Origin of the sequence: Nocardia ignorata NBRC 108230, assembly GCF_001612905.1 — a bacterium.
Lineage (GTDB): Bacteria > Actinomycetota > Actinomycetes > Mycobacteriales > Mycobacteriaceae > Nocardia > Nocardia ignorata.
Genome location: NZ_BDBI01000012.1, coordinates 57,672 through 170,124, shown reverse-complemented (window position 1 = coordinate 170,124; position 112,453 = coordinate 57,672). Strand labels below are relative to the sequence as shown.

The window sequence follows — 112,453 nt, the reverse complement described above, 5'->3', positions numbered from 1 at the left end:
CGATGGCCTCGGCGATCTGGGCGAGCTGCTCGGTGCGGGTGAGAACCTCAGGGCCTGCCAGCGGGTAGGCACGCCCGAGGTGGTCGTCGTCGAGCAGTGCGGTCGCGGCTACCGCGGCGATATCGTCCATCGCCACGGGTGCGGTGGCCGTCTCGGGGCGCGGTTCGCGAACCGTACCCGTAGCGCGGATCTGCTGCGACCAGCTGACGCTGTTCTCCATGAAGTCGGCGGGCCACAGGTGCGTCCACGCCAGCCCACTGTCCTCGACGGCGTTGCTCACGGTCCCCCACCAGCTGTCGGGCTCGCCGGACAGATCGACGACGTGGCGGACGCCGGCCGCTGCCGCTCGCTCGAGCACCGCACCGACGACCTCGGGTGCCGGGGCGAGATAGATCCGGTCCACGCCGTCGAATACCCCGTCCAGGCTGTCCGGCTTACGCAGGTTGCCGCGCACCGACACCACCCCGGCGGGCAGCGCCGCCCGGTCCGGATTCACCGTCAACGCCCGGATATCGGAGACCCCTCGCGCGATCAACTGGTCCACGACCTTGCGTCCGACACTGCCCGTTGCTCCTGTCACCAGGATCGTCATGACGTTCCTTCCGCTCGATTCCCTGAATACTCATCCTGCCGAGAAAATCCGGATCCGGCATATAGGAATTTCGGCGGCATAGCGAAACCTACGGTGTGGCAATCTCATTCGGTGAATGCGTCCATTCGGTGATGTTTTTCCGGTATGACCGCTGGTGGGTTCACATCCGGTGGGGACAGTGTGAAGATGATCTCGGGCCGAGATCCGGTCCGGCAGAGGATGTTCCGCCGGACTCCGGCGGGCAGACTGGAGGGGCAAGATGAAGAGATTCTGCGCGGTCGCTGTCCTCGCGGTCGGGGCTGTCGGCCTCACCGCCACCACCAACGCTCACGCCGCACCGACGGCGGCCCCGGTTGTCCAGGGCACCGAAAACGGGGTGGCGTTCACCGCGGGCCCCTCGGCCGACGGTGCAGGGCTCACCACCTCGGTGGTCGACGGCACCTTCACCCTCACGGGCGGCACCGTGACCCTCACCGATCGCGAGGGCCGTGCGGTCGCGTCCATCCCGACCCGAATCGCCTCGACCGCGGGCACCTTCGACCTGGCAGCGGCGATCGCGGCCGACGGTCGCTCGCTCACCCTGACTCCGGTGGGCGCACCGGCCGCCGTCACGGCCCATACGGCCGAGTTCGTCGACGAGGCCGCCGAGACCCAGGCCCGTAAGCAGCACAATGCGGGGATCGGCGCGCTCGTCGGCGCCGGAATCGGTGCTGTTCTCGGCTTCTTCCTCGGTGGTGTCGGCGCGCTGGTGACCATCCCGATCGGTGCGGGCATCGGCGCGCTGATCGGCTACTCGACGCCGTAGGGAGGCGGTGGTGGCCGGCCGTCGGGTCGGCCACCACGCTCAGCGGCGCAGTTCCTGCGCCTTCGACTTCACTCCCTGTACGAGCAGCCGCCACGCGCCTGGGTCACCTTGCAGCACAGCCCGTCCCAGGTCCTTGACCTGGTCGGCGGTCGCGTGCGGCGGCAGGGGTGGCACCTCGGGATCGCAGCGGATGTCGAGCAGCACCGGGCGGTCCGCCGCCAGTGCACGGTCCCAGGCCGGCCTGATGTCCTCGGACCTGTCCACACTGATGCCGACCATGCCCGCGCAGCGCGCGATATCGGCGTAGGAGACGTCCGGAAGTGTTTGCGATTCCTCGAATTTCGGCGCACCACCCATGGCGCGCAGTTCCCAGGTGACCATGTTGAGGTCGTTGTTGTGGAACACGCACACGATCAGCCGCTGATCGGGCCACAGGTCCTGGTAGCGCTGGATGGTGAGCAGTTCGTTCAGCCCGTTCATCTGCATGGCACCGTCACCGACGATGGCGATCACCGGCCGTCCAGGGTGCGCGAATTTGGCGCCGATCGCGTACGGCACGCCCGCGCCCATGCTCGCCAGTGTGCCCGACAGCGATCCCCGCATGGTGCCGCGCATGCGAAGGCAACGGGCGTACCAGGTGGTGGAGGAGCCCGAGTCGGCGGTGACGATCGCGTCGTCGGGGATGCGCTGCGAGAGTTCCCACACGATCCGCATGGGATTGGCCGGTTCGGCGTCGAGCATGGACTGGTTCTCGACGGTCTGCCACCACTGCGCCACATTCGCTTCGACCGTCTCGCGCCAAGAGCGGTCGTCCTTACGATGTAGCAGTGGAATCAGCTGGCGCAGTGTGGCTTTCGCGTCACCGACCAGATTCACCTCGGTCGGGTACCGCATGCCGATCAGGGCACCGTCGAGGTCGATCTGCACCGCGCGGGCCTGATCGTATTCGGGCAGGAACTGGCTGTAGGGGAAGTTGGAGCCGACGATGAGCAGGGTGTCGCAGTCGCGCATCAGCTCGTAGCTGGGACGCGTGCCGAGCAAGCCGATCGAGCCTGTGACGAACGGCAGTTCGTCGCTGAGTACGTCTTTGCCGAGCAGCGCTTTGGCGATGCCCGCACCGGTCAGTTCCGCGATCTCGAGCACCTCGTCCGCCGCGCCGCGCGCACCCTGCCCGATCAGCATGGCCACCTTGGTGCCCGCGTCGAGCACGGCCGCCGCCCGTTCCAGCTCGGAGCGCACCGGCACCGAGGTGGTCAGCGGTGCGCTCGGCGGGCTGGACGGCACCTCCTTGAAGGCATGCGCGGGTGGCTCGTAGGGTTCCTCCTGCAGATCGGCCGGAATGATGACCGCTGTCGGCGCGCGCCGGGCGAGGGCAGTGCGAAATGCTCGATCCAAGGCGTTGGGCAGCTGGTCGGCGACATTGACCTCGACCAGGTATTCGGATGCCACGTCCTTGAACAGCGCCTGCAGATCCACTTCCCGCTGATAGTTGCCGCCCATGGCGCTGCGCGCGGTCTGCCCGACGATCGCCACCACCGGCACGTGGTCGAGCTTGGCGTCGTAGAGACCGTTGAGCAGATGGATGGCGCCGGGGCCCGACGTCGCCGCGCATACGCCGACCCGGCCGCTGAACTTGGCATAACCCACCGCCTGGAACGCCGACATCTCCTCGTGCCTGCTCTGCACGAAGCGCGGTGTGTTGTCGGCCCGTCCGAAGGCGGCGATCAGGCCGTTGATGCCGTCGCCGGGGTATCCGAAGACCTGTTCGACACCCCATTCCCGCAACCGGCGCAGCAAGTAATCGCCTACCTGTTCCGACATGGTTCTCCTGTCCTCGTCAGTCGGGCCACGTTCCGGTGAGCGACTTGTAGCCCGTGGCGCCCGCCCGGTCGACTGCGGCTTTCACGAGGCCGAAGATGGCGCCCTGGAGAGCGGCGGCCAGCAGCACTTCCCGCCAGGTCGCGTTGCGGGTGGTCGAGGTCGGCGGGTCGCCACCGTCGGCCACCGCGCCCCAGACCCGGTTGAACACCGCGCTCGCGGCGATGCCGCCGAGCACGCCGACGACCATGCCGAGCGGTTTGTACAGCGTCTTCATGCGCGCCGCCGGGCGAGGAACCAGACCAGCAGCGCGGCGAAGACCGCGGCCGCCGCGACCGGAACCTGGGGTTTGCGGGTGGCCAGGTCCGCGGCCTGCCTGCCTCGGTCGACCACGGGGTCGGGGACCGAGGACTCGACCTTGCCGACCACCTGTCCGGCTTTGTCCCGGGCCTTGTCGGCGGTGTAGAGCGCCTGGTACTTGGCGTCGGTGACGCGGTGCTTGGCCGCTTCGGTGGTCTCGTGGACCTTGTCCTTGGTGCGGGCGGGGACGTCGAATTTGTCGGTCAGCTCGGCGACGGTCTCGCCGAGTTCACGGCGGGCCTGGTCACGGTCCCGGCGCAGTGCCTCCGGGTCGTCGGTCATCGTCTGCTCCCGTCCTTGATGGTGTCGATGTCGTCCTTGATGCCGTGCACGGCTTCGTGCGGTACGGGCGGTGCGGCCGAACTGACGTTCTTCTTTCCGACGAGCGCCAGGATCGCGCCGATCACGAGCAGGGCGGCGCCGACGATCAGCGCGGCCGCCCATTCCGGCACTACCAGCGCCAGGGCGAAGATCGCCGCGACAGTCAGCGCGATGCCGCCGTAGAACGCGACGAGTCCGCCCGCTCCGGCGATGCCCGCTCCGCGGGCGATTCCTTTTGTGCGGTCCTGCATTTCGACGCGTGCCAGCTGCAGTTCGTCGCGCACCAGGCGGGTGATCTGTTTGGTGGCGTCGTCGACGAGTTCGGTGACCGACCGGGTGTGCTGCGTGGGCGGGCCGGTCTGCGTGTGCGCCATCGCGTTACCTCCTGTCCGGGTTCTCCCGATCGTGGGCCGCTTACCCGGCACCCGGGCCGGTAAACAGTGGTTGTCGGACCCTGCTGACAGACTCTGCGCATGCGGTGGGCGGTGGCGGAGACGGGTGACGGTGGCGCTCGCCTGTGCCCGCTCGACCAGGACGGGCGTCCGGCCGGTCCGGTTGTCACGGAGCCGTCGCTGGTCGAGGCGATCCGCGCACGCCCGCACGTGGGGCGGTGGGTGTGGCGGTCCACCGCCGAGATCTACCGGCCGCTGCTCGCGGCGGGTGTGCGCGTGGAACGCTGCTACGACGTGCAGGCGGCCGAGGCGTTGCTGATCGGGTACGAGCAGGGGCAATCCGGTCAGCCTCGGTCGTTGGCGGCGGCCTGGGCGCGGCTGCGGAACCTGCCCGTCCCACCGGACGCGCCCGCGCGCAGCGCCGAAACGCAACCCTCGCTGTTCGATTCGGGTCCGGTGCCGTTGCCGCCCGGCACCGATGAGCTCACCGCGCTGGTCGAGGTGTACGCGGGGCAGCTCGCACGGACCGAGCGCACCGAACATCCCGATCGGATGCGCTTGCTGATCGCGGCCGAATCGGCGGGCATGCTGGTGGCCACCGAGATGTCGCGTGCGGGCATTCCCTGGCGGGCCGACGTGCACCGCGAACTGCTCGACACCATGCTCGGTGAACGATTTCCCGGTGGAGCGGAACCACGGCGGATGGCAGAGCTCGCCGACGAGGTGTCGCGTGCCTTCGGCACCCGTGTGCGGCCCGATCTCCCCCAGGACATCATCCGAGCGTTCGCGCGGGCGGGAGTCACGCTGTCGTCCACGCGCAAATGGGAACTGCAGCGCGTCGATCATCCGGCCGTCGCGCCGCTGTTGGCGTACAAGACGCTCTACCGCCTGCACACCGCGCACGGTTGGGCCTGGCTCGAGCAGTGGGTGCACGGTGGCCGATTCCGGCCCGAGTATCTGCCGGGTGGAACGGTGTCGGGGCGGTGGACGACCAATGGCGGTGGCGCCCTGCAGATTCCGAAGGTGATCCGGCAGGCGATCCGCGCCGATCCCGGTTGGTGTCTGGTGGTGGCCGATGCCGATCAGATGGAGCCGAGGGTGCTGGCCGCCATCTCCCGTGATCGCGGTCTGATGGAGGTGGCCGGTCGCGGCGAGGACCTGTACGCGGACCTGGCGGCGCGTGGTTTCGGTGGCGACCGGGCACAGGCCAAGCTGGCGCTGCTCGGCGCCATCTACGGCCAGACCTCCGGCGACGCGCTCACCCACCTCGCCGGTCTGCGGCGCCGATATCCGGCCGCGGTGGCCTATGTGGACGACGCGGCCTACGCCGGGGAGGAGGGTCGGCTGGTACGCACCTGGTTGGGCCGGACCTGCCCACCGGTGTCGGCCACTCCGGAAGAGATCGATGTGCCCCCTGCCGAGCGCAGCGGTTCGGCGGCGCGCGCCAGGGGCCGCTTCACCCGCAACTTCGTGGTGCAGGGCAGCGCGGCCGACTGGGCCCTGCTTGTGCTGGCGGCGTTACGGCAGGCGATCGCGCAGATGCGCGCCGAGCTGGTGTTCTTCCAACACGACGAGGTGATCGTGCACTGTCCGACCGAGGAGGCGCCGGTGGTTGCCGAGGCGATCGCGGCGGCGGCCGACCTGGCGGGCAGGCTCACGTTCGGGGAGACGCCGGTGCGGTTCCCCTTCACCACGGCGGTGGTGCAGTGCTACGGGGATGCCAAGTAGTCAGGTCATTGGCTCGGTTCGGGCAGTTGGCATTCGCCGACCTTGGGGTTCATGCCGAGGTAGTTCAGCGGACCCGCCGCCACGGTGAGCGCGATGGTCCCCCAGTCACCGCAGTTGGTCGGGGTGTCGGTGAAGTAGTCCCGCTGGAACGCCGCGACCAGCCCGGCCAGCAGCCAGGCGAGTACCAGCAGCGAGAACAGTGACTTGACGGTCTGATGAGGTGGTCGGGCCTGGATTTCTCGTACTTCGCGTACTTCTCGATCACGTCGGTTACGTCGTCCGCGCATCGTCATCGCATCCTTCCCACTCAGGGGTACCACGCGGATACCCGGTGTGATCAGCGCCAACCCTGCACGTCACACCCGATCGCAGGCGTGGCGGAAGAACTCGATCTGATCGGCGACGACGCGGGTGCGCAGCGCCGGTTCGGTGTAGAAGGTGAAGTGAGTACCAGGGTAGACGCGCAATCGGCCGTCGGGTGCTCGTTCTGCCAGCTCGCGGCTGGTGTCGAGGGGTGTCTCCCGATCGTCGGCGGCGGCGCACACCAGCAGCGGGCAGGTGAGGCGCGCGGCGTATTCGGCCGGGCGGTATCGCATCATCGACAGCAGTGCGCGCGGGGCGATGCTGTTGCGCCAGAGTGTTTCGCCACCGCCGGTGAGGGTGGCGATGTGCCGCTCGGCGTCGGCGGAGGCGGTGACGGCGAGTTCGCCCGGTGCGCCGACCATCCGGATGTAGTAAGGCCGCATGCGGAGTTTGCCGCGCACGGTGTCCCAGATGATGGCGGCCAGCAGTGCCAGGTTGTTCGCGGCCGAGCGGCCCTCGACCTTCTCGGGAAATCCGTTGAACGGGATCTGTGCGACGACCGCGGCGATGCGCGGGTCGGTGGCGGCGACGGTGATCGCGTGGGCGCCGCCGAGCGAGTTGCCCCACAGCAGGATGCGCTCGGGGTCGATGCGGTCGTGCGCGCGGGCGAAGGCGACCGCGGCGCGCAGATCGTCGAGTTGTCCGCCGATGTCGGGGACCTGCCGCGGTTCACCCTCGCTCTCGCCGAAGCCTCGGTAGTCGAATACCAGTGTGGCCCAACCTGCTTCGGCGAATTGGCGCGCGTGGTCGAACAGGCGGTCCATCGTCCCACTGAATCCGTGGCACAGGACGACACAGGGCAGCGTACTCCTGCCCTCGGGGAGCTCCAGGTAGCCGACGCACCCGCTGTTTCCGGATGGGAAGGACACTCGGGTTCGCACAGGACTTGCTCCCGCCTCACTAGACTGACTCTTGGTAAGTAATCGTAGCGTCCGAACTGACCCGAGGTAAGTGGTGCGATGACATCCGAGCGAATTCTGTCGGCCGCGCGTGCCCTGTTCGCCGCGCGCGGCTACCGGGCGACCTCGATGCAGGCCATCGCCGACGAGGTGGGCATCACCAAGGCCGCCCTCTACTACCACTTCGACTCCAAAGAGGCGATCCTGCACCAGCTCACCGTCCCCCTGCTGGATGAGCTGGAAGCGACCCTCGCCGAGGCGGAGGCCGGCACCGATGCCGAGGACGTGCGGTGGCGGACCATCGAGGGATATGTCGATGTGCATCTGCGCCACCGGCAGACACTCACCATGCTCGTCAAAGACATGAGCCTGCTCGTCCAGGCGCCGATCGCCGACCGTTTCCGGGCCGCGATCGCGCTGGCCAACGACCTCGTCGCGGGGCCGGGAGCCGGGCTGGAACAGCGCGTACGGGCGTGTCAGGTGGTGGCCGGGCTGGCCGATCCGGTCGTGCTGTTCCGCGACGCACCGATCGAACGGCTACGTGGCTTGATCCTGGACGGCGCGCGAGCACTGCTCGGCGAATCCGCCGTTCGACGGGCGCGTGGGCCGGCTCGGGGGCGCAACGGGGGACGCCCGGCGGCGCTCACGGCCGAGCAGGTCGAGCTGGCGCGGGAACTCCACCGCTCCGGAGTCGGCGCCGAGGAACTCGCCGATCGGTTCGCGGTATCCCGCGCGACCGTCTATCGAGTTCTCAAAACCTGAGGTTCTGAGAATTGTTTATGCGACAGGCTATCCCTCATCGAGAAGGAAGTGGAGTTCGGTGCGCAGGACCGCGCCCACGCGGGCAGCCGAGGCCGGCGGCAGACCGGACTCGATCAAGGCGGCGGTGACATTGTCCACGGCCTCCGCGATCAGATCGCCGGTCGGGACAGCGGTGATCGCGCGCGGAATGCGCCTCGTCCCATGCGGATTCAGCGGCGACGACGGCGTTGTCCAGCGCACGGTCTTCGGCGCCGGAATCCATCGCCCCGGGGAGGTCGCCGCGGACCCGGCGACGGATCGCGGCACCGATCCGCTGCGCGAGGGACTCGGTGCCGCATTTCGAGCCCTCCTTGATCGCTTCGGCGACGCCGTCGGCCACGTTCTTCAGCAACCACAGCCCGACCACAACGCCGAGCGTGGCCGGGTCGAAGCGCACCTGACCTGCCGGTTGCAGTCGGGGCAGATCGATCGCGAGTCCGTCGGCGAGTGCGGCGGCGGCGGATTCGAGGTCGGTCATGTTGTCGCCGGATTTGTTCGCCGACGCGAGTGAGAAGCTGGTCGATGCGTGGCGGTCGCGGGCGGCGCGGTCGTTTCCGTCGGATCTGCGGGATATGCCGAGCCCGATCATGCTGACGCTGCTGGCGGCACTGTGCTGGGTGCGGTCGGCCGAGATCACCGACGCACTGGTGGATCTGCTGATCGAGCTGGTGCACAAGGTCAATACGCGGGCGGATCGGCGGGTGGAAAAGGAGCTGACCGAGGATCTGCGGCGGGTGCGGGGCAAGGAGAACATCCTGTTCCGGCTCGCCGAAGCCGCAGTCGATCACCCCGACGACATCGTGCGTGAGGCCCTGTATCCGGTGGTCGGGGAGAAGACGCTGCGGGAGTTGGTGAAAGAGGCGAAGGCCAACGACCAGGTGTTCCAGGCGCGGGTGCGCACGGTGCTGCGCAGCTCGTATTCCAATCACTATCGGCGGATGCTGCCGGCGTTGCTGGCAGCATTGGATTCTCGGTGCAACAACACCGCCTACCGGCCGGTCATGGTGGCGATGGAGTTGCTGGGACGGTACGCGAGCATCGACGGGAAGGTCCGCTTCTACGACACCCATGCGCTCGCACCGCTCGAGGGTGTGGTGCCGAAGGCGTGGCGGGAGGCGGTGGTCGATGAGAAGCGGCGCGTCGAGCGCATCCCGTACGAATTGTGTGTGCTGGTCGCGTTGCGGGACGCGATCCGGCGCCGCGAGATCTACGTCGAGGGCGGGAACCGATGGCGCAACCCCGAAGACGACCTCCCCGGCGATTTCGACACCGCCCGCGAGGTGCACTATGCCGCGATCCGCCAGCCCCTGGATCCGACCGAGTTCATCGGCGGGCTCAAACAGCGCATGAACGAAGCCCTGAACCGCCTCGATACCGGCCTGGCCGAGAACACCACCGGAGGCGTCCGGTTGACCCGGCGGCGCGGTGAGCAGTGGATCAGCGAGGAATCCGAGGCGGCGCTGCGGCATGTGCGCCGGCACTTCATCACCCGCGACAATCTGCGGCGTGCGACGACGAAGTTAGTGAACGCGACCTTCGCCGCGCGAGATCCGAACTGGTGGGGATCGGGCACCGCGTGCGCGAGCGATTCGAAGAAGTTCGGGTCGTGGGAGTCGAACCTGATGACCCAGTACCACCAGCACTACGGCGGGTACGGGGTGATGATCTACTGGCACGTCGAACGCCGCAACGTGTGCATCTACTCTCAGCTCAAATCGTGTTCGTCGTCGGAGGTGGCGGCGATGATCGAGGGCTTGTTGCGGCATTGCACCGACGCAGAGATCGGTCGAATTACGTTGATACACAAGGCGCTTCGGTGGTCGGGTTCGCCTTCACCGAACTGCTGGGATTCAAGCTACTGCCCCGGTTGAAGAACATCGGCTCGATCCGGCTGTACCGGGCCGACGACGTCGGCGTGCACGGCCAGCTGGGACCGGTGCTGACCCGCCCGATCCGGTGGGAATTGATCGCCCAGCAGTAACGGCCGGTTCCGACTCGACATGACCACCCGCCTGGACCTGCGCCGAGGGCGGGTCGCGGGATAGATCAGCGCGCGGTGTCGGGCTGATCGGCCGGCCCCAGGCGCAGGTGTTCGCTGTGGTAGACAGCTTCGTCGAGCAGTTGAGCGACGGTCGTCGTACAGGCTGTAGACGATGCTGCGCCCGGTGCGGGTGCCGGTGATCAGGCCGAGGTTGCGCAACAGCCGCAACTGATGCGAGACCGCCGACTGTTCTATCTCGACCAGCTCGGACACCGGGCGGGGCCTTGCCGTAGTTCGGTGAGGATCAGCAGCCGGCTCGGAGTCGCCAACGCCTGGAACCCGGGGTGGCCGGATTGCAGGCCCTGCGGGACAAGACCCTCGATGTCGACCTGCTGATGGTGGTCGCCGCGATCGGTGCCGCGGCGATCGGGCACGTCCTCGACGGTGCGCTGCTGATCGTCATCTGCAGTGTCCAGACCGCACTCGCTATCCACTGCATCGACCTGAAATCGCCACCGAATCTGGCCTACTCCGCGGGGCCCGGTCTGACAAGCACGCGGATCTGGGCGCGAGAAAGATATCGATCGAGGAGAGAGCGCCATTTCCACGGCGGGCCGCTCGCTTGGACGGTGTGGCGGAGACTGGTCACATATCAATGGCGGGTCCTGTCGTCTGGTGTTAGGGTTGTACGTCCGAGTTAGACGTGGTGCGAGAGATTGGGAGGTGAGTTGATGATCGCGGTGAAGACCGCTGCCTTGTGCAGCGCCCGGACCATCCTCACGTCCCGGGCTCCGGTCTGACAGATTCCTACCGCCGATAGCGGCGCGAGCCGTGTCGGCTCGTAGCCGCGGTGGATTCGGTGTTCGAGCCGGGGCCCCTTTTCCCAAGGGTCTCACTATGTATTCATCTTCTCCGTCCTCATTCGATTTGTCCGCACTCGGGTGGGACGACTCGTTCGCAGCGCTGTTCGCAGTTCACGCGGCCGATGGTCTGGTTCCGGCTCGCGTCGTGCGGGTCGACCGCGGCCGCTGTGACACGTTGACCGCATCGGGTCCCGTCCGCGCGGCCAGCGCGGCGGTGGCCTCCCTCGACCCCGCCCATACTGTGTGCACAGGCGACTGGGCAGCGCTGCGCCTACAGCCGGAGCCGGAGTTGGTGGCGCTGCTGCCACGACGCAGCGCGATCACTCGGGCCTCGTCGGATCGAACCTCCCACCAGCAGGTCTTGGCGGCGAACGTCGACACCGTCGCCATCGCTGTCTCGCTCACAGCACCGCTGAACGCGGGCCGGGTCGAACGGCTACTAGCGCTGGCCTGGGACAGCGGTGCGAGACCGGTCGTCGTACTCACCAAAGCCGACGTACCCGACGATCTCGACGCAGCCTTGGCCGCTCTCACCTCGCTGGCACCCGGCGTGGACATCGTCACCACCAGCGCCATGACAGGAACGGGTCTAGACCTTCTGTCGGAGGTGGTGACCGGGACCACGGTCCTGCTCGGCCCGTCGGGTGCGGGAAAGTCCACTCTTGCCAACGCGCTGCTCGGTCGAGAGCATATGGGTACCAACGAAGTTCGGGCAGGTGACGGCAAAGGTCGGCACACTACCGTGCACCGTGAGTTGCTGCCGTTGCCCGGCGGCGGGGTGCTTATCGACACTCCGGGCTTGCGAGGTATCGGCTTGCAAGATGCCGCGGACGGGGTGGAGCGGGTCTTCGCCGAGATCGAGGCCTACGCCCGGGACTGCGCCTTCCGTAATTGTGAGCATCGCAGTGAACCAGGCTGCGCGGTACAGGAAGCCGTGGTCGCCGGCATGTTGGATGTGGGCAGGCTCGACCGGTACCGCAAGCTGTTGCGCGAAAGCGAGCGGGCAGCGGCCCGGGGAAACGCCCGGGATTCGGCCAAGCGCAGCAAAACCAAGAAGGCGATCACGCGGGATCTGCGCGCGACCTACCGATTCCGCGACCGCCAGCACTAGCGCCGATCGTGGCATCACGCATCCGGGGACCTCCCTGCTGGGCCCGTCTGCCTGCGGCAGGCACTTCTGCCCGCAAACCCGCGGACGTTCTCGCCGTTCAACTCACCATCACGAATGGAGAAATCTGTTTTGAGTACTCGCATTGACTGGATCACCCGCGCCGAGACCGCAGCGGACATCCCTGCTATCCGAGAGATCAACCTCGCCGCATTCGACACCGCCGAGGAGGCCGATCTCGTCGACGCTCTACGCGCCGACTCGGCGTGGATAGACAGCTTGTCCATCTTCAGCGCAGGACCGGACGGCAAGCCCGTCGGTTACGCACTGCTGACTCGCTGTCACGTCGACGACACCCCGGCGCTATGCCTGGGACCGTGCGCGGTGCTACCCGAGTACCAGAAGACCGGGGCGGGCTCCGCGGCGATCCGTGCCGCTCTCGAGGCTGCTGAGCGGGCGGGCGAGCACTTCGTGATCGTTCTCGGACATCCGACCTACTACCCGCGGTTCGGGTTCACCCGCGCCTCGGAGTACGGTATCCGGCTCAGTATCGATGTCCCCGACGAGGCATTGATGGCACTGAGCCTCGACTCCGAACAGTTGCCCAGCGGCACCGTCCGCTACGCAGCGCCCTTCGGCATCTAACCGAGCCGAAACACTCCGCTCCGCCCTCCCTCGTCGTCCTGGGCTGGCCTGCATACATACAGGCAGCCAGCCCAGGACGCGCCGATCTCCAGCTTCGACATGTTCTGGGCCGAGGGCTCGGTCTACACCATCGGCTTCGACATCGCCCTGCAAGCATGGCGGCGACTGCTGACCCCCGACGGTGTTCTGGTCGTCACCGAGATCGAGTGGTCCACCGGCACTACACTAGCCTTCTGGGCCAACTCCTACCCACTGCGAACCACCGAGGAAAACACGGCCGCAGCACAATCCGCCGGGTAGCGGGTGAGCGCCCGTCATCCGCTACCGAAAGCGACTGGTGGGACGGAGTCGGCGGCCAGCTGATGGCGCAGCGTGATCTCGGCACTCCCCGACCTGTGGGTGAGCGGGTGCCCCGCGGCATGTCGTAATACCGCTGGTGCACCGGCCGTTGCCCGTGCTTGCATAGTGTGATGATGTCCACCGACCGTCTGCTCGCCTTCGCGGCGATGTCATTTCTGCTCATCGTGATCCCCGGTCCGAGCGTGCTGTTCGTCATCAGCCGGGCGCTGGCGCACGGACGCCGCGCGGCATTGACCACGGTCGCGGGAAACACCATCGGCGCCTACGCGCTGGTCGTGGCCGTGGCCTTCGGAGTCTCGGCCGTGGTGCAACGCTCGGTCCTCGCCTTCACCGTCCTGAAGCTAGTCGGCGCCGCCTACCTGGTCTACCTCGGCGTGAAGGCATGGCGGGAGCGTGGATCGTTGCGGATGGCAGGTGCCCAGGTCGAGGGTGGGCGGGGTGGTCTGCGGACGTTCTGGGAAGGTGTCACGGTCGGCATCACCAATCCCAAGACGATCGTGTTCTTCGCCGCCGTGCTGCCTCAGTTCGTCGACCACACGCAGGGCAACGTCGCGGTGCAGATGCTGGTGCTGGGTCTGGTGTTCAACGTCATCGCCGTGGCATCGGATGTGGTGTGGGGAATGGTCGCGGCCACCGCACGGGAGTGGTTCGCGCGGTCACCGCGGCGGCTGTCCCTCATCGGCGGGGTCGGCGGGCTCACGATGGTCGGGCTGGGTGTCTCGGTCGCCGCAACGGGACGTCAGGAGTGATCGGCGCACACCAGCCGGACCCTGCGAACGGAAGGGAGCCAGGCGCGATATCGCCACCGGTGGGGCCGTGACCAGACGATCCGGCACGAATCCCAGCCAGGGCGGCGTGCATGGCGCGACTGTCCGGCCCAGACGGTCAGCCGGGCCCGGCCGGATCCACGAACGCCAGATCGTCGAGGCCGTCCTCAAGATCGCGCGCGCCGAGGGCTTGTCCGGCACGTGCCGGTACAGGCCCATTCGCGACGCGCCGACCTCGACGGCGAGGCGGCGGATCGTAAGCGCATCCCGCGCGGCTGACCACACGTTGTGCCGCGAGCTGGGAGTTAGACCCTGTGACCGCTTCTACTGAGCCTCTCTATAGGGTGTTCCCATCCCGCAGGCTGAGACGTCTCAACCTGCGGGATGGGCTGATCCGACACCAACATTGCTCCGGACAGCGTCCTGTTCTACTTGGAGAGTTTGTCGAGGATGGCGGCCACCTCCGGTGCCCGGAACACGAACCCGACGTGGGAAGTGTCCAGGGTGTGGACGTCGTACGGGTTGTCCGGAGTCAACGCGTCCGCTTCCGCGATCAGCCTGTCCTGCATGGCGATCGGGAGCGTACGGTCCTCGGTGAGCCGGATGTAGCTGCGGGCGATCGTGCCCCACGTGTCAGCCTCGACCCGGGCGTCGCCGGTCATCACCGCTATGGACTCGTCGGGTTGCAGGATGTTGAGGAAGGCCCGGAACTGTTCATCGGTGATGTCGTCCGCTATCGCCGCCTTCATAGCGGTGAGCAGTTCGTGGTCGGCAGTGCGGTAGTTGGCTCGGCCGACCCCGAGTTCGGCCGGGTCGCCGACGTTGAGCGCGGCGAGCGGTCCCATCAGATTGGCGGCGAACTCGGGCTCTCCGAAGTACTCGATGGGGTTGGCTCGTTTCACACAGGACCAGGCCGAGATGTACACGAGCCGGTCCACCAGGTCCGGTACCAGGTTCCCGGCCACGCTGATGGCCGTGCCGCCGAGACTGGCACCCACCAGCACGACCGGCCCATGCTCGGCGAGGCGACGGACGGTGTCGACGACCAGGTCGGCGTTTTCCCGCAAGGTGACCGTGGCCAGCGTCGAAGGCTCTGCCGCCCACGCGTCGAGGTCCTGTGGCGCCTGGTAGGCGACGGGGTACTGCGCATCCAAGCCGTGTCCGGGGAGGTCGACGGCGAAGCTGCGGTGACCGAGCAGTGCGAGTTCACGCTGGATCGGGGCCCACATGAACGAACTGGAGCCCGAGCCGTGCACCAGTACGAAGGTCGGCGCCGAGTGTGGGCGTGAGGAGGTGTTCCGGGACATGAGAAGTCGTCCAATCGGTTCAGGTGCGCCAGACGTCGCCGACGCCGGAAAAGGGTGCAAAGAATTGAGGCCTGACAACGGCAGGTCCCAATCGAGGGCACCGACCGGAGGCCGTGCGGGTATGACGAGCTGAATCGGCCGGCAAAGTGCCGACGAAGCAGCTGTCTCAGGCAGCTCGGAGGCGGGCGAAGATATCAGCCATGATCGTCACCCTAACCGAAGCCGGGGCCGATCCGCGAGCGCATCTGGGGAGTCGGTGCGTCACTTGGCGGCGAGCTGTCTGGCCGCCGTGGCAAACACACTGCAATAAGACCGGCAGCCAACAGGCGGCGGGTCTGCCGCATGAGCGGACGTTGAATTGTAATGCGCCCGAGGCGATGTGGGCCGGGGCGGCGTAGTTGGGTGGCGGTCGAGGCTGATGTGCGCGGCGTGTTTGTGACGCACGCAACCCTAGACTTCAAGTGGGCTTGAGGTTGCACGATTGTCGCGACACCGTATTCGAGAGAAGGAAGGGCACAGTGCCGAAACTCGACCGGATCATCGAGTCCGCGTTGTATGTCGACGACCTGGATCGTTCTCGCAAGTTCTACACCGATGTACTGCAGTTGAATCCGATTCTCGACGCGGATCCGTTGTGCGCGTTCGATATCGGTGGCGACAATGTGTTGCTGCTGTTCCGTCGCGGCGGATCGCTCGAGCCGAAGGTATTGTCAGGGCCGGGTCTGCCGAACGGCGAGATCCCGCCCCACGACGGCAGTGGCCGACTCCATGTGTGTTTCGCCGTGTCCGAGGACGAACTGCCCGCGTGGGAGGCTCACCTGAAGGCACACGACATTCCGATCGAAGGCCGGACCGACTGGGCACGTGGCGGACGCAGCATCTACTTTCGGGATCCCGACGAGCACCTCCTCGAACTCATGACACCGGGTAACTGGCCGACCTACTGAAGCTCCTTATCCAGCGCGAGTGCCCAGCCGATGCTCGGACGTCTGATCAGTCATTCCCGCGGCGTCGACGCCGACGAGGCCGCGGTATCTCGGGCGCACCGTTGTCGAACGCTCGTCGCTCCGCCCGACTTCGGAGAAATGTCCAGGGGCCGCGTTGAATGAGGCTGGCTGTCAACGGTTTGGCGCGATGACCGCCGGGGGCGGGTGGTCCAGGTCCGTTCGAATGTGCAGGATCCGCCCGCACAGGTAGATGCAGACACCGAGTGCTGGCGCACCGCAGACCAGCGTGGCGATGCCGAGCGCGGTCACCTTCCCGACCAGGTACAGCGGTACCAGCACCATCGTGGCAATGCCGCACTTCGCGAGGAAGACCGCCGTGCACATCTGATACCGCCGTCGCTGCGCTGGGTCTTGCCGCCAGCCGAATCGTTCACCGCGTACCCATCCCAGCGCCAAGCCGATTACCGGCCAGCGCACCAGAATGGAAATCAGGAACACCGAGCCCTTGCCCGACTGCGTGAGCACGGCCGGAAGGTAGAAGTCGACCGCGTTCCCGGTACTCCCGGCCACCGAGGCCGAGATCGCCACGAAGAGCAGCCCGATCGCTGCCTGCCAGTACTTTCGGTCGCTGAACACACGCACCACGGCGAACACCGCCACAGCACCGACCGCCACCAGCGCGGAGGCCGCTACCTCATCGGTCACCAGATAGGCGACCAGGAACACCACCCGGGATGCGACTCCTTCGGCGACGGTGCGCCAACCGCCCACGGCTGCGAACCAGGAAAGCGACTTCTGGCTCAGCAGATTGATACTCATGCGCCCGTGTTCGCCGCGACAGGCGCGAAGAAGCTGTTCCGGCGCATCGTGTCTTCGTACGCATCGATCGCGTCGACCAGGTCGAGTCTGCCGTGGTACGCCTCGGCCAATGCCTCGCACAGGTGGTGCGCATCCTGCATCGCCAGGTTGCCGCCGAAGCCCGGGGCCACATTGATTGCGTCACCGACCACCGTCACCGGACCGGCGGGCCAGGCGGGTATCGGAGGGATCATCCCGCTGCGCAGTACGACCGTGAGGTCCGGCCACGCCTCTGCGACGACCACCTGCAGGGCGGGGGGCAGATCCGCGACCACATCCTTGGCCCGACGCCACATCGCGGCCGGTGATCCGGCCGGGCCGAGCAGCTCCTGTGTGCTCGGCATGGCCCACATGAGGTAGTCATCGATCTCACCGACCGCGCTGGGGCGCAGGGCCGGCAGCCACCGCTCCCGCGCGGAGGTCGGCGGCTCGGTGAACCGCAGCGCGCCGATCCCCGCCTGACGTAATCCCTGCGCCAGCGTCAGCCAAATCGATCTTCACCGGCGGCCTCGACGGCATCGGCGAGCGCATCATCCGGACACTCGTGGAGACCATGGACGCCTCAGGCCGCGCCCCGCTCGCGATGCTGACTCGGTCGGCCCAGGCCGACGACCGATCCGAAACGCTGCTCCGCGAGTACATCGACCGAGAAATCACCGGCAAGCTGGCGGCACTGCTCGGCACGCCGGATGCCGCAGTCCGGGCCGGCATGGTCAACGTCCAGATCTTGGGCCTCGCGGTGGCGCGCTACGTCGTGCGGATCGAACCGATCGCGTCAGCGTCCCTCGACGAACTGGTCAGCCGGTTCGGTCCGCTCGTGCAACACTGCCTGACCGGACAAACCGCACCACCATGAGTGACGCTCACGAGCACGCCACCGAGCATCGGTTCTACCGCGTCCGGCCGCCGCAAGACAAAGGCATCCACCGAAACGTCGAGAAACGACGGAGTAGCGCACCCTCCGAACATCGACGCGGCCCTTGAGAGACTGGCGACGAGTAGTCACGCTTAGCGACTGGCGGCGCAGCCCCCGATCGTTGTTCTTCAGTGAACCGCGAGCAGTGTTGTGGTGCTGGTGGTTTCATGTCCGGCTGTGCGTGATCTCTATTCCGCGGGCGATGGCCGATTCCGTTGTGAACGCGATGTCTACGATTCGCCGACTATCATCAGGCTGATTGAGTCCTGGGGCCGCCGATGCCTCGAACTCGGCAGCCTGACCGACGATGAACGAGCCTGGGTCGCCGCAACGTGGCACCCATGCGTCGCCACACTCACCCAGACCGAGCCCGACGGTCGTTCCGTCGTCATGGGGTGTCGGTAAGAATCGTGTCACCTGGTACATGAGCGTTGCTGCCCCTCTTGGTCCCGCAAGTTAAAGCGCCGGGCGGTGATGGGGCGACGGCAGCCGGAGTGGGCGGAATCTATGGGACGGAACGGGACATGTCGCCCCTTTATGGGACAGTTTCGTGGCATGGGACGGTTCGGATACGCGCGGGTGTCCACACGTGGGCAGAAAGACGACTCCCAGATCGACGCACTCAATGCTGCCGGGTGCGAACGGATCTGGGTCGACAAGGCCTCCGGCAAGCTCACCCGGCGCCCGGAGTGGGACAAATGCTTCGAGCACTTGCGCCGCGGCGACGAACTGGTGATCACCCGGCTCTCGCGCCCGTTCCGATCCGTGCGGCACATGACCGAACTCGCCGCGCAGCTCGACGAGCGCGGCATCGACATGATCGCGCTCAAGCAGGGCATCGACACCACCACCCCGGCCGGGCGTTTCCTGTTCCACGTCATCGCCGCCATGGACGAGATGGCCGCAGACCTGATCAGCGAAGGCACGCTCGAAGGACTCGAATCCGCGCGAGCCCGCGGCCGGGTCGGCGGTCGGCCACCCGCGCTGACCGAGCTGCAGGCGCTCAAGGCCCGCGAGATGTACGACGAACGCGATCAGCGCGGCAAACGCCGCTACACCGTCGCCCAGATCGCCGAAACCTTCGGCGTCTCCCGCAAAACCATCTACCGCCACCTCGAACCCGCCAGCCAGCACGGCTCGCCCGGCGAACCGTAGACGAATCACGCTGAGCGCGAAGCTACTTTGCGGCTGGGGCCACCTTCAGGACTCCGGGGCCGAGATGTGAGGTTTTCGTCGTCGATCCGGAGGGCCCGGGGTGCCAACGCCGCGAGACGGTCACGTGCCGGAGTGCGCGTCAGGTCGATATCGCTGTCGCGCCAGTGTGTATCGGGCGGCGGAGCGTCGTACAGCCGGCCGGACGGGTCGGCACGAACCTGTGCCCAGCCTTCACGCACGGTTCCGTCGCGATCGTGGTGACGCAGGTGCGCGGAGACATGCTCGACGCCGAGGTGTGGATCGGTGCGCGCCGATGCCGAATAATGCTCGAGGAGCTGGAAATTCGCGTCGAGATAGACGGGGTCGGCACCGATCAACGCGCAGGCGAGCAGTGCGGCCTCACGGAGAAAGTCGTGATCGGACTGCGGCAGCGCCCACATGACATGCCCCCCGTCGCCGGTGCGATGCTCTTCGAATGTCACCGACGCCGCAGCCACGAGGGTGGGCTTCCCCACTCGCTAGGCTTGGGACCGACCCGCGCCGTCCCCGTGCGCGATCCGATTTGCGAGGAGCACCATGTGGCCGTCCGATTGGCCGTCGTCGGCCCGCGCGATCGCGGCTACTGTCGCGGCATCCGTCGAGGCAGCGCGAACCCGGGACGAATGCACCTTCCGCGAACACATCGGTGATCTCGCAGACCTCCCGACCGACCAGGTGACCGTCGTCTTGTCTGCCGTGATTCGCGAACTTCTCGAAGCAGCCCACCCCGACGGTCTCGCCGCCGACGACATCCGCTCCGTCTTGACCGACGTGATCCGCCAGTCGATCCCCTGGCTTCCCGGCCTCGACCCCACCACCGTCGCCACCGCGCTCACCGGTGCCCTCGGCATCGACGAACATCCCGACCATCCACCGGCCGATCCGCACCCCGCCGCCGTCCTGCTGATCTCCCACCTCGCCGAGGCAACCCACATCCCCACCCACGACAGCATCATCCGCGCCATCGGCGAGATCGCCCGGGCGGAAACCGTCGAAATGCCCTGAGACTCGGAAGCGCGGAGGAGCAGGACGAAGCGCACCGGGACCGCGTTGCCGGCCCCGGTGCGTGGCGAATCAGAGGTTGACGCCGAAATCGCGGGCGATGCCCTCGAGGCCGGAGGCGTAGCCCTGGCCGATGGCGCGGAACTTCCATTCGGCGCCGTTGCGGTACAGCTCACCGAAGACCATGGCGGTTTCGGTCGAGGCGTCCTCGGACAAGTCGTAGCGGGCCAGTTCCTCGCCGTTGGCCTGGTCGACCACGCGGATGTAGGCGTTGCGGACCTGGCCGAAGGACTGGTTGCGGGTGAGGCCGTCGTAGATCGAGACCGGGAAGACGATGCTCTCGATGGTCGGCGGGGTGTTGGCCAGGTCGACGTTGACGACCTCGTCATCACCCTCGCCCTCACCGGTGCGGTTGTCACCGATGTGCTCGATCGCGCCTTCGGGGGACTTCAGGTTGTTGAAGAACACGAAGTGCTTGTCGGACACGACCTTCTTGTCGGCGCCGAGCGCGATGGCGCTGGCGTCGAGGTCGAAGTCCGTGCCGGTGGTGGTCCGCAGATCCCAGCCGAGACCGACCGCCACGGCGGTGAGGTTCGGCGCCGCCTTGGTCAGCGAGACGTTGCCACCCTTGGACAAACTGACACCCATACCGATTACTCCCATCGATCAACGCGGCACAGAGGGCGCCGACGCTTCGCACACTAGCACTGCGTGGCGACGCGGCGACGGCTCGCCGGGAACCCGAAAAAGTCTGGTATACAGCCGGATTCCGCTACCGGATCAGGTCTGATCGACCCGTTCGTGCGCGGTCAGCAGCAGGTGATCGAAGCGGGTTCGGCAACCCGGCACCTGGGGTTCGAGGCCACGGGCGTCCGCGACGAGCTGGGCTGCGAGGTCGCGGAGTTTGGTATTCGTCTCCTGGGAGCGCCAGCGCAGCACTTTGAACGCCTGGTCGGGGCCGACGCCGTACATGAGGACGAGTACACCCTTGGCCTGTTCGATGGCGGCGCGCGCCTCGATCAGTTCGGGCAGGGTCTCGTCGAGGGTCTCCTTGCGTTCCTCTTCCAGACGCTGGGTGACGTCGATGTAGTAGCCGGTGGTGCCGATCACCGTGCCGTCGTCGTCGGTGAGGTGGTCGCCGACGATGATCACCTCGTGCTCCGCGCCTCGGGTGTCGATGATGCGGTGCCTGCCGCAGACCGGTTCGCCCGCGTCGATGGCGCAGGTGATCGCGGTGGCGAGATCCTGCTGGTCGTCGGGGTGCTTGTGGGACAGCAGCAGCTCGGTGGTCGGCTCCACCTCACCGGGGCCGTAGCCGTAGATCTCGGCGAGCTCGTCGGACCATTCCCAGCGCGCGTCGGCAAACCAGAACTGGAACGAACCGATGCCCGTGCAGGCCTCGGCGCCGATCACCTGGCTGATCGCGGTGACCGCGTCCGGTACTGATTCTTCACTCAATGTCACCTGCGAAGTATCCCCTATCGCGCCCGGTCAGGGAGCTATCGGGCTCGTATCCGCAGATTCGATACCTATACCCCCTAGGGGTTTACTTTCCGGCCGTGAAGTCGTACCTTCAGAGCATGATCACCTCGCTGTTCGCCAACCGCGACTATCTCCGGCTGTTCACCGCCCAGATGACGGCGCTGTTCGGCACCGGGTTGACCACGGTCGCACTCGGTCTGCTCGCCTACGAACTGGCGGGCGCCGACGCAGGCGCCGTGCTCGGCACCGCGCTCACCATCAAGATGCTGGTGTACGTCACCGTCGCCCCGATCGTCGCGGCCTATGCCGATCGGTTCCCGCGCAGGCTCTTCCTCGTCTCGCTCAACGTGGTGCGCGGTGCCGTGGTGCTCGCGCTGCCCTTCATCGACCAGATCTGGCACATCTACGTGCTCATCGCCGTGCTGCAGACCGCCTCGGCGGCCTTCACTCCCACGTATCAGGCGGTGATCCCCGACATCCTGCCCGACGAACGCAACTACACCCGGGCGCTGTCGGCGGCCCAGCTGGCCGCGACCATGGAGACGCTGCTGAGCCCGATGCTCGCGGCGGCGGCACTCACCCTGATCAGCTTCCACTGGCTGTTCGTCGGCACCGCCATCGGCTTCGTGGTCTCGGCCGTCCTCGTGGTGTCCACCAGGATTCCCGACGCGGGGGCGACCACCGGTGGCAGTTTCCGGCAGCGGATCGCGGTGGGGATGCGGATCTTCGCCGCGACGCCCCGGCTGCGTGGGCTGCTCGGGTTGAACCTGGTGGTCGCGGCGGCCGGATCGGTGATCATGGTCAACACCGTCAACTATGTGCGCGACACGCTCGGCGGTTCGCAGACCGGTGTCGCGATCCTGCTGGCCGCCAACGGTTTCGGCACCATGGTCGTGGCGCTGTCGTTGCCGCGGGTGCTCGATCGGGTCGGTCCCCGGCCGGCGATGCTGAGCGGTGCGGCCACCTTGATGACCGGACTCGGCGCGGCCGTGGCGCTGTCGAATGCCGCAGCGGGACAGTGGCGCTGGATCGCGGCGGGCGCCGTGTGGGCCGTGATCGGGGCGGGCACTGCCGCCGTCCTGACCCCGACCGGACAGATTCTGCGGCGGTCCTCGCAACCCGCCGACCGGGCCGCGTTGTTCGCCGCGCAGTTCTCGCTGTCGCACCTGGCGTGGTTGCTCACCTATCCGATCGCCGGATGGCTCACCACCGCAGCCGGTTTCACGACCACCTGGCTGGTGCTGCTCGGGCTGGCTGCCCTCGGTACCACGGTCGCGCTGCGGTCCTGGCCCCGCCACGACCCGGCCGAGATCACCCATCTGCACGAGATCGGAACCATCGACCCCGCTCGCCTGGCCGACGCCGTTCGCATCACCGACCGGCTCTACCAGCACACCCATCCCTACGTCATCGACGCAGCACATCAACGGTGGCCGCGCGACTCCCACGCCCTCGCCGCCTGAGGCTGCTGACGAGTTTTCGCCACATCGCTGTCCGGACCCGGGTTCGCTCCAACAGCGGTGTGGCGAAAGCTGTTGCCGCATAAGGTGGGGGTTTCCGCGACGATCGGTGGTGCATGAACTCCTCGTTTCTTTCCACGGCTCTGCCGCCGGCGCTGGCCGTCATCATGTTCGGGCTCGGCCTGTCGCTGACCGGAGCCGATTTCACACGGGTCGCGCGGGCGCCGAAGGCCGTCGCGGTGGCCCTGGTGTGTCAGGTGATCGTGTTGCCCGCGGTGGCGTTCGGGTTGGTGACGCTGTTCGACCTCGAGCCGTTGCTCGCGGTGGGGATGATGCTGCTCGCCGCCTCGCCGGGCGGGGCGACCGCGAATCTGTTCAGTCACCTGTTCCGTGGTGACGTGGCACTGAATGTGACACTCACCGCGGTCAATTCGATGCTGTGTGTGGTGACCGTCCCGCTGGTCACGAATCTGGCCGTCCACCAGTTCGCCGAGAACGAGACGGGCCAGTTGGGGCTGCAGTTCGGCAAGACCGTGCAGGTGATCGCGATCGTACTGATCCCGGTCCTGATCGGCATGCAGGTGCGGCGGCGGGCGCCGGGGTTCGCGGCCCGGATGGACCTGCCGGTGCGCATCGCGTCGGTGCTGATCCTCGCGGTGATCGTGGCGGTCACGATGATCGCGGACCGAGCGGCGATCGGCGGCTACTTCCTCGATGTCGGCGCGATCACCATGGTGTTCTGCGTCATCAGCCTCACCACCGGTTACCTGGTGCCGCTCGCGTTCGGGGTCAGCCCGCCGCAGGCGATCGCGTCGTCGATGGAGGTCGGCGTGCACAACAGCGCGATCGCCATCACCCTGGCGATCACCGTCCTCGACAGTGCGCGCATCGCGGTGCCCGCCGCCGTGTACGCCGTGCTCATGACGCCCCTGGCCACGCTGTTCGGCGCGCTCGTCAGCCGCCGGGCGGTGCACCGGGAGCCTGCGCCGGTCACGGCGTAGTCAGCGCATGTCGCGGGGCAGCACCACGATGAACGTGGCGCCCCGACCGGGCGTGCTCTCGACGCCGACGTGCCCACCGTGGGCCGCCACCAGCGCCGCGACGATCGACAGCCCGAGACCTGAGCCTCCGCTGGACCGTGTGCGCGAGTCGTCGGTGCGATAGAACCGTTCGAACACGCGCGACGCGGCCTCGGCCGGCAGACCGGGCCCTTCGTCGACGACATCGATGGCGACCTCGTCGTCACCGGGGCGCAGACGCACGGTGACCGGGGTTCCTGGCGGAGTATGCGTGAGCGCATTGCCCAGCAGGTTCGCCATGACCTGTCGCAGTCTTGCCTCGTCCCCGATCACGACCATGGCTCCGTCACCGGCGACTTCCAGTTCGATCGCGCGGGCGACGGGCTGTCCGGCGTCGCGGGCGTGGGCATCGCCCACCGCGTCGCGCGCCAGGGCGAGCAGGTCGACGGGCGCCCGCTCGAGGGGCCGGTTGGCGTCGAGATCGGCCAGCATCAGCAGGTCACCGACCAGGCCACCCATCCGGATGGACTCGGCCTCGATCCGGCCGAACAGGGTCTCGGGGTCGGTGCGGTGCCCGTGCCGGTACAGCTCGGCGAATCCCCGGATGGTGGTGAGCGGGGTGCGCAATTCGTGGCTGGCGTCGGCGACGAACTCACGCATCCTCGCCTCGGAACGCCGCGCCGCCGCCTCGGAGGCCTCGGTCGCGGCGACGCCGTCCTGGATCCGGGTGAGCATCACGTTCAGTGAGCGGGCGAGATGATCGACCTCGGTGTCGACACCGCGCACCGGAACACGGCGGTGCAGATCACCGTCGGCGATGGCGGCCGCTGTCTCCTCCACCGCGCGCAACGGGCGCAGGCTCCACTGCACCACCAGATAGCCGACGACGCCGAGCAGCAGCAACGCGGCGACACCCGCGACGACCTGCACCAGAAGCAGGCCCGTGATCGTCTGCCGGGTTTCCGACAGCGACAGCCCGACGGTGACCGAGCCGCGGCCGTTCGTGGTGGTAAGCACCCGCCAGTCGGTGTCGGGACCGCTGCGCGAGCCGACCGTGCGCGGGCCGCGCTCGTCACCAGTGACGTCCGGCAGTCCGGACGAGCCGTCGGTGGCGCCAGGCGACTCGAGATAGACCTCGCCGTCGGGCCCGGTGCGGATCTCGGCGAACCGGCGCGGCTGCTCCCCTGCCATCGGCACGACGTCCGGTGCGTCGGCGGGCACCCAGCGTGTGTTGCCCGCCGAGTCGGTGACCTGCTTCATCGCTCTCGGTTGCGCCCAGGTTCGCGCGGCATCGATCAGCTGTTCGTCGACCCGGTCGGTGAGCGAGTTCGACATCACCGAGGTGACCACCACCCCCACCGCGGTGAGCACCACCGTCGCGAGCGCGAGCAGCACGACCACCAGGCCCACACGCAGCGGCACAGCGGCGAAACGCCGTGCGACCCGAGCCGAGACGCTCACCTCGGTGCCCGCAGCACGTATCCGACGCTGCGCAGCGTATGGATGAGTTTGGGTTCGGTGGTGTCGATCTTGCGCCGCAGATACGACACATACGACTCGACGATATTCGCGTCACCGCCGAAGTCGTAGTGCCACACGTGATCCAGGATCATCGGCTTGCTCAGCACCTTGCCCGCGTTCACCATGAAGTAGCGCAGGAGCGTGAATTCGGTCGGCGACAAGCTCACCGGCTCCCCCGCCTTCCACACTTCGTGACTCTCGTCGTCGAGCTCGACGTCGGCGACGCGCAACCGGGGATTCCGTTGCGGAGCGGCCGTGCCCGCACGGCGCAGGATCACGCGGATGCGGGCGATCACCTCCTCGAGGCTGAACGGTTTGGTCACGTAGTCGTCGGCGCCGAGGCCGAGACCGGTCAGTTTGGCCTCGGTCTGGTCGCGGGCGGTCAGGAACAGCACGGGTGCCTGGACGCCGTCGGCACGCAATCTGCGCAGCAGGGTGAAGCCGTCCATGCCCGGCATCATCACGTCCACGACCAGGGCATCGGGGCGGAAGCGGCGCGCGGCGTCGAGCGCGGCCGCACCGTCGGCGGCCGTCGCCACCTCGAAACCCTGGAATCGCAGGCTGGTGCTCAGCAGCTCGACGATCATCGGCTCGTCGTCGACGACGAGGATGCGGGCTTCGGGTGGTTCGGCGGTCATGGATTCAGCATGGCTGGCCCACCGCACACGGACCTGGAAGGAAACTGGGCGTTTCCTGTGAACGGGGTACGCGACGGCCCCGTGGTCGTCGCGTACCTCGTCGTTCAGCTGGTCAGGTCGTAGACAGTGACGCCGTCGACCTGCACGGCGCTGAAGTTCGCCGCGATCCAGGCGGCGATCGCATCGTCGCCCCGCGCTCCTGGGCCGCCGCCGCCCGCGATGAAGTAGTGGATCCGGCCGTCGGCCACGTACTGCTGGAACTGAGCGAGCGTAGGGAACGGGTCGCTGCCGTTGAACCCGCCCAGCGACATCACCGGCAGTTCGGTGGCCAGCTGGTAGGTGGCGGCGGAGTTCGAGCCGGTGGCCGCCGCGATCCAGGTGTAGTTGTCCGCGTCGTCGGTGAGCAGCGCGATCACCTTGTCGCTCACCTGGCTCGCGCCACCGAGGAAGCCGCCGCCGTTCGGCACAGCACTACCGGCAGCACCCCCACCGGGCGCAGTTGCCTCGGCCGTCGCGCTCGGGACACCGCCTCCACCGGAACCGTTGCCGGGTGCTCCGCCTGCGGGCGCGGTACCGCCCATCGGCGCATTGTCGCGACCGCCCATTCCTCCTCTACCGTCAGGCATTTCGCCACCGGGCCCGGGCATACCCCGTCCGCCACGGACTTCCGGGCCCGCACTGGGAATGGACCCGGCATTGACCGAGGCGATGGTCTCGACGGTGTAGGCGGCAGGCCCGCTCAGCGCGAGGATCCCGGCGAGCAGGGCCGCGAACGCCGACCGCTTCGGTGTGGGCGGAAGCAGCAGCGCGAGCACCGCACCGAGCCCGCCGACCAGGAGCACCCATCGCAGCCAGGGCACGAAATCGCTGGTGCGCGAGAGCAATACCCAGGCAGTGGCCGTAGTCATGCCCATCGTCGCGGCGGCGCATATGCGAGCCGTCATCCGACCGCGATGGTTCCAGAGCAGGACAGCGCCGATCGCGGTGAGCGCGGCGACCGCAGGCGCGAGGGCGACCGTGTAGTACTGGTGGAAGATCCCCTTCATGAAGCTGAAGACCAGACCGGTCACGAGCAGCCAACCGCCCCAGAGCATTACCGATGCTCGTCGAAGGTCGGTGCGCGGTACACGGCCGTAGAAGACCAGTGCCACGACGGTGAGAATCAGCGCGGCAGGCAGCAACCACGCGATCTGCCCGCCCTGAGCGGAGTCGAACAAGCGGGTGATGCCGGTCTGCCCCCACATTCCGTTGCCACCGGCAGGAAGTTCACCACCGGGACCGACGCTGCCCGTCTCGTCACCGCTGAGCCGACCGAGGCCGTTGTAGCCGAGGGTCAGCTCGATGATCGAATTGTTCTGGGAGCCACCGAAGTACGGTCTCGAGTCGACCGGCCACAGCTGTGCGATCAGCACCCACCAACCCGCACCCACCACCATCGCCGCACCGGCGGCGAACAGTTGCAGCAGCCGGGTGCCCAGCTTCGGCGGCCCCGCGAACAGGTACACCAGGGCCAGCGCCGGGAGGACGAGCAACACCTGCAGTTGCTTGGCCAGGAAGCCGAATCCCATGAACAGCCCACACAGCACCAGCCAGCGCCAACGTCCGGATTCGGTGGCCCGCAACATGGCCCAGGCCGCGGCGATCATCAGGAACACCAGCAGTGCGTCGGGGTTGTCGAAGCGGAACATCAACGCCGCCACCGGAGTCAGGGCAAGTGCGAGACCGGCGAGCAGACCGGCCGCCGCACCGTGGTAGCGGCGAACCGTCGCCCACAACAGCGCCACCGACGCGAGGCCGAGCAGCACCTGCGGTGCCAGCATGCTCCAGCTGCTGAATCCGAATATTCGCGCCGACAATTCCATCGGCCACAGCGCGGCCGGGGTCTTGTCGACCGTGATCGCGTTCGCCGCGTCCGACGATCCGAAGAAGAACGCCTTCCACGACACCGAGCCGGCCTGCACGGCCGCCGCGTAGAACGAGTTGGCCCAGCCGTTGGCGGTCAGGTTGCACAGGTAGGCCACCGCGGTACCGATAAGCAGCACGGCTAGAGCCGGAAATTCCCAACGCGGTCGGGTCAGCGGGGTGTCGGCTACCGGTTCGGCCTCCGGCTTCGTCATCACCGCGGTCATCGGCGATCACCCGCACCACGGAACACCCAGCGGAGCCCGACGAAACGAGCAAGCGTGGCAACGCAATTCGCGACGACAAGTACAGCCAGCTCGAGCTGCACCGACGCGCCCGCCGCCCACCGATGCAGCGCGAACAACGACCCGCTGGTGATCAGCAGACCGAACAGGAAGATCAGCAGCCCCTGAACATGCTGCACCGCACGCCTTTCCGGGCCACGGATACCGAAGGTGAAGGCGCGGTTGGTCGCGGTGTTCGCCACCGCCGTCACCAGCAGGGCGAGAAGATTCGCCGCCTGCGCGCCGACGGCCGGTTGCATCAGCAGATACAGCGCCACATAGGCCAGCGTCGACAGCACACCGACAACGGCGAAACGCACCAACTGCCCGACCATGCCCACCGGCACACCAGGGACCAATGGTTCTCGCCCGATCGCGGCCCGCAGCTCCGGGACCGGCAGGCGCCCGCTCACCATCTCCCGGCCGACCCGCCACATCCCCAGTAGATCCTTGCGCGCGGTGTCGACGATGTCGACGCGGCTGTCGGGATCATCGATCCAGTCGACGGGCACCTCGTGGATGCGCAGTCCCGCCCGCTCGGCCAGCACGAGCACCTCCGTGTCGAAGAACCACTCGCGATCGCGCACCAATGGCAGCAGCTCGCGCGCCACCTCGGCACGCATCGCCTTGAAGCCGCATTGAGCATCCGAGAACCGCACCTGCAGGCAGGTGCGCAGCAGCAGGTTGTAGCCGCGCGAGATCAACTCCCGTTTGGGCCCGCGCACCACCCGCGCCGACGTGGCGAGCCGGGAACCGATCGCGATATCGGAATGCCCCGACATCAGCGGCGCGACGAGCGGCAACAGGGCATTGAGATCGGTCGACAGGTCGACGTCCATGTAGGCGACCACCTGGGCATCGGAGCTGCTCCACACCGAGTGCAGGGCCCGCCCTCGGCCCTTGCGGTCCAGGTGCACGACCCGCACGCCGTCGAGTTCGGCGGCCAGATGTTCGGCGATCAACAGCGTGTTGTCGGTGGAAGCGTTGTCGGCGATGGTGATGCGGGCGCTGAACGGGAACCCGTCACGCAGGAAGGCGTGCAGCCTGCGCACGCAGTCGGCCAGGTCGTTTTCCTCGTTGTGGACCGGGACGACCACGTCCACCCCGGGGGCGGTGGTCACCTCGGCCACGGTTGCCGCCCAGCTGGCGGTCTCTGTGTCGGTCATGACACCGACAGTGACCGGCGAAACTGGCGCAGACCTGCGTCTGACCTGGGAGGTTCCTGGAAGCCTCGCGCGTGGGCCCGCCGAATGGCCTGGAGTGCCCGAAATAAGAGGGTTCAACCATCACGATTCGGGGTACAGAGAGCTGGATACCGCTCGCCGACCGGCGCGCGGGGCGTCAGACGGCGTTTTCACATACTGGGAGAACACAGTGCTGAAGTTGATCGAGCTCATCAGGGGAACCGGCGCGGCCGAGGACGCCCAGGGAGCACCCCGGTCCGCCGGTCACCTGCGCGCCGGTGACATCGTGCTCACCGCCAAGCGCAGCTACCGGGTGGTGAGCACCAGCTTCGCCGACGACGCGCGCCGCGCCGGTCGCGTGGTCGCCGACACCGTCGACCTGGTCACCGGGCGGCTGCGCGTCCTCGACTACCCCAGCGCCGACACGGTGGTCACGGTCAAGACCGCCTGACCGCTCACACCGGGCGGTGCCGGATACCGCGCGTTCCGAACCCTCGGGTGTGCGCTCCCTCGGTGGGTACGACTTCGTCCTCCACCACGCGAGCCCGATCGTCACCGACGACGCGGGTACGTTCGGCGAAGGCGATGTCACGGGTGCTGCGCACCGACAGCCTGCCAAGCGAGCTCGCGGCGAAGAACAGGATCAGCGCGCCGAGCCCGTAGAAGAACGTCAGCTGCAACAGTGCGCGCTTGACGTCCGAGCCGGCCACGGGTTCACCCATGTCCCCGAGCCGGAACCAGGCGGCCAGGAACGGTCCGATCACGAACCACGCGCCCGCCGCGACACCGAGCCACGCGCCGAAGCTCGCGACCACCCGATTGCGGCTCATCAGCATGAGCAGGCCGCCCACGATGGCGACCACGCCGGGCAGCACCTGCAGCCAGCCGCGTGCCGTCGTCCAGACCCACGGTTCGTCCGGGGTGTAGGCGAAATCGAAGTACGGACCGATGAACGGTATGAGCGCGCCCCAGATACCGAGCAGCAGCACCGCCAGACCGCCCAGCGCGCCGCGGCTGCGCGGGATGTGCAGCTTACCGCCGCGCCCGGCCGCGCCTTTCTCGTCGACATTCACCATGACGCCTCCCATCATCGACAACAGAGGTGGGTGGCGTGTACCCCGCGCCGGACCGAATACGCACGCACCGGGCATTCAGTGCCCCGGATACGCCGGTGGGCACCGACCCGTCGGATCGGTGCCCACCTGTGAAGATCACACGTTAGGCGTTGATCGTCACCGCGTCGTCGGCGATCGAGTAGCTGATCGAACCGTTCTCGAAGTGGCTGATCTTGCCACCCTCGATGTCCTGCTCGTCGGAGGTCGGGTAGCCGAGACGGCCACCCGCGCCGCCCTCGGCCTCCCACGCCTGACGGATCGCGCCGTAGACGGTCTTGGCTCCGGTGGGGAGCTTGAAGTAGATGACGCCGCCGGTGAACTCCTGGTACTTGCCGCCGCCCGGGGCGTCCAGTTCGGCCGAGATCGGCTCACCGAGGGGGCTCGACGCGCCACCGGCCTCGTTGTAGTGGTCGCCGATCGCTCCCGTGGCCTCGAATCCCATGAATCCAATTCCTTTCACACAGACAATCATTGGCAAAGCAGCCGCTAAGTTACCGCATCACGGGACGTTTTTGGGGAGACTCGTGCGAGGACACGACTTCGACACGAAAGTGCTGCCGTCGGCTACTTGTCAGCATCGTGCTCGTCACATCCTGGCTACCCCAACGACATCAACGCGCCACCGCCGCCGAACCGCACGAATACGCCGGTGTATCCGCGTGGTCGAGCTCGGTACCGCTTGATGTTTCTTCGACGCCGTGGCCTTCGAGCACCCGCACGATCAGCGGGCCGGTGGGACATCTCGTCCCTGCCACCGCACCACCGTAACCGTCGTGGCGCGAAAATGGTGAGACATCTTGCGGCTGAACCTTTCTCGTGTCGCGTATCGGTGCCTCCCGAGGCGGGCTTTCACCGTGTTCAACCGATCGATTCGTGCGCTACCTGCGCGGTTCAGCTGGGCGCCATGCCGACGCCGGACAGCGGCGATACGGTGCCGGGCCCGGAGATGATGTCCAGCAAGGGAGTCGAGTGGAACGGCATGGCGGCGGGATCAGCCGACGCCGGGTGCTGTGGGGTGCGGGCGCGGCGGTAGCGCTCACTGCCCTGGCCCAGCCGACCAGGACGGCGGCGATCACGCGCGGCGCCGCGGCGGTGCCCGGGGAGTGCGGACGGCGGGCGGATCTGGCCGAGCGGGCGATCGTCACGCGGCATGTGCGGTCGCTGTGGGGACTGCCGCAGCGACAGCTCGGCACGCTGGTCTGGCCCGCGTCGCTCACCGATCAGTCGTTCGGGCGCTGGTGCTATTGGTGGCAGGCCCACCTGGTCGATTGTGCGGTCGACGCCGCCCATCGCGCCCGCACGCCCGAGCGGGTCGACCGGGTGGTCGCGCTGGCCCGCGGCATCCGGACCCGCAATGTCACCGGGTGGACGAACCGGTACTACGACGACATGGCGTGGTTGCTGATCGCGCTCGAACGCGCGCGACGATTGCTCGACGTGCGGTTCGACGACGCGCTCGCCGACCTGCGCTCCGCGGTGGTCGACGGCTGGAATCCGGTGCTCGGCGCGGTGCCGTGGCGCTCCGGCGACGACTTCTACAACACACCCGCGATCGGGCCGACAGGTATCGCCCTGGCCCGGCTCGGTGATCTTCCCCGCGCCGTGCGGCTCGCGGAGTTCCTGCACACCCGGCTGCGTGATGCCGCCAGCGGGCTGGTTCTCGACGGTGTGCACGAGCCGGGCGGCTCGATGGACCGCACGGTGCACACCTACTGCCAGGGTGTCGCGATCGGCCTCGATACCGAATTGTTCTTGCGCACAGGCGAACCCGTGTATCGCGAGCGAGCACGGGAGTTGGTGCGCGCCGTCGCCGAACTCCTCACCGACAACGGCGTGATCAGCGGTGCCACCGATGACGACTCCGGATTGTTCATGGGAATTCTCGCGCGCTATCTCACCGAAACCGCACTGGCGCTCGGTGATACGACCGCGGCGGGGATCGTGCAAGCGTCCGCACGGGCGGCGTGGGCGCATCGCGCCGAAGTCGACGGGCTGCCGCTGTTCGGAGCGGACTGGTCCCGGCCCGTCGCGCTGCCTGCCGCGCTGAGCCGGCTCGGCGACTCGGCGGCCGAACCGCCCCAGGACCTCTCGATCCAGTTGAGCGCATGGATGCTGCTGGAAGCGGATTGCCGGTTGACAGCTGCCGGGTTCTGAGAATTCCTCAGTTGCCGCCGACCCGCTTCTCACCCAGGATGGTGGCGATGACAATCGAATTGAACGAAGCTCGCGCGTTGCTCGCCCAGGGGGATCTCGGCGGGTCCGTGCGTTCGCTGCGGCCGGTCGCCGAGCAGCTTCCGCTCCCCGAACTCGTGACCTTCCTGATCGAGCTGGCCGACGCCGCCGAGCTGGAGCCGCTGGCGACCAGCGCGCGGGCGGCACTCCCCGACGCCACGGATGCACGCGCGCTCACGATGCTCGGCTACGACTGCGTGGAGTACGGTCTGTCGTTCGCCGCGGTGCCGGTTCTGCACGAAGCGTTGCGGGTGGATTCCACTGTGCGCCAGGCACTCGCGGAGCTGGTCGCCGCACTGGAAGACGAACACCGTCATGCCGAAGCCGTCGAGGTGTTGGGGCGGTACGCCTCTAACCAACGCGAATGGGCGGAACACTATCTGCTGGTGTACAACTCGATCCTGGCGGGTGATCCGGCGACTGCCCGCGCCGAGTTCGCCGACCTGCCCGAACCCGACGACGACTGGGTGTTCGCCCGTGATCGGGTGAGCCGCATGCTGATTCGCGCCGATCGTGCGGCCGCCGTGAGCGCCCTGGACCATCGGGATCTGCGCGGCTGGCAGTTCACCCTGACCGGCGGCTACCTGGCGACGATGTCGCCGTACGGCTTCGACGCCGGAATGACCGGGCGCTGGGCCTATCTGGGCGACAACGCCGCCCTGTGCCGCTACAGCATCCACCGCGTGGCTCTCGCGCTGTCGGCGGCCGGCCGTGCGCCAGGGACCGTGTCGCTGCTCCCCGATCGGGCGGACCGCATCATCGGTCTCGCCACGGCCCGCGTCCTCGATCTCCCCACCCAGGAGTACGAGCCCGGCACCCCCGACACCCTCGTCGTCGCCTACGACCTGCGCACCGTCGACCCCGACCTCATCGTCACCCTGCACGAGCGCGCCCCCGGTCAGATCCTGTTCGAACACGCCACCTGCTGGACCCAGCCTCCGCCGGTCACAGCCGACATCAGCGGCCTGCTCCACCAGACCGTCATCGCGCCCTGGGCACCCACCCAGCGGGTCGGCGAGAACGGCCTCGAACCGGTCCCCGCCGACGACCGCCCCGAGTCGGAGATCGCCGCCGAAATCGCGGCCGCCGACCCCACCCCCGACTCCGGAGACGGCGAAACCCCACCCGACCTCGACCCCACCTTCACCACCTTCGTCGCCACCACCGCCGACACCTGGCTCCTCGGCCCCCGCACCCCCGTCCGCTCCCCCGGCCCCGTGCGCAGTTCCTACTTCGGCTGAACCGCTATCCGCACTGGTCCAGCCACCACCACCCGTCGCCCAATTCGATGCTCGGACACAGCTGATCCCCGAACACCTCGAACGGCTCGGCGGGCGGTTCACCGTCCAGATGCGCGTAACCGATTGCGCCGTCGGGAATCCCGACATGATCGGGCACAAAACGCGCCGTGTGGTCGTCGACGGTCAGCACCACGGCCACCTTGCAATTGGCCGACACCCAGCACAGATGCGTGGGCAGGTCGGTCCCGTAGTAGTCACGCACACTCAGATCCCTGGCCACCGCCGCGTCGAATGCGGGACGCTCGAGCTGAAACCGCGTGCACACCCGCGCTTGCGGCCAGAGGTAGAACATCACCGGCACACCGATACTCACGACCGCCGTGAGACCGGTGACGACCTGCGGCCATCGCCGTCCACCCCTCGCCGTGCGCCACACAGCGGTCACCGCGACAACCACCACCGCCAACCAGAACGCGGCGAGCAACGGCAACGCCAGAATCCACAGCGCCGTCACAACCCACCCAGAATGCAGGCTCACCACCACCGCCGCGACCATGACGCCGACACCCACCCCTGGCCACACCCACACCCGTTTCGACTCGCGCACACCGGAAACCTATCCGGGCGAGCGGCGGAATTCGTGGGGAGAACGTAGAGATCCGGTGGCGGCGGCCCACTCACCGCACGGTACGACGAAACGAACCGGGCCTGCCGCCACGGTGTGCCTCAGCCGACCTCGGCGGGCTGTCGTTTGCGGGGTCGTTCGTCGACGGCGGTGAAGGCCGCGGCGGCGAGGATGAGGATCGCCGAGGCCAGCAGGGCCGCGTCGAGGCCTTGGTGGAAGGCCACCTTGCCCGCGTCCATGACATCCCTGATGTAGGGCAGGTACTTGAACGGGTTGGCGCCCTCGGGCAGGCGGCCGCGTTCCACGGCCTGCACGGCATCGGGCTGCAGGGTGGTCGGCACGCCCAGCTCGGTCATCTTGGCTTTGAGGTCCGCGGACAGGAACGAGCTCACGACCGCGCCGAGGATCGCCACCCCGAACGCGGATCCGACCTGGCGCATCGTATTCGTCACGGCCGCAGCCATTCCCGAGTGCTGCGGTGGCACGCCCGTCATCACGGCCGACGTCAACGGAACCACGGCGATCCCGAACCCGATGCCCGCCACCGCCATTGCCGCCGCGATCGTCGGATCGTGCAGTGTTCCGCTCATCGCCTGACGGGTGAGCAGGATGCCCGCGGCCCCGACCACGCAGCCGAGGATCATCGGCACGCGGGCTCCCCGGCGCGACACCCAGTACCCCGCGGCCAGCGACCCGATCACGATCGTCCCGGCCATCGGCGCGAAGATCGCGGCCGTGCGCGCGGCCGAATACGACTGCGTCACCTGCAGATACATCGCGGTGAAGAAGAAGATCGAGAAGATCCCGAAGTACACGGCGAACGCGACGACGAGCGCACTGCGCACCACGGGCATCCGCAGGTACTTCAGGTCGAGCATCGGTGCGCGAGCACGGGTTTCGACGAAGACGAACGCCACCAGCGCCACGGCACCGAGCGCGAAGAAACCCAGCACCGACGGTGATGTGTACCCACGGTCCTGACCGACGGTCGCGGCGTAGATCACCGCTCCGAAGGCGGTGGCACCGAGCACGGCACCCGCCCAGTCGATGGGTTCGGGGCTTGGGTCGGAACTCTCCGGTACCGACCACAGCGCCGCGACAAGCGCCACCGCGCCGATCACCAGGTTGAACCAGAAGATCGACCGCCACCCGTACGCGTGCACGAGCACACCGCCGAGCACCGGCCCGGCCGCCAAGGCAAGACCCGATACCGCGGCCCACACACCGATCGCCTTCGCGCGGGCCCGGTCGTCGGGGAAGGCGTGGCGCAGCACCGACAGGGTCCCGGGCTCCGAGGCCGCCGCACCGAGCCCCATGATGGCCCGCCCGGCGATGAGCATCCCGACGGTGCTCGCCATCGCCGAAACCACCGATCCAGCACAGAAGATCACCAAACCGGCGATCATCACCTTCTTGCGCCCGAACCGGTCACCGAGCGATCCGCCGGCGAGCATCAGCCCGGCGAAGACCACCGTGTAGGAGTTGACCACCCACTGCAGCAGTGTCACATCGGTGCCGAGTTCGGTTCGGATCGCGCCGAGCGCGACACTCACCACCGTCGTATCGAGGAAGGTTACGAACACCACCGCGACGACCGCGGCCAATGCCGTCTTCGGCCGAGCGGCGCCTTTGCCCAACGTGATCACGGGCAAAGGTTACTGGCGATCGCGCGACCGCGCCGACCCTCGCTGGGCTCTCAGCGCACGCCGATGGGCTCCAACACGCTCAGAACGGGGTCGTAGGCCCAGTTCAGGATTCGGGTGGCGTCTTCGCGCGCCACCGCGCTGCTGGTGTCGGAACTGTGCAGCACGACCCCGATCAGCGGGATGCCCGCACGCACTGTCTCGAACAGCAGGCAGTGCCCGGCCGCGTTGGTGTTGCCGGTCTTCAGGCCGATGGCGCCGGGGTATTCGTGCAGCAGTTTGTTCGTTGTCTCCCAATGGTGTTCACGATTGTCGTGGTCGGCGGAGACGTGGTGGTCACGTGCGGCGACGATCTCACGGAACGCGGGCAGTGCCATCGCGCGCACGCCGAGCGCGACGAGCGCGGCCGGGGTGGAGTGCGTGGAATTGTCCGTCGGGTTGGGCAAGCCGCTGGGATCGGTGAACTGAGTGGCGCCCAAGCCCATCAGACGGGCGGCGTCGTTCATGCGGCCGATGAAACCGGCCTGGCCGGGGCCGAAGGACTCGGCGATGGCGTAGGCGGCGTCGCAACCCGAGGGCAGCAGCAGCGCGTAGAGGAGCTGGCGGGCGGTGAGCACCTCACCCGCGGTGAGTCCGGCGGTGCTGCCGTTGTGCTGGGCGCAGTAGGCGCCCGCCTCGGCCGGCACGGTGACCGGTCGTTCGAGGTCACCGGTGCTGATCGCGACCACGGCGGTCATCACCTTCGCGATACTCGCGATCGGGACCGGTGTGTTCGCCTCACGCCCCCACAGCACCGTGCCGGTGAATCCATCGGCGAGCGCCGCTCCCGCGGCCTGCACGCCCTCGGGCCCGCCCGCCCACGGCGCCTCGGCGCTCCCGGACGGTGCGGCGCCCGCGACGCCGTGACCAGCCGCGACGACCAGCGCCCCGGCCACAACTGTGTGCAACACCCTGGCAAATGTCGGCATGCGCACAGTCTGGCGCACAAATCCCGCGACCTGCGGGATTTCCGCGCGTCGCGGTGTCTACATCGCGGCGATCACCCCGACGATCACGGCCGCGAACACGGCGACGAGCACCAGTGTGAAGACCACGGCGCCTATCCCCGTGAGCGGGAAGTGGTGGCGGGTGCTCGGTTCCGGCGCCGACAAACCGGACGTCTGCGGCGATTCCGGCGGGGTGGAGCCGGGCGATACGCCCCCACCCGGCTCGAGGTCGGGGGTATTGCGCGGGTCGGGATCCATCGAGGTCATGGGGTCACCTGCCTTCCTGACACGGCGCGCTTACCCTGGGTCGGCGTCCTCAATCGCCGCTCAGGCGGGACGTGGCTCCGGGAAGGGCCAGCTGATGTCCCCACCGGGGATCGAGAGCAGGAAGTCGGCGCCGAGCGCGTTCGCGGGGGTGTGCGCGCCGGGTGGCGCGGGCCGGGCGTGCAGGGTGATCGCCGCATGCACCATCGAACGCGCGGTGAAGGCGTAGGTGTTGGATACGTCGACGGCGAGCGAAAGGCCGCTGCCGTCGGCGCGGTAGACGCGGGCCCAACCGGTGCTGCGGGTGGCGTCGCGGGTCGTCTGATCGGGAACCGGAATCCGGTCGATCACCAGGTCGGTGACGGCACGACCGGCCCCGCTGGCGGTGACGAACCGCAGCGGCGTGCTCAATGCCCGCACCACCGGCGACAACGGCACGGCGGTGAAAGTGGCCACCTCGGTGAGCCCGTAGCCGTAGCCCGCGCTGCACACGTCGCCCAGGGGCGTACTGGCGACACCGACGGGACGACCTCGGCCCACGTCGATCGTCAGGGCGCGGTGCGCGTGCGGCACCGCGACCAGTTCACCGCCGGAACGCACGAGGTTGCCGCGGGCGATGCCGTCGACCGCCGTGCGCAACGTGCCCCGGCTGAATCCACCACGGCTGATCATCGCCACGTCGGCGCCGACCGCGTCGGATACCGCACCGACCAGGCGGGCGACGAGATGATCGGTCGGGACGATGTCGAACCCGACGCCGGGGATCACGGTGATCCCGGCACGCACCGCGTCGTCGTGGCGGGCATAGATCGCGGCGAACACCTGCGTCTCGCCGGTGACGTCGAGGTAGTTGGTTCCGCTGGCCAGGCAGGCCGCGAGCATCGGCTCGTAGGTGTGGACGAAGGGTCCGGCGCAGTGCAGCACGGTGTCGACGTCGGCGAGTTGCGCGGCGGCATTGCCGGTGTCGGCGAGGTCGAACGGGCGCGCCGTCAGGCCGTGCCGGGCGGCGACTTCACCGACCCGCTCGGCCGAGCGACCCGAGATCACCGGCCGCAATCCGCGCGAAAGTGCTTCGGCGACAACGAGTTCACCGGTGTATCCGTAGGCGCCGTAGATGAGCACAGTCGGCTCGCCGTCCAGGTGTGACATACGGGAACACTATGCGCTCGATCAGCGTGTGGTCCAGTTCACTCGATCGCGCTGTCAGGAATCCGGAAGCTGTCTCGTTCAGGGTGTACGCGAACCAGACAGGAGCGAATCATGAAGCACCGCATCGTTGTTCTCGGGGCCGGATACGCCGGGGCCTTCAGCGCCGGTTTCCTCGCCCGCCAGCTGCACGGCGACGACTTCGAGATCACCGTCGTCAATGCCGAACCGGACTTCGTGGAGCGGTTGCGGCTGCATCAGCTCGCCGCCGGGCACGATCTGCCGCATCGCCCGCTGGCCGAGGTCTTCGCCGGCACCGGCATCCGGTTGCGGGTGGCCAGGGTGACCGCCCTCGACGTCGACCGGCGTCGGGTCACCCTCGACGAAGGCGACCACCTGGGCTACGACACCCTGCTCTACACGCTCGGCAGCACCATCGCCGACCACGGTGTCCCCGGCGTCGCCGAACACGCCTACAACGTGGCCGGACGACCTTCGGCGCTGCGGCTACGTGCCCGCCTCGACGACTTGGGCAGGCACGGCGACGTGCTGGTCGTCGGCGGAAACCTCACCGCGATCGAGGCCGCGACGGAGATCGCCGAGGCCCGTCCCGGCCTGCGGGTCACCCTCGCCACCAGCGGCGAGGTGGGCGGTTGGCTCGGGCCGAAAGCGCGCAGGCATCTGCTGCGAGCCTTCGATCGGCTCGGCATCGCCGTGCACGAACACACCACGGTCGAGCGAGTCGAACAGAGCGCGGTGTTCGCGGCGGACGGCACCGCCTTCGTCTCCGACGCGACGGTGTGGGCGGCCGGATTCGCGGTCCACCCGATCGCGGCCGCCAGTGGACTGGCGGTGGAGCCCAACGGGCAGATCACCGCGGATCGCGAGCTGCGGTCGGTTTCGCATCCGGATGTGTTCGTCGCGGGCGACAGCGGGTTCGTCGTCGGCGGGAACGGTCGTCCGCTGCCGATGTCGTGCGCGTCGGCCGGGTTCACCGGGCAGCAGGCCACGGCGACGATCATCGGCGAACTCACCGGACGCGCGATCAAGCGCACCTCGCTGAGCTACGTCGGCAACCACGTGAGCCTCGGACGTAAGGACGCGATCTTCCAGTTCGTCGACGGTGATGCCCGCGCCAAGCCGGGCGCGCTGTGTGGCAGGCCGGCCGCCTGGGTGAAGTCGGCCATCGTGGGGACCAGCGGCTGGGCGATCAGCCACCCGACGTTCGGCAAGCTCGACCACCACTACCGTGCGGCCGCGGGCGCACCGTCGCGCGGGGTTCTCGCCGCCTAGAGTCGTGCTCATGGACACCGCGACCGTCGCGCGTTTCGAGGCCAACCGCAACCGGTTGGCCTCGCTCGCGTACCGCCTGCTCGGGTCGGCCGCCGATGCCGAGGACACGGTGCAGGACGCTTTTCTGCGGTGGCAGGCCGCGGATCGCGACCACGTCGAGGTGCCCGAGGCCTGGCTCACCAAGATCGTCACCAACCTGGCTCTTGACCGTCTGCGCTCGGCGAAGGTGCGTCGAGAGCGGGCGGTGGGTGCGTGGATGCCCGAGCCGCTGCTCGACGGCGACCCCATGCTCGGGCCCGCCGACACCGCCGAACAACGGGAGTCGGTGACGCTGGCGGTGCTCATGCTGCTCGAACAGCTCACCCCGGTGGAACGCGCGGTTTATGTTCTGCGCGAAGCGTTCTCCTACAGCCATGCCGAGATCGCCGACATTCTCGGCATCAGCGAATCGGCCAGTCAGCAGCACGCGCATCGCGCCAAGCGCCGGATCACCGCCGCCCGCAACGGAACCGGCACCGATCACGCGGCGGCGCGACGCATCGTGGAGGCGTTCGTCGCGGCCGCGTCGTCGGGACGGACCGAACAGCTCGTCGCCCTGCTCACCGCCGACGCCACCGGCGCTTCCGACGGTTTGGGCGGCACCGCACGCAAGCTCGTTCGTTTCATCGGCCCGTCCCGGCTGGCGATCGCCATGCGGGCGGGCTTCCGGCCCGACACGATCAGACGGCACCTCGACGGTCGCCTACCCGATTTCCACGCCGCCCTGGTCAATGGCTGCCCGGCCCTCGTGTTCACGCTCGACGACCGGGTCCTCAGCGTCGCGATCATGGAGGTACGCGACGACCGGATCGCGGGTCTGCGCGCCATCGCCAACCCGGCCCGGTTGGCCCGTTTCGCCCAGCGGTGGCAGCGCACCGACCACGACAGCCCGCTCATCGAAGCCTGGTAGACCCGCTGGTGATCTGAGTCACATCGTGTCAGGATTCTCGCCCGCGCGGTGTCTTGTGCTCGAACCCCTCGGAGCGAAGGAGACACCATGAACACCAACCACGTGGTCGTGATCGGCGGCGGATACGCCGGGGTGATGGCGGCCAATCGGCTCAGCGCACGCCAGGACGTGCGAATCACCGTGATCAATCCGCGCCCCGTCTTCGTGCCCCGGCTGCGCCTGCATCAGCTGGTCGGCGGAACTCACGACGCGATCGTGGATTACCGCGACGTACTGGCCGAGGGTGTCTCGCTGGTCGTCGACAGCGTCACCGGGATCGATGCGGCTGCCCGCCGCGTCGCTCTCGCCGACGGCGCGGACCTCGACTTCGACTACCTCGTCTATGCCCTCGGTAGCGGCACCCCCGAACCACAGGTGCCCGGTGCGGCCGAACTCGCCTATCCGGTCGCCACCTTGGAGGCGGCGCAGCGGTTGCGGTCGATCCTGTTCGACCGGGCGATGTCGGCGCCGGTGACCGTGGTCGGCGGCGGCCCCACCGGGATCGAGACCGCGACCGAACTCGCCGAACAGGGACGTTCGGTCACCCTCGTCTGCGGCGGCACGCTGGGCCCGTACCTGCACCCGCGAGCTCGACGAACCGCCCGCAAGTACCTGACGAAACTGGGCGTCGGGCTACTCGAAGGTCCCGAATCGGTCGTCACCGAGGTGACGAAGACGTCGGTGCGCCTGGCGACCGGAACCACCCTGCCCAGCGAGATCACCATCTGGGCAGCGGGTTTCGGCATACCGCGACTGGCGGCACACAGTGGCCTGCGCACCGATACCGCCGGGCGGCTGCTGACCGACGAGACCCTGACCAGCGTCGACGACGACCGGATCGTCGCGGCCGGTGACTCGTCGGCACCCTCGGACCTGCCGTTCCGGATGAGCGCCTATGTGGCCGGTTGCCTCGGCGCGCACGCCGCCGACACCATCGCGCATCGCATCGACGGGACCGAACCCACCTCGATCGATCTGGCTTTCCAGGCGATGTGCATCAGCTTCGGCCGCCGAACGGGAATCTTCCAGCTCGGCCGCAAGGACGACACCGCGATGGGCCTCTACTTCACCGGCCCGGCCGGTCGCGCGCTCAAGGAGTTCTCGTGCGCGGCCAGCGTGAAGCATCTGGTCACCGAGGCGGACAAGCCCGGTTCGCACTCCTGGCCGAAGGACGGCAAACACCGCCCGCAGGTGTTGCGCGACCGCCGCGCCGCGATCACCACAGCCTGAGCCACGGACAGGAGAATCGACGATGACCACTCCCGTCGACGCGACGGAAACCTTTGTGCGGCATCGCAATCTGCTGTTCACGGTGGCCTACGAGATGCTCGGCTCGGCGGCCGACGCCGAGGACGTGCTGCAGGAGACCTGGCTGCGGTGGGTGAAGGCCGACCTGGACGAGGTGGCGGACCGGCGCGCGTATCTGGTGCGCATCACCACCCGCCAAGCGCTGAATCGGTTGCGCTCGCTCAAGCGGCGACGGGAGTCCTATGTCGGTTCGTGGCTGCCGGAACCGCTGCTCACCGCACCGGACGTCGCCGCCGATGTCGAACTCGCCGACAGCGTGTCGATGGGATTGATGCTGGTGCTCGAGACGCTGACCCCGACCGAACGCGCGGTGTTCGTGCTGCACGAGGCGTTCGGCATCAGCTACGCCGAGATCGCGGCGGCGGTCGACAAGTCGCCCGCCGCCGTGCATCAGATCGCCAGTCGCGCCCGTCGGCACGTGGAGGAACGCAGGCCGCGGCGCACGGTGAGCGCACAGCAGGTCGAGGCCACGATCGAAGCGTTCCAGCGGGCGCTGGAGACCCGTGACCTGCAGGGATTGCTCGATGTCCTCGCACCGGACGTGGTTGCCGTCAGCGACGGGGGCGGAATCAAGCAGGCCAACCCGCGCCCGGTCGTCGGCGCCGACAAGGTGTCGCGTTTCATCGTCGGCGGCCTCACCAAACACGCTGTCGACCTCGTCGTCGAGCCGACGCTGGTCAACGGTGGGCCCGCGCTGGCGGTGTCCATCGACGGCGAGCGCGACGGTGTGCTCGCCGTCCGCGTCGAGGACCACCGGATCACGGGCATCTACTACGTCCGCAATCCGCAGAAGCTGACGCACATCGACGCGGCGACCCCACTCACCCTGCGATGAGATGCCCGTTCGCGTCGCCGCGCCGGGTGGTGCGGGAGGCTGCACCCATCCACGACTCCCCCACGCACGAATAGTGTGCAGGCGGGCCGGCACCGCACTACCCGCACCACCCACTCCCTGGCGCCGGCCCGCCTGTTTGTGTCGTCACCAGGTGTTTTCGTGCGCTCGGCCGGGGTAAGCGACTCACGTCAAGCCCTTCTCGGTGAGGAGTGCGATGTCCATCGACGACCGTCCGACCCGGCCGAATCAGGCCGCGACCCTGGCCCGCGCGCACGGCGCTTTCAATGTCGTGGGCGGCTTATGGCCGCTCGTCAGCAGGCGCAGCTTCGAGGCGATCTTCGGCTCGAAGTACGACCGCTGGTTGCAGTTCACCGTCGCCGGACTGCTCGCGGGCAACGGCCTCGTGCAGCTGACGGCAGCGCGCACACCCGCGGGCCTGGCGAGCGCACGCAGGCTCGGTCTCACCACCGCGGGCTGGTTGCTGGCGATCGACCTGATCTATGTCCCGAAGGGCACGATCCGCAAGACCTACCTCCTCGACGCGGCCATGGAAATCGGCTGGCTCGCCGCCTGGCAGGGGCGTTACGGCAGGATCGAGTCGACGTAGCCACCGTCGACGCGCAGGGCTCCGCCGGTGGTAGCCGACGCCAGCGGCGAACTCAGGTAGACGACCATGTTCGCGATTTCCGACGGTTCGATCAGCCGCTGGATCAGCGACTGCGGGCGATGCACGCGCATGAACTCCCGCTGCGCCTGCTCCCACGGCAACGACCGGTCGACCAGCTGGTACACGAATTCCTCGACGCCACAGGTGTGCGTGGGTCCGGCGATCACCGAATTCACCGTGACCCCGGTCCCCGCGGCGTCTTTGGCGAAGCCACGGGTCACAGCGAGCAGCGCCGTCTTGGACACACCGTAGTGGATCATCTCGGCGGGAGTGACCACGGCGGAATCGCTGGCGATCTGCAGGGCGCGACCCCACCCGCGCTCGATCATGCCGGGCAGGTACGCCCGGATGAGCCGCACGGCCGACAGCACGTTCACCTCGAAGAACGACCGCCATTGCGCGTCGGTGATCTCCCGCGCGGGCACCGCCTCGAAGATGCCGAGATTGTTCACGAGAACGTCTACACCGGGCAATTCGCGCAGCAATCGGGCGACGCCCTCGTCGGTGGTCACATCGGCCGCCACACCGACCGCGTCCCCACCGGTGCCGCGTATGGCGTCGACCGCCGCGTCCACCCGATCGGCCGAGCGTCCGTTCACCACCACCCGCGCGCCCGCGTCGGCGAGCCCCTGTGCGATGGCCGCCCCGATGCCCTGGGTGGAGCCGGTGACCAACGCCGTCTTCCCGGTCAGATCGATCCGCACGCGCATCACTCCTCACAACGGTCCTACCGGACTCCGACAAGAACGAACGCTGTGTGCACCCTATCGCCGGCTCAGCGCGCAGGCCGGTCCGGCGGCGCACCATCTCCTTCACGCTCGTCATGGCGGAACCAGACAGCCACTCCTTCAGCCTAATTGAAGGAATCCTGATAACCTTCAATTGCATTGAAGGTTATCAGGATCGGAGTACTCATGGACATCACTCGTCGTAGCGCCCTCGGCGCCGCCGCGTTGACCGGAGCGGCCCTCGCCGCGTCGCACGCGATCGCATCGGCCCGGCCCGACGCGCTGGTCTTCCCGACCACACCCGTCGCTCAGGCAGCGCGTGAGCTGATCGACACCGCCGTGGCGGCGCCGGTGCGCAATCACAGCTTGCGTGGGTATCTGTTCGCCCGTGCCGTCGCCGCGACGAACGGCCTGCGGGCCGGCGTCGACTACGACGACGAGACCATATACCTGATCTGCGCGCTGCACGACATCGGGCTGGGCGAGATCGCCAACGGAAACCAACGATTCGAGGTCGACGGCGCGGATTTCGCGGCCGAGTTCCTCGAGCGCCACGGCATCACCGACAGCCGGGTCGAGACAGTGTGGGACGCGATCGCCGCGCACACTTCGGGTTTCAGCGACTCACCGGTCTTCCGCAGGCGCAGGCCGGCCGAGATCTGGATCGCGGTTACGGGCATCGGCATCGATATCGGTGGCGGGCCGGGTGATCTGCCGCGCGGCTACGCCGACGTCGTCCATGCCGCCTACCCGCGGCTCGGCGGAACCCCCGCGATCACCGCCATCATGGAGCAGCAGATCCTCGCGGACCCCAGGAAGGCGTTTCCGGCCAGCCTGGGGGCCGAGCTCGTGCGCCTGCATCATCCGCAGGTTCCGTTGCCGAACTGGGACGACCTCATGAACTCGAGCGGTTGGCAGGACTGACCCGAGCGCTCAAGCGAGCAGGGCCGCGGCGACGGACTCCCCCGGTGCCGCACCCGGCGGCATGGCGAAGAATCCACTGCCGGTGTGCTGGACGAGCGGGTTGAGCCGGTCGGTCGCCATGGCCCGCTGTGCCTTCACGAATTGCTCCGGCGGGTTGTTCTGATAGGCAGCGAACAGCAGTCCGACATCGAGTTGGCCGTGGCCGCCGTGACTGTGTTCGGGCGTATCCGGTGCGTGCGAATGTGGTTGGGCAGGTGTCGGATCAGGCGAGCCGCCGGCGTTGGCGACCAGCAATCCGTAGTCGTAGTTGTAGCCGCGACGCAGCATCGGGATGCCGTGCACCAACCGCACATGCGCGTTGTCCGCGATCGCGAGGTCACCGCGTTCGTCCCGCGCGGCCAGGTCGACGGTGTCGAATTCCGATGCGCCACCGAGCGGGGCACCGTCACCACGCCGCCGACCGATGATCTGGTTCTGCTGGGCGACCGGAAGTTGGTCCCACTCTGCGGTTTTCATCCGGATCTTGCGGAAGACCAAGTACGTACCGCCATGGAACCAGCCGGGTTCGGCGGGCGAGTCGACCCACACCGTCGTATCGAAATCGGTTGTGCCGGTTCGCGGATTAGCGGTGCCGTCTTTGAAGCCGAAAGCATTGCGCGGGGTACCGCCGTCGCCGGGGAGTCCGAGGAAGCCGTGCTGAGTCCAGCGCATCCGGGCCAGGCCGGGCATGCGCGCTCGCAAGGCACGAAAAGCGTGGCTGACCAGCTGGGAGTCGTCGGCGCAGATCTGCACCAGCAGATCACCACCACACCAGGCGGGGTTCAGGGCGTCGCCGTCGAAGGCCGGTAGCGCGCCGAGGTGGCGAGGACGGCGGTCGGCGAGGCCGAACCGCTCGTCGAACACGGCGGCGCCGAGACCGAAGGTCATCGTCAGGCGGGCAGGCTCGAGTCCGGTCGCGAAATCGGTTTCCGCGGTCGTATCCGGTTGGGCGCGTGGCGGTTCGGGCATCGGTCGACCCGCCGTGAGTGCGGCCGAGACCGCGGTCCATTCGGTCAGCAGTTCACGCAGCGCGCCCCGGTCCGGACGCGCCACATCGCAGGCAAGGAACAGTGCGTGCGATTGCGGACTCGTCGCGATCCCCGCCTGGTGTTCGCCATGGAAGGGCTCGATCGCCGCACCGACGGAATCCGGCGCGGCACCCCGCCCGATCACCGCGCCCGCCGTCGCCGCACCGGCCACCGTGACGGCCCCACCGATCAGGGCTCGCCGCGAGAAACCCGTGGTCGCACCGATATTACTACGCTCTGTAGTAGTTTTTCGCATGCCCGCAGAGTAGCTCAGCAAGTCGACAGCTTCAACCTACATGAAGGTGTGCTCACGTGAGCCCGAGGGCTGTGCCTCTGGCCGGGTCAGTCGGGTACGTCGGTTTCCTGAAGGGTCCACCAGCGCACCGCGTCGGGCTCCGGGCGTAGAACCGCGAGCACGCGACGCCGGGAGACCACACCGGCGTGGTCGTGCGATTCGAGGAAACGCACGACCGTCATGGCATCGTCCGCTGACAGCACTTCGATCTCGCTGATGGTGATGCGCAACCCCGGCTGGGCGTTACGCGCCGCTCGCAGCCCGGCCAGCAATTCGTCGCGGTACAGGATCTGTCCGGTGGTGGTCACCATGGAGAACGAAGCATCCTGCGCCGCCGCGAAACGGTCGAAAACCGAGTCCGGCGCCTCGGTCCCGAGCCAGGCGGCCAGGTCATCGTGTAGCGCCCGTATCGCACCCTCGAGGTCCACGCTCAACTCTTCGCCTTTCGCCGCGATGATTCACACACGAATCGAGGTAGAGCGGAGGGGCGGCCGATCACAGTCCCCTGTCCACTCGCGATCCTGAGGGCGAATACTGTTGGCCGACAGCTTATCCACCGCGTTCGGACGGTGACTCGTCGTCCTCTCCTTCCGCCTGACTGGGCTGCGGGGTGAGGCGGTCGGGTGGCTGGATCATGTCCGGGTCGGCATCCGGGTCCTGGGTGGGGTCGTAGCGGTCACCGGACGGTTCCTTCGGCTCATGCATGGGGTCCTCCTTTCCTCGTACACCGCCTACCCGGTGCGAGGATGGGAAAACGGTCGGGCACCGGAGCCCAGGCCATACTCTCGGCGACTCGGACGCCGACCCTGACGACAGGCCGAAAGGTGTCGGCCACGTCACATGGCCCGGCACCGGCCGCGATCCTCCGAGACGAGATAATGGCGCGGAAATGACCGAGACCATCGAGCCCCGAGGCGACGCCACCCGTGCACGCCTCCTAGAGGCAGCCATCGACGCGTTCGCCGAAAAAGGCTTCAACGGTACGACCACGCGCGATATCGCGTCGGCCGCCGGTATGAGCCCGGCGGCGGTGTATGTGCATCACAAGTCGAAAGAGGAACTGCTGTACGTGATCTCGCGCGCGGGGCACGAGCAGTCACTCGAGCTGGTCCGCGCCGCAATCCGGTCGACCGAGGACCCGACGCTTGCCCTGCGCACCGTGGTCCACGACTTCGCGGCACACCATGTGCGCGGCCACACCAGGGCCCGGATCGTGAACTACGAACTGTCCGCGCTCACCCCCGAGCACTACGCGGAGATCCGGGGTCTGCGACGCCAGATCGACCAGGAGATCCGCGACCTCGTCGAACGCGGAGTCGCCACCGGCGCGTTCGACGTGCCCGACACGCGCATGGCCGCGGTCGCCCTGCTCTCACTGGGCATCGACATCGCCCGCTGGTACCGCGACGGCGGCGACTGGAGCCCCGAAGACATCGCCGAGGGCTACGCGAACATGGCGTTGCGCATCGTCGGCGCGCACTGAAACCTCTCGATCAGCTGATCGCAGAATCAGCCGTGCGCGTCCCACGCGTCACCCAGCATTTCGGCGACGAGTTCGGGTGCGGCGTCCGCCAGGGTCACCTGCACCGCGGCGAGCTTTCTGCCCCACCACGACTCGGCGCACCAGGCGGGTGATTCCGCGACCGCCTCACGAATGCCTTCCTCGGGGAGCATCACACGCAGGTGTTCGTCGTCGGGCAAGGTCGCGAAAATTGTTCGCCTGCGAAACGAGGGCCGACCGTGGTGGTCTCGTTCGGTCGCGCCCTCGAATCCCAGCGCCAGCAGGCGAACCTCGTCCGGCGTCATCCCGTGACGGCTCCATGTGCCGCCGAGCTGACCAGCTTGCGGTACTTGGCGAGGACACCGGAGGTGTACTTGGGAGCAGCGGGTTCCCAGCCGCCCTTGCGGGCGGCGAGGTCGGCCGGGTCGATTTCCACGTCGAGGCGCCGGTTGGCGACATCGAGGACGATCGGGTCGCCGTCGCGGACGAACGCGATCGGACCGCCGTCGACCGCCTCCGGCGCGACGTGGCCGACGCACAAACCCGTTGTGCCACCGGAGAATCGGCCGTCGGTGAGCAGCAGGACGTCCTTGCCGAGGCCCGCGCCCTTGATCGCCCCGGTGATGGCGAGCATCTCGCGCATACCCGGGCCGCCCTTGGGCCCTTCGTTGCGGATGACCACCACATCACCGGCCACGATGCTGCCGTTCTCCAGCGCGTCCATCGCGGCACGTTCCCCGTCGAACACCCGTGCCGTCCCGGCGAACACATCGGAGTCGAAGCCCGCGCTCTTCACCACCGCCCCTTCGGGGGCCAGCGTGCCGTGCAGGATGGTGAGCCCGCCCGATCGGTGGATGGGCCGGTCGAGCGGCCGGATGACGTCGCCGTCGAGACCGAGCTCGATGTCGGCGAGGTTCTCGGCCATGGTCTTGCCGGTGACGGTCATGACATCACCGTGCAGCAGACCCGCGTCGAGCAGCGCCTTCATCACGACGGGGATACCGCCGACCCGGTCCACATCGGTCATCACGTAGCGGCCGAACGGCTTCAGGTCGGCCAGATGCGGCACCTTGTCACCGACACGGTTGAAGTCGGCGAGGGTGAGGTCCACCCCGGCCTCGCGCGCGATCGCCAGCAGGTGCAGCACCGCGTTGGTAGACCCGCCGAGCGCCATGACCACGGTGATGGCGTTCTCGAAGGCAGGCATGGTCATGATGTCGCGCGCGGTGATCCCCTTGCGCAGCAACTCGACGACAGCCTCCCCGGACCGGTGCGCGAAGACGTCGCGGCGGCGGTCAGGGGCGGGCGGCGCCGCCGACCCCGGCAGGCTCATGCCGAGCGCTTCGGCCGCCGAGGCCATCGTGTTGGCGGTGTACATGCCGCCGCACGCGCCTTCGCCCGGGCAGATCGCGCGCTCGATGCGGTCGACCTCTTCGCGGCTGATGAGTCCCTTGATGCAGGCGCCGACGGCTTCGAAGGCGTCGATGATGGTGACGTCCTTGCCGTCGAGATTGCCCGGCAGCGTCGATCCCGCGTAGAGGAACACGCTGGCCAGGTCGAGTCGGGCGGCCGCCATCAGCATGCCGGGCAGGCTCTTGTCGCACCCGGCGAGCAGCACCGACCCGTCGAGGCGTTCGGCCATCATGACCGTCTCGACGGAGTCCGCGATGATCTCACGGCTGACCAGCGAGAAGTGCATGCCCTCGTGGCCCATCGAGATACCGTCGGACACCGAGATGGTCCCGAACTCGAGCGGGTACCCGCCGCCCGCGTGCACGCCTTCCTTCACGGCGTCGGCCAGCCGGTCGAGCGACAGGTTGCACGGGGTGATCTCGTTCCAGCTCGACGCCACCCCGATCTGGGGCTTCACCCAGTCCTCGTCCCCCATGCCGACCGCGCGGAGCATGCCGCGTGCGGCCGTCTTCTCGAGCCCGTCGGTGACATCGCGCGAGCGGGGCTTGATATCGAACGATGATTCGGTGTCGGATGCCATGGCCCAAGCCTACGACTCACCAGCGAAAACGCCGACGGCCCGCCTGCGTGGAAGCCTCCGGCGGAACCACCGGACAGCTCAGCGCGGTGCGGGGCACTGACCTTCGTAGCGGCTGAGGCCCAGGCCGTTGCTGGATTTGCTGCGGCCGACCGGGCCGTTCTTGGCTGCGCGAACCCAGGTGCCCTCGGTGTCGAGGACAGGCATGCGTTCGCTGAAAGCCCGGCTGTACCTGGTGGTTCCGTCGACGGTGAGGATGCCGTCGCGGACGTCGATGTGGGCGACGGTCGCCCAGAAGGAGTTCTTGCCGTTGCCGATGACTACGGTGATCTGATCCGCGTCCGGACCGGGCAGTCCGTCGGGCCCGGGACGGCCGTAGCGCACCCGGACTCGCGGGCGGCCGAAGGTATCGATGGCACCCGCACCGTTGTCGACGGACTGGTACACGTTGAGCAGCAGGTCACCGTTCTCGGTAGGCCGGACGACCACCTGTTCGGTGGCGGGCAGGCCACCGGCCCCGGGGCCACGGCTGTCGCCCTGGTGGTGGATGTGCGGCCAGACGTTCAGATCGCCCTGGTGCCCCTTCTCACCGCTGACCACGACATAGTCGCCGGTGAGTTCGTTGCGGCAGAAGAAGTACACGTCCAGGTCGCCGGTGCCGAATTCGGTCGGCTTGCCGTTGCTGTCGTATTTCGCGCCGCGACCGTCCCATTCGAGACCGACGGTGAGAACATGGCCCGCACCGCCCTTGCGAAGATCGATGGTGGCCCGCTTGTCCGGCGAATCCTTGGTGAGCACCACGTCGACCTTGCGCAGATCGATGGTCGGGTTCTGCTGCACCGCAACGGGTTGCGGTGAGGGGAGCGCAGGCGCGGAATCCTCCACGACCTCCTCGTCGACCGTGATTCCGTGCTCGGTCGCGAAGGCCGCGAGACCCGCGCTGTAACCCTGGCCGATCGCGTCCAGCCGCCACCCACTCCCCCGGCGGTACAGTGCGACCGCCTGCAGGACGGTCTCGGAATCGAGTCCGGCGGGCGTGAAGCTCAGCGCCTGCCCGCTGCCGGTCACCGACACCCGTAGCCCCGTCACCTCACCGAACCGGATGCCCTGTGCCTCGGTACTTCCCGCGATGACCACCCGGTGGATCTCGGCCGGAATCGCCGAAAGGTCGACGGAGACAACAGCATCCGATTCGAGCTGGACACCGGGAGCGGACGGGTTGTTGAAGAAGACGAAGTCGGCGTCGGAGCGCACCTTCCCGTCGGCGGTCACCAGGACCGCCGACACGTCGACCGCGCCCGCGGGACCGTCGAGATCCAGGCGGACGGTGTAGCGTCCGTCGGTGAGATCGGTCTTCGATCCCTTCGCCACTTCGACCACCGTCGCACTCATGACGTCCGCTCCTCCACTCGCCGGTCGTCGCCGTCGACGGCGAACAGTCCAACCGTACCGGTCCGCGGCGCCACGCTGTCCGTTTCACCAGCTACTCCGACCTCGCCGTTGGCTCCGGTCACAAGATGTCGCCGCATCGCTGGCAGGCGCGCGGTCGCTGACGTTCACTGATCGATATGGACGTCCGTGAGCTCATCGACCGTAAGTCGGGTCGCCGGGTCTCGGTGGTTGTCCCCGCCCTGGACGACGAGGACACCGTAGCCGGGGTCGTGGCGTCGGTGCGACCACTGCTCGGTGGTCTCATCGACGAACTGATCGTGCTCGACGCCGGCTCGACCGACCGCACCGTCGCCCGGGCGCGGGCGGCGGGCGCCGCCGCCTACACCCTCGAAGAGGCGATGCCGGGAGTGCCGCCCAGGCCCGGCAAAGGCGAGGTGGTGTGGCGGTCGCTCGCGGTGGCGACCGGCGACCTGCTGGTGTACCTCGACGCCGACCTCGTGGCACCCGATCCGCTGTTCGTGCCTGCCCTGCTGACCCCGCTGCTCACCGAACCCGGCATCACGCTGGTGAAGGGCTTCTACCGGCGGCCCATCACCACCGGCGCCCAGCTGGACGCCGACGGCGGCGGCCGGGTCACCCAGCTGGTCGCGCGGCCGCTGCTCACCGCGCTGGCACCCGCGCTGGCCGAGATCGTGCAACCCCTGGGCGGCGAATACGCCGTCACCCGCGCCTTCCTCGGTGATGTCCCCCTGGCGGGCGGATACGGCGCCGAGATCGGGATCCTGCTCGACTGCTGGCAACGCCACGGTCTGTCCGCTATCGCCCAGGTCGATCTCGGTGTCCGTGTGCACCGCAACCGCCCGACCCACGAACTGGCGGTGATGAGCCGTCAGGTGGTCGCCACCCTGCTCGACCGCCTCGGCATCCGCGACTCCGGCATCGGTCTGGTCCAGTTCCTGCCCTGCGAAACCGGTTGGCGCCGAACACCTTCGGAGGTCAGCCTGGTCGACCGCCCGCCCATGCGACGGGTCGTCACCGCGCACCGCGAGATCGCCTGAGCCCGGACACACCCGTGCCCCGATCGACGAATCGACCGAGGCACCGGCGATTACGCCGCGACCAACCCGAAGTCGAGCTTCACCAGCTGATCGGCGCAGTCGAAGTACCGGTCGTCGTGGGTGATCACGATGACGGTTTTCCCGCGCTGTTTCAGATCGCTGAGGATCTCCCGGTAGAACACCTCACGGAACCTCGGCTCCTGATCGGCGGCCCACTCGTCGAACACATAGATCTGCCGGTCCTCGAGCAGCGCGGTGAGCAGGGCGAGGCGTTTGCGCTGCCCCTGGGACAGGTCGACGGTCGACAGGCGCCCGCCCTCCACACTCACCTTGTGCGCGATCTGCAGCTCCTCGAGATACCGCCGCACCTCGGCGTCGATCCCCGGCCGGTCGAAGCCCAGGTAGTCCTCGAACAGATGGAAATCCGTGAACACCGCCGACGAGTTCTGCCGGAACCATTCGATGTTGTCGTGGTCGATCCTCTCCCCGTTGAGCGACAACGACCCCGTGCGCGGCACATACAGACCGGTGATGATCTTGGCCAGCGTCGACTTCCCGCTGCCGTTACCGCCGACGATGAAGGTGATCTGGCCCGGCTCGAAGACCAGGTCGATCGGCCCGAGCCGGAACCCGCCCTCACCGGACTCGTCGAGCTCGGGCGGCGGACCCAAGGGCACCGGCCGCACATCGGTGGCGCCGTGGTCGACCCAGTTCTTGCCGTTCACATCGGGACCGGCGGAGGGCCGCGCGCCGGGATGCGCCGGGTGCGGACCACCGGGATGCCCGTTGCCCCCGCGCGGCGGAACACCGGGACGCGGCGGATGCGCCGGCATCCCGCCCGGGTGTGTGCCGGGCGGCGGTGGCACCGGCGACGGCGCCTCGGAGCGGTACACGTAGGTCACGTCCGACAGTTCGAGCTTGGCCTGTCCCACCGGCGGACGCTCGACGTAGGGCAGTTCGTCCTCGTTGTGCATCGTCGTCATCGACAGGTTCATCGCCCGGATCTTGGCCAGCGCCACGTCACCGCGCAGCAGATCGGGAATGCGGTGCATGAAGTTCTGCATCGGCATTGCCAGGAACGTGGTCACCAGCACGTACCCGAACATCGTCTCGCGCGGCAGGTCGAGGGCCGCGGCGAGGACGAACAGGATCAGCGCCATCGTCGCCAGCTGCAACGCCTGACCGAAACCCTGTGCGTAGGAGAACTTCGACCCGGCGTCGGTGTTCTGGTCGCGCAGGGTGCCCGCCGAACCGAGCAGATGCCGGTCCATGAAGTCGCGGCGGCGGCCACGGTGCAGTTTGAGTTCCTTGATGCCGAGCGTGACGGCCTGGAAGGAGCTCAGCAGCGCGTCCTCGTTCTCCCGAGCCTCACGGTAGATACCGCGCACCCGCTTGAGAACCATTTCGACACAGGCGATCCCGACGAGGGTGCCGGCGACGGTGACGGCGAAGATCGGCCCCGACACCACTGCCAGGAACACGAAGCAACCCACGATGGTCGCCACGTCGACGCAGATCGCCGGAATGGCGGTGACCGCCTGCGACAGCGAACGCACGTCCTCGGTGAGCGTCGCCATCAGGCGATGCATACCGAGCCGTTCCAGGTGTTCCAGTGGAGCGGCGACGATCCCGGAGCTCAGATCGCTGCGCAACCGGTAGATGGCGTCCTGCGACAGCCGGATCAGCAGCACCTGCGAGAGCACGCCACTGACCAGGATCACCAGGCCGGTCAGCACGAACCGGGTGATCAGGTCGTCCGGCGGCGGTTTCGGCGAGACCGCCGCGTTGATCAACGTCACCAGATAGGTGTTGGCGGCGCCGCAGATCAGGCCCGCGACCACCACGGCCGCGATCCTGGCCGGCGACAGCGCGGCGAGAAAACGGAGCAATTGCATGATGGACTCTCAGCTGCGGATGACATCGAACACGATGCCCTCGAGGGTGACACCGGGCGCGAACGAGAACGCCACCCCGGTGGAAATAGGTGCCGCCGAATCGGATTCGCCGATCATGCGTTCGAGCACGAAGATCAGCGACACACTCAGCATGTTGCCGTGCTCGGCGAGCACAGCCCAGCTCGGCGCGGCCGTCTCCGGCGCGATGCCGAGCGAACGCGCCGACTCCTCGATGATGCGCGGACCACCGGGGTGGATCGCCCACAGGTCGACATCGGCCTTGTCGAGACCGTTGCGCGCCAGCACCTGCGTGACCACCGGGTCGACACCGCGGTAGATGTAGTCGGGCAGGCTGGCCGCGAGCTCGCAGGTGATGCCCGCGTCCTTCACTCCGAGCACGATGCCGTCTTCGGCGTCGTCGAACAGGTGGCTGAAGCTGTCGCGGATCACGACACTGCCGGGCGCCAGCGGCTGGTGCACCTGGTTGGCGCCGATCACCACCGCACCGCACCCGTCGCCGAAGAGGCTGTGGGTGATCACGTCGTTGACGTCGTCGTCGAAAACGGCGTTCACCGAGCTCAATTCGATGCACAGCACCATCGACTTCTTGTCCGGATGTGCCCGCACGAAGTCCACGGCGGTCCGGATACCGTTCATCGCGGCGGCGCAGCCCATGAAGTTCACGATCATCCGGTTGACCGTCGGCGAGAGGCCGAGTTCCTTGACGACCGCGACGTCCACGCCCGGGGCGATGAATCCGGTGCTGGTCACGAAGATCAGCTGACCGATCTCCTCGGCCGGGTTCGCCAAACCGGCCACCGCCCGGCGGGCCACGTCCACCGCGAGCGGTGCGGCGTGCTCGAAGAACAGATTCATCCGCTCCCGGATGGTGCCGGGGCGCCTGCTGAACTCGAGGAAATCGGGATCGAGCGGATCGATCGCCAGATGTCGGGTGTCGATCCTGGTCTTCTCGTAGATCCGTGGAATGCGCTGCCGCTGAACGGGGTCGGAGAACAGTTCCGCCACGCGTCCGGCGTTGACGGCCTGCTCGACCACTCGCTGCGGCGAGCCCGTCGCCACGGCCTCGATCACACCGACGGTCGTGGGCGGCGTCGGCGGTAGCAGATCGTGCCCGCGATCGACGTCGGTCGTCTTCAGCGGACCGTGTGGTCGACGCACACCTTCATCAATGGAAACAGACACGGGCACAATTCCTTTCGAGACAGAGAAGACGTGACAGCGGCCGGGTCAGACGGTTCCGATGCCGGTGAAGCCCTGCACCGTGTAGGTGACGCAGGTCTTCAGCGCTGTGGGTGCGCAGTGTTCACGCACCAGCCCCCACCGGTTCTGCTTGGCCTCGTCCGAGGGCGCGAGCAGATAGGTCCGGCACAGCTTGGGAAGTCGATCACCGAAGAAGCTCTTCGCGGGCAGCCATTCCACCCCGAATTTCGCGGCTTCCTCACGCACCACGTCCTCGGTGGCGATATTGGCGAAACCGCTGCGCTGGAACGGAAGGACGTGATGGACGCGGTGCGAGCTCAAGCCCGCGGACAGGAAGCAGTCGACGTACTTGTTGCCCACCACGGTCAGGTCGTAAGCCTGCTCGAGCTGGTTGACACCCCAGTCCTCGGTCTCGGTGTGCAGTTCCTCGGTCGGCACCTCGAAGTCGTGGCTCGCGACGACCATGAAGGTGCTGATCCACAGGGTGATCACGAATTGCAGTGCCCAGGCGAGCAAGTCGCCCGCGACGGCGAAGGCCACGAACTCGGCGACCAGCAGGAACCGCATGCCGAACGAGCCGATGAAGTGCGGCAGCGCACCACGCCAGGTGCCGTACATGTCCTTGATGCCGACCTTGCGGGTGAGCCGGCAGACATCGAGCAGGCGAATAATCATGCCCGTCAACAGATGCCCGAACTTGTGCACGGTGTGGATCGGCACCCGGTACAGGCGCGGGACCTGCATCATCATGGTGAAGACGTTCTTCTTGATGTCGACTTCACTCTGGGTGTGCGGGTGGTGCAGCAGGGCGTGGCCGTCGGCGGTGACGAAAGACAGCGCGACATAGTTCATGTCGAAGGCGTTCACCGCGTACTTGTTCCAGCCCTTCTGCGCGCGGTGGATAGCGTAGTGGCCGAAGCCGGCCAGCGAACTGCGCAGCAGCACCATCGCGATCACGAAGACCGGCAAGGGCATCCAGCTGGTGTCGTAGAGCCGAAGGCCCTGCACCGCGAAGTAGGCGAAGATCAGGAACGCGACCACGATGTCGAACAGGCGATCCATGCGCTTCAACCGCGCGGCCAGCTCCGGTTCCTTGATCCGGGCCTTCACCGCGTGCAGCAGGTCGTTCTTGTCGTCGAACTTGTACTTCGGGGTGTCGTCCCAGCTGTTGAAACCCTCTTTGAAGAGGAAGTCCGGGGCATTGTTCTTCGGGTGGATGTCCTCGGGCGTGGCATTACGATTGAGGCTGTAACGCTCGATCATCCGCGCGATTTTTTCCGGATCACGATGGTAGGAACCGATGATCGAGGTGATGTCGCGGTTTTTCGTTCGGCCGATGAAGAATTCACCGCCCGGATGCTTGGAGATCCACTCGCTCAGGTCGTAGGCTTTGCCGTTATACACCCACACGTTGTTGACGGGCGGTCGCCCTCCGGGGCCGGGTGGTGGCGGGAGCTCGCGCTCCTGTTCATCAGGTCGATCATCGATCGTCATCAGTGCTTCCTTCGTGTCCGAACGGCGGTCGATGCGTGTGCCTGCCGACCAGCGTCCCGACACGTATAGTCCTTGCGGCGCCTTGCATCTCGCTGAAAGTTCTCTTATCGGCCGACCCAACGACACACCGGTCCGGGTCGGCGGAGCGGCACGGTGTGCCGGATTCCGCGATCCCGGACCGGTGTGGGCTGTCGGGTGCGTGTGCGGGTGAGGATCAGCCCGCGGGCTTGACGATGTTCACCGGCTTGGCCCAGTTGGACAGGCCGACGGTGACCTCGCCCTGGTCCTTCTTCACCACGGCTTGAACCAGATTCGGGCCCTCACCGGTGGAGGCGGCCTCCGAGGGCTTGGTCGAATCCGAGGCGGGCGGGGCGACGTCCTGGATCCACACGGTGATCGGCATGGTGCCGGCGTTCTGGCCGATGCGGGGCACGATCGGGTCGACCACCGCGGCGTCGATGGTGCCGCTGACCTTGACGGTGTTGATGCCGTCGATGACCTCGCGGGCCTCGGCCTTGGGGTTCTGGATGTTGGCGATCACGTTCGCGATGCCCTTGTCCTTGTCCAGGATGACGCCCGGATCGTAGACCTTCTCGGCCGGCCCGGCGGGCACGTAGCGACCGCTGACCTCGGTGTAGAGAACCTTGTCCACCACAAGGAATTTCGCCTCGGTGAACGGGTCCTCCGGCTTGATCTTGACCTTCGCCTCACCCATCGCGGCACCCGTGCCCTGGGTCTCGTTGGTGACGTCGGCCGAGACGGTTTCCACCGGCAGGTCGGGCAGGTTCTTGACGTCGATGTTCAGGTGGACGGTGCGCAGGGTCTGGGTGGTCTTGGCCGACTCCTTCACGATCTGCGCGCCGTCGGGCAGTGCGCCGGTCGGCGGAGCCGCGGTGGTGGTCGAGTCGTCGGTCGAGCAGCCGGTGACGAGGGCGGCGCACAGTGCGGCGGCCGCGACGACCGCGGTCACGGCGGACCGGCGACGCGGGGTGCGGTGCGGTGTGATGTCGATCAAGGTTCATCCCCTGGAGATGGTCGTAATTCGCTTTGGTGAGGCAGCCGAAGCTGCCGTCGCCTGCGACATACTAAGCAGACCATCGGACATCTCGCGCTCCCCCGCGGTGATCGTACCCGAGGATTGCATTTTCGTGAGTTATCTAGTTGTGCTAACGATTTTGGGCCGACGCAGCATCCCTGGGCTACCAGGCGGAACGCGAATGCTCTGCGGGCTGTTACCGCTCGGTTCTCGGCAGAGGTGAGGTGTCGGCGACGGTTTGTTTCCGTTCGCCGGACCCGACGCGACGCGGCATCATCTTCGGCCGGGTACCGCGCGCGGAATCCCCCGACCGCTTGCGCCGCGACGCCGCGAGGTCGATGACATCTGCCTCGCGTGCGGGGCTGCCGTCGGCGGGATGCTGCGACTCTGAGTCGGCCGACCACGTTCCGGTCTCGGCTTGCAATTCCGCGCGGGTAACCGGGCGGGTAGGCGCCGGGTCGTAGACGGGCGGCGAGTACCAGGGGCGACGGCGCGGGTCATCGAGGTCCTGTGGGCTGTGCCGTGGTCGTCTGGGCAGCCGGACGACCTTCGAGGCCGCGCCCTCGGCACTGGATCTGCCCTCGGTGCCCTTCACATCTACTCTCTTCCGACGCAGCGGCTGTGCTGCGCAGCGAATCGCCTGGCAACCACACAGGTGGTCTCCGCAGCCTACCGCATGCGCGACGCGTCATCGAGGCGCCCTTCGCCGGATTCCTCAATGCCCGGTGGCGACGTATTCGTGAAGTGAATAGACAGTGTTGCCGAACCGCGTTTCGACCTCAGCTTCGACAGCTTCCAGCCAGGCAGTCAGTTCATGGTTCCCGTTTACTCATCGCGCCCATGCCCGCGCCGCGCGAACGCGCTCCCCGGCTCCCTTTGCCCGTTTCGCTTCGCCGGAGAACGCCGGGATAAGGCCATATGCGCCAGAACCGCGCAGCCGAGAACGGGCGTCAGCCGCTTCGTGCGCCGCGAACCCACTCCCCCAGTAGCGCACTCGCGGGCGGCCCAGCCGTCGACCCTCCCCAGCTGTCATCGCCAAAGAGACAAGGGCTGCGTATGCAGAGGACTACCTGGGCAGCCGACAACCCCGACGATTGTCAGCCCGCTTCGGCGTGTGCTTGCCCCACCAATGCGACGAGTTCCTTTGCTGTCAGGTCGTTCCCCGCGATCGTGTGACGTGAACTCGAATTATGTGCGCTGCCGTCTGAGTCGTAGACCACACCACCGCTCTCACGCACGATGACCGCGCCTGCGGCGATGTCCCACGGATTGTTCGACAGAATGACGCATCCGTCTGTGCTGCCGTCGGCCACACAGGCGAGGTCGAAGGCGGCCGATCCGAACATCCGGATCCGCTCGGCGCGAGCGGCCAGCAGCGCCGTCAGTGAAAGTCGTGGACGGTTTCGCTGTGCCGCATCCTGCCCTACCGCATAGTCGCCGATCGAAATGATCGATTTCGAGAGTCGCGACGACGTCCCGACGTGGATGCGTTCGCCATTCCGGTAGGCACCCATTCCCGAAGCCGCATAATATTCGCGATGCAACGTGGGCATGCTGATAACACCGATCGCCGGCTCGTGATTTTCGAACAGTGCAAGCGATACGCCAAAGAGCGGTATTCCATGAATGTAGTTCGACGTTCCGTCTATGGGATCGAGAGCCCAGAAAGCCCTCTCATCCAAACGGTGGTGTTGGTGGTCGCCCTCTTCGCCGAGGAATGCTATGTGCGGAGCTTCTACGGCGAGAAACCGGCGAATATGTTCCTGTATCGCTACGTCGACATCCGTAACAAAGTCGCGGTCACCTTTCGACGAAACCGAACCCACTCTTTTCGACTCAAGAATCGACACACCGCCGGAGACTGCACGGCGTGCGATATCAAGCAGTGACTCCCTGGTTGTACTCAATTGCGGGTTCCGTTCCCTTTCTCCACATTTCCTCGAATACTGTTGCGAAAGTCTGGAAGATTCCTTCGCCCCCCTTCCTCTTGGACACAAATGTAGGCGATTCAAGGCCACGAGCGAAAGGCAGGTATGGCTGCATCACGCATATTTCCGAGTCGATAATACACAAATTGAAGCGTACCGGCGCATCGTAAACGCGGATCTCGATCCCACCGGCCGTCTCGGTTGTCCGACTGGACTGAACTCGCTGCAACATATGAATGTTAAGTCTCGTCAGATTCACCAACGCGCCTGATGCATGGCCTTCCTCATGTTCTCTTTCGGTGATATTCGACCCGTTCGGATCGAGGAACAAGCAGCGTATCGTGGTTCCATTCAGCATCATTCGTCGCATTTCGGTATCCGAGCACTGTTGACAAAGGATGTTCAAAGACAGGCCGACGAGATCAATCGTGCGGGCTTCACGGAACAGCTCTTGCGGTGGGATCGCTTTCAAGAAGTCGGCGCGTCGCGCAAAGACGCTCTCGATGTCAGAGATTTGGCGAGCGCCGGAACTGGATGGTGGTGCGACCGTCATCTTATGTGGGAGCAGATCGGTGCCCTCCGTGTAACCAGAGAACAACTCTTCGATGCTCCACCCGGGAAACATCTCCTGAAGTACTCGGCAATGATGCGGATACGGCAGGGTCGAGATATTTCCCGACAGCCATCGATAGAACTGCGCCTTCTTCGGTCCGGCTCCGATGGCGGATGAGTCGATCTTCGAGGCTGCCGCGTCGTACTCGCGGTTGAATGCGGAAACCGTCTGGATGTGTCGTTGCCGAAGTAAAGCCTTGAGCACTGTCCCCACGCTATACCCCTCGTCATACTGCGGCGGTTTGCGCTGATCGTAGCGGAGATGAGCCATAGAAGAAACCAGATCATACAAGCACGGTGCGGATAAGACAGTGCAGGCGTCGACACCATACCGACCGGGCCGACAAAGTTGACTCCGAGTTGGCGCCAACGACCGAAGTCATATGACCGACATCCCGTCTGCTAGCCGAATCCGAACGACACATCGGCCGCAAGGAGGACACGTATGCAGCAGCCCACCAGCATCGGCCGCACCGACATTATGCCTGAATTTTTCAGGCGCTTCCGGCACCGATATGGACCGATGACTGACACTCTCGAAACCGATGTTTTCGCTTTGCTTCAGCCGGGCGGGATGTTGACCGCCGACACGATCGCTCACAACCTGAACGCGCCGAAGTGGCGTGTCGTCCGCGTACTGAACACTCTGCGTGACAAGGGCAACGCTTTCCGCAACCGGCGCGGGGAGTGGCAGCTTTCGGCCGGGAAACGCCGCCCAGAACGGCAGGTGATCCGATGAGCAGCCTCGCTCCCCCAACTCGCGGGCGTCAGCCGGCTGTGGCCGACCTTGCGGCGTTGCTCGAGGCGATGCGGGAAGCCGGATGGGTCGCTACTGCGCCCAACCCGGCCGAGGGCGCCATGCCAACCGAGGCGACCTCCCTGCTCATCGACGTGCCGGGTGGCCGCTCATGAACCAAATGTACTCTGTTCCTTCGTTATTCGTTGAAACGCCCCGCGCGCGATGTGAGTTCTATAGGCGCGTGTGCTCGCTGCCGACCGTCGTCGATCCTCAGACGGGCCGGATAACGATGCGAGCAGGAATGGTCGGCGCAGTGATGATGCCCGCCGATCTGGCACGACGAGTGAAAACCGCACTCGATATCCGTGGGGTCACACCGTTGCCGATCATCGGCCACCCGCGGGCCGGAATGTGGACGTTCCTCGTGCGATCGGATATCCGACCTCCCCGCGACCCCGCCGAGGTCGCCCAGCTCTGGACTGCACGCGTGGTCGTGATCCGTGAAGGTGATATCGCATTGCCGTCCCCAGTGCCGGACGCGCTGGTAGTTCGTACGTGGGTCTCACCGGCTATCAGCGCCTTCCGGCCGTCGGGAGCGGTTGTGATCGAGTGTGCTCGTGCGTGCCTACCCGGGCGGCACCCCCGATGAACACCAGCGGCAGGTCGCCTCACCCTCATGAGCCAGATATCCGACTGACAATCCAGTTCCCCAGTGTGCGAATGGATTTCGTTGCTTGCCTGACCGCCGCCTTCGTGTTTGTTCAAGACATCGCCGTCCGCCGGTCCTGCACTGTCGCAATCGACTCCGGCCACTGCACCGGGCTCCGACGACTTCCCAACGAACGCCTGTACCTACTGCCCTGACTTACACGCCCGCGTCGAAACACCGACCAACCGAATGGCCTTCGCGTCGCCCCGGTGAGACCACACGACACTCACCCGGCCCGGCAGCACGAAGGTGGCCCCGGAATCGAATCCCCGGCACCGCCGCGATCTCCGGGGCCCAAAATTTCCCCGCCGCGCAGGAGGAAGCGACAAGAAGTGAGCACAACAGACCTCCCGCAGCGCATCACGTTGGACCAGTCCCGTCCCAACAGCGCTCGCGTTCACTCCGCCTTGCTCGGTGGCAAGGACTACTACCCCGTCGATGACGTGATCGCTGAGCAACTTGCGCGGAACAAGATCGCGCCCGCGATTGCCGAATCCCGCCGATTCGCGCGCCGCGCCGTCTCCCATCTCCTGAATCACCACCGGATCACCCAGTTCGCCGAACTCGGGTGCGGGTTCCCACACGCCCCGAATGTGCACGACATCGCAGAAGATCACACCCGCAGCGCCCGCACGCTCTACATCGACAACGACCAGCTCGCGGCCAACCACGCCCGCGCCCTGATGGCGGGGCACCACGCCCGCACCGCCGAAATCGACCTCACCGACACCACCGCCGTAGTCGACGCCATTGCCACGACCTTCGACATGTCGGCGCCTATAGCGTTGATACTGTCCGGCACTGCCGAACTCATCGAGGACGCGCCGTCGATGATCGCGGCGTTGGTCCACGCGCTACCGGCCCGGACATGGCTGGTGCTCACCCACATCACCGCCGACGTTTTCGACCACGACATCACATCGGCCGTGAAGGCCCTGCGCGCAGTCGGGATCGCTTACCACCCACGCACGCATGATGACATCGCGTCGATGCTCACCGGCTACCACCTACACACACCAGGGTTGGCCGCCCCGCACCGATGGCGACCCGAATCAATCGGATCGGACCGCTACGGTCACGTCAGTGAACCAATGCACCCCGAAGCGTGGGACCTCAGCGCTTACGCCGCCATCGGACAGCAGTGTCAGGCATGAGCCGATCCCGACCCTCGTGAACGCACGGGTCGCGGCAATAGCGGATGGCTCGACGTGCTGCGTGCCTACAGCGCAGCCTGACCTACGACGAATACGGTCTGCGCTCGGCGCCTCCGTGCGCCGTCACCGATCGTCTGAGGGCTGCGCTGCGTGTATCGCGGCTGCGACGGATGAAGCATGGAGATCGACCACCACGTCTTCGCCGTCGCGGCGGCCACGTTCGGAGACTGCCAACCCGATCAGTGCCAGCTCCGCAGCGCGGTCGCGTAAAGCATATTGGTCGGGGGTTTCCTCCCCGATTTCACCGCTTTCGTCACGATTCCAGGCGGCCACGGCTGCCTCGGCCAACTCGAGGGGCAAACGAACGGAGACCGGCTGAACCCGAGGGGCGATCCATTCACCGATAGCGGCAAGCACTTTCGAATCGTCGAGGTACCTGGTGTTCGGCTCTTCCTCGGTCATGAATGGGAGCGTATGCAGCTGATCCACAGCGTGTCCAACTTTATCCTTGATCCGCCACCACCTCGGGCTCTTGGCCGCCCATGCTCGCTCAAACAGCACTACTGGTCGTTCGCCGGCCGCACTCCCAGCGGCATAGCGGACGTCTGAAAGTCTTGACCGAGAGTCGAGATTTCAACTGCGGTAGTCGAGTAGCTCGGTCAAGTAGTGGGCGCGGTCCTGCTCGCCGAAGTCACGAAGCGCACCGGCGAGCTTGAACCCGAGGTTGTCTGCATCTGGATCGTCGAGGCAGTTGTAGATCCAGTTCAGCGTGAACTGCGTGACTCCGGTATCACTGACTGCGCGGACGTCATCGAGACGCATACCTTCGCCATCGATGAAGCACCGGACCCCGGAGCACGTCTTGGCCAGTAGTTCGGCTAGGTACACCGAGTACGCCAACACCTTGACCGCGCGGAGGGAAGGTTCTTCGTCGGGGTCTTCGGCCATCGATCCGACGACTCCCTGAACGAAAAGACGCTCGGGTCGGTCCCGTCGAGGTTGGCACCTTCTCCTCTGGCCCAGTCGAGGAATCGATGTGCTTCCGCCAAAAGTTGATCACTCACGACGGCATCGTATGTGGTGGGATCGACGCACACGTTTTCACACTCATCGGCAGTTGAGTGCGTTGGCGGCCGACGCTGCGTCAGCTTGTCTGCGTTGGGTTGTCATGTGCCCGAGGCCATTTAGGCGGCGAGGATGTAGTTGGCGTGCCGGTCGAGGTTGTTTCGAGCGCGGTCGTAGCGCATCGTCGTGCGGGGGTCGGCGTGGCGCGCGGCGATCTGCACATCGCGTAGGTCGATACGGCATCGAGCATGGTCGTGACGAAGGTGTGGCGCAGCATGTGCGGATGCATGTGAGGCAGTCGGACCACCGAGACTTCGGCCAGTGCGCGTAGGCGCCGGGTGGCGCAGTGGCGATCCATGCGCCGACCGCGGGTGTTGAGCAGGATCGGTCCGAGGTCACGGTCGGCGATCGCGCGGTCGATACCGCGTCCGACCGCTGGTGGGAGCGGGATCAGCACGATCTTGGAGCCTTTACCGACCACGCGCAGCACTCGATGTCCGTGTTCTTCCCCAATGTCGGCGACGTCGGTGTTGCAGGCTTCGAAGATCCGTAGCCCGAGCATACCGAGCATGACTACCAGGGCGAAGTCGAACTGGTTGGCCGAGTCGCGGGCCGCAGACAACAGCGCTTCGAACTGTAGATGCGAGAGTCCGAGCGTGGGTGACTCGTTGGAAACCCGTGGCCGGCGCACGTACTCAGCTGGTGAGTGTTCCAGGACGCCGTCGATGACGCAGGTCCGATAGAACCCGGCGACTACTGCCATCCGGCGCGCGACGGTCGAGGGCTTGAACTGGCGTACTTCGCGCATCCAACCGACGTAGCGTTCGATTTCGGCCCGGCTCATCGTGAGTGGGCTCGCCCGGTGGTCGAGGCACCAGATGAGGACAGGCGCAGGTCCGAGCTGCAGTGGGTGCGGGAGGTTCCGGAGAATCTGGCGAGGTAGGCGGCTGAGGCCAGCCGCAACACGAGGTCGTCACCAGCGAAGGCGACGTCGATGTCCGCTGAAGTGTTCATGGACAACGATGCCCACGCACAGACGGCTACGGCCACCCGGCAGCCGCAGTGGATGTCCCATTCATCGATCAAGTATGTGCGGGTCGCGGCAATTGAGTGTGTTTGCTTGTTGTTGGCCGACAGCCGTAATACTGGTCGGATGAGGTGGATTCGCGACTTCTACACAGATGAGGGCATCTGGCTCCTGATCGAACTCGATGACGACGGCTGCCCGAACCGGCACGTCGATCTGCGAGGTGCTGACGGTGAGCCGGTCACGGCCGCGTCGCTGGCGGAGGTGACATACGCACGAGACCACGGGGGACTCGCTGCGGTTCAGGTGTACGAACGCAAATACGGTGTGCTCGCGGAGGGTAGCGCCGACGATTGGGATGTCGAGGACAGTGCCCTCGAGCAAATAACGGCCGAGGAATTCGAAATGGCCTGGATGATGGCTCGTCAAGCGATCGAGCACCGTTTTCCTGCAGATAGCTGAGCGGATCTCCTGGCGACAACCCGCTCGGCATCTGCAGATGCGGACGTTCGTGGTTGCGCGCCCTGCGGCATTACAGAGCGTTCTGATATTGCCCGATCCGGCGGAGTCGAAGTGGAGAAGGGACAGCGATGTTTGACAGCTGGTTGCTCAACTGATTGAAATGGTCGAGCGATGACCGACCATGACCCGACCGAACTGAATATCGAAATCGCTCGCAAGCTCTACCCGGTCGGTGAACCCGTGACCGGCGGGTCGCCGAGATTCCTAGACCGGGCACCGTAGGGCTGTTCGTCGACTTGGGCGCGGCACCGCCATGGGGTTTCGTGGATGTACTGCATCTTCCAGACTCTCCGGCGCAGTGGCCGACTGTCGGCACCATCACCGAGTTCGAGGTTGTCCACCACACTCATCACGGCCAGCAAGTCCGACTCTCCCCACTCGATCCCGCTTACCGTTCACGCCCTCGACAGCCCATAGATGAGCAGCGACTCCGGGATCTCAAACGGTCTCTATCGGGTGACCAGGCATAGCAGCTGTGACCGCCGTCGACTGAGGCCACCGACCCGGTCAGCCGGGCTGTGCGTAGGCGGCATTGCGGTGTCAGGGCGGCTGGCAATGCCGCGCGATGGGCGGCGATGGAAGCAGTGCACAATACGGGGTCACGGCGCCTCGAGCAGTGGCGCAATGAGGAGGCAGAAGTTGTGAAAGCGGAGTTGAGGGCGATCGGGAGCCCCGACACCGATATCCAGACGGGGATTTTGAAGGATCGCGACGCTATCGCGATTCGGTTCCTGGCGGGACCGAAGGGGATGGCGGGTGAGGAGTCCTTTGACCTTTTGGTATGTACTCCTCGATGGATCGCTGATCAGGTGGGCCTGACGGGATTGCTCCACGGCCGCCACAAGATCATCGTTGATCGGATAGACCTCGACGCTGTATCGCAGTACCTGCGAGGATACGTCGCGGGGCTTGATGAGCCGACATGGCCCGAGCTTGCCGCCAAACTCGGTCGAATCGGCATGTGGGAGTTCGAGGACTACTGCGAACTCGACCATGGATAACGGCGACGGGCACGACTACTGGACCGACGCTGCACCGGGCCGTGGATACATCCGTGCACAGTTGCGCCTCCTGGCCACAGAGCAAGGTGGTCGTCGCACCTCGATCCGTTCCGGATATACGCCCTGGCGGGTTCGGTCAACGTGAACAGCGGCGTGAGGGGAGAATACTGTCTTCCGCGCAGTCGACAATTGCCGGTGTCTGCAGCCCTGGCTGTGTGTCGAAGACAATCCGTTGGGGGTGGCGATGTTGTCGTCTCCGTTCCCAGTGGGCGGGTTTGAGGACAACATGTCACAATTTCACCACCACCGAGCCGGTCAGCCGATCACGACCGCAGTACAGGCGGCATCGCCAGTGCCGGGTAGACGGGCAGTCGCACGGTAGGCGGCCTGTCAGGGTGTTCGGCCGTGTCGATCCGTTCAGGTTGCCGCGTCGTCAAGCCAATTGGTAGGAACACAGTCGATGACAATTCGAAATACAGTTCTCAGCGCGTCGATCGCTGCAGCGGCACAAGCCCTGGAGTGCACACCTCGAAACGATCGTTGGTGGGTGACCGAACGAAACCTCTGCGACATGTTCGCCCAGAATCATCCTTGGGCCGAAGCAGATGGACATCTGCACGATCCTCGACTGCGGCTACTGATCGCCCACGCACGCGTGCTACGCGACGAGGATCTCACAGGACAGGACCTTTCGGCGGAGACGCCCCCGCATTGCGCACCCGAGGAAGCCGAATATTGGTTGGTTCCACTGCGATTGCAGTCCTGGGAAGCCAGGAAGTGGGATCGGAAATTTCTCTGGCGCTACCACGAGAAACACAGCAGCAGCAACGGCCAAGCCTCCACGTTCCCTCCCGCACATTTGGCGTTGCCAATGCTCGTGTACCCCAGAAAACACCAGGGGCGACCCACCGATATGTCGGACTTCGGCCGGTCGGAAACGCAGTGGACGATTATCGATCAAATCACCGTCGTCCGCGGCACAGCTGAGGAAGCCATTGCCCACCACCTCACGATCAACGAGTGGGAACAACCGGAAGAACCGGCAGAAGCAGCAGTGGTCGACTTCTCCGAAGCCTACCCCGCGTTAGTCTGCCTTCTGGGCGGCGAGCGTGCCTACGGGCGTGCCTCCGAATCCCACGGACGCCTACGGCTTTGGCGGCTTCTGCACTCGATGGCAGGGTCGACCGATATCGACGATATCAACGACTTCGTTGCTCGAATCCGGTGTATGACCTGGCGGGACTGGAGCGACGACATCTGGTACATACACCTGGCAATCGAAGACCCTGTTCAGCGCACCGCCTGGGTGCTGGACGGTCAGGATTTCGACTGATGCGCTGCACGCCAGGACAGCTGAATCGCAATAGAGGTCGGCCTGATCAGCCGCTCAAGGGCGGCGTGCAAGCGACATTGTCAGTGCCGAGGAGGCTGGCCGGTCGCGGTAAGCGGCATTACCGCTCGCTCATGCCAGCGTGAAGCACGTCAGCTCTGGACGTGTGGTGCCGGCGCGGCTTCGTCGAGGTCGCTCTCGACGAAGGGGCGACCCAGGTGGTGCAGGACGCGCAGGCAGGTGTCGATGTCGGCCGCGGTGAGGTCGCCGCCGACATCGCGCAGGACGGCATGCTCGCGGGCGAGGGTCGCGGTGATCGCCGCCCGGCCTTGTGAGGTCAGAGTGATCAGCGGTGAGCGTCGATGCCGCGGGTTGTCGCGCATCTCGACCAGCCCCGCCGCGTACGCATCGTTGACCATGCGCTGCACGAACTGGCGACTCAACGCCAAGGTTCGTCCCATCTGTGGAACGGTCGCGGGTCCGCTGACGTCGAGTGATTCGCAAACGGCGCGAACGCCGACCGACAGGCCTTGCGACAGCGTCTCCTGCTCAACCCGGCGATAGACATGCCGGTAAAGAACGCCGACCTGCGCGAAGACCTCCCGCAGTCGCCGAGCGAGCTCATCAGGTGTCAGAGGATCAGCCACTCCGCAATCATGACACCTCAGTTGTCAAAATGCCAGGGTTATGACACCTTGGTTGTCGTGTTCACCGCTGCCGACGTTCTGGGATTCGACTCCGCCGATGGCACATTGGCCTATCGCGACTCCGGCGGCGACGGAACCCCGGTGGTGTTGTTGCACGCGAGCTTCGTGGACTCCAGCATGTTCGATCCGCAGCTGTCGGCGCTGGGTCGGCACTGCCGGGTGATCGTTCCCGACGCCCGTGGGCACGGTGCATCCGCCAATGCGACCAAGCCCTTCCGTCAGGTCGACGACCTCGTCGCGCTACTACGTCATCTCGAGGTGAGTTCCGCTGTGCTGGTAGGGGTCTCGATGGGTGCGATGATCGCAATCGATGCCGCGGTCGAGTATCCGGAGCTGGCCGATGGATTGGTTGTCAGCGGGCGGGGTATCGGAGAACCCGAGTACCGGAACCGATGGTCCCGCACAGTCGCAACGGCCCAGGCGGACGCGCTGGTGCGGCGAGATGTCGCCGCCTGGATGGATGCATTCGTCTGCTGGGCCGCCGGCCCAGATCGTGCGCTGGACGAGGTCGATCCAGGCGTACTCGCCAAGCTCCGGCAGATGGCAGCACGCACACTGGCCAAACATCCTGTCCCGGAACCGGATCACAGCATTCCCGTGGCCGATGTCATGACCCGCGCACACACTATCCGGTGCCCCGTGCTGGCCGTCGACGGCGTATACGACTCACCCGACCTGACAGCGACGGTGGATCGGCTACTCGACGCGGTTCCCAACGGTCGCCGCGACATGATCGATAACGCGGGCCACTACCCGAACATGGAGCAGCCAGCGGCCTACAACCAGCTCATCGAGGACTTCCTCGACGCCATCGCCACCACCTCTCGCGGGACGCCGTCGACTACATCCACCGAGTAGACCGCCCGGAAGGAGATGCCAGATCGCACCGCTGGATGATCGAGGAGACTCGCACTCTCGTACGCACATCGGCATGTGCGTACGTTCGCCATCGCGCGATCACGGCAAGAAGCGGTTCATCTCGCGTGTGGTTGCCGGTCAGGTTTGGACAGGCGGCACGTCGCGCCGGATCACGCGAAGCTGAGCTGCTGCGATCACTCCCGGAAAGTAGTAGTGGCCCTCCGGTGACAACACAAGATCATCGGTCCGGATCCCGCGGACTTCCCACACGTCCACGGGTCCTCCGGTGTTGTTCATGCGTACGAACCAGTCACACTCGAAGTCGTTGAGCGCAAGGAAGCAGCCGGCCTGCTCGGGTCGGTGGCTTCCGGCAATGCCCCGCGCTGCGCCCATACGCCGCCAGTCCAACCGAATCTCGCGATGGAGGCGCGGTTCAAGACTGACGTCACGTGATAAGACGGCGGCACTCGCCGACCATAGCAACCGCCAGCCGGGCGTTGATCACCGCGACAAACACTGCACCTGCCGATTACGGGCAAGCCTTCTGGTCGATCGCTGCCGCCAGGGTCGTCGTCGCGGTCGTCGTGATGGCCGCTACCAGCGCATCACGACCAAGACGCGTAAGCGGTCAGTCCGCTCTGAGCAAACCCTCGAGCACTCGGCGCAGCACGAGTTCGAACATGTCATCAGGTGGATCTCCGTCGCGGCCCGATTCCTGGAGTGCTGCCGCGAGAAACCGGTGGCCGCCTTGCTCGGCGGTCTTGTGGAGATAGGCCGCCTGGGAGATGCGCCGCGACCGGTCCGCGGTCCGGTCACCCACCTCGGCGCGAGCGAACTGTTGTGCGAGTGCGTTCAGCACCGCGATTACCTGTAGTTTCACCGGTCCCGGCACGTCGATCCCCGCCATGGCCCGTAGCGCGCATTCGAGGTAGGCGATCCCGCGTGGTCCCACCCGCAACGGCTCGACAGGGATGTCCAGCAGCCACGGATAGTTGACGTGGGCGGTCTTCGCGCGGACCGCCAAGGCGATGAGGTCGTCGATCACCGCACCACTGGGCGCCATGTCGAAATCGATCTGCCCGGCAGCGAAATCGACCATGAGGTCGAGTACATCGTCACGACCCGACACGTAGCGGTACAGCGCCGACTGGCTCACGCCGAGTTTCTCGGCGATCCGACGAGTGGAGACAGCGGCCAGACCACCCTGGTCGGCCAGTTCGATCGCGGCGGCTGTGAGATCGTCCCGGCTGTGCGCCGCGGCCGGCCCGCGCCTGCCTTCCGCGCGTTCCCACACCGTCGGCGTCACTTTCGCGGACTGCGCCACTCGCTGTACCCCTATCGCCCGGTGTCTGTCATGCCTTATCTTAAACTGTGTTCACTGATCACAGTTTGGGAGGTTCGAGATGTCAGCCGATGCGAAATGGGGACCGCGACGATGGGCGCACAACGGAGCGGTACGCCTGGCGTTCGACGAGTTCATGCCACACGCAGGCGGAGAACCGTTGCTTATTGCCACCGGGCTTGGTGCGAACCGGCACTGGCTTCCCGACGGGTTCTGTGCGCAATTGGCCGAATTCGGTTTCGCCGTAGGGCGATACGACCAGCGTGACGGCGGTGAATCGACCCATCTGCCACCCACGGCGGTGCGGAACCCGATCACCGCGCTGCTGGCCCGGCGCGGTTCGGCCTACACCGCCGAAGATATGGCCGACGATGCCGTGGCGGTGCTCGACGAACTGGGCTGGAGTTCGGCGCATGTACTCGGTGTCTCACTCGGTGGTGCGGTCGCCCAGCGGGTCGCCCTTCGACACCCCGCCCGGGTACGCACCCTCACCTCGGTCGATGCCATCCCGGGGGATGTCATCGGACTGCGCGCACTGCGCTACATCCGGCTGGGCACGCTCGCGAAGTTCGCCCGGGTGAAGTTTCCCGACACCCGAGCGGGCGCGATCGATGCGGGCGTCGCGGTGGCGAAACTCCTCGCCTCTCCCCGTCACGAATTCGACGAGGCGGCCGTGCGCACCCGACTGGAACACAACCCCGACAGCGGAATTCACGACCAGGAGGCACAGAGCCGGCAGATCGGGGCCCAGTGGAGCGGGCCGGCGATCACCGAGATCACCCGGCCGACCCTGGTCGTGCACGGCGAAGACGATCCGCTGATCAAAACCAATGCCGCTCATGCCATCGCGTCCCGGATTCCCGGCTCTCGGCTGCTCCTTCTTCCCCGAGTCGGACACGACCTACCCGAACACGCATGGAAACCACTGGCAGCCGCAGTCCGCGAACTCGCGGACACCAACGAATGAACCACGTTCACGCACAGAATGCCGAACCACATTCCTGGCGGCACTCGCGGCCCCCATCATCGTTTCCGGAACGAGCATTGCTGGCAGAGAACGGTACCGGCGTTCCCGACGTCAATCTCCGACTGCCTTCCAGCGCGAACAGGCTGAAAACCTGGGCCTCCTCCAGCGGCTCCGGAAGGTAGCGGAGCGGTCCGCAGCGTGGTGGGCCGAAACGGTGCCCTGGTCTGCACCGACATCCCTCTGTTGATAACCCCGGACGTATCCCCTCTACCCACACTGGATTCCACCCGCCTGCTTGCGGGGGCCGCCCACCAGGTTGCCGCCGGGGCACGCCCGCTTCCAACTTGGCACGGCGGCCCTCTCGACTGAGTCGCATGGTCATCGCCCGTACGCAGTGGTATCGGTCTAGCCGACCGAAGCCGGCTGTGCGAGCCGGCAACACACGGCCCCTTTTTCAAGGCAGACGGGTATAGACAGCCAAACTGAAACTCACCGATGTAGCTCGATCTGCGGACCGGATCGCCCTGCCAGGCGGAAACTCCGGCTGCGACACCGTAATTCCTGTTCTGTGGCAATCTGGTGGCGTGAGCGAGAGTGAACGGGTCGGGCATGGTGGTGAAACCGATGCGATCCTCCAGAGGCTTGCGGCCAGCACGGTGGATGTCGTCGGAATAGAGGTTGCTTACGGCCGACGAAATGGGGTTCGACCAGCAGCGCCTCCCAGGTCTCGGCTTATCCGGGTGCTCTTCTGCTGCTCGGTGTTCATCGCTGCTTTGTTGCTGGCTCTCCTGTGCGTAGGTGTGGCCTGGTTCGGGTTCTTGATTTTTCTCTTCTAGCGGTCTGCGACGCCTTCGAACGGACCCCGATCAGGCTTGCTGCACCGGCCGGATGCAGACGTTCGAGACCGCCCGCCCGGCGGCGTGTTCGGCGCCGGACTAGGCAGGGCCGCCCAGTAGATCCCACCGGTTGCCGGCGATGTCGAAAAAGACGGCGACACAGCCATAGGGCTCGGACCGTGGTTGCGTCACGAACTCGATTCCCGCTGCGACCAACCGAGCATATTCGGACTGAAAGTCATCGACCCGCAGAAAGAACCCCACGCGTCCGGCAGCCTGATTACCGACTACAGCTGCCTGCCGTTCACCATCCGCCCGCGCCAGAACGATCCCGGTTTGCGCACCTGGCGGACGAACTACCACCCACCGCTTGGGTCTGCCGTCATTGGTCAACGACGGCACGTCCTCGATCAGGTCAAACCCCAACACCGCGACGAAGAACTCGATCGCCGGGTCGTACTCCTCGACCACGATCGTCACCAGCTCCAGATGCATCATCTGAGCATAGGAAGCGCGGCTCATCAGCCTGCTGCTCCAGCGGTGGTTCGATCAATCCTGTTGCAGGACGAATCGTTCCGCAACGTTGCGGCCATCGAGCAACTCGCCGGTCTGGTGAAACTCATGGCGGCCTACGACCAACAGGAGGGTCGGATCGCACGATCGATATCCGACGGTTGGCTTCGCCACGACAGCGGGTTCTTCGCCGACGCCGTTGTGCCACAGGCGCTGATCGCGGCGGTGAATCGAGGAAAACAGTGCGGAGAGTTCGCCTCCACCATCGATGCCCACGTCGCTGCCGAAGTGATCTACGACTGCTACCTGCAGACCCTCAATCGCTGGCTGCATTCGGAGACGCCGTTCTCGCTCGAACGCGCATTGGAAGCCAAGCTGGAGGTCCTGGTGCATGGTCTTCAATGAAGCGGCGCGAACTCAGCACACGAATCACCATGCCCCGCCGCCACGTTCGGCGACCACGCTCGGGCCGCGGGGCGGCTTGGCCGCAGTCGCCACCGGTCTCAGTGTCATCGACAGCGCGGGTTGCGGGCTCACCCCTCCTCGCGGTGAGGGCTCGACAGGATCCGTGGTCGCCACCGACCTGTAGTTGCTGTGCTACGGCCGTGACATCGACCCGGACCGACCGATGTGGAACTGGCAGTAACCGACGACACGATCGTGATCGCTTGGGGCACAACACCGCACATCGGTAGGTTTCGGGTTTACGAAGGCACACCGGTCGATTCGTCGGCCACTGAGGCCGATACCCCTTGAAGGAACAACAACGATATGCCTGGTAGTAGCGAACCCGCAGTGCGTTACTACGCATTGCTCGATGACGAGAGAGGCTACGCCGATGGCGTGCGCACACGTCGAATCACCGGCCTCGTGCGCCGGACCGCAACCCGACCGGTACCCACCGACGAAGCGCTTGGCAGGGACTTCACGTGGGGTCCTACCGACTATCTCCGACGGTACAGGCCCGGAACGGACGAGCCTCACGAGGAGATCTCGGCTGAATCAGCCGAGCGATTCATTGCAAGTTGGCGCGCCTCGGGTGCGCGTCACGAGACAAACAGCTCAGCCGCAGGAGCCGCCGCCCCAGACTCTGCTGCGCCGAGCCTCGTCGATCGATCGGCCGACGCCCACCCCGCTACCGAGCTCTGATGGCCTGATAGTTGACCTCGCGGCTTCTGTAGTCGCGGTATGACAGTGCGTTGCGGGTGTAGGTTCGCCCGGGCGTTGCGATGGTCCGAAGGTCTCGGCTACTCGGGAAATTCAGCCACGTCGAGGTCCAATGCAGTGGCGAGATCGATTGTTCTGCGGGGAGTGACGCATTGCCTGGCCAAACTCAGCTGGTCGAGCTTGTCATGTCGGGCTTGGAACAGGAACAACGCAGCGGGATGCTGTCGCAACTGATCGGTATCGAGTCCGTCTGCGGTTCTGTAGGCAGCGGCTACGAGTGCTGGAAACGCTGAACGCAGCGCAGCTGCCCATCCCTCGACCGCACTCAGCCAAGCACTGGTGGAGGCATCCCTGGTGGAGGAGAGCCGTGCGATTGCCTGGCTCAGTTCCGACCAGGTGTAATCGGCCCACGGCTTTGTTTTGAGGACCGCCAATTGCCATTGGTTTCGGACTTGTGACCAGTGATCGATACGTGCCGGGAGCGAGTGAACTACGAAGTCCGGCAGGCTGAGTGCACTCAACGCCCCGCCGTGGCAAGCCCCGGTATCCAAGCCCAGAACTCGGTTATCGCGCACAAGTGGCACGTGGCCGGTGACGTGGTGACCGAACACGATTGGCTTGGCATCGGTGTAATGGTCGTGCCAGAAGGTGTCAGGGAACAGTGCCTGGAGCTCACGCTCACCGCGTGTGGAGCCACAGAGGATCTCCTCACGTTGGTCGGTGAGTGGGATGCCGGGCACCATACCGGCGTGTACGACGCGGACATGATCGTTCTCGAAATAGTAGGGAAGTGTCCGCATCCAATCGACCATGTCGGCGTAACCATCGCCTGCCTGCAATCGCGTGATTTCCTGGGCGTAGGAAAAGATCCCGCGGACGTGTTTGCGTTCGTGGTTTCCCATGATGGCTACCGAGTTCGGGCGTTCGCGGAAGAAGTTGACGACTTGGTACGGCTTCGGGCCGCGGTCGACAAGATCGCCGACGCTGACGAGCAGGTCATCCTTAGCGAGCTCGATCTTTTCGAGTAGCTCGACCAGTTCGTCGAAGCATCCATGTATGTCGCCGACGATGACAGTGCGCTGCATCGGAGGACCGTAGCCGCAGACCCGTTCGGCGAACAAGAGAATATCGCCGTTGTGAATGTGCGGAATTCGGCAGTTGAGTGCGTTCGTCGGCAGACACTGCGCCGACTTGTATGCGATGGGTTGTCATGTACCCGAGGCCATGTAGGCGGCGAGGATGTAGTTGGCGTGTCGGTAGAGGTTGGTTCGAGCGCGCCCTAGACAACCGCGAGTCAGGACCAACCCACCACAGGCGCAGCTCGGCACAACAGCTGCGCGCCTTCCGTGACTCGCCCCTGACGAATCATCAATCTCGCCATCACATCGATGTTGTTGCCGAGACGAAAACCCGGTTCCACTACCGCAATCGCCTCGTCGAGCCGCCCCACCGAGACCAGCAAGTCGGACAGATACGCTGCACCCTCCGGTTCCCCGACTTCCGGACGAAGCCGCAACTCCTCGACCGCCTGCACGGTGCGGCCGCAGCTGCCGAGCATCCCGGCGCGCAGCACGAACAGCTCCCATGTCATGGCACCTGCCATCTCGACGCAATCGTCGATCAGTGCCAGGGCTTCGTATGGACACTCCTGCTCGAGGAGCAACATGCAAAATAGCTGCAGGGAAACAACATCCAAAGGATCCATAGCCTTACGCAGCTCTACCAGTCCCTCACCGATCCGGCCAGCACGAAGCAGCAACTGTGCCAGTGCCGCGTGTGGATGGTATGCCGCATGACAATTCTCGGGGTCAGGCATCGCACGGATAGCCGAAGCCACTCGATCCACGTCGACACCGTCGGGCAGGTGCTCGACCGCATGGCAGATTTCTCGAGCATCGGAGAGTTCTGCCAGCAGTTCACCCAACTCCTCGTAACGCTCATGACGGATCAGCACCGCGATCAACTGTTCAATGATGTTGCTGCAAAACAGATCCTCGCTCAGCAGCGTGACAGCCTCATCAACCAGTCCTTGCCGCTCGAGCACCACCGCCAACAGTTCGACGTGCAAGGCAATTCCGTCGAACCCCGCACCGGACAGCCGCTGACGGTCGATGGCCTCGCGTAGCAACCGGGTGACTTCTTCGTCGCGACCCAATCCCCCACTGATCTCAACCAGCGCCCGCACATGAAACCAGTCATCGACACCAGGCCGCAGCAGATCGACTGCCTCACCGACGCGCCCGACGTCGGCCAGCAACCTCGCCGAATACTCGATGGCTTCGCGATCACCGCTCACGACCTTGGAACGACACAGCGCAAGAGCCTCGTCCGTGCGCCCGCAGTCGGCCAATACCGTGGCGACAGCCTCCATAGCTGTCCACCAGCCGGTCTCGGCGAACGGCCGCAACACCTCGATCGCCGCGTCGTGCCGACCGTTGCGGTGTTCCACGACCGCCAGACCGTGGGCGCAGAACCAGTCGCCTTGCCCGGCCCGCCGCGTGACCTCCTCGAGATGCCCGAGCTCGATCAGCAGCGACACGTCCCACTCGTGCAACCACCCGTCATACCAACGTCGACGCCGTTCCAACTCGGCTGCATCCTTCACCATCGGAACGGTATCGCCCAAAGGATGAGCGGGACCTTCTGCGTCCAAGAGGTGCTAGAACCTGTGCATGGCATACAGGTTCACCGCGCTGGTTGCGTGCGGGCTCGATGATCCAGACGTAGACGATTGTGTAATGGCGGGTGTGGCCGAATCGAACGACGAAGACGGGTTCTCTCTATTGCTCATGTGCGATTTCGAGGAACCCGACGAACAGGAAGTGGCGCTGGGCATGGACACCCATTGCGTAGTCACGCGCGATCAGGGCACCGCCTACGGCTGTGTCCGTGAGGTGGAGTTGAGCGGGGACGTCCTCCGCGTGAGCTTGAATCCCGAAGCGCTCGAAGATCTCGGCCTGTCCGATGCAGTGGTCGAGGCTCTGCTACGCGCGCCGGAAGCGGAGCTGGCACGTCTGCGCGAAGTGCTGCCACGAATACTGGCCTACGGACGTCCCGAATCCAGGCCACGACTGATCATGTCGTAGCAAGACAATCCTGCTTGCCTGGATGCGAGGAGAACACCTCGCTAGCGCTTCTGGCCGACGCCCCCGAGGATGCAGTGGCGGACGTCGGAGAGGGGGGTGAGGTGGGGGCCGTCGGGCCACCAGTCGTCGCAGCGGACGAGGCCGGGCTCGATCAGGGTGGTCGTGCCGAACATGGCCTGGATTTCGGTGCGGGTGCGGAAGCGGCCGCTACCCATGGGGCTGTGGATGAACTTCTCTTCCATCTTCTTGGCCAGTTCGCTGTAGTCCGGGGTTTCGGGGTCGTGGAAGTGGGCGATGGCGATGAAGGAGCCGGCCGGGAGGGCGTCGATGTAGGTCTGCATCAGGGTGGGGGCGTCTTCGCCGAGGTAGTGGTGCAGGGTGCCGATCTGGAACAGGGCGATCGGGCGGGTGAAGTCGAACTCGGTGCGCACGATCTCGTTGCCGAGGACGTCGAGGGGCGCGAAGATGTCGGCCTCGGCGATGTGGGTGCGGCTGTTGCTCGCCAGCAGCGCTTTTCCGTGCGCCAGGACCGAGGGGTCGTTGTCGACGTAGACCACCCGCGATTCGGGATTCACTCGCTGCACGACCTGATGGGTGTTTTCCGCCGTGGGTAATCCCGATCCGAGATCGAGGTATTGGTCGATCCCCATTCTGGCGAGGAAGCGGCACACGCGGATGAGGAAATCGCGGTTGGCCCAGGCCAGATCGTTCACCTGTGGTGCGACGGTGCGGACCTGGGCCAGTACGGCGCGGTCGACCTCGTAGTTGTCCTTGCCGTTGAGCGCGGCGTCGTAGACGCGAGCGATACTCGCCCGTGTCGTATCGACTCCGACGGGCACGGAGCTGGGGTATGCGGCTGAAGCGTGCGACATCGGATGCCTCCGTGGTTTCGGACGGGCGCCTTTCCGAATTCAGCCTAGATGATCTATTCGCTTGGTAGGGAACGTATCTCGATGGGGCGATAGTTCAGAGCTGGGCTTCGACGGCGCGCACGACCTCGGGGTCGTCCGGGGTGGTGCGCGGACGGAACCGCGCGGCCACCGCGCCGTCGCGGGCGATGAGGAACTTCTCGAAGTTCCACTGCACGTCACCGGCCGCGCCCTCGGCGTCGGGGGTCTCGGTGAGCACCTCGTACAGCGGGTGCCGGTCGTCGCCGTTCACCGAGGTCTTCGCCAGCAGCGGGAAGTCGACACCGTAGGTGACCGAGCAGAATTCCTGGATCTCCTCGGCACTGCCGGGTTCCTGGCCCATGAACTGGTTGCACGGCACACCGATCACGGTGAAACCGCGCTCGCCGTAGTTCTTCTGCAGGTCGACGAGGCCGCTGTACTGCGGGGTCAGCCCGCATTTCGAGGCCACGTTCACCAGCAGCACGGCCTTGTCGCCCGCCAGTTCGCCCAGCGTGGTCGGCTCGCCGGCCAGGGTCTGTACCGCGATGTCCCGAATGTTCGCGCTCACGTGTGCACCACCAGATTCTTCTCGACGTGGGTTCGATCGCCACCGTACCGGAGCCGCGAGCCGAAATCCGTGTCCCGCTGGACGGGAATTCTGTAACACGTTCTTGTTTTGTCGGCCTCCACGCGGCACCATTTCGGTACACACCCACCACCGGAGGCAGCCGTGACCGACAACAGCCCGCGTACCGACACCGTCCGGCCGCTGCGCGAGAACACCGTCGACCTGTGGGATTTCGAGGTCGACGTGGTCGTCGCCGGCTACGGCATCGCGGGAGTGTGTGCCGCCATCGAGGCCGCGCGCGCGGGTGCGAAGGTGCTGATCCTGGAACGCACCGGCGGCTGGGGTGGGGCCGCCGCGCTGGCGGGCGGCTTCGTCTACCTCGGCGGCGGGACGGCGCTGCAGCGTGCGCTCGGCTTCGACGACACCCCCGAGAACATGGCCACCTTCCTGACAGCCGCGCTCGGCCCCGGTGTCGATGCGGCCAAGATCGCCGACTACTGCGCGGGCAGTGTCGAACACTACGACTGGCTCGTGGACTGCGGTGTGCCCTTCAAGGAGGAGTTCTGGGGCGAGCCGGGCTGGGAGCCGCCGCACGACGAGGGCCTGATGTATTCCGGCGGCGAGAACGCGGCGCCGTTCCTCGATATCGCCAAACCCGCACCGCGCGGGCATGTTCCGCAGCTGGCGGACAAGAAGATCGGCGAACGCAGCGGCGGCTACATGCTGATGAAGCCACTGGCCGACACCGTCGCCGAGCTCGGTGTCGCCGTCGAATACGACACGCGCATCCGGCGGCTGATCGTCGACGCCGACGACCGGGTGGTCGGCCTCCTCGCGACCCGGTTCGGTAAGCCGATCACGGTCCGGGCTGCCCGCGGCGTGGTCCTGGCGACCGGCAGTTTCGCTTACGACACCGAGATGATCGACCGCTACACCCCGCAGCTGAGCGGCCGCCCCGGCGCGGCCATCGAAGAGCACGACGGCATCGGCATCCGGTTGGCGCAGGCGCTGGGCGCCGAACTGGCCCACATGGACGCCAGCGAGGTCGCGATCTTCGGCGACCCGCAGATGATGGCGCGCGGCATTCTCGTCAACGGGCGCGGGCAGCGCTACATCGCCGAGGATACCTACCCCGGTCGGATCGGCCAGGCCACCCTGTTGCGGCAGGAGAACCAGGCCTTCCTGATCCTCGACGAACGATCCCTGGAGGAGGCCCTCGCCACCGAGAGTTCGACCCCGTTCTTCCGGTTCCCGCCCAAGTGGGTCGCCGAGACGGTCGCCGAACTCGAGGCCGAGATGGGTCTGCCCGAGCAGGCGCTGCAAACCACGGTCGCCACCTACAACCGGCACGCCGCCAACGGCAGCGATCCCCTGCTCGGCAAGAAGCCCGAGTGGGTGCGCCCGATCGAGGGCTCGCTGGCCGGGTTCGATCTGCGCGGTTTCACCGCCGGATTCACCCTCGGCGGGCTGCGCACCGATCTGGATTCGCGGGTGCTGCACGTGAGCGGAGAACCGATTCCCGGACTGTTCGCCGCCGGTCGGTGCACCTCAGGGCTGTGCGCGGGCGGTTATGTCAGCGGGGCCTCGCTCGGTGACGGCAGTTTCTACGGTCGCCGCGCGGGTCGCGCCGCGGCGGCCGGTACCTACTGAGTCCCACCGGACGCCGACTGTCAGTACGCTGCTTGCAGCACCCGGCCCGACGCCGAGTCAGGCTGTGCTCGCGGTGTTTTCACGCGGGCCTCGGGTGTATCCGTGTTGGCTACGACAGATGCAGTGCAGGATCGGAGTTGGACAGTGCAAGCAGGTGGGACGTCCGCGGATTACGTGATCGTCGGCTCCGGGTCAGCGGGGGCGGTGCTCGCGAACAGGCTCAGCGCCGACGCGGGCACCACGGTCGTACTGTTGGAGGCGGGGCCCGCCGACGACGACAAGTTCGCCCATATTCCGGCGGCGTTCTCGAAACTGTTCCGCAGCGAACGGGATTGGGACTACTCCACCGAACCGCAGCCCGCGCTCGGTGACCGCCGGATCTACTGGCCGCGCGGCAAGACTTTCGGCGGCTCGTCGTCGATGAACGCGATGATGTGGGTGCGCGGTTTCCGCGCCGACTACGAGGAATGGGGGCTGCTGGCGGGCGAGAAGTGGAACTTCGCCTCGGCCGTCGAACAGTTCCGCAAGATCGAGAACGTGCAGGACGCGCAGTTCCCCGACGAGGGCGCGAAGGGGCCGCTGCACGTGCAGCGTCAGCGCAGCCCGCGCGCCTCCACCCATGCCTTCCTCGAGGCGGCGCGGCAGGCCGGCCACAAACTCGAGGCCGCGAATCGTCCGGCGCCCGAAGGTTTCACCCAGACCATGGTGACCCAGCGCGACGGCAGGCGCTGGAGCACCGCCGACGCCTACCTGCGGCCCGCGATGAAGCGCGCCAACCTCACCGTGCGGGCCGAGGCACTGGCCACCCGGGTGCTGTTCGAGGGAACCAAGGCCACCGGCGTCGAGTTCCTGCACGACGGGCAGACCCACGTGGTGACCGCCGCCAAGGAGGTCATCCTGTGTGGCGGCGCGGTGAACAGCCCACAGCTGCTGCAGCTTTCGGGCATCGGTGACCGCGAACAGCTCACCGAGCACGGCATCGATGTGGTCGCCCACTCCCCCGAGGTCGGCGCCAATCTGCAGGACCATCTGATCGCCGCGCTCGGCTACAGCGTGGAGTCCGATTCGCTGTACACGGCGGAGAAGCCGCTGGAACTGCTGAACTATCTGGTGCGGCACCGGGGCATGCTCACCTCCAATGTGGGTGAGGCGTACGGCTTCGTGCGCAGCGAACCCGAGCTCGAACATCCCGACCTCGAGCTGATCTACGCGCCGGCGCCGTTCTATCACGAGGGCCTGGTCGAGGCGACCGAGCACGGTGTGGTGCTCGGGTCCATCCTGCTGCGCCCGCGCAGCCGTGGCCGGATCGGTCTGGCCTCGGCCGACCCGACCGCCAAGCCGGTGATCGATCCGCGCTACCTGTCCGACCCCGACGGCGCCGACCTGGCCGCGCTGACCGCCGGTCTGCGGGTGTGCGCCGGGCTCGCGGGCCAGCCGGCGCTCAAGAGCACACTCGGGCCGCTGATCTACCCGCCGCAGGCACCCGATGACCTCGAGGCGACGATCGCGCTGACCATCGAGAAGTTCTCGCACACCCTGTACCACCCGGTCGGCACCTGCCGGATGGGCACCGACGCGGCCAGCGTCGTCGGCCCGGATCTGAAAGTGCGCGGTGTCGAGGGTCTGCGCGTGGCCGACGCCTCGGTGATGCCGTTGATCATCCGTGGGCACACCAACGCGCCGGCGATCTTCATCGGCGAGCAGGCCGCCGACTTCATTCTGGCCAGCGCCTGAGCCGACGGTGGTGGCGCGCCGACGCGGCGCGCCACCACCGCTCTCACGCCACGGCCAGCGTCAGCGAGGCGCCCGCGAGCAGCAGATAAGGCAGCGGATAGGCCACGTGCGAGTAGCAGCGGGTGAGCAGCACGGTGATCTCGGCGCCGATGAAGTACAGCACCAACCCAGCCGCGGCGGCCACGGCCAGCGGCCGGTACGCCAGGCCCGCGAGCAGACCGATCCCGCCTGCGGCCTTGATGACGGCCAGCGGCGGCAGCGCCCAGGTGGGCAGCCCGTAGTCGCGCATGTTCTCGCGCACCCAGTCGGCGCGGAACACGTCGATTCCCGAGGCGATCAGCGCGGCCAGGGCGGCGAGCACGGTGACGACGACGTATGCGGTGTTCATGGATTCCTCCGTTTTCGGCGGACGAGCGCCTCTGCCACAGTGGAGACAGCAAGGCGACGACGGCGGAGTGCCGTCTTTCCGGGTGGCGACCGGCGACCCCGAAAGGTGACCGATGCGCGCGGATTCGCTCGCGCTGATGTTCGAGCAGCGCCGTGACCGGCTGCGTCGTCTCGCGCACCGGATGCTCGGTGCCACCGCCGAGGCCGAGGACGTGGTGCAGGAGGCGTGGTTGCGCCTGGCCAGGACCGACGCGGTGATCGCCGACCTGGACGGCTGGCTCACCACCGTCGTGTCCCGGCTGTGCCTCGATCTGTTGCGGGCCCGCGCGCGCCGCCCGGAAACCCATGCCGACGAGGTCGACCTCCCGACCACCGATGCCGGTCCGGAAGCAGAAGCGCTGCAAGCGGATTCGGTGGAGCGCGCGGTGCTGGTGGTGCTCGACGCGCTGGGTCCGGAGGAACGGGTTGCGTTCGTGTTGCACGATCTGTTCGCCGTGCCGTTCGCCGAGATCGCGCCGGTACTCGGGCGCACCCCCGCGACGACCAAGAAGCTCGCCAGCCGGGCCAGGCAGCGGGTCAACGCGCCGGCCGCGATGAGCACGGCCGACCTCGTCGAGCAGCGCGCGGCCGTTGCCGCGTTCCTGCGGGCCGCGCGCGGCGGTGACCTCGTCGCGCTGCTCGAGATTCTCGCGCCCGATGTGGTCCGCACCGCCGACCCGGCGGCGCTCACACCGGGGATGGCCGCGGTGGTCCGCGGTGCGCGGGCGGTGGCCGAGGGCGCGGTCGCGCTGCGGCAGCGCTCGCGCGAGGCGGTCATGGTTCTCGTCGACGGCAGGCCCGGTCTGGTGCTGGCCCGGGCGGGCAGGCCGATCTTCGTGCTGACCTTCCAGGTGCGCGAGGGCCGGATCGCCGCCTACGACGTGTCCGCGACTCCGGAGCGGTTCACGCTGTCGCTGCCGACCTCATGAATTCGGCAGTCGATGCAAGTTTGCCGCCGATGCATCGCACCGGAATATCGCAGGTCAGAAGGCCGGAACCCGCGCGAAACCGAGCGGCGGAGTCGGCATCGGACCCGACCGCAGGTCGTGGCGGAAGTCGGGAAGCAGCGGCAGCATGTCGACATTGCGTGCCGCGTAGCAACGCACCATCGGCAACGCACGCGAGACCTCGGCGCGCTCCACGGGTTCGGCGTCGATGAACGCCATGCCCTCGAGCCCGAGCCCGAGGGTGCCCGCGATCCGCACGATCGCGGCCGACTTGCGTCCCCAGCCGATCTCGACGGCCGAGAACATGTCGTGGAGCCCGTGCCGATAGAGCGTGCGCATGGTGCGCGCGCGGTCGCCTCGGGCCGCGACGGCATGCAGCACGCCGCGGTCGCTCAACATCGTCAACGTGCGCAACGCCGGTGGGCGCGGCGCGGCGCTGGTCCCGTCGTGGACCACACCGTCCCACAGGGTTTCGTCCAGTTCCCAGACCAGACAACGGACGGCAGGTCGCATGGTGGTGCCCCTATCGGTTCGTTCCGGCGCGCTGAACTCTACAACCTGTGATGCCATCGGGACCAGCCTTGTGACGGCCCACCAACATCGGGCGGTGGACACGCGAACGTCACCCAGAACCCGGCGTTTCATTCCGGATCTTGCCTGCCTTGGCTAGGGTGAACAGGCTGGACAGCGGGGGGACAGCCGAAATCAGGCGAAGGGAACTTCAGATGTCCGTACACAATCCACCACGGCAATCGCTCACGATCTCGGGGCGGCCGATGTCGTCTCCCCTCAAAGACGTCCGGGCGTTGTCACGGCAGATGGTAGGACATTTCGTCGAGAACGTCGCGCCGTGCGGCACACTGCCGGGTGACGCCATCACGGGGGACGTCACCACCATCACCCGCATCTGCCTGGAATTCGCGGTCAGCATGCTCGACGGCCGCGACATCCCCAGCACCTTGCAGCGACTGCAGGACGCCGCCAGCGCCTGGGCCCGCGAGGGCGTGCCGATCGACACCATCCACCACTCCATCGCCGAGGGCTTCAAAATGGGCCTCGACCTGGTGGTCTCGAGCGCGTCGGTGAAGGACTACGACAACCTCGTCGACGGCGTGAAGATGGTGATGGAAATGCTCGACACCATCACCAGCCAGGTCTCGCTGGCCTATGTGCGCGAATTGCGCGGCGTGGTCAGCGAACATCACACGGCGGTGCACACCCTCACCTCCGCGCTGCTCGGCGGGCACAGCACCTCGACCATGGCTCGCGAATGCGGCATCGCCATCGCCGAGCAGTACGCCGTGCTCGCGCTGTCGATTCCGCCGCACCGGGAGGAGGCGAATCCGGCGCTCGATCAGAAGGTGGTGGCCCGGCGCAAGCTGCGCCGCGTGCAGGCCGAGCTGGCCAAGCGCTGCGGTGATACGGCGCTGTCGCTGCTCAGCGTCGACGGCGGCACCGTGCTCATCCCCGCCGAGACCTTCGACCGCGACGGCCTCACCGCTCTGGTCGCCCAGCTCTCGCAGGCCGCGCAGGTCGGCATCACGGCCGCGCTGGTCGAGACGAGCACCACCGGCGTTCCCGACGCCGCCGATCAGGCCCACGAACTGCTCGACATGGTCCAGCGCCTCGAGGTCACCTCGGGTCTGTACCGCTTCGACGAGCTCGCGCTCGAGTACCAGCTCACCCGGCCGGGGCCGGGGCGCGAATTCCTCGGCTCGCTGCTCGATCCGCTCGACCAGTTCCCCGAACTGCTGGAAACCCTGCAGCGCCACATCGCCAACAACCTCAACCGGCAGCGCACCGCACGGGTGCTGCACGTGCACACCAACACCGTCGACTACCGGCTCAAGCGCATCGGTCAGCTCACCGGTTTCGACCCCACCCAGCCGTCGGGGCTGTGGTACCTGCGTTCGGCGCTGGTCGCCCGCAGCTACCGCACCACCGTCTGATCCACGAAAAGGCGCTGCCCGGGGATGATTCCCCGGGCAGCGCCCGTTTCACTCGGGGTCAGAGGCTGCCGCCGCCGCCGACCAGCCAGGGGTTGAAGGTGCACACGATCTGATGACCTGGATCGATGGCGTTGAGCGCGATCGACAGGGCGCGCGGCGAGTACATCATCGTGAGATGGTCGGAGACGTCCTGCTCACAGCCTTCCTGCAGGGTGATGTTGCGGACGGTGGAGCCCGGGCCCTGCTTCAGGAAGGTCAGATCGTAGGGGTTGGTGACCTCGTCGTACCGGGTGCCGACGATGGTGTAGTCGATGCCGGGAACGGTGTCGCCGTTGGCGTTGAGCTGGTTGACGAAGTCCGAACCGATGGTCTGCTGGATACCGGCGTGCCCGACGAAGATCTCGATGAAGCCGAGGATATCGATGCCCAGGTTGTTGATCATGCGGCCCAGGGCGCCGATGCCGTCGAGGCTGGTGCCGTGGTGGGTGGCGCCGTAGGTGATCAGGTTCTTCACCTTGTCGGCACCGCCGTCGAACTTGGTGTACCAGTTCGACATCGAACCGCCCTGCGAGTGGGCGACGATGTCGACTTCGTCGGCGCCCGTGGCCGCGAGGACCCGGTCGACGAACAGGGCCAGCTGATCGGCCGAGTCCTGGATGTAGCCGGTGCCCATCACGCCGGGCAGCACCGAGCCGAGACCGCCACCTTCGATCAGGTTGGAGCGACCGTAGTTGAAGGTGAAGGTGCACAGCCCGGCGTTCTTGAACTCCGGGCCCATGAACGCGTAGCCGTTGTAGGCGTTCATCCAGGTGCCGTGCACCATGACCAGCGGACGGTCGCCGTCGGCGGGCTTGCAGTTCCAGTCGTTGGCGCCGGGGGGCGCCGCGTCACCGTTGCCCAGGCCGTAGGCGAAGGCCGCGAGGAACGAGGTCTGGGCCGGGCCGACGCCGACGGTGTCGCTGGAGTAGCCGCCCGAGGAACCCGAGCTGGAACCCGAGCCGCCATAGCAGTCGCCGGAGCCGTTGCCCGAGCCGGTGCCGCTACCGGAGTTGCAGGCCGAGCCGCTGGGGCCGGCCACCGACCGGCCCGCGGCGATGATCTCGGCGAGAGCCTGCTCGGTCGGCGCGTCGTTGGGGGCCGCGCCTGCCCCTGGGCCGGTGAGCGCCACGGCGAGCGCGCTGACGCCGGTGAGCATCGCTGTCTGCAGCGTGCGTCGGCGACTGGGAGATTTCATCGTTGGCGTATCTTCCTGTGCGATTCGATAATTCGTGTCCCCTTTTTCGATCGGGAATACGAATGGCTTGTCGAAACCGCACCGAACATAAGCCCGCGAATTCACGACATTTCGTTTCTCCGTGGGGTTCTGGGTAGTTCACCACCGGTCGACGACGGGCCCCATGACGGCACACAGGAACTTTTCCCCACGGCGATCCCGCAGGTCGGGACGCTGATCGGGAGAAATAGTGATACTTCCCAGAACATTCGGCCGTTCACACTGACCGAGCACTGAAACACCAACATTTCGGCCGGAAAAAGGGGCTCAGCATTCGCTGTGCGCGGGAATCCCTCGTAGCCGCTCGTCGAGCCACAGCATCGCCTCCGGATATCCGGTCACCGCACCGACGATGTGCTCGCCGAGCACCCCGCGATACACCGCGGTCGCGCCGAGTTCGCACTGTTCCTGATAGAGATTGCGGGCGCCCTCGGCCGGGATCCAGAACTCCTGCTCCCCGTTGTAGACGTAGAGCGGTGTGGCCGAACGCATTCCCTCCATCCGGGTGACCTCGTAGATCCGGGCGGCCAGGTCCGAGCGCAAGGGGTCGGCGATATTGGCGCCGACATCGATGGGCAGGTGCAGGATGCCGGGCAGCGCGAAGATGCTCACGCACTGGTCCTTCATCGCCGAGGTCGCCACCCAGCGGCCGAGATTGTTCATGGCGGCCAGGATTTCGGGCCGCTCGCGCCCGACCGCGAGGGTCGCGGCCATGAAGATGCCCGACGCCAGATTGGCATTCATGCTGCGGGCGAGGATCTCGAAGTCGGCGGGCACGCCGCCGAGGGCGGCACCGACGATCAGCTCGGCCAATTCCGGTGCGTAGGAGGCGATCAGCTTCGCCGCGCCGTGCGTGGCGATGGCGCCGCCGGAGTATCCCGTCATCGCGAACGGGCTGGCGCCGTATGTCTGCGGCTCGACATTCCTGGTGGCCCGGATCGCGTCGAGGACGGCGTGTCCGGCGACATACGGTTCGGCATAAGCCATTCGGGGGCCCTGATGGTCGGGGATCAGGACCGCGTATCCGCGTAGCACCGCCAACTGGGTGGTCGGCGGCAGGAACTCGGTGGCGCTCGATTTCAGCGAAAGCCCGTGTGTGAACGTGTAACCGGGCGTGCAGGACAGACCGAGCGCGTCGATGGGCAGGTTGTTCACCAGTACCGGCCGGTCGCCGGGACCGGTCCACTCGGTGGCGGGCACGATCAGCGTCGCGGTCGCGAACGACGGAGCGCCGTGGGCGTCGGAGGTGCGGAACTTGAGCAGATGCGCGGACCGTACCGGAACCAGGGTCAGCGGTCCCGCGACGGCGGTGACGTCGCGCACCTCGACGAGCTCGCCCGGCGCGAGCTCGGCCAGGCCGTCGGGCCAGTGATCGAAAGTGGGATCGCCTACGGGAGAGGGCATTACGGCCGCCCGCAGCGCGGCGAGCTCGGCGTCGGGGTCGGCATCCGTGCCGGACGGGATCGGCGAGGGCAGCACCTGGTCGATCCAGCGTTGCAGATCGGGCAGGATTCCCGGGGCGGCCGGGGGCAGGGGTTCGGCGGTTGCGGTACCGACGGCGAGCGGACACAACAGCAGTAGCGAACAGAGCAGGACACGCACAGATCTCATGGCACTCACACGCCTTCGGGTGGCACATCGGACTCGTGACCTGACACCCGGCGATGCGGTACTCGAAGCCGCGGCGAAACCTCCCCTGTGCGCCGTCGTCAGTGTTCTCACGGTACGTCCCACCGCATCGGCGCACGGCCGTCGTTCCCGACTCGTGCACGCCCCGCGTCCGGATCGCAACAACCTCCCATGTTCGATACTTCGGAGAAAGTACCGGCTCCGGACCAGGCGGTTTGTGAATTCTCCAGCCGAGTCCGGAACATGTTCTCCTTCATGGTCGCGCGCCCTACCGTCGAGTAGCAAGGCGCCTACCAGCGCCGGGGCAGAAGGAGCACGCCATGATTCCCATCGACGCGAACATTGCCGCCGCCGGTTACCCCCTCGACCACACCGACATACCGACGCGGCGGATCACCGTCTACTTCGACGGGCCCACACCACAGGACGCGATGGTCCTCGAGTACGCCGCAACCCAGTCCGAGGCATGGGAATTCACCACCGCCGCCGTGCACGCGGGCCTGCTGGTGACCGTCGACGGACGAGTGGAACCCGGCCTGCGCCGGCTGCCGTGCCGTTCGCTGTGGCACTGAGCCCCACACCGCCGCACTAGGCTGGTGCGGCGGTCGCGTCCCGACCGCAGGGACACAGGAGGCGCGCGTGACACGGTGGCAGTACCCGGTCGCCGTGGCCGTGCTCGCGGCACTCGCCGTGGCCGGCTGCGGCTCGCAGGAGGCCGAGCAGGCCGCGCCGACCACCGTCGCACCGACAACGACCGCCCAGCGCACCGCCGTCACCCGCGCACCGCCGCCCACCACCGTCGACCCGTACGCCGGCCTGCCGCTCATCGACGAGGTCCGCTGGACGAGCAATGTCGACGGCGCCCGCCTGCTCGTGTTCCCCACCGTGGCGGGCCGCAAGACCGCCGCACCCGGCACCGACGAGACGGCCTGGCAGGAAGTTCTCGCCCTCGACCCCACCGCCGACTCGCCGGGCATGCGTGACCAGTTCCTGTGCCACTGGGTGTGGGCGAGGATGGTCGCGCCGGACAAGACGAGCTGGAACCTCGAACCGTGGCGACCGGCCGTCGGCTATTCGGCCACGGTCTCGGCGAACTGCAATCCCGGCGGCCCGGAACGCTGAGGTCCGCGCCGCGCGGCGAAAGGAGCACAGGTTATGCGCGTTGTCATCGCAGGCGGACACGGCAAGATCGCCCTGCTACTGGCCGGGCTGCTCACCAGGGACGGCCATCAGGTGCACGCCCTGATCCGCGATCCCGCCCAGGCCGCCGACATCACCGCGTCCGGCGGCGTCCCCGTGATCCACGACATGGAACGTGACGACCCGGCTGACCTCGTCGCCGCGGTCGCCGGGTCGGACGCGGTGGTCTTCGCCGCGGGTGCGGGCCCGGGCAGCGGCGTGGACCGCAAGTACACCGTCGACCTGGGCGGCTCGGTCCAGCTGGCCGACGCGGCCGACCGGGCCGGGGTGCGCCGGTTCGTGCAGATCTCGACGATGGGCGCCGGGCAGCCGCCCGCACCGGGGACCGACGAGGTGTGGGCGGCCTATATCGATGCCAAGACCAAGGCCGAGGACGATCTGCGGGCCCGCTCGCTGGACTGGACCGTCGTGCGACCGGGCAGGCTCACCGACGCCCAGGGCAACGGTCTGATCACGCTGGGACCACCGCCGGTCGGGCGCGCCGATGTGCCGCGCGCCGATGTCGCCGCGACGCTCGCGTCGATCTTGGTCGCCGACAATACTTTTCAGCGCACCCTGGAGGTGGTGTCGGGGCAGGATCCGATCGAGGCGGCCGTCGCCGCGATTCGATAGCTTAAAATTAACCAGGCCAATACTTTTGAGGCCGCTCGACGTGCCGACAGGGTGCCGGGCACCGGCCGGCACCCACCGGTACGCCGCCGAAGCGCCGGTCACGCCGCTGTTCGGCGCGGGCGGTGCGCGAATGCGGTGGCGCCGAGCCGGATTCGCCGCCCAGAAGCCGGGGTGAGCACCGAATCGAGACCTAATCGATCGTGCAGATGTGCTTGCATCTGAAAGTGTCTCCGTCCTAAACTCAGGGCCGCAACACAATTCAGGGGATAGTCAGGGGAGGCCGCGAGCGGCACACCTGGGGCTATAGTTGCCTCGGGTTTGCCACTGCCTAGACACAGGGGCGTTCACATGAACCACACCACCGGCCGTTTCGGCCTCGCTGATCGCGCAGCGATCACCCACCCCTCGAGGGAAACCGCGGTCGCTTTCGTCATCGACGCCGTCGAATCCACCGGCGCCGCGACGCGCAACGATTTCGATATCGAGCGCATCGTCACCACGGCCCACGAAATGGCCGACGACTGGGACCTGCAGGTGCTGACGCCGGACACGTTCTGGCGGATCGCATCCGGCTGCATCCGCTACTGATCCGGACAGCCTGCCGCTTCCGGCGAACGGAAGCGGCACCGCGGCCCGCCCGGGGGTCAGGCCCGCTCGGCGTAGTCCCGCAAAATCTCGCGTGAGCGGTCGGGGTGAGCGGCCTGCACGCTGAGCTGGTCCATCACCGATAGATACAGCGCGAGATCCTGCCTGCGTTCCAGATAGAGCGCGCTGGTGAGTTGCTCCAGGTACACGATGTCGGGCAGTTCCGGCTCGGCGAAGCGGAGAATGCTGAACGAACTGCCCGCCGCCGCGTGCCCGCCCGCCGAGTACGGCAGCACCTGCACGGTGACGTTCGGCAGCAGAGACAGTTCGATCAGATGACGCAACTGATTCCGGTGCACCTCGCGCCCACCCACCGGCCTGTGTAGCACGGCCTCGTCGATCACCGCCCACACCACCGGCGGATCGACGCGGCGCAGCACGTCCTGACGCAGTTGACGAACCTGCACGCGCCGCTCGGTCTCGGCATCGTCGAGACCGACCGTGACGATCGCCCGGGTGTACTCCGGGGTCTGCAGCAGGCCGGGTACCAATTGGGTCTCATAGGTACGGATTTGGCTCGCGGCCTGTTCGAGCCCCAGGTAGGTACTGAACCATGACGGCAGCAGATCGCTGTAGCGGTGCCACCAGCCCGGCTCGTTGGCCTGCCTGGCCAGATCGAAGAACGCCTCACGATCTACGGGGTCGGTGACTCCGTAGAGCGTGAGAAGATCACGGATATCGCGTTCCTTGAAACCGGTGCGGCCCAGCTCGAGTCGGCTGATCTTGGCGTGAGAGCCGCGGATCGCCTCCCCCGCGGCCTCGCGGGTGATGCCCTTGCTCTCCCGCAACCTACGCAGTTGCCCACCGAGCGCGATGCGCAGCACAGTGGGACCACGGTCGACGATCGGTTGTACACGACCGATCTCGTGGGGTTCAGCCGTCATGACTCGCGATCTTACCGATCAGCAGGTCAAGTCGTCGAACTCTCCGGCCTTGGCGCCGCGGATGAATGCATCGATCTCCGGGCGTGTGTAGTAGATGACCGCGCCGCGCGGGTCGCGCGAGTTGCGCACAGCTACCGACCCGTCGGACACGGCGGCAACCTCGACGCAATTGCCGCTGGCGTTGCTGTACGTGCTCTTACGCCAGGCGTGGTCGGCGGGCCGTTCGCGCTGATCATGGTGCATTGCGGACATGCATTACTCCCTGTTCTCGTGTGATGTCCATCGGAGTGAAAGTTGCAGATGCACGCACAAACGTTCTTGCATCCGCTTTGCGCGATGCGGACATTAACACGCGGCCAGCGGTTGCGCACCGGTCGGTACTTACTCGCGCTCAGGAGGCGGGTGGCGTTCGCAAAGTGACGTCCAGTCCCCTGAATTCGCAAGGGCCACAGAGCCATCGGCCGCCGAAACGCCCCGAATGAGATCTCCGATGTGCTTGCATCTGCAATGACCGCGCCCATAGACTCGGGGCAAGATCAACCCCCGGGGCCCGCTCGTCAAGAGCTGGGGCAGGCCCGGGCCCACCGGACACGAGGGGCCTGCGATGAGCATTCCGTATCGACCACCCCGCCGGGTCTCGGCCGGCACCGCCGGACTCGAGTTCCCGCGCAGCCTCGCGGCAGAGGTAGCGCCGGTTTCCGCGTGTAGCGACGAGCCCTACGGGCTCACCTATCGGCAGGCTCGCGAGATGCTGCGTCAACACGACATCCACGGCCCGCAGTGCCGCCAATGGCTGGCCGCGGCGGCCTATCTGTCTGCGGGACTGGACGACGAATAGCGCAGTCGTAACGTCTTCGTGCTGGTCACAGCGGTAAAAGCGGCGCATGCTTGGAGACGGACGGTCGGCGCGAGCACAGGTGGCGGCGTATGCGGATTGCGGAGATTCTGCGAAGCAAGGGCACAGCGGTAGCGACGGTGCCACCGGACACCACCGTGCGGGCGCTGCTGACGGTGCTTGCCGAACGCAATATCGGTGCCGTGGTCGTCTCCCCCGACGGCGCGACGATCGAGGGCATCGTGTCCGAACGCGACGTGGTTCGCCGCCTAGCCGTGCACGGCGCCGAACTGCTCGACCGGCCGGTCGCCGAGATCATGACCGCCCGGGTACGCACCTGCGGTCCCGACGACCACGTGTCCTCGCTGCGCGACGTGATGACCGAGCACCGCATCCGGCACATGCCGGTGGTGAGCGAGGACCGGTTGATCGGCATCGTGAGCATCGGGGACGTGGTCAAGAGCGAGATCACGGAACTGGCCACCGAACGCGAGCAGCTCGTCGACTACCTGCAGGGCAGGTACTGATCGTCGCGCTGGCGGCCGAAAAGTGTTGTGCGCGCGTATCGTTGACGAGGTGCACCCCGCGCAGCAGTACGACCGCCGTGTCGCTTCGCAGGTCCTCGCCCGGATCGCCGCGCCCGGCGTCTTCGCGGGCGTCGAGACCGCGCCGACCCGGATCGCCTTCCGCGCGCGGGCTTTACAGCCCGAGCCGGGCGGGCGGCTCACCCAGTCGCAGCGGATGTATCTCGAGCGCTTCATGCGCCCGTGCCGCCCGGAGCAGGTGACCAGCGCGACGCATCGCATCACCTGGACCGACAGCGCGGGCATTCCCAATACTGCGTACTACCGCCGGGACGGCGCCGGACCCGAGCTGGCTGTGGTCGCCAGGGAAACCGTACTGGCACTGTGGGATTCATTGGCGCGATCGGGTCTGCCGGAGCGCGCCGCCGAGCTGAGCGAGCACGAACGGGCGGTGCTGGCGGCGACCACCACCGACCACGAACCGCACGAAATCTTCCGGGTCGGCATCGAAGCCACCGGGCGGGCCCTGGTCCAGCACGGCCTCCTCGCCGCCGATACGCCGTATCGCGGCATCGTCGAATTCGCCTGCGGGATGCGCGATTCGGGGATCTTCGCGGCGGTGGCGACGCGGTGGTTCTGGGAGTTGCAGGCCTCCACCTATCGGCGCGGCATGATCCCGGTCCGCTTCACCACCTCGCCCGATGGCACCGTGCGGTACACGCCCGAGTCGGTGGCGGTACTGCGGGCGATGAAGGAGGCCACCATTGCCGACGCGCACGCGGTGATGCGCAAGGCGACCACCGAGGAGGGCCTCGATGTCGAGCAGGCGGTGGCCAAGTACCACGACGACCTCGATCTGATCTCGCGGCAGTACGCGCTGCTGCCGCCCGGAACCGGGCCGACGTGTCTCGCGGCGCCACCGCGCGCGGACGGGTCGTCGGTGCTCGGCGCGGTCGCGAATCAGTTCGTCGAGACGTTCGTGGCGCTCTCGGAACTCGTGGAGGTCGTCGAGGACGTCACCGAGGTACCGGCCGGTGGCGAACCGCTCGCCGACGACAGCGTGTTCTCGGTGCCGGACATGAGTTGCCGTCACTGTGTGCGGACCATCGGCGCCCTGCTCGAGTCGATGGATGTTCCCGTGCTCGAGATCGATCTGGCCACCAAACGGGTGATCGCCCGGATCCGCAGCCCACGCCATCGGTTACGGGTGTTCGAGGCGTTGCGCGACGGCGGGTACAACCCGATCGACGAGGTGCCCTCGCCCGGCACACCGGTGGAATGACCCCGCCTGCTGTCCCCGCTGCCCTGCACCCGGTCGTGGCGGCGTTCCTGGCGGACCGGACGGCGGTGCACGCGGCGCTGGAGCGGTTCGGATCACCGCTGCACCTGGTGTTCCCGCAGGTGTTCGACGACAACCTCGCGAAGCTCACCGGAGTGCTGGACAGGGCACGGTGTAGGTCGCGGATCTATTACGCGCACAAGGTGAACCGATCCGCGGCCTTCGTCCGCTCGGCCGCACGGGCGGGGATCGGTATCGATGTCGCATCCGGGGCGGAGTTGCGGTCGGCGCTGGAGGCGGGCTTCACACCCGACCGTGTCGAGATCACCGGACCCAAGGGATCGTCACTGTTGCGGGCGGCCGTGGCGGCGGGGGTGACGATCAATGTCGACAATCTGTGGGAGCTGGCGCGTATCGCCGAACTCGCCGACACGCGAGTGCCGGTGCTGCTACGTCTTTCGGGTTTCCCGGGCAGTGCGCCGAGCCGGTTCGGCATCGATCTCGGCGAAGTGGAAGCGGCATTCGATCTGCTCGCCCGGCACCCCGATCGGCTGGCACTGCTCGGGGTGGCCTTCCACCTCGATACCGCGTCCACGCAGGAACGGGTACGGGCCGTCGGCGAGTGCCTGACGGTGATCGAGCGGGCCTACGCGTGCGGGTTCACGCCGTCGGTGCTCGATATCGGCGGTGGGCTACGTCAGGTCTTCGTGGCCGACCCGGCCGCCTACGACGCCTACGACCAGGCTTTGCGGGCCGGATTACTCGGCCACGGGCCCGCTCTGCACTGGGGCACGGGCAGTTTCGGCTATCACGTCGCCGACGGAGTCGCACACGGCACGCCGGTGTTCCACAAGTACGCCAATACCGACTCGGCCACCGACATCCTGACCGAACTGCTCGACGCGCCCCTGCCGGAGCATGGCGGCCGGGCGCTGAGCGCGGTGCTGGCGGACAATCTCCTCGACCTGTGGCTCGAACCCGGCAAGGCGCTGGCCGATCGCGCGGGGATCACCGTGGCCCGGGTCGAATTCGTGAAGCGGGCGGGGACCGGGGCGACGCTGGTACACCTGGATCTGAGCCGCGACACCGTCACCGCGGCCGACCAGGAGGTGCTCATCGATCCCCTCGTGCTGTCCGAGCCCGGCGAGTCCGCGCCCGCCGGAGTGTTCTTCGCCGGTCATCTGTGCTTGGAACGTGACCTGGTGACCCAGCGGCAGGTGCGGGTGACGCGGATTCCAGACCCCGGCGACCCAGTGGTGTTCCCCAATACCGGGGCCTACCACATGGATCTGTCGGCAGCGACCGCCGCCATGCATCCGACACCACCGAAAGTGGCTGTGCTGCATCGTGACAGCCGATTCGAGCTGTGCGACGACGAGGTGTGGCGATGATCTACTCCCACATCACCGAGCTGATCGGCAACACTCCCCTGCTCCGACTCGACCCGCGGGTACACGGGCTGGCGGGAGTCGAGCTGTACGCGAAACTGGAGTCGCACAATCCGTTCGGGTCGGTGAAGGACCGCATCGCCTGGTCCATGATCCGCGACGACATCGAGGCGGTGGCGGCAGGCGGGCAGTCGTTCATCGAGGCATCCAGCGGCAATACCGCCAAGGCGCTGCGGGTGCTCGGCGCGCTGCACGGGGTTCCGTTGCGCGCGGTCACCAACCGCATCCGGGTCACCGAGGTACGCCAGTTGCTGCAGTTGCTCGGCACCGACATCGTGGAGCTACCCGGCCTGTCCGAGTGCCCGGATCCGCATGCGGCCGACGATGTTTCGGCGGTCATCGAGCACACCACCGGGCAGGCGCCCGAGCGCTGGTACCACCCGTCCCAGTACACCAACGAGCGCAATGTCGAAGCCCACCGCGACGGTACGGGTGCCGAGATCGCCGCCGACCTGGCCGCGGCGGGCATCGAACACCTCGACTACCTCGTGGGTGGGCTCGGCACCACCGGCTCCACCCGTGGCACCGCCACTGCCCTGCTGGCCTGCCATCCGGCGCTGCGCACGATCGGTGTGGTGTCGGACCGTTTCGATTTCATCCCCGGCATCCGCTCCGAACGCGAGATGTGGGATGTTGGCCTGTTCCGCCCGGATTTCTACCACGACATCGTCACCGTCGACTCCGCCACCGCCATCGACGCCACGCTCGATCTGGTGCGCGGATACGGCGTGCTCGCTGGTCCGACCAGCGGTGCGGGCTATGCCGCCGCCCTGCGCGCGCTCGCCGACGCTCCCCGCCCCGGGGACCGCCCGCTGGTCGCCGTGCTCATCGTCTGCGACCGGCTCGAGCCGTACCTGTCGTATTTCGTCAAGCGCCGACCCGACCTGTTCGGTGCGCCCGAGGCCCCACCACCACCGGACGCCGGCTCCGCACCGACGCTGACACCTGCGGAGCTGGCCGAGCTCGACCGCACCGGCCGCCCGACGGTCGTCGACACTCGCGGTGCGATGGCCTACCGGGTCGGCCATATACCGGGTGCGATCAACCTGCGAGACGACCAGCTCGACGACATGCTCGGCCAGGGGATGCCGTTCCCGCGCTCACGGCCGGTCGTGTTCGTGTGCCCGGTCGGAGAAGCGTCGCTGCGTTTCGCGGCCTTGACCCGGCAGGCCGGATACGAGGCCTTCAGCCTGGCGGGCGGGGTCGTCGCCTGGCGCGACGCGGGGCTGCCGCTCGAACGTGGCTGATCAGACCAGCGCCCGCATCGTCCGTCGTGGCGACGGTGCCCGGCCCGTGGTCGCCAGCAGCGGCGGCAACGGGCCACGGTAGCCGTCGGCGAGCAGCGCGACCACCGCGCGGAACCGGTCTACGAAACGCGAGGCGACGGCGGGGTCGAAGCGCGCGAGGGGATACAGAAAGGACCCGTCGATCCCGGCCGGAGCGCCGTGGGCCTCGTAGTGCGCGGTCAGGCCGAACTCGAGATCGTGCTTGGCGCGCACCACCCCGGTCGGCACGTCCGTGATCGAGAAGGACTGCGCGGCAGACTGTTCCGTTCGCGTCGACTTCTGCAGGATGAGCGTCGCCTGGAACAGCGGCAGCGCGGCGTCCTGCGGCAGGCACCGCTTCAGTCGCGGATTCGGGGTGTCGGGGTGGGCGTAGGCGGCCAGCGCGACCCGGCGGACCTGGTCGATGAGTTCGTCGACGTCGGCCGCCCGGTCCAGGCGCACCCGCATCAGCACGTCATCGGAGAAGTTGCCGACGAGGTCGTCGAGCAGTCGGTGGTCGCGGCCCGAAACCGCCGTCGCGACAGTCACATCGGCACACCGCGCGAACGCGCCGACAGCCACCGCGAATGCCGCCTGCAGCACCATGAACAGGCTCGCCCGCCGATCCTGGGCCAGCCGCAGCAGACCCGCGTGGGTGGTGGCGTCGAAGGCGAGGGGAATCAGCGCGCCGGCAGCGGGGTCGGCAGGCGGCGCCGACTGTGGCAGTGCCGGGAATTCGAGCAACGCGGGCCTGCCCGCCAAAGCATTGGCCCAGTACCGCAATTGATGGGTGGCACGGCTCCACTCGTCGGTGAACTCGCCGAGCTGGGCGTGTTTCCACAGCGTGTAGTCGGAGTACGTGACCGGCAGCGGCTCCCAGCGTGGGGCCGTGCCGGTGTGACAGGCCAGGTATGCGGTGACGAGGTCGCGGGTCAGCGGGGCCATCGACCGTCCGTCGATCGAAATGTGGTGCACCACAAGGGCGAGGACGACGTCGTCGGGAGCGAGGACGAACAGCCGGGCACGCAGGGGCAGATCGCGGGCCAGGTCGAACGGCCGCGCCGCCAGATCGGCGATCTCGGCGCCGACGGCATCCTCGCCGACGTGTCGCACCGCGATGTCGAGCACGACCTCGGCCGGGTCGAGCACCTGCTGGGCCGGCCCGTGCTCGGTCACCGGGTAGCGGGTCCGCAAGGGCTCGTGCCGCGCGACCAGCAGCTCGAGGGCGCCGCACAGAGCGTCCACATCGATATCGGTGCCACGAATGCGCAAGGCGCGCGCCACATTCCAGTCCGCCGAAGGTCCCTGTCTCGCCGCATGCCACATGCGCTCCTGCGCGGGCGCCAGCGGCACGTGCGCCGGCCGGCGGCGTGGTTCGAGCGTCACCGCGGGCGGCGCCGGGAAACACACCGCCTCGGCCCGCGTCGTCGCCACCGCGACACCGCGACCGAAACCCCCCGACCTGATCCCCACACCGGGATCCACCACAGACCGCCAACCTCCACCCGTCTCGAAACAGATGTGGGACGCTAACGAGCCGATGTGAACAAACAGTTACCGCATCGTGACCGGGCCTGGGCCACCCCGCACCGGGCCGTCGCCGACTATCCACTTTCCGGAGAAAACACCCAAAAGCCGCGTTAGAGTGGGCGACGGGAAAGCGGAGCGAGGAGCTGGTCGGTGTCTGTCGGGAAGTTGGTGTCTTTCGATGGTTCGCGGGGTTTCGGGTTCATCCGCCCCGAAGACGGTGGGCCCGATGTGTTCGTCCACGTCAACGACATCGGACTCGACGAGGACGAACTGCGCCAAGGCAGGCTTTTCGAATTCGAGGTCACCGAGGGCGATCGCGGCCCCAAAGCCGTCAACCTGACCGCAGCCGGGCACAGTGCCCCGACCGGCCGCAGCCGCAAGGGCGGAGGCGAACGACTCGGTTCCGAGGAAATGCGCAGGCAGATCACCGAACTTCTGCTCGAGGCGTCGCCCGCCCTCACCGCCGCCGAGATCATCGCCATTCGCGACCGGTTCACCACCTTCGCCGACGAACACGGCTGGCTCGACAGCTGATCCGAACGCGCTGATCACGCTCCGCGTGTGTGTCGGTCCCCCGGCCTACGATCGCAAGGCAGGCGATTAATCGCGTGCGCTCGCGACGTCGATACGGGTGACAGGAACCCGCGAGGAGGATCGAATGGATCTACCGGTGATGCCGCCAGTGCGCCCGATGCTGGCCAAGTCCACACCGTCGCTGCCCCGCGAACCCGGGCTGAGCTACGAACCCAAATGGGACGGCTTCCGCTGCATCGTCTTCCGCGACGGCGACGAACTCGAACTGGGTTCGCGCAATGATCGTCCGCTCACCCGATATTTCCCCGAATTGGTCGACCTGCTCAAAGCGGCACTGCCACAACGGTGTGTGATCGACGGCGAGATCGTGGTCGTCACCGAGAACGGGTTGGATTTCGACACACTGCAGCAGCGCCTGCATCCGGCAGCGTCGCGGGTGAACAAGCTCGCCGTCGAGACCCCGGCCAGTTTCGTCGCCTTCGACCTGCTCGCCAACGGCGATCGCGATCTCACCTGTGAACCGTTCTCCGAACGTCGCCGGGAACTGGAGACGCTGCTGCAAGCCGCCCCCGGCCGCATCCATCTCACCCCCATCACCCAGGACCCGGACACGGCTCAGGACTGGTTCACCCGGTTCGAGGGCGCGGGTTTCGACGGAGTGATGGCCAAGGCCGACGACCTGGCGTACATGCAGGACAAACGGGTGATGCTCAAGATCAAACACGAACGCACCGCCGATTGCGTGGTCGCCGGATACCGGATGCACAAGGACGGCGAAGGGGTCGGCTCGCTGCTGCTCGGTCTCTTCGACGACAAGGGCAATCTGCACCACGTGGGTGTCGCGTCGAGTTTCACCGCCGCCCGGCGCCGCGAATTGCTCGGTGAGCTGGCACCGTTGCGCGAGAACGCGCTGGTGGACCATCCGTGGCGCGACTGGGCCGACGCGGTGGCCCAGGCCAATGCCGACGGCAAGATGCCCGGCGGGGTGAGCCGGTGGACCGGCGGCAAGGACCTGTCGTGGGAACCGTTGCGGCCCGAACTGGTCGCCGAGGTGCGCTACGAACACGTGCAGTCGGGGCGGTTCCGGCACGGCGGGCGACTGGTCCGGTTCCGGCCCGACCGCACGCCCGAATCGTGCACATACGCCCAGCTCGACGAGGTGGCCCCGGCCGAACTCGACGCGATCTTCGGGGTGCGGTCATGAGCGCGGGAGTCGAGATCGAGGTCGACGGGCGCACGCTGACCATCAGTCATCCCGACAAGGTGTACTTCAGCAAACGCGGTGAGACGAAACTCGACCTGGTGCGCTACTACCAGGCCGTGGCCGAACCCCTGCTCGGCGTCATCGGTGACCGGCCGCTGCTGCTCGAACGCTATCCCGACGGTGCCTCCGGCAAATCGTGGTTCCAGAAGCGGGTCCCCAAGACCGCGCCGGACTGGTTGCAGACCGTCGAGGTCACCACACCGAACGGCACCACGAGCGACGCGCTGGTCGCCCACGACCTGGCGCACGTGCTGTGGGCGGTGAACCAGGGCTGTCTCGGGTTCCACGTCTGGCCGAACCACGTTGCCGACCTGCGGATCGCCGACGAACTCCGCATCGACCTCGACCCCTCGCCCGGCATCACCTTCGACGATCTGCGCGGCGCCGCCGTGCGCACCCGTGAACTGCTCGCCGAACTCGGCATCGACGCCCTCGTCAAGACGTCCGGCTCACGCGGCCTACACATCTACGCGATGCTCGAACCTCGCTGGGACGGCTACCAGGTACGGGCCGCAGCCGTGGCCCTCGCCCGCGAACTCGAGCGCCGCTTCCCCGAGGAGATCACCGCCCAGTGGTGGAAGGAGGAGCGCGGCAGCCGGGTCTTCGTCGACTACAACCAGAACGCACCCCACAAAACCGTGTTCGGCGCCTGGTCTGTACGCCCCAAGGTGGGCGGCCAGGTGTCCACCCCCATCGCCTGGGACGAACTCGACACCATCGTCCCCGACGAACTCACCCTCGCCACCGTCCCCGCCCGACTGACCGAACGCGGCGACCCCTGGGCCGACCGCACCCCACAGTCGATCGAACCACTGCTCACCATGTCGGAAAAGGACATGGCCGCAGGCCTGATGGACGCCCCCTGGCCACCCCAATACCCGAAAATGCCCAACGAACCACCCCGCGTCCAGCCGAGCCGAGCAAAGAAGGACTGACCTACTCGGTCCAGGGAACCCAGCTGCCGGTGCCCGCTTTGCCTTCGCAGACCAGGGCGTGGTTGTCGGTGGTGCGGCCGGTTTTGTCGACCGACGGGTCGCAGGGCTCGCCTTCGGTGTAGTAGGAGCCTGCTACGCGGTGCGGGCCGGACCAGGTGTGGCCGTTGTCGGAGCGCAGGCACAGCAGGGTGGCGCCGTCGGCGGCGACGCCGAGCAGGCCGACTTGTTCGGCCTGGCAGGGTGTGCCTTTTTGCACCACACTCGCCGCCGGCTGGCTCAGGACCGGGGTGGACCCGACCGAAGTCGGGGCACCGACCGACGGCACCGCCTCGGTGGTGGTCACCGCGACCGGTGTCGCGGCCGCCTTGCTCGCCAACGCAGGCATCTCGAGTTCCAGTCCACCGAAGAGCACCATTCCGGCCACCGCCACTGCGGCGACCTCGGCGATGCCGAGCAACAGGGCGAGCATCGCGATCCCCCGCCCTCGCGGATGCCCGTACGACAGCAGCGCGAAGACGATCGCGATCGGGAACAGCAGGACGAGCGCCGCGGCCAGCGCCACCATCGCGTAGGGATTCACCCGTGGCTGGTCGTCGCGTGCGGAGTCCTCCGGGGTGGCGTGCGGCCAGCGCTGGCCGTTCCAGCGCCGGTCCTCGAACTCCTCATCGGGGTCGTCGTTCCACTGCTCGTATCGTGCCATCAACCCCGGGTCCCTCTCGATCTCCCCGGCCGCGGAAACGAAACAGCGTGCGGCGCGGGGTTACGCGAAGAGGATAGGGACTCGCGGCGCGCCGGGCAGCGCAACCGGGAAAGAGTGGGCTAACTCCTAATCGGCCGGGGACGACTTCACATGGGGGATCGTGCGATCGATGAGGGTGAGCAGGGTGTCGGTGAGCAGTCGGTGCACCTGGGGGCGGGTGAGTGTGCCACGGGTGAGCCATTCGCGCCCGGCCACTTTCACCATGCCCGCATAGGAAACGACCAGTGCCCGCAATTGTGCATCGTCTGCCATATCGGAGCGGCCGATCATCAGCAGCATGCGTTCGGCGGCGGCGTCGTCGGCCTGGTCGAGGATCTGTTGCACCTCCGGGTCGTCGCCCACGCCTTCGTGGCTGGTCACCTTCACCCAGGTGCTGCCGTGTTCGGCGATGGTGTCGAGCAACCACGACACGATGGCATCGACCCGTTCGACCGGGCTGCCCTGCGGGATGGACACCTTCTCGAGGCGGGGCAGCGTCACCATCCGGCGGACAACAGCCAGGTAGAGGTCGCGCTTGTTGCCGAAGTAGTGGTTGATGAGCCCGCGCGCCACCCCGGCACGCTGGGCGAGTTCCGCGGTCGACACCGCCGCGTACGGGCGTTCACCGAACATCTCGATGGCACAAGCCAAAATCTGCGCCCGACGCTCGTCGGGTTCGAGCCGGCGCCTGCGCGGCGGGTCTGCTGTGTCGGTGTCGAACGGGGAAATCGGGGCGCTCCGTCGGGTTCTGCGGCCGCCGCAGGGTTGCGGAGGCGGTGCACAACGATACCCAGCGGGTCCGTCGCACGGCTAATGAGACAATATTTCCGACCACCGCTCCCGCACGAAGGAATGCCGCACTCCCCGATGACCGAGAAGACGATCGATCCGGACGAGTTGGCAACCTGCCTGCGGGTGCTCGAACAGGCCGGGCAGCTGGAAAAGGAACACCCCGATTCGATCGCGGTGCAGCGCGCAGTGGGCCACATGTTCAAAAAGCTCAAGCAGCGCCGCCGGATCGAGGCACGACAGCAGGTCGCCGAAGCCGATCGGGCCGTGATCGCCGCGACCGCGACCGGTTCACCGCAGCGCATCGACGACGAGACCGCCGGCATCCCGATCAAGTCCGCCGCCGACGGCGAAACCGCCGGGACGCTCGTGCGGGCACGCCCGTGCTACATCTGCAAGCAGCGCTACACCCAGGTCGACGCCTTCTATCACCAGCTGTGCCCCGAGTGCGCGGCGTCGAGCCACGCCAAACGCGACGCCCGCACCGACCTGTCCGGCAAGCGTGCGCTGCTCACCGGTGGCCGCGCCAAGATCGGCATGTACATCGCGCTGCGCCTGCTGCGCGACGGCGCCCACACCACCATCACCACCCGGTTCCCCAACGACGCCATCCGCCGCTTCGCCGCGATGGAGGACAGCGCCGACTGGCTGCACCGGCTGCGCATCGTCGGGATCGACCTGCGTGACCCGGCCCAGGTGGTCGCCCTCGCCGATGATGTCGCGACGCAGGGCCCCCTCGACATCCTCATCAACAACGCCGCCCAGACCGTTCGCCGTTCGGCCGGTGCCTACAGCGCGCTCGTCGAGGCCGAGTCCGCGCCGCTGCCCGTCGGCATGCTGCCGGAGATGGTCACCTTCGGCAAGACGATGCAGGCGCATCCGACCGCGCTCACCGCCTCGCTCACGCCGTCGTTGTCTGCCGTCGACGTCGCCGAATTGGCTCTGGTCGCAGGTTCGGCGACGCCGGAGCGGATCGCGGCGGGCGTGGCCATCGACGCCGGTGGGCTCGTGCCGGATCTGGCGCACACCAACAGCTGGGTGCAGACCGTCGGCGAGGTGGACGCCACCGAGCTGCTCGAGGTGCAGCTGTGCAATTCGGTGGCGCCGTTCATCCTGGTGTCGCGGTTGCGTCCGGCGATGGCGGCGGCGCCGGGCAGGCGTAAGTACGTGGTGAACGTGTCGGCGATGGAGGGCCAGTTCAGTCGCGGCTACAAGGGCCCCGGCCATCCACACACGAATATGGCCAAGGCCGCGTTGAACATGCTCACCCGCACCAGCGCGCTCGAGATGTTCGAATCCGATTCGATCTTGATGACCGCGGTGGACACCGGGTGGATCACCGACGAACGTCCGCACTACACCAAGGTCCGCCTGGCCGAGGAAGGCTTCCACGCTCCCCTCGATCTGGTCGACGGTGCCGCCCGCGTCTACGACCCGATCGTGCAGGGCGAGAACGGCGTCGACCTCTACGGGTGCTTCCTGAAGGACTACCGGCCGTCACCCTGGTGATCACCGGGTCGATGCCGAACCGGAATGTTGATCATGATTCCGGTCGGCGGCGGCCGCTTATTCTGGATGTGTGCTGTTCCGGGTGTTGGCCGATCTGATCGCCGTCACCCACGTCGCGTTCATCGCGTACGTGGTCGTCGGCGGTTTCGTGGCGTGGCGGTGGCCGCGCACCATCGGGGCTCACCTGCTCGCCGCGTCCTGGGGTTTCGGCACCATCCTCATCGGTTTCGACTGTCCCCTGACCTACGCCGAGAACTGGGCACGCGCCCGTGCGGGCGTTGCAGGCCTCCCCGAAGCCGGTTTCATCGACCACTACCTCACCGGCGTGATCTATCCCGACAGCGCCCTCGGGCTGGTCCGGGCGGTGGCCGCGACCGCTGTGCTGGTCTCGTGGCTGGGCTACCTGCACCTGCACCACCGCTCGTTCACGTCAGACACCGCGTGATCACCTCGGCGACCGCCCCGGGCTCGTCGTCGAAGTAGAAGTGCCCACCGGGGAAGGTGTGCAGGCTGAACGGTCCAGTGGTGACCGTCTGCCACTGCGCGGCCTGAGCTCGGCTCGTGGTGGGATCCTCGGTGCTGACGAAGGCGTCCACCGGGCAATCGAGCACCGTGCCCGGCCGGTGACGATAGGTCTCGACCGCCTGGTAGTCGGCGCGGACACCCGGGAGAACCAGGTCGGCCAGGCTCGGCTCGGTGCGCAGCAGCCGCACCGGCGCCGGATCGGCGGCCAGGCGTTCCAGGTTGTCGATGAGATCGGCGTCGGAGGCTTGGTGCAGGAGTCCCGTCTCGACGAAATCCGGTGCGGGACGGCCGGAGACGATCAGTTCCCGCACCGGTTGCCCGCCCGCCGCGAGCCGCCGCGCCACCTCGTAGGCGACGGTGGCGCCCATGCTGTGACCGAACAGGGCGCGCGAAGCGGGTGGCTGCCGCAGCAGGTCGGCGCCGATACGGTCGGCCAGCTCGTGCAGGTCGGTGATGAGCGGGTCGCCGAGGCGGTCCTGGCGCCCCGGGTACTGCGCGGCGAGGACCTCGATGCCGGGACCGAGGTGGCGTGCGAGGTCGCGGTAGAACGCGGCGGACGCACCACCGGGCGGGAGGCAGACCAATTGCCTGCGCCGGGCCGCATCGTGACGTAGAGCCCGAATCCATTGCGTTGCAGCAGTGTTCACTCGCACTGTCTCCTTTCCCGGTCAGCTGCCCGCGAGGGCGCGCACGGCGATCGACAGCTGGTCGCCGTCGAGAAGAGTTTCGCCGGGCTTCAACAGCCACAGCACACCGAGGCCCTGTGCGAGGACGAAGTACAGGCGGCCGATGGCTTCGGACTGGGCTTCGTCCAGGTCGGGATGGGCCGCCCGGAGATCGGCCGCGAGATCACGGTAGGCCTCGTCGAGCTGGTCGCCGAGCTGGGAGCGTGCTTCTTCGGAGCGCACGATGCGGACGATGTTCTCGAGACTGGCCAGCATCGCCTCGTGATTGTCGGCGAAGACCGCAGGCATGCCGTTCCACAGGCGGGCGAGACCGGACAGCGGTGAGCCGCCCGCACCTTCCTCGATGAGTCCGCGCATCCCCTCCCCCAGCGCGTCGCCGAGCGCCTCACTGAGCGCCTCGGTGACCAGGCGATCTTTGGAGCCGAAGTGGTAGCCGATGGCGGCCAGGCTCACCCCGGCGGCGGCGGCGATATCGCGTGCGGTCGCCTTGGCCACCCCGCGCTCCATGATCACTTTGCGCGCCCCGGCCAGCAGATCTTCTCGGTTGCCCATGACGGCGAGACTACCCGACCGTCTTAGACATTTGTACTAGACATTCGTGCAAACCTCTGTTAGACATTGGTCTAAGACATTCGTTCAATTTTCGAGGCGGGACACACTATGACCTCCACTGCACTGCACGTTCTGGTCGCCGGCGGAGGCATCGCGGGCAATACGGTCGCACTCCAGTTGCTGCGCGAGGGCATTCGCACCACGGTGGTGGAGCGGGCGGCGGACCCCAGGCCCGGCGGGCAGGCGGTGGATCTGCGCGGACCGAGCAAGGAAGCCGTCGAACGGATGGGGCTGATGGAGGGCATCCGCGAGTACCAGCTCGACGAACGCGGTATGGCCTATGTCGACGGCAACGGCCGGGTCTATGCCCGCATGGCGATGGAGGACTTCGACGGTAAGGGCGCCGTCGCCGACATCGAGATCACCCGTGGCGATCTCAATCAGGTGTTGCTCGACGCGGTCACCGCAGCCGACAACGGTCACCTCGACTACCGCTACAGCGACTGGATCGAGCGCGTCGAGCAGGACGATACCGGCGTCGATGTCACTTTCGCCTCGGGCGAGACCGGGCGCTTCGATCTGGTGATCGGCGCCGACGGCGTGCATTCGGCGACCCGCCGCCTGGTGTTCGGCCCGGAAGACCGGTTCGTCACCAACCTCGGCGCCTACGGCGCGTTCTTCACGATGCCGACACCCGCCGACGCCGAACCGGGCTGGTTCGCCATGCGCCTGCTGCCCGGCGCGATGGTCGGCATCCGGCCCGACGGCGACCCGGCCACCGCGAAGGCCATCATCATGGTGCGCACCGGCATCGATCCCGCCCTGCGCCGCGACCCCGAAGCCCAGCGTGCACTGCTCCGAGAAGCTCTCCGTGACACGGGCTGGCGGGCCCCGGAGATCCTGGCCGCGATGGAGACCACGCCGGACTTCTACTTCGACGACCTCGCCCGCGTCGACGTGCCCGAACTGGCGGTCGGCCGGGTCACACTGGTCGGCGACGCCGGGTATTGCGGTTCTCCGCTGACGGGCATGGGCACCGCGATGGCGATCGTCGGCGGGTACACGCTGGCCGCCGAGATCGCCGCCACGCCGCACGATCTACCCGCCGCACTTCGCCGCTACCAGGACACGATCACCCCGTTCCTGGCCAAGGCCAAGGAGATTCCCGGTGGCGGCATCGACATGATGGTGCCGCGCAGTGCCATGATGACCCGGATGATGCGGGTCAGTGTGCGGCTGCTGACATCACGGCCGATGCGGCCGATCACCGCGAAACTGTTCTTCGCCGACAACGAGGACTTCGCCCTGCCGCCCTACTGAATGCGTGCGCCTGGTTACTCTCGGAACGTGGCGCAGCCGATCATCCTCGACGTCGATACCGGGATCGACGATTCCCTGGCCATGCTCTATCTGCTCGCCTCGCCGGACGCCGAGATCATCGGGATCGCGGCCACGGCCGGCAATGTGCCTGCCGCGCAGGTGGCGGCCAATACGCTCGCCGTGCTGGATCTCGGCCGGGCACCCGAGATCGAGGTGGCGCTGGGGGCCGCCGAACCGCTGGCGATACCGCTGCGCACCACCGAGGACACGCACGGTCCGCAAGGGCTCGGGTACGCGGTCCTGCCGCTGTCGCCACGCGAGGTTTCGGAGCGGTCGGCGGCGCGGATGTGGGTGGAGCTGGCGCGCGCGAATCCGGGTGCGGCGATCGGGTTGTGCACCGGCCCGCTCACCAATCTGGCGCTGGCCTTGCGGATGGAACCCGAGCTTCCCCGGCTGTTGCGCAGATTGGTCGTGATGGGTGGGGCGTTCAATCACCCCGGCAATACGACGCCGACCAACGAGTGGAACATCCACGTCGATCCGGAAGCCGCCAAGGAGGTGTTCGACGCTTTCTCCGCCGCGCCGCCGGATCGTCGCCCGCTGGTGTGCGGGCTCGACATCACCGAGAGAATCGAGATGCGGCCCGAGCATCTCGTCCTGCTGGCCGAGGCGGCGGGTAGTACCTCGCCGGATCTGGTCGCGGCGGGCCATCCGGTCGAATGGCGTTCGGCCGCGACCAATCCGATCGTGCGGTACCTCACCGACGCGGTGCGCTTCTATTTCGACTTCCACCACCAGTACGACCTGGGGTACCTCGCGCACATGCACGACCCGTTCGCCGCCGCCGTCGCGCTCGATCACACCCTGGCGACCACCCGGCCGGCGACCGTCGACGTGGAGCTGGCGGGCACCATCACCCGGGCCACGACCGTTGCCGACTGGGCGGGCATGTGGGGTCGGGAACCCAACGCCGACATCGTGATCGACACCGACCCGGCCGTGTTCTTCGACCGTCTCGTCACCCGCGTCGGAGCGCTCGCGCGACGCCTGTACCCGGAGCACTCATGACCATCGATACCGTCACCTATCTCGCCGACTTCCGCCGCAAGCTGGAGCTGCCCGCGATCGTCGACGTGCACACCCATTTCATGCCCGATCAGGTGATGCGCAAGGTGTGGGCCTACTTCGACACGGCGGGCCCCCTCACCGGCCGCCCCTGGCCGATCACCTATCGCGACGACGAACAGGTGCGCCTGAAAACGTTGCGCGACTTCGGTGTTCAGGCGTTCACCTCACTGGTGTACCCGCACAAGCCGAACATGGGTGAGTGGCTCAACGAGTGGACCGCCGAGTTCGCCGCCCGCACCCCCGACTGCCTGCACACCGCCACCTTCTACCCCGAACCCGACGCGCCACGGTATGTGGCCGACGCGATCGAGCGCGGTGCGCGAATCTTCAAGGTGCACATCCAGGTCGGCGCGTTCTCCCCGCTCGACCCGCTGCTCGACCCGGTGTGGGCGATCCTCGCCGACACCGGCGTACCTGTCCTCATCCACTGTGGTTCGGGCCCCGCCCCCGGCGAGTTCACCGGCCCCGCTCCCATCGCCGAACTCCTGCGCCGCTTCCCCACCCTGCGCCTGATCATCGCCCACATGGGCACCCCCGAATACCGCGAGTTCCTCGACCTGGCCGAGCGATACCCCCAGCTCTACCTCGACACCACCATGGTCTGGACCGACTTCAGCGAGGCAGGCGCGCCCTTCCCCACCGACCAACGAGACCGCCTGCCCGCCTTCGGCCACCGCATCCTCTTCGGCAGCGACTTCCCCAACATCCCTTACCCCTACGCCGAGGCCGTCGCCGCTCTCGAACGCCTGGACCTCGGCCCCGACTGGCTCCGAAAGGTGTGCCACGACAACGCCGTCCACCTGTTCGACCTCGACGCGTCCTAGGCCTTCCGTGTCGAGCACTCGTCCGGCCGATCGCTGCTATCCACCCGCGGCGACTGTGAATCGGGTGCGACGGTGTGCGGGACGCTCGACTTCGTCGAGCAGTGCCACCGCGAAGTCCTCCATCGAGATCCAGGATCGGCCGTCGGCGTCGACCAGAAGGTCGTCGGCGCCGACCCGGTAGTTGCCCGTGCGCACGCCCGGATTCAGTTCGGCCGGTGGGCTCAGATAGGTCCAGTCGGCGGTCGTGTGCGCGCGGCAAACCGCCAGTTGCTCCGCGCACGCCTGCGCGATGGCCGCCAATTCCGCAGGGAATCCCGGTGTTTCGTGCAACGTCGTGCCCACGCCTGGCACCAGCAGCGTTGCCGCGCCGCCGACGACAAGCAGCCGGACACCACTGCGCGCGACGCCGTCGAGCATGGCCGCGGCGACGACCGGCAGTTCCGGTTCACGCCCCGGAGCGGGACGAGTGGCGGCGACCACGACGTCTTGTCCCGCGCTGAGCGCTTCGACCTCGTCCGCGTTCGCGGCATCGCCGTTACGCACCCGCACACCGTCGGGCAGATCCACGGCCCGGCGCACGACCGCGGTGACGTCGTGCCCGCGCGCGATCGCCTCGGACGCCACCCGGCCACCGACTGCCCCGCCCGCCCCGAACACCGTGATACGCATGATCAAACCTCCTGTGCGACAGACCATCTGCCTGACACAGGAATATATCTCAATGTTGATCTACTCAATGATGATGTATATCACCATTGAGATATCAGGGCAACTTGGAGGCGTAGACCGCGAGGCGGACGCGGTTGTCGGTGCCGGTTTTGTCGAGCAGGTTGGTGATGTGGGTTTTGACGGTGCTCACGCCGAGGTGGAGGCGGTCGGCGATCTCCTGGTTGCCGTGGCCTTCGGCTACCAGGCGCAGGACGTCGCGTTCGCGAGGAGTGAGATCGGCTGGGGGCGCGGGCATTTCGGGCGGGGTGGTCAGTGCTCGGGTGACGAGTCTGCGGAGCAGGGTGGGTGAGAAGGGGAGGTCGCCTTCGACAGTGCGGCGGATGGCGGCGAGGAGGACGGCGGGGTCGGTATCTTTCACGAAATAGCCTGTGGCGCCCGCGGACAGGGCGGGAAACAGGTGTTCGTCGTCGTCGAAGGTGGTCAGCACCAGGACCTTCGCCCGGGGGTCGGTGGCGAGAATCCGCCGCGTGGCACCTATACCGTCGAGGCCTGGCATGCGCAGGTCCATGATCACCAGGTCGGGACATAGTTCGGTGTGCAAGCGGACCGCTTCGACACCGTCGGCGGCCTCACCGGCGACGGTGATGTCGTCGGTGTCCTCGATGAGCATCCGCAGCCCGGCTCGAATCAGGCGTTGGTCGTCGGCGAGTAGTACGCGGATCACTCTTGTCCTCCTCGAGGTCGGTCCGGAAGGTGGGCACGCACGACCCATCGCTGGCCCTCGGCGGTGGCGGTCAGTGTTCCGCCGGCGAGTTCGGTGCGCTCACGCATGCCGACGATGCCGTGGCCGGGCGTTGTCTCGGCATTGTCGGCGCCGCTGACGACGGTCAGGGTGATGCCGTCGTCGTCCCGGTCGATCGTGAATCGCACCGGTACAGCGTGATTCGCGTGCTTCATCACATTGGTGAGCGATTCCTGCACCAGGCGGAGCAGGGTGAGCCTGCGGATGGCGTCGAGCCCATCCAGGTCACCGACGGTCGACTCGACAGTGAATCCGGCGGCTCGTACGCGTGCGACGGCGGCGTCGATCTCCGCACCGACGGCGTCGGGCTCGACCAGCGCCACCTCCCCCAGCGCGGGATCACGGAGGACCGCGAGCAACCTGCGGATATCGCCCAGCGCGTCGGTCGCTGTGGCCCGGACGTCGTCGAGGACCGCCGTGATCCGCGGATCCGCTTGCCGGACAACGTGACCGGCCACCGAGATCCGCAGGATGATCGACGCCATGTGGTGGGCCACGACGTCGTGTAGTTCCCTGGCCATCGCCGCTCGCTCGTCGAGGCGGGTGCGCGCCTCGGCGTCGGCGGCGCGCAGGCGCAGATTGTCGGCCAGCTCGCGTTGCCCGCGCAGGTACAACCCCAGCAGCAGCGGCAACCCCACGTAGGCGACGCCCTCGACGAGGGTGGAAGCGCGACCGATGGATGTGTCGTGCAGCCCGATCCACCCGAGGACAACCGCTGCCGCCCACCCACCGGTCGCGAGGACCACGGTCAGGCGCCGGTCGGTCCGGGCGACGACATCGACCAACGCCACGGCCCCGAGATACGGCACCAGACCGGCAACACCCCACGCCTCGGTACGAAACATGGGGACCGCCAGCGCTGACA

The 112,453-nt window shown here is 67.0% G+C and carries 119 protein-coding genes and 3 pseudogenes (2 of these 122 only partly in view); 57 read left to right on the top strand and 65 right to left on the bottom strand.

Annotated elements, in window-relative coordinates:
- On the bottom strand, positions 1-592 hold the 5' portion of the coding sequence (locus NI2_RS11925; protein WP_067489670.1) for an SDR family oxidoreductase. 224 nt of this gene lie to the left of the window's left edge; only the first 592 of its 816 coding nucleotides appear in the window; its start codon is at positions 590-592; its stop codon lies off the left edge, out of view.
- 259 nt (positions 593-851) lie between these two features.
- Between NI2_RS11925 and NI2_RS11920 the strand changes: the two genes are divergently transcribed.
- A complete protein-coding gene (locus NI2_RS11920; RefSeq protein WP_067489667.1) occupies positions 852-1,397 on the top strand; it encodes a DUF8020 domain-containing protein in 546 nt (181 codons plus the stop codon).
- 39 nt (positions 1,398-1,436) lie between these two features.
- Here NI2_RS11920 and NI2_RS11915 read toward each other — a convergent pair whose 3' ends face one another.
- Genes NI2_RS11915 through NI2_RS11900 form a run of 4 tightly spaced genes read right to left on the bottom strand, consistent with a single transcriptional unit; the run spans position 1,437 to position 4,270 of the window.
- A complete protein-coding gene (locus NI2_RS11915) occupies positions 1,437-3,218 on the bottom strand; it encodes a thiamine pyrophosphate-requiring protein (protein WP_067489664.1) in 1,782 nt (593 codons plus the stop codon).
- A gap of 16 nt (positions 3,219-3,234) precedes the next feature.
- The gene (locus tag NI2_RS11910) at positions 3,235-3,492 is read right to left on the bottom strand and encodes a DUF4235 domain-containing protein (protein ID WP_067489661.1); all 258 of its coding nucleotides are present in this window, start codon (positions 3,490-3,492) and stop codon (positions 3,235-3,237) included.
- The gene (locus NI2_RS11905) at positions 3,489-3,857 is read right to left on the bottom strand and encodes a DUF3618 domain-containing protein (RefSeq protein WP_067489657.1); all 369 of its coding nucleotides are present in this window, start codon (positions 3,855-3,857) and stop codon (positions 3,489-3,491) included. Before NI2_RS11905 ends, NI2_RS11910 begins: the two co-directional genes overlap by 4 nt.
- Positions 3,854-4,270 (bottom strand): phage holin family protein, encoded by a 417-nt coding sequence (locus NI2_RS11900; RefSeq protein ID WP_067489654.1) that lies wholly within the window; start codon positions 4,268-4,270, stop codon positions 3,854-3,856. Before NI2_RS11900 ends, NI2_RS11905 begins: the two co-directional genes overlap by 4 nt.
- 99 nt (positions 4,271-4,369) lie before the next feature.
- On the opposite strand from NI2_RS11900, the gene NI2_RS11895 reads away from it, so the two are divergent.
- Positions 4,370-6,016, top strand: coding sequence for a bifunctional 3'-5' exonuclease/DNA polymerase (locus NI2_RS11895; protein ID WP_067489651.1), 1,647 nt, complete (start codon positions 4,370-4,372; stop codon positions 6,014-6,016).
- Between the two features lie 5 nt (positions 6,017-6,021).
- Here NI2_RS11895 and NI2_RS11890 read toward each other — a convergent pair whose 3' ends face one another.
- Complete coding sequence (locus NI2_RS11890; protein ID WP_370465704.1) at positions 6,022-6,303, bottom strand: hypothetical protein; 282 nt, start codon at positions 6,301-6,303, stop codon at positions 6,022-6,024.
- Positions 6,304-6,372: 69 nt separating this feature from the next.
- The gene (locus NI2_RS11885) at positions 6,373-7,248 is read right to left on the bottom strand and encodes an alpha/beta hydrolase (RefSeq protein ID WP_255284017.1); all 876 of its coding nucleotides are present in this window, start codon (positions 7,246-7,248) and stop codon (positions 6,373-6,375) included.
- A gap of 90 nt (positions 7,249-7,338) precedes the next feature.
- On the opposite strand from NI2_RS11885, the gene NI2_RS11880 reads away from it, so the two are divergent.
- Positions 7,339-8,040 carry a TetR family transcriptional regulator gene (locus NI2_RS11880; RefSeq protein WP_067489647.1) on the top strand — a complete coding sequence of 234 codons (702 nt, stop codon included), beginning with the start codon at positions 7,339-7,341 and terminating at the stop codon, positions 8,038-8,040.
- Positions 8,041-8,074: 34 nt separating this feature from the next.
- On the opposite strand, the gene NI2_RS33755 is transcribed toward NI2_RS11880, so the two are convergent.
- The gene (locus NI2_RS33755) at positions 8,075-8,557 is read right to left on the bottom strand and encodes a hypothetical protein (RefSeq protein WP_133734120.1); all 483 of its coding nucleotides are present in this window, start codon (positions 8,555-8,557) and stop codon (positions 8,075-8,077) included.
- A 994-nt stretch (positions 8,558-9,551) separates the two neighbouring features.
- On the opposite strand from NI2_RS33755, the pseudogene NI2_RS35840 reads away from it, so the two are divergent.
- Positions 9,552-10,057, top strand: a pseudogene (locus tag NI2_RS35840) (Tn3 family transposase); the annotation flags it as partial.
- Positions 10,058-10,125: 68 nt separating this feature from the next.
- Here the strand turns inward: NI2_RS35840 and NI2_RS33060 are convergent.
- Positions 10,126-10,443, bottom strand: a pseudogene (locus tag NI2_RS33060) (ArsR/SmtB family transcription factor).
- Here NI2_RS33060 and NI2_RS35100 point away from each other — a divergent pair.
- The 5 genes and pseudogenes from NI2_RS35100 to NI2_RS11845 all read left to right on the top strand — a co-directional run.
- Positions 10,396-10,545: pseudogene (locus NI2_RS35100) on the top strand (hypothetical protein); the annotation flags it as partial. The pseudogenes NI2_RS33060 and NI2_RS35100 overlap by 48 nt on opposite strands.
- Before the next feature lie 412 nt (positions 10,546-10,957).
- Positions 10,958-12,034, top strand: coding sequence for a ribosome small subunit-dependent GTPase A (rsgA, locus tag NI2_RS11860; RefSeq protein ID WP_067489634.1), 1,077 nt, complete (start codon positions 10,958-10,960; stop codon positions 12,032-12,034).
- A 129-nt stretch (positions 12,035-12,163) separates the two neighbouring features.
- Complete coding sequence (locus NI2_RS11855) at positions 12,164-12,676, top strand: GNAT family N-acetyltransferase (protein WP_371851967.1); 513 nt, start codon at positions 12,164-12,166, stop codon at positions 12,674-12,676.
- 99 nt (positions 12,677-12,775) lie between these two features.
- Positions 12,776-12,976: a hypothetical protein gene (locus NI2_RS11850; protein WP_067489628.1), complete on the top strand. Its 201-nt coding sequence runs from the start codon at positions 12,776-12,778 to the stop codon at positions 12,974-12,976.
- A gap of 170 nt (positions 12,977-13,146) precedes the next feature.
- Positions 13,147-13,785: a LysE family translocator gene (locus NI2_RS11845; RefSeq protein ID WP_067489624.1), complete on the top strand. Its 639-nt coding sequence runs from the start codon at positions 13,147-13,149 to the stop codon at positions 13,783-13,785.
- A gap of 446 nt (positions 13,786-14,231) precedes the next feature.
- Here the strand turns inward: NI2_RS11845 and NI2_RS11840 are convergent, their stop codons facing one another.
- Positions 14,232-15,110, bottom strand: coding sequence for an alpha/beta fold hydrolase (locus NI2_RS11840; RefSeq protein ID WP_067489622.1), 879 nt, complete (start codon positions 15,108-15,110; stop codon positions 14,232-14,234).
- 518 nt (positions 15,111-15,628) lie between these two features.
- Here NI2_RS11840 and NI2_RS11835 point away from each other — a divergent pair.
- Positions 15,629-16,057, top strand: coding sequence for a VOC family protein (locus NI2_RS11835; RefSeq protein WP_067489619.1), 429 nt, complete (start codon positions 15,629-15,631; stop codon positions 16,055-16,057).
- A 171-nt stretch (positions 16,058-16,228) separates the two neighbouring features.
- Here NI2_RS11835 and NI2_RS11830 read toward each other — a convergent pair whose 3' ends face one another.
- A complete protein-coding gene (locus NI2_RS11830) occupies positions 16,229-16,876 on the bottom strand; it encodes a DUF3159 domain-containing protein (RefSeq protein ID WP_067489616.1) in 648 nt (215 codons plus the stop codon).
- Positions 16,873-17,259: an FAD-dependent oxidoreductase gene (locus NI2_RS11825; RefSeq protein ID WP_208115379.1), complete on the bottom strand. Its 387-nt coding sequence runs from the start codon at positions 17,257-17,259 to the stop codon at positions 16,873-16,875. The genes NI2_RS11830 and NI2_RS11825 overlap by 4 nt, the downstream gene beginning before the upstream one ends.
- Positions 17,260-17,381: 122 nt before the next feature.
- Between NI2_RS11825 and NI2_RS11820 the strand changes: the two genes are divergently transcribed.
- A complete protein-coding gene (locus tag NI2_RS11820; protein ID WP_166655803.1) occupies positions 17,382-17,771 on the top strand; it encodes a TetR/AcrR family transcriptional regulator in 390 nt (129 codons plus the stop codon).
- Positions 17,772-18,386: 615 nt separating this feature from the next.
- Positions 18,387-18,986, top strand: coding sequence for a recombinase family protein (locus NI2_RS11810; protein ID WP_067489605.1), 600 nt, complete (start codon positions 18,387-18,389; stop codon positions 18,984-18,986).
- Positions 18,987-18,991: 5 nt separating this feature from the next.
- Here NI2_RS11810 and NI2_RS11805 read toward each other — a convergent pair whose 3' ends face one another.
- On the bottom strand, positions 18,992-19,501 hold the full coding sequence (locus NI2_RS11805) for a hypothetical protein (protein WP_067489601.1): 510 nt from the start codon (positions 19,499-19,501) through the stop codon (positions 18,992-18,994).
- 61 nt (positions 19,502-19,562) lie between these two features.
- Here NI2_RS11805 and NI2_RS11800 point away from each other — a divergent pair, with 61 nt between their 5' ends.
- A complete protein-coding gene (locus tag NI2_RS11800) occupies positions 19,563-20,030 on the top strand; it encodes a hypothetical protein (protein WP_067489599.1) in 468 nt (155 codons plus the stop codon).
- 69 nt (positions 20,031-20,099) lie between these two features.
- Here NI2_RS11800 and NI2_RS11795 read toward each other — a convergent pair whose 3' ends face one another.
- Both NI2_RS11795 and NI2_RS11790 read right to left on the bottom strand, forming a co-directional pair.
- On the bottom strand, positions 20,100-20,675 hold the full coding sequence (locus tag NI2_RS11795; protein WP_067489596.1) for a TerD family protein: 576 nt from the start codon (positions 20,673-20,675) through the stop codon (positions 20,100-20,102).
- A 132-nt stretch (positions 20,676-20,807) separates the two neighbouring features.
- Positions 20,808-21,491, bottom strand: coding sequence for a PAS and ANTAR domain-containing protein (locus tag NI2_RS11790; protein WP_067489593.1), 684 nt, complete (start codon positions 21,489-21,491; stop codon positions 20,808-20,810).
- Positions 21,492-21,607: 116 nt separating this feature from the next.
- On the opposite strand from NI2_RS11790, the gene NI2_RS11785 reads away from it, so the two are divergent.
- Positions 21,608-22,972, top strand: coding sequence for an MFS transporter (locus NI2_RS11785; protein WP_067490327.1), 1,365 nt, complete (start codon positions 21,608-21,610; stop codon positions 22,970-22,972).
- Between the two features lie 113 nt (positions 22,973-23,085).
- Positions 23,086-23,970: a bile acid:sodium symporter family protein gene (locus tag NI2_RS11780; protein WP_067489590.1), complete on the top strand. Its 885-nt coding sequence runs from the start codon at positions 23,086-23,088 to the stop codon at positions 23,968-23,970.
- Here the strand turns inward: NI2_RS11780 and NI2_RS11775 are convergent, their stop codons facing one another.
- The 4 genes from NI2_RS11775 to NI2_RS11760 form a co-directional block, all read right to left on the bottom strand.
- Positions 23,971-25,449 carry a sensor histidine kinase gene (locus NI2_RS11775; protein WP_243750009.1) on the bottom strand — a complete coding sequence of 493 codons (1,479 nt, stop codon included), beginning with the start codon at positions 25,447-25,449 and terminating at the stop codon, positions 23,971-23,973.
- Positions 25,446-26,147: a response regulator transcription factor gene (locus NI2_RS11770; RefSeq protein ID WP_067489587.1), complete on the bottom strand. Its 702-nt coding sequence runs from the start codon at positions 26,145-26,147 to the stop codon at positions 25,446-25,448. Before NI2_RS11770 ends, NI2_RS11775 begins: the two co-directional genes overlap by 4 nt.
- Positions 26,148-26,251: 104 nt before the next feature.
- Positions 26,252-28,276 (bottom strand): glycosyltransferase family 39 protein, encoded by a 2,025-nt coding sequence (locus tag NI2_RS11765; protein WP_067489584.1) that lies wholly within the window; start codon positions 28,274-28,276, stop codon positions 26,252-26,254.
- Entirely contained in the window at positions 28,273-29,499 is a 1,227-nt protein-coding gene (locus NI2_RS11760) for a bifunctional glycosyltransferase family 2/GtrA family protein (RefSeq protein WP_067489581.1), read from the bottom strand. The genes NI2_RS11765 and NI2_RS11760 overlap by 4 nt, the downstream gene beginning before the upstream one ends.
- A 208-nt stretch (positions 29,500-29,707) precedes the next feature.
- Between NI2_RS11760 and NI2_RS11755 the strand changes: the two genes are divergently transcribed.
- Complete coding sequence (locus NI2_RS11755; RefSeq protein ID WP_067489579.1) at positions 29,708-29,968, top strand: hypothetical protein; 261 nt, start codon at positions 29,708-29,710, stop codon at positions 29,966-29,968.
- A 4-nt stretch (positions 29,969-29,972) separates the two neighbouring features.
- Here the strand turns inward: NI2_RS11755 and NI2_RS11750 are convergent, their stop codons facing one another.
- The 3 genes from NI2_RS11750 to NI2_RS33750 form a co-directional block, all read right to left on the bottom strand.
- Positions 29,973-30,593, bottom strand: coding sequence for a hypothetical protein (locus NI2_RS11750; protein WP_067489576.1), 621 nt, complete (start codon positions 30,591-30,593; stop codon positions 29,973-29,975).
- A gap of 142 nt (positions 30,594-30,735) precedes the next feature.
- Complete coding sequence (locus NI2_RS11745) at positions 30,736-31,074, bottom strand: LGFP repeat-containing protein (protein WP_067489573.1); 339 nt, start codon at positions 31,072-31,074, stop codon at positions 30,736-30,738.
- A 169-nt stretch (positions 31,075-31,243) separates the two neighbouring features.
- Entirely contained in the window at positions 31,244-31,387 is a 144-nt protein-coding gene (locus NI2_RS33750) for a hypothetical protein (RefSeq protein WP_157104663.1), read from the bottom strand.
- Between the two features lie 214 nt (positions 31,388-31,601).
- Between NI2_RS33750 and NI2_RS11740 the strand changes: the two genes are divergently transcribed.
- A complete protein-coding gene (locus tag NI2_RS11740) occupies positions 31,602-32,786 on the top strand; it encodes a glycoside hydrolase family 76 protein (protein ID WP_067489570.1) in 1,185 nt (394 codons plus the stop codon).
- A 47-nt stretch (positions 32,787-32,833) separates the two neighbouring features.
- Positions 32,834-34,105 carry a tetratricopeptide repeat protein gene (locus NI2_RS11735; RefSeq protein WP_133734122.1) on the top strand — a complete coding sequence of 424 codons (1,272 nt, stop codon included), beginning with the start codon at positions 32,834-32,836 and terminating at the stop codon, positions 34,103-34,105.
- A 4-nt stretch (positions 34,106-34,109) separates the two neighbouring features.
- On the opposite strand, the gene NI2_RS11730 is transcribed toward NI2_RS11735, so the two are convergent.
- The 5 genes from NI2_RS11730 to NI2_RS11710 form a co-directional block, all read right to left on the bottom strand.
- A complete protein-coding gene (locus NI2_RS11730; RefSeq protein ID WP_133734123.1) occupies positions 34,110-34,712 on the bottom strand; it encodes a hypothetical protein in 603 nt (200 codons plus the stop codon).
- Between the two features lie 119 nt (positions 34,713-34,831).
- Entirely contained in the window at positions 34,832-36,376 is a 1,545-nt protein-coding gene (locus NI2_RS11725) for an MFS transporter (protein ID WP_243750010.1), read from the bottom strand.
- 50 nt (positions 36,377-36,426) lie between these two features.
- Positions 36,427-37,323, bottom strand: a complete 897-nt coding sequence (locus NI2_RS11720) for a D-alanyl-D-alanine carboxypeptidase family protein (protein ID WP_084476365.1) — start codon at positions 37,321-37,323, stop codon at positions 36,427-36,429.
- A gap of 75 nt (positions 37,324-37,398) precedes the next feature.
- Positions 37,399-37,626: a DUF6480 family protein gene (locus NI2_RS11715; RefSeq protein ID WP_067489558.1), complete on the bottom strand. Its 228-nt coding sequence runs from the start codon at positions 37,624-37,626 to the stop codon at positions 37,399-37,401.
- 60 nt (positions 37,627-37,686) lie between these two features.
- The gene (locus NI2_RS11710; RefSeq protein ID WP_067489556.1) at positions 37,687-38,772 is read right to left on the bottom strand and encodes a saccharopine dehydrogenase family protein; all 1,086 of its coding nucleotides are present in this window, start codon (positions 38,770-38,772) and stop codon (positions 37,687-37,689) included.
- Between the two features lie 111 nt (positions 38,773-38,883).
- On the opposite strand from NI2_RS11710, the gene NI2_RS11705 reads away from it, so the two are divergent.
- The 5 genes from NI2_RS11705 to NI2_RS11685 all read left to right on the top strand — a co-directional run bounded on the left by NI2_RS11705 (position 38,884) and on the right by NI2_RS11685 (position 43,800).
- Entirely contained in the window at positions 38,884-40,062 is a 1,179-nt protein-coding gene (locus NI2_RS11705; protein WP_067489553.1) for an NAD(P)/FAD-dependent oxidoreductase, read from the top strand.
- A gap of 10 nt (positions 40,063-40,072) precedes the next feature.
- Positions 40,073-41,011, top strand: coding sequence for a sigma-70 family RNA polymerase sigma factor (locus tag NI2_RS11700; RefSeq protein WP_067489550.1), 939 nt, complete (start codon positions 40,073-40,075; stop codon positions 41,009-41,011).
- An 87-nt stretch (positions 41,012-41,098) separates the two neighbouring features.
- A complete protein-coding gene (locus NI2_RS11695; protein ID WP_067489547.1) occupies positions 41,099-42,280 on the top strand; it encodes an NAD(P)/FAD-dependent oxidoreductase in 1,182 nt (393 codons plus the stop codon).
- 22 nt (positions 42,281-42,302) lie between these two features.
- Entirely contained in the window at positions 42,303-43,193 is an 891-nt protein-coding gene (locus NI2_RS11690; RefSeq protein ID WP_067489544.1) for an RNA polymerase sigma-70 factor, read from the top strand.
- A gap of 214 nt (positions 43,194-43,407) precedes the next feature.
- Positions 43,408-43,800 carry a hypothetical protein gene (locus NI2_RS11685; RefSeq protein WP_067489541.1) on the top strand — a complete coding sequence of 131 codons (393 nt, stop codon included), beginning with the start codon at positions 43,408-43,410 and terminating at the stop codon, positions 43,798-43,800.
- Here the strand turns inward: NI2_RS11685 and NI2_RS11680 are convergent.
- Entirely contained in the window at positions 43,776-44,564 is a 789-nt protein-coding gene (locus NI2_RS11680; protein WP_067490319.1) for an SDR family NAD(P)-dependent oxidoreductase, read from the bottom strand. The two genes, NI2_RS11685 and NI2_RS11680, sit on opposite strands and share 25 nt — an antisense overlap.
- Positions 44,565-44,774: 210 nt before the next feature.
- On the opposite strand from NI2_RS11680, the gene NI2_RS11675 reads away from it, so the two are divergent.
- Positions 44,775-45,512: an HD domain-containing protein gene (locus NI2_RS11675; RefSeq protein ID WP_084476364.1), complete on the top strand. Its 738-nt coding sequence runs from the start codon at positions 44,775-44,777 to the stop codon at positions 45,510-45,512.
- A 9-nt stretch (positions 45,513-45,521) separates the two neighbouring features.
- Here NI2_RS11675 and NI2_RS11670 read toward each other — a convergent pair whose 3' ends face one another.
- From NI2_RS11670 to NI2_RS34440, 3 genes are all read right to left on the bottom strand, one after another.
- Complete coding sequence (locus tag NI2_RS11670) at positions 45,522-46,835, bottom strand: Dyp-type peroxidase (RefSeq protein WP_067489538.1); 1,314 nt, start codon at positions 46,833-46,835, stop codon at positions 45,522-45,524.
- Positions 46,836-46,921: 86 nt separating this feature from the next.
- Positions 46,922-47,302: a DUF4440 domain-containing protein gene (locus tag NI2_RS11665; RefSeq protein WP_243750016.1), complete on the bottom strand. Its 381-nt coding sequence runs from the start codon at positions 47,300-47,302 to the stop codon at positions 46,922-46,924.
- A gap of 121 nt (positions 47,303-47,423) precedes the next feature.
- Positions 47,424-47,579: a hypothetical protein gene (locus NI2_RS34440; protein WP_166655796.1), complete on the bottom strand. Its 156-nt coding sequence runs from the start codon at positions 47,577-47,579 to the stop codon at positions 47,424-47,426.
- 184 nt (positions 47,580-47,763) lie between these two features.
- On the opposite strand from NI2_RS34440, the gene NI2_RS11660 reads away from it, so the two are divergent.
- Entirely contained in the window at positions 47,764-48,357 is a 594-nt protein-coding gene (locus NI2_RS11660) for a TetR/AcrR family transcriptional regulator (protein WP_067489532.1), read from the top strand.
- Between the two features lie 26 nt (positions 48,358-48,383).
- Here NI2_RS11660 and NI2_RS11655 read toward each other — a convergent pair whose 3' ends face one another.
- The 3 genes from NI2_RS11655 to NI2_RS11645 form a co-directional block, all read right to left on the bottom strand.
- Entirely contained in the window at positions 48,384-48,680 is a 297-nt protein-coding gene (locus NI2_RS11655; protein ID WP_067489529.1) for an MmcQ/YjbR family DNA-binding protein, read from the bottom strand.
- Positions 48,677-50,368, bottom strand: a complete 1,692-nt coding sequence (ilvD, locus tag NI2_RS11650) for a dihydroxy-acid dehydratase (RefSeq protein WP_067489526.1) — start codon at positions 50,366-50,368, stop codon at positions 48,677-48,679. The genes NI2_RS11655 and ilvD overlap by 4 nt, the downstream gene beginning before the upstream one ends.
- Before the next feature lie 78 nt (positions 50,369-50,446).
- The gene (locus tag NI2_RS11645) at positions 50,447-51,757 is read right to left on the bottom strand and encodes a TerD family protein (protein ID WP_133734124.1); all 1,311 of its coding nucleotides are present in this window, start codon (positions 51,755-51,757) and stop codon (positions 50,447-50,449) included.
- A gap of 176 nt (positions 51,758-51,933) precedes the next feature.
- Here NI2_RS11645 and NI2_RS11640 point away from each other — a divergent pair, with 176 nt between their 5' ends.
- On the top strand, positions 51,934-52,815 hold the full coding sequence (locus tag NI2_RS11640; protein ID WP_067489523.1) for a glucosyl-3-phosphoglycerate synthase: 882 nt from the start codon (positions 51,934-51,936) through the stop codon (positions 52,813-52,815).
- 50 nt (positions 52,816-52,865) lie between these two features.
- On the opposite strand, the gene NI2_RS11635 is transcribed toward NI2_RS11640, so the two are convergent.
- From NI2_RS11635 to NI2_RS33050, 7 genes are all read right to left on the bottom strand, one after another.
- Positions 52,866-54,710 carry an ATP-binding cassette domain-containing protein gene (locus NI2_RS11635; RefSeq protein WP_067489519.1) on the bottom strand — a complete coding sequence of 615 codons (1,845 nt, stop codon included), beginning with the start codon at positions 54,708-54,710 and terminating at the stop codon, positions 52,866-52,868.
- Positions 54,711-54,719: 9 nt separating this feature from the next.
- Positions 54,720-55,868 (bottom strand): type III polyketide synthase, encoded by a 1,149-nt coding sequence (locus NI2_RS11630; protein ID WP_067490310.1) that lies wholly within the window; start codon positions 55,866-55,868, stop codon positions 54,720-54,722.
- 90 nt (positions 55,869-55,958) lie between these two features.
- On the bottom strand, positions 55,959-57,425 hold the full coding sequence (locus tag NI2_RS11625; protein WP_133734137.1) for a fatty acid desaturase: 1,467 nt from the start codon (positions 57,423-57,425) through the stop codon (positions 55,959-55,961).
- A gap of 214 nt (positions 57,426-57,639) precedes the next feature.
- The gene (locus NI2_RS11620) at positions 57,640-58,431 is read right to left on the bottom strand and encodes an LppX_LprAFG lipoprotein (RefSeq protein WP_084476395.1); all 792 of its coding nucleotides are present in this window, start codon (positions 58,429-58,431) and stop codon (positions 57,640-57,642) included.
- Positions 58,432-58,657: 226 nt separating this feature from the next.
- On the bottom strand, positions 58,658-59,056 hold the full coding sequence (locus tag NI2_RS11615; RefSeq protein WP_067489512.1) for a hypothetical protein: 399 nt from the start codon (positions 59,054-59,056) through the stop codon (positions 58,658-58,660).
- A 502-nt stretch (positions 59,057-59,558) separates the two neighbouring features.
- Positions 59,559-60,311 (bottom strand): inositol monophosphatase family protein, encoded by a 753-nt coding sequence (locus NI2_RS11610; RefSeq protein ID WP_208115381.1) that lies wholly within the window; start codon positions 60,309-60,311, stop codon positions 59,559-59,561.
- A gap of 28 nt (positions 60,312-60,339) precedes the next feature.
- Positions 60,340-61,215: a DUF5919 domain-containing protein gene (locus tag NI2_RS33050; RefSeq protein WP_084476394.1), complete on the bottom strand. Its 876-nt coding sequence runs from the start codon at positions 61,213-61,215 to the stop codon at positions 60,340-60,342.
- A gap of 231 nt (positions 61,216-61,446) precedes the next feature.
- Between NI2_RS33050 and NI2_RS11605 the strand changes: the two genes are divergently transcribed.
- The 3 genes from NI2_RS11605 to NI2_RS11600 all read left to right on the top strand — a co-directional run bounded on the left by NI2_RS11605 (position 61,447) and on the right by NI2_RS11600 (position 63,603).
- Complete coding sequence (locus tag NI2_RS11605) at positions 61,447-61,740, top strand: helix-turn-helix domain-containing protein (RefSeq protein ID WP_067489506.1); 294 nt, start codon at positions 61,447-61,449, stop codon at positions 61,738-61,740.
- Positions 61,737-61,913 carry a hypothetical protein gene (locus tag NI2_RS33745; RefSeq protein WP_157104662.1) on the top strand — a complete coding sequence of 59 codons (177 nt, stop codon included), beginning with the start codon at positions 61,737-61,739 and terminating at the stop codon, positions 61,911-61,913. Before NI2_RS11605 ends, NI2_RS33745 begins: the two co-directional genes overlap by 4 nt.
- A gap of 868 nt (positions 61,914-62,781) precedes the next feature.
- Positions 62,782-63,603, top strand: a complete 822-nt coding sequence (locus NI2_RS11600; RefSeq protein WP_166655797.1) for an SAM-dependent methyltransferase — start codon at positions 62,782-62,784, stop codon at positions 63,601-63,603.
- Positions 63,604-63,726: 123 nt separating this feature from the next.
- Here the strand turns inward: NI2_RS11600 and NI2_RS11595 are convergent, their stop codons facing one another.
- The 3 genes from NI2_RS11595 to NI2_RS11585 form a co-directional block, all read right to left on the bottom strand.
- Entirely contained in the window at positions 63,727-64,065 is a 339-nt protein-coding gene (locus tag NI2_RS11595; RefSeq protein ID WP_067490304.1) for a hypothetical protein, read from the bottom strand.
- A 171-nt stretch (positions 64,066-64,236) separates the two neighbouring features.
- On the bottom strand, positions 64,237-64,551 hold the full coding sequence (locus NI2_RS11590; RefSeq protein WP_067489500.1) for a hypothetical protein: 315 nt from the start codon (positions 64,549-64,551) through the stop codon (positions 64,237-64,239).
- A gap of 196 nt (positions 64,552-64,747) precedes the next feature.
- The gene (locus NI2_RS11585) at positions 64,748-65,512 is read right to left on the bottom strand and encodes a tyrosine-type recombinase/integrase (protein ID WP_067489497.1); all 765 of its coding nucleotides are present in this window, start codon (positions 65,510-65,512) and stop codon (positions 64,748-64,750) included.
- A 150-nt stretch (positions 65,513-65,662) separates the two neighbouring features.
- Here NI2_RS11585 and NI2_RS11580 point away from each other — a divergent pair, with 150 nt between their 5' ends.
- The 3 genes from NI2_RS11580 to NI2_RS33740 all read left to right on the top strand — a co-directional run bounded on the left by NI2_RS11580 (position 65,663) and on the right by NI2_RS33740 (position 68,551).
- Complete coding sequence (locus tag NI2_RS11580) at positions 65,663-66,157, top strand: hypothetical protein (RefSeq protein ID WP_208115382.1); 495 nt, start codon at positions 65,663-65,665, stop codon at positions 66,155-66,157.
- Positions 66,158-66,792: 635 nt separating this feature from the next.
- Positions 66,793-67,218: an Imm8 family immunity protein gene (locus tag NI2_RS11575; protein ID WP_084476361.1), complete on the top strand. Its 426-nt coding sequence runs from the start codon at positions 66,793-66,795 to the stop codon at positions 67,216-67,218.
- A gap of 547 nt (positions 67,219-67,765) precedes the next feature.
- Positions 67,766-68,551 (top strand): hypothetical protein, encoded by a 786-nt coding sequence (locus tag NI2_RS33740; RefSeq protein WP_133734125.1) that lies wholly within the window; start codon positions 67,766-67,768, stop codon positions 68,549-68,551.
- Between the two features lie 149 nt (positions 68,552-68,700).
- Here NI2_RS33740 and NI2_RS11565 read toward each other — a convergent pair whose 3' ends face one another.
- Entirely contained in the window at positions 68,701-69,195 is a 495-nt protein-coding gene (locus NI2_RS11565) for a MarR family winged helix-turn-helix transcriptional regulator (protein WP_067489488.1), read from the bottom strand.
- Positions 69,196-69,252: 57 nt separating this feature from the next.
- Here NI2_RS11565 and NI2_RS11560 point away from each other — a divergent pair, with 57 nt between their 5' ends.
- Complete coding sequence (locus tag NI2_RS11560) at positions 69,253-70,113, top strand: alpha/beta fold hydrolase (RefSeq protein ID WP_208115383.1); 861 nt, start codon at positions 69,253-69,255, stop codon at positions 70,111-70,113.
- Between the two features lie 628 nt (positions 70,114-70,741).
- On the opposite strand, the gene NI2_RS11550 is transcribed toward NI2_RS11560, so the two are convergent.
- Positions 70,742-71,437, bottom strand: coding sequence for a TetR/AcrR family transcriptional regulator (locus NI2_RS11550; protein ID WP_208115384.1), 696 nt, complete (start codon positions 71,435-71,437; stop codon positions 70,742-70,744).
- Between the two features lie 79 nt (positions 71,438-71,516).
- Here NI2_RS11550 and NI2_RS11545 point away from each other — a divergent pair, with 79 nt between their 5' ends.
- A complete protein-coding gene (locus NI2_RS11545) occupies positions 71,517-72,422 on the top strand; it encodes an alpha/beta fold hydrolase (RefSeq protein ID WP_067489480.1) in 906 nt (301 codons plus the stop codon).
- A gap of 935 nt (positions 72,423-73,357) precedes the next feature.
- Here the strand turns inward: NI2_RS11545 and NI2_RS11540 are convergent.
- Positions 73,358-73,780: a VOC family protein gene (locus tag NI2_RS11540; protein WP_208115385.1), complete on the bottom strand. Its 423-nt coding sequence runs from the start codon at positions 73,778-73,780 to the stop codon at positions 73,358-73,360.
- 36 nt (positions 73,781-73,816) lie between these two features.
- Here NI2_RS11540 and NI2_RS11535 point away from each other — a divergent pair, with 36 nt between their 5' ends.
- Positions 73,817-74,176, top strand: a complete 360-nt coding sequence (locus tag NI2_RS11535; protein WP_067489476.1) for a TetR family transcriptional regulator C-terminal domain-containing protein — start codon at positions 73,817-73,819, stop codon at positions 74,174-74,176.
- 842 nt (positions 74,177-75,018) lie between these two features.
- Here NI2_RS11535 and NI2_RS11530 read toward each other — a convergent pair.
- Positions 75,019-76,023 carry a metallophosphoesterase family protein gene (locus NI2_RS11530; protein ID WP_067490291.1) on the bottom strand — a complete coding sequence of 335 codons (1,005 nt, stop codon included), beginning with the start codon at positions 76,021-76,023 and terminating at the stop codon, positions 75,019-75,021.
- A 209-nt stretch (positions 76,024-76,232) separates the two neighbouring features.
- Entirely contained in the window at positions 76,233-77,543 is a 1,311-nt protein-coding gene (locus tag NI2_RS11525) for a tetratricopeptide repeat protein (protein ID WP_218018524.1), read from the bottom strand.
- A gap of 67 nt (positions 77,544-77,610) precedes the next feature.
- Between NI2_RS11525 and NI2_RS11520 the strand changes: the two genes are divergently transcribed.
- Positions 77,611-78,024: an Imm10 family immunity protein gene (locus tag NI2_RS11520; RefSeq protein WP_067489470.1), complete on the top strand. Its 414-nt coding sequence runs from the start codon at positions 77,611-77,613 to the stop codon at positions 78,022-78,024.
- 41 nt (positions 78,025-78,065) lie between these two features.
- On the opposite strand, the gene NI2_RS11515 is transcribed toward NI2_RS11520, so the two are convergent.
- Both NI2_RS11515 and NI2_RS11510 read right to left on the bottom strand, forming a co-directional pair.
- The gene (locus NI2_RS11515) at positions 78,066-78,896 is read right to left on the bottom strand and encodes an SAM-dependent methyltransferase (protein WP_067489467.1); all 831 of its coding nucleotides are present in this window, start codon (positions 78,894-78,896) and stop codon (positions 78,066-78,068) included.
- 94 nt (positions 78,897-78,990) lie between these two features.
- Complete coding sequence (locus NI2_RS11510) at positions 78,991-79,482, bottom strand: glutathione peroxidase (protein ID WP_067489463.1); 492 nt, start codon at positions 79,480-79,482, stop codon at positions 78,991-78,993.
- A gap of 162 nt (positions 79,483-79,644) precedes the next feature.
- On the opposite strand from NI2_RS11510, the gene NI2_RS11505 reads away from it, so the two are divergent.
- Together NI2_RS11505 and NI2_RS11500 are read left to right on the top strand one after the other, a co-directional pair.
- Positions 79,645-81,132, top strand: a complete 1,488-nt coding sequence (locus NI2_RS11505) for an FAD-dependent oxidoreductase (protein WP_067489460.1) — start codon at positions 79,645-79,647, stop codon at positions 81,130-81,132.
- A 144-nt stretch (positions 81,133-81,276) separates the two neighbouring features.
- A complete protein-coding gene (locus NI2_RS11500) occupies positions 81,277-82,866 on the top strand; it encodes a GMC family oxidoreductase (RefSeq protein ID WP_067489457.1) in 1,590 nt (529 codons plus the stop codon).
- Between the two features lie 43 nt (positions 82,867-82,909).
- Here the strand turns inward: NI2_RS11500 and NI2_RS11495 are convergent, their stop codons facing one another.
- The gene (locus NI2_RS11495; protein ID WP_067489454.1) at positions 82,910-83,254 is read right to left on the bottom strand and encodes a DoxX family protein; all 345 of its coding nucleotides are present in this window, start codon (positions 83,252-83,254) and stop codon (positions 82,910-82,912) included.
- 112 nt (positions 83,255-83,366) lie between these two features.
- On the opposite strand from NI2_RS11495, the gene NI2_RS11490 reads away from it, so the two are divergent.
- Complete coding sequence (locus tag NI2_RS11490; protein WP_067489452.1) at positions 83,367-84,221, top strand: sigma-70 family RNA polymerase sigma factor; 855 nt, start codon at positions 83,367-83,369, stop codon at positions 84,219-84,221.
- A 54-nt stretch (positions 84,222-84,275) separates the two neighbouring features.
- Here NI2_RS11490 and NI2_RS11485 read toward each other — a convergent pair whose 3' ends face one another.
- A complete protein-coding gene (locus NI2_RS11485; protein ID WP_067489449.1) occupies positions 84,276-84,752 on the bottom strand; it encodes an HAD-IIIC family phosphatase in 477 nt (158 codons plus the stop codon).
- Between the two features lie 212 nt (positions 84,753-84,964).
- On the opposite strand from NI2_RS11485, the gene NI2_RS11480 reads away from it, so the two are divergent.
- Positions 84,965-86,188, top strand: a complete 1,224-nt coding sequence (locus NI2_RS11480) for a PucR family transcriptional regulator (RefSeq protein WP_067489446.1) — start codon at positions 84,965-84,967, stop codon at positions 86,186-86,188.
- Positions 86,189-86,246: 58 nt separating this feature from the next.
- On the opposite strand, the gene NI2_RS11475 is transcribed toward NI2_RS11480, so the two are convergent.
- Together NI2_RS11475 and NI2_RS11470 are read right to left on the bottom strand one after the other, a co-directional pair.
- Entirely contained in the window at positions 86,247-87,422 is a 1,176-nt protein-coding gene (locus NI2_RS11475; RefSeq protein ID WP_067489443.1) for an esterase/lipase family protein, read from the bottom strand.
- Between the two features lie 306 nt (positions 87,423-87,728).
- On the bottom strand, positions 87,729-89,072 hold the full coding sequence (locus NI2_RS11470) for a lipase family protein (RefSeq protein ID WP_067489440.1): 1,344 nt from the start codon (positions 89,070-89,072) through the stop codon (positions 87,729-87,731).
- Positions 89,073-89,410: 338 nt separating this feature from the next.
- Between NI2_RS11470 and NI2_RS11465 the strand changes: the two genes are divergently transcribed.
- The 4 genes from NI2_RS11465 (at position 89,411) to NI2_RS11450 (ending at position 91,490) form a co-directional block, all read left to right on the top strand.
- Complete coding sequence (locus tag NI2_RS11465) at positions 89,411-89,662, top strand: hypothetical protein (protein ID WP_067489437.1); 252 nt, start codon at positions 89,411-89,413, stop codon at positions 89,660-89,662.
- Between the two features lie 67 nt (positions 89,663-89,729).
- Entirely contained in the window at positions 89,730-90,212 is a 483-nt protein-coding gene (locus NI2_RS11460; protein WP_067489434.1) for a DUF2599 domain-containing protein, read from the top strand.
- A 33-nt stretch (positions 90,213-90,245) separates the two neighbouring features.
- Entirely contained in the window at positions 90,246-90,902 is a 657-nt protein-coding gene (locus NI2_RS11455) for an SDR family oxidoreductase (protein ID WP_067489431.1), read from the top strand.
- A gap of 348 nt (positions 90,903-91,250) precedes the next feature.
- Positions 91,251-91,490 (top strand): hypothetical protein, encoded by a 240-nt coding sequence (locus NI2_RS11450; RefSeq protein WP_067489428.1) that lies wholly within the window; start codon positions 91,251-91,253, stop codon positions 91,488-91,490.
- Positions 91,491-91,546: 56 nt separating this feature from the next.
- Here the strand turns inward: NI2_RS11450 and NI2_RS11445 are convergent, their stop codons facing one another.
- Together NI2_RS11445 and NI2_RS11440 are read right to left on the bottom strand one after the other, a co-directional pair.
- Entirely contained in the window at positions 91,547-92,431 is an 885-nt protein-coding gene (locus NI2_RS11445; RefSeq protein ID WP_067489424.1) for a Sco1979 family transcriptional regulator, read from the bottom strand.
- An 18-nt stretch (positions 92,432-92,449) separates the two neighbouring features.
- Positions 92,450-92,683, bottom strand: coding sequence for a DUF397 domain-containing protein (locus tag NI2_RS11440; protein WP_370465698.1), 234 nt, complete (start codon positions 92,681-92,683; stop codon positions 92,450-92,452).
- A 352-nt stretch (positions 92,684-93,035) separates the two neighbouring features.
- Here NI2_RS11440 and NI2_RS11435 point away from each other — a divergent pair, with 352 nt between their 5' ends.
- The 5 genes from NI2_RS11435 (at position 93,036) to NI2_RS11415 (ending at position 97,764) form a co-directional block, all read left to right on the top strand.
- Positions 93,036-93,269, top strand: a complete 234-nt coding sequence (locus tag NI2_RS11435) for a hypothetical protein (RefSeq protein ID WP_067489421.1) — start codon at positions 93,036-93,038, stop codon at positions 93,267-93,269.
- Positions 93,270-93,358: 89 nt separating this feature from the next.
- Positions 93,359-93,793: a CBS domain-containing protein gene (locus NI2_RS11430; protein WP_067489418.1), complete on the top strand. Its 435-nt coding sequence runs from the start codon at positions 93,359-93,361 to the stop codon at positions 93,791-93,793.
- Positions 93,794-93,842: 49 nt separating this feature from the next.
- Positions 93,843-95,072 carry a heavy-metal-associated domain-containing protein gene (locus tag NI2_RS11425; protein ID WP_067490285.1) on the top strand — a complete coding sequence of 410 codons (1,230 nt, stop codon included), beginning with the start codon at positions 93,843-93,845 and terminating at the stop codon, positions 95,070-95,072.
- The gene (locus NI2_RS11420) at positions 95,069-96,460 is read left to right on the top strand and encodes an alanine racemase (protein WP_067489414.1); all 1,392 of its coding nucleotides are present in this window, start codon (positions 95,069-95,071) and stop codon (positions 96,458-96,460) included. Before NI2_RS11425 ends, NI2_RS11420 begins: the two co-directional genes overlap by 4 nt.
- Complete coding sequence (locus NI2_RS11415) at positions 96,457-97,764, top strand: pyridoxal-phosphate dependent enzyme (protein WP_067490282.1); 1,308 nt, start codon at positions 96,457-96,459, stop codon at positions 97,762-97,764. The genes NI2_RS11420 and NI2_RS11415 overlap by 4 nt, the downstream gene beginning before the upstream one ends.
- On the opposite strand, the gene NI2_RS11410 is transcribed toward NI2_RS11415, so the two are convergent.
- Positions 97,765-99,255: a condensation domain-containing protein gene (locus NI2_RS11410; RefSeq protein WP_243750012.1), complete on the bottom strand. Its 1,491-nt coding sequence runs from the start codon at positions 99,253-99,255 to the stop codon at positions 97,765-97,767.
- A 225-nt stretch (positions 99,256-99,480) separates the two neighbouring features.
- On the opposite strand from NI2_RS11410, the gene NI2_RS11405 reads away from it, so the two are divergent.
- From NI2_RS11405 to ligD, 3 genes are all read left to right on the top strand, one after another.
- Positions 99,481-99,846: a cold-shock protein gene (locus tag NI2_RS11405; RefSeq protein ID WP_067489408.1), complete on the top strand. Its 366-nt coding sequence runs from the start codon at positions 99,481-99,483 to the stop codon at positions 99,844-99,846.
- 124 nt (positions 99,847-99,970) lie between these two features.
- On the top strand, positions 99,971-101,050 hold the full coding sequence (locus NI2_RS11400; protein ID WP_208115386.1) for an ATP-dependent DNA ligase: 1,080 nt from the start codon (positions 99,971-99,973) through the stop codon (positions 101,048-101,050).
- Positions 101,047-102,045, top strand: a complete 999-nt coding sequence (ligD, locus tag NI2_RS11395) for a non-homologous end-joining DNA ligase (RefSeq protein ID WP_067489404.1) — start codon at positions 101,047-101,049, stop codon at positions 102,043-102,045. Before NI2_RS11400 ends, ligD begins: the two co-directional genes overlap by 4 nt.
- A 1-nt stretch (position 102,046) precedes the next feature.
- On the opposite strand, the gene NI2_RS11390 is transcribed toward ligD, so the two are convergent.
- Together NI2_RS11390 and NI2_RS11385 are read right to left on the bottom strand one after the other, a co-directional pair.
- On the bottom strand, positions 102,047-102,745 hold the full coding sequence (locus NI2_RS11390; RefSeq protein ID WP_067489402.1) for a hypothetical protein: 699 nt from the start codon (positions 102,743-102,745) through the stop codon (positions 102,047-102,049).
- Positions 102,746-102,871: 126 nt separating this feature from the next.
- Entirely contained in the window at positions 102,872-103,435 is a 564-nt protein-coding gene (locus NI2_RS11385) for a TetR/AcrR family transcriptional regulator (protein ID WP_210739956.1), read from the bottom strand.
- A 216-nt stretch (positions 103,436-103,651) separates the two neighbouring features.
- Here NI2_RS11385 and NI2_RS11380 point away from each other — a divergent pair, with 216 nt between their 5' ends.
- Both NI2_RS11380 and NI2_RS11375 read left to right on the top strand, forming a co-directional pair.
- A complete protein-coding gene (locus NI2_RS11380; protein ID WP_067490276.1) occupies positions 103,652-105,082 on the top strand; it encodes an SDR family oxidoreductase in 1,431 nt (476 codons plus the stop codon).
- A gap of 70 nt (positions 105,083-105,152) precedes the next feature.
- Positions 105,153-105,527 (top strand): DUF2784 domain-containing protein, encoded by a 375-nt coding sequence (locus NI2_RS11375; protein WP_067489396.1) that lies wholly within the window; start codon positions 105,153-105,155, stop codon positions 105,525-105,527.
- On the opposite strand, the gene NI2_RS11370 is transcribed toward NI2_RS11375, so the two are convergent.
- On the bottom strand, positions 105,508-106,254 hold the full coding sequence (locus NI2_RS11370) for a thioesterase II family protein (protein ID WP_133734128.1): 747 nt from the start codon (positions 106,252-106,254) through the stop codon (positions 105,508-105,510). The two genes, NI2_RS11375 and NI2_RS11370, sit on opposite strands and share 20 nt — an antisense overlap.
- A 21-nt stretch (positions 106,255-106,275) precedes the next feature.
- On the bottom strand, positions 106,276-106,845 hold the full coding sequence (locus NI2_RS11365; protein WP_067489390.1) for a TetR family transcriptional regulator: 570 nt from the start codon (positions 106,843-106,845) through the stop codon (positions 106,276-106,278).
- 108 nt (positions 106,846-106,953) lie between these two features.
- Between NI2_RS11365 and NI2_RS11360 the strand changes: the two genes are divergently transcribed.
- From NI2_RS11360 to NI2_RS11350, 3 genes are read left to right on the top strand one after another with little or no spacing between them, the layout of a single operon-like run.
- Entirely contained in the window at positions 106,954-108,165 is a 1,212-nt protein-coding gene (locus tag NI2_RS11360) for an FAD-dependent monooxygenase (protein WP_067489388.1), read from the top strand.
- A gap of 27 nt (positions 108,166-108,192) precedes the next feature.
- Complete coding sequence (locus NI2_RS11355; protein ID WP_255284014.1) at positions 108,193-109,233, top strand: nucleoside hydrolase; 1,041 nt, start codon at positions 108,193-108,195, stop codon at positions 109,231-109,233.
- A complete protein-coding gene (locus tag NI2_RS11350; protein ID WP_067489382.1) occupies positions 109,230-110,117 on the top strand; it encodes an amidohydrolase family protein in 888 nt (295 codons plus the stop codon). Before NI2_RS11355 ends, NI2_RS11350 begins: the two co-directional genes overlap by 4 nt.
- Before the next feature lie 36 nt (positions 110,118-110,153).
- On the opposite strand, the gene NI2_RS11345 is transcribed toward NI2_RS11350, so the two are convergent.
- The 3 genes from NI2_RS11345 to NI2_RS11335 form a co-directional block, all read right to left on the bottom strand.
- Positions 110,154-110,786 (bottom strand): NAD(P)-dependent oxidoreductase, encoded by a 633-nt coding sequence (locus tag NI2_RS11345; protein WP_067489379.1) that lies wholly within the window; start codon positions 110,784-110,786, stop codon positions 110,154-110,156.
- A gap of 94 nt (positions 110,787-110,880) precedes the next feature.
- A complete protein-coding gene (locus tag NI2_RS11340; RefSeq protein WP_067489375.1) occupies positions 110,881-111,510 on the bottom strand; it encodes a response regulator in 630 nt (209 codons plus the stop codon).
- Positions 111,507-112,453, bottom strand: the 3' portion of a protein-coding gene (locus tag NI2_RS11335; RefSeq protein WP_371851975.1) for a sensor histidine kinase. It continues 193 nt past the right edge of the window; the window shows 947 of its 1,140 coding nt (coding positions 194-1,140); its start codon lies off the right edge, out of view; the stop codon is at positions 111,507-111,509. The genes NI2_RS11340 and NI2_RS11335 overlap by 4 nt, the downstream gene beginning before the upstream one ends.

Excerpts from the sequence above, each read along its gene's own strand:
- NI2_RS11625 (WP_133734137.1), bottom strand. The coding sequence starts at position 57,425 with ATGACGATCGATGATCGACCTGATGAACAGGAGCGCGAGCTCCCGCCA.
- NI2_RS11575 (WP_084476361.1), top strand. The coding sequence starts at position 66,793 with ATGGAAGCAGTGCACAATACGGGGTCACGGCGCCTCGAGCAGTGGCGC.
- NI2_RS11795 (WP_067489596.1), bottom strand. The coding sequence starts at position 20,675 with ATGGGTGTCAGTTTGTCCAAGGGTGGCAACGTCTCGCTGACCAAGGCG.
- NI2_RS11670 (WP_067489538.1), bottom strand. The coding sequence starts at position 46,835 with ATGCGAAAAACTACTACAGAGCGTAGTAATATCGGTGCGACCACGGGT.
- NI2_RS11415 (WP_067490282.1), top strand. The coding sequence starts at position 96,457 with ATGATCTACTCCCACATCACCGAGCTGATCGGCAACACTCCCCTGCTC.
- NI2_RS11470 (WP_067489440.1), bottom strand. The coding sequence starts at position 89,072 with ATGAGATCTGTGCGTGTCCTGCTCTGTTCGCTACTGCTGTTGTGTCCG.
- NI2_RS11710 (WP_067489556.1), bottom strand. The coding sequence starts at position 38,772 with ATGTCACACCTGGACGGCGAGCCGACTGTGCTCATCTACGGCGCCTAC.
- NI2_RS11770 (WP_067489587.1), bottom strand. The coding sequence starts at position 26,147 with ATGACCGCCGAACCACCCGAAGCCCGCATCCTCGTCGTCGACGACGAG.
- NI2_RS11495 (WP_067489454.1), bottom strand. The coding sequence starts at position 83,254 with ATGAACACCGCATACGTCGTCGTCACCGTGCTCGCCGCCCTGGCCGCG.
- NI2_RS11515 (WP_067489467.1), bottom strand. The coding sequence starts at position 78,896 with ATGTCGCACGCTTCAGCCGCATACCCCAGCTCCGTGCCCGTCGGAGTC.
- NI2_RS11785 (WP_067490327.1), top strand. The coding sequence starts at position 21,608 with ATGATCACCTCGCTGTTCGCCAACCGCGACTATCTCCGGCTGTTCACC.
- NI2_RS11380 (WP_067490276.1), top strand. The coding sequence starts at position 103,652 with ATGACCGAGAAGACGATCGATCCGGACGAGTTGGCAACCTGCCTGCGG.
- NI2_RS11590 (WP_067489500.1), bottom strand. The coding sequence starts at position 64,551 with ATGGCCGAAGACCCCGACGAAGAACCTTCCCTCCGCGCGGTCAAGGTG.
- NI2_RS11545 (WP_067489480.1), top strand. The coding sequence starts at position 71,517 with ATGTCAGCCGATGCGAAATGGGGACCGCGACGATGGGCGCACAACGGA.
- NI2_RS11895 (WP_067489651.1), top strand. The coding sequence starts at position 4,370 with ATGCGGTGGGCGGTGGCGGAGACGGGTGACGGTGGCGCTCGCCTGTGC.
- NI2_RS11765 (WP_067489584.1), bottom strand. The coding sequence starts at position 28,276 with ATGACCGCGGTGATGACGAAGCCGGAGGCCGAACCGGTAGCCGACACC.
- NI2_RS11715 (WP_067489558.1), bottom strand. The coding sequence starts at position 37,626 with ATGACCTCGATGGATCCCGACCCGCGCAATACCCCCGACCTCGAGCCG.
- NI2_RS11585 (WP_067489497.1), bottom strand. The coding sequence starts at position 65,512 with ATGAGCCGGGCCGAAATCGAACGCTACGTCGGTTGGATGCGCGAAGTA.
- NI2_RS11700 (WP_067489550.1), top strand. The coding sequence starts at position 40,073 with ATGGACACCGCGACCGTCGCGCGTTTCGAGGCCAACCGCAACCGGTTG.
- NI2_RS11905 (WP_067489657.1), bottom strand. The coding sequence starts at position 3,857 with ATGACCGACGACCCGGAGGCACTGCGCCGGGACCGTGACCAGGCCCGC.
- NI2_RS11660 (WP_067489532.1), top strand. The coding sequence starts at position 47,764 with ATGACCGAGACCATCGAGCCCCGAGGCGACGCCACCCGTGCACGCCTC.
- NI2_RS11890 (WP_370465704.1), bottom strand. The coding sequence starts at position 6,303 with ATGCGCGGACGACGTAACCGACGTGATCGAGAAGTACGCGAAGTACGA.
- NI2_RS11655 (WP_067489529.1), bottom strand. The coding sequence starts at position 48,680 with ATGACGCCGGACGAGGTTCGCCTGCTGGCGCTGGGATTCGAGGGCGCG.
- NI2_RS11520 (WP_067489470.1), top strand. The coding sequence starts at position 77,611 with ATGGCATACAGGTTCACCGCGCTGGTTGCGTGCGGGCTCGATGATCCA.
- NI2_RS11750 (WP_067489576.1), bottom strand. The coding sequence starts at position 30,593 with ATGGTGAATGTCGACGAGAAAGGCGCGGCCGGGCGCGGCGGTAAGCTG.
- rsgA (WP_067489634.1), top strand. The coding sequence starts at position 10,958 with ATGTATTCATCTTCTCCGTCCTCATTCGATTTGTCCGCACTCGGGTGG.
- NI2_RS11540 (WP_208115385.1), bottom strand. The coding sequence starts at position 73,780 with ATGAGCCGCGCTTCCTATGCTCAGATGATGCATCTGGAGCTGGTGACG.
- NI2_RS11420 (WP_067489414.1), top strand. The coding sequence starts at position 95,069 with ATGACCCCGCCTGCTGTCCCCGCTGCCCTGCACCCGGTCGTGGCGGCG.
- NI2_RS11745 (WP_067489573.1), bottom strand. The coding sequence starts at position 31,074 with ATGGGATTCGAGGCCACGGGAGCGATCGGCGACCACTACAACGAGGCC.
- NI2_RS11915 (WP_067489664.1), bottom strand. The coding sequence starts at position 3,218 with ATGTCGGAACAGGTAGGCGATTACTTGCTGCGCCGGTTGCGGGAATGG.
- NI2_RS11490 (WP_067489452.1), top strand. The coding sequence starts at position 83,367 with ATGCGCGCGGATTCGCTCGCGCTGATGTTCGAGCAGCGCCGTGACCGG.
- NI2_RS11900 (WP_067489654.1), bottom strand. The coding sequence starts at position 4,270 with ATGGCGCACACGCAGACCGGCCCGCCCACGCAGCACACCCGGTCGGTC.
- NI2_RS11485 (WP_067489449.1), bottom strand. The coding sequence starts at position 84,752 with ATGCGACCTGCCGTCCGTTGTCTGGTCTGGGAACTGGACGAAACCCTG.
- NI2_RS11360 (WP_067489388.1), top strand. The coding sequence starts at position 106,954 with ATGACCTCCACTGCACTGCACGTTCTGGTCGCCGGCGGAGGCATCGCG.
- NI2_RS34440 (WP_166655796.1), bottom strand. The coding sequence starts at position 47,579 with ATGCATGAGCCGAAGGAACCGTCCGGTGACCGCTACGACCCCACCCAG.
- NI2_RS11825 (WP_208115379.1), bottom strand. The coding sequence starts at position 17,259 with ATGCCGAGCACACAGGAGCTGCTCGGCCCGGCCGGATCACCGGCCGCG.
- NI2_RS11450 (WP_067489428.1), top strand. The coding sequence starts at position 91,251 with ATGAACCACACCACCGGCCGTTTCGGCCTCGCTGATCGCGCAGCGATC.
- NI2_RS11445 (WP_067489424.1), bottom strand. The coding sequence starts at position 92,431 with ATGACGGCTGAACCCCACGAGATCGGTCGTGTACAACCGATCGTCGAC.
- NI2_RS11390 (WP_067489402.1), bottom strand. The coding sequence starts at position 102,745 with ATGGCACGATACGAGCAGTGGAACGACGACCCCGATGAGGAGTTCGAG.
- NI2_RS11685 (WP_067489541.1), top strand. The coding sequence starts at position 43,408 with ATGTCCATCGACGACCGTCCGACCCGGCCGAATCAGGCCGCGACCCTG.
- NI2_RS11440 (WP_370465698.1), bottom strand. The coding sequence starts at position 92,683 with ATGTCCGCAATGCACCATGATCAGCGCGAACGGCCCGCCGACCACGCC.
- NI2_RS33745 (WP_157104662.1), top strand. The coding sequence starts at position 61,737 with ATGAGCAGCCTCGCTCCCCCAACTCGCGGGCGTCAGCCGGCTGTGGCC.
- ligD (WP_067489404.1), top strand. The coding sequence starts at position 101,047 with ATGAGCGCGGGAGTCGAGATCGAGGTCGACGGGCGCACGCTGACCATC.
- NI2_RS11455 (WP_067489431.1), top strand. The coding sequence starts at position 90,246 with ATGCGCGTTGTCATCGCAGGCGGACACGGCAAGATCGCCCTGCTACTG.
- NI2_RS11850 (WP_067489628.1), top strand. The coding sequence starts at position 12,776 with ATGTTCTGGGCCGAGGGCTCGGTCTACACCATCGGCTTCGACATCGCC.
- NI2_RS11810 (WP_067489605.1), top strand. The coding sequence starts at position 18,387 with ATGGGACGGTTCGGATACGCGCGGGTGTCCACACGTGGGCAGAAAGAC.
- NI2_RS11675 (WP_084476364.1), top strand. The coding sequence starts at position 44,775 with ATGGACATCACTCGTCGTAGCGCCCTCGGCGCCGCCGCGTTGACCGGA.
- NI2_RS11580 (WP_208115382.1), top strand. The coding sequence starts at position 65,663 with ATGTCCGCTGAAGTGTTCATGGACAACGATGCCCACGCACAGACGGCT.
- NI2_RS11840 (WP_067489622.1), bottom strand. The coding sequence starts at position 15,110 with ATGTCCCGGAACACCTCCTCACGCCCACACTCGGCGCCGACCTTCGTA.
- NI2_RS11880 (WP_067489647.1), top strand. The coding sequence starts at position 7,339 with ATGACATCCGAGCGAATTCTGTCGGCCGCGCGTGCCCTGTTCGCCGCG.
- NI2_RS11735 (WP_133734122.1), top strand. The coding sequence starts at position 32,834 with ATGACAATCGAATTGAACGAAGCTCGCGCGTTGCTCGCCCAGGGGGAT.
- NI2_RS11480 (WP_067489446.1), top strand. The coding sequence starts at position 84,965 with ATGTCCGTACACAATCCACCACGGCAATCGCTCACGATCTCGGGGCGG.
- NI2_RS11365 (WP_067489390.1), bottom strand. The coding sequence starts at position 106,845 with ATGGGCAACCGAGAAGATCTGCTGGCCGGGGCGCGCAAAGTGATCATG.
- NI2_RS11635 (WP_067489519.1), bottom strand. The coding sequence starts at position 54,710 with ATGCAATTGCTCCGTTTTCTCGCCGCGCTGTCGCCGGCCAGGATCGCG.
- NI2_RS11605 (WP_067489506.1), top strand. The coding sequence starts at position 61,447 with ATGCAGCAGCCCACCAGCATCGGCCGCACCGACATTATGCCTGAATTT.
- NI2_RS11920 (WP_067489667.1), top strand. The coding sequence starts at position 852 with ATGAAGAGATTCTGCGCGGTCGCTGTCCTCGCGGTCGGGGCTGTCGGC.
- NI2_RS11780 (WP_067489590.1), top strand. The coding sequence starts at position 23,086 with ATGAACTCCTCGTTTCTTTCCACGGCTCTGCCGCCGGCGCTGGCCGTC.
- NI2_RS11690 (WP_067489544.1), top strand. The coding sequence starts at position 42,303 with ATGACCACTCCCGTCGACGCGACGGAAACCTTTGTGCGGCATCGCAAT.
- NI2_RS11640 (WP_067489523.1), top strand. The coding sequence starts at position 51,934 with ATGGACGTCCGTGAGCTCATCGACCGTAAGTCGGGTCGCCGGGTCTCG.
- NI2_RS11475 (WP_067489443.1), bottom strand. The coding sequence starts at position 87,422 with ATGAAATCTCCCAGTCGCCGACGCACGCTGCAGACAGCGATGCTCACC.
- NI2_RS11910 (WP_067489661.1), bottom strand. The coding sequence starts at position 3,492 with ATGAAGACGCTGTACAAACCGCTCGGCATGGTCGTCGGCGTGCTCGGC.
- ilvD (WP_067489526.1), bottom strand. The coding sequence starts at position 50,368 with ATGGCATCCGACACCGAATCATCGTTCGATATCAAGCCCCGCTCGCGC.
- NI2_RS11345 (WP_067489379.1), bottom strand. The coding sequence starts at position 110,786 with ATGCGTATCACGGTGTTCGGGGCGGGCGGGGCAGTCGGTGGCCGGGTG.
- NI2_RS11845 (WP_067489624.1), top strand. The coding sequence starts at position 13,147 with ATGATGTCCACCGACCGTCTGCTCGCCTTCGCGGCGATGTCATTTCTG.
- NI2_RS11435 (WP_067489421.1), top strand. The coding sequence starts at position 93,036 with ATGAGCATTCCGTATCGACCACCCCGCCGGGTCTCGGCCGGCACCGCC.
- NI2_RS11695 (WP_067489547.1), top strand. The coding sequence starts at position 41,099 with ATGAACACCAACCACGTGGTCGTGATCGGCGGCGGATACGCCGGGGTG.
- NI2_RS11760 (WP_067489581.1), bottom strand. The coding sequence starts at position 29,499 with ATGACCGACACAGAGACCGCCAGCTGGGCGGCAACCGTGGCCGAGGTG.
- NI2_RS11830 (WP_067489616.1), bottom strand. The coding sequence starts at position 16,876 with ATGAGTATCAATCTGCTGAGCCAGAAGTCGCTTTCCTGGTTCGCAGCC.
- NI2_RS11645 (WP_133734124.1), bottom strand. The coding sequence starts at position 51,757 with ATGAGTGCGACGGTGGTCGAAGTGGCGAAGGGATCGAAGACCGATCTC.
- NI2_RS11465 (WP_067489437.1), top strand. The coding sequence starts at position 89,411 with ATGATTCCCATCGACGCGAACATTGCCGCCGCCGGTTACCCCCTCGAC.
- NI2_RS11400 (WP_208115386.1), top strand. The coding sequence starts at position 99,971 with ATGGATCTACCGGTGATGCCGCCAGTGCGCCCGATGCTGGCCAAGTCC.
- NI2_RS11530 (WP_067490291.1), bottom strand. The coding sequence starts at position 76,023 with ATGCAGCGCACTGTCATCGTCGGCGACATACATGGATGCTTCGACGAA.
- NI2_RS33755 (WP_133734120.1), bottom strand. The coding sequence starts at position 8,557 with ATGACCGACCTCGAATCCGCCGCCGCCGCACTCGCCGACGGACTCGCG.
- NI2_RS11800 (WP_067489599.1), top strand. The coding sequence starts at position 19,563 with ATGTGGCCGTCCGATTGGCCGTCGTCGGCCCGCGCGATCGCGGCTACT.
- NI2_RS11595 (WP_067490304.1), bottom strand. The coding sequence starts at position 64,065 with ATGACCGAGGAAGAGCCGAACACCAGGTACCTCGACGATTCGAAAGTG.
- NI2_RS11350 (WP_067489382.1), top strand. The coding sequence starts at position 109,230 with ATGACCATCGATACCGTCACCTATCTCGCCGACTTCCGCCGCAAGCTG.
- NI2_RS11705 (WP_067489553.1), top strand. The coding sequence starts at position 38,884 with ATGAAGCACCGCATCGTTGTTCTCGGGGCCGGATACGCCGGGGCCTTC.
- NI2_RS11430 (WP_067489418.1), top strand. The coding sequence starts at position 93,359 with ATGCGGATTGCGGAGATTCTGCGAAGCAAGGGCACAGCGGTAGCGACG.